The sequence below is a fragment of the Paeniglutamicibacter terrestris genome (assembly GCF_012271785.1).
In the GTDB taxonomy this organism is placed as follows: Bacteria; Actinomycetota; Actinomycetes; order Actinomycetales; family Micrococcaceae; genus Paeniglutamicibacter; species Paeniglutamicibacter terrestris.
This window is the reverse complement of sequence record NZ_JAAWVT010000001.1, coordinates 1,036,809-1,150,290: the sequence shown is the minus strand read 5'-3', so window position 1 is coordinate 1,150,290 and position 113,482 is coordinate 1,036,809. Positions and strand designations below refer to the sequence as shown.

Annotated in this window: 105 protein-coding genes (2 of these 105 only partly in view); 60 read left to right on the top strand and 45 right to left on the bottom strand. The window is 62.0% G+C overall.

All coding sequences use genetic code 11. From position 1 onward, the window contains the following. A protein-coding gene (gene allB / locus HED64_RS05080; RefSeq protein ID WP_245325629.1) for an allantoinase AllB crosses the window boundary here: on the top strand, positions 1-844 show its 3' portion. It extends 548 nt beyond the left edge of the window; only the last 844 of its 1,392 coding nucleotides appear in the window; the start codon falls outside the window, past its left edge; it ends in the stop codon at positions 842-844. 69 nt (positions 845-913) lie between these two features. Here allB and HED64_RS05075 read toward each other — a convergent pair whose 3' ends face one another. Beyond that, positions 914-1,945 carry a LacI family DNA-binding transcriptional regulator gene (locus HED64_RS05075; protein WP_168150953.1) on the bottom strand — a complete coding sequence of 344 codons (1,032 nt, stop codon included), beginning with the start codon at positions 1,943-1,945 and terminating at the stop codon, positions 914-916. Positions 1,946-2,196: 251 nt separating this feature from the next. On the opposite strand from HED64_RS05075, the gene HED64_RS05070 reads away from it, so the two are divergent. The 5 genes from HED64_RS05070 to HED64_RS05050 are packed head-to-tail and all read left to right on the top strand — an operon-like array spanning position 2,197 to position 8,644. Beyond that, positions 2,197-2,538, top strand: coding sequence for an L-rhamnose mutarotase (locus tag HED64_RS05070; protein ID WP_168150952.1), 342 nt, complete (start codon positions 2,197-2,199; stop codon positions 2,536-2,538). A 45-nt stretch (positions 2,539-2,583) separates the two neighbouring features. Continuing rightward, on the top strand, positions 2,584-3,756 hold the full coding sequence (rhaI, locus tag HED64_RS05065) for an L-rhamnose isomerase (RefSeq protein ID WP_168150951.1): 1,173 nt from the start codon (positions 2,584-2,586) through the stop codon (positions 3,754-3,756). Positions 3,757-3,763: 7 nt separating this feature from the next. Continuing rightward, positions 3,764-5,083, top strand: coding sequence for an MFS transporter (locus tag HED64_RS05060; RefSeq protein WP_210149206.1), 1,320 nt, complete (start codon positions 3,764-3,766; stop codon positions 5,081-5,083). 25 nt (positions 5,084-5,108) lie between these two features. Next, complete coding sequence (locus tag HED64_RS05055) at positions 5,109-7,145, top strand: bifunctional aldolase/short-chain dehydrogenase (RefSeq protein ID WP_168150950.1); 2,037 nt, start codon at positions 5,109-5,111, stop codon at positions 7,143-7,145. Next, on the top strand, positions 7,142-8,644 hold the full coding sequence (locus tag HED64_RS05050) for a rhamnulokinase (RefSeq protein WP_168150949.1): 1,503 nt from the start codon (positions 7,142-7,144) through the stop codon (positions 8,642-8,644). The genes HED64_RS05055 and HED64_RS05050 overlap by 4 nt, the downstream gene beginning before the upstream one ends. Positions 8,645-8,738: 94 nt before the next feature. Here HED64_RS05050 and HED64_RS05045 read toward each other — a convergent pair whose 3' ends face one another. Both HED64_RS05045 and HED64_RS05040 read right to left on the bottom strand, forming a co-directional pair. Next, complete coding sequence (locus HED64_RS05045; RefSeq protein ID WP_342590653.1) at positions 8,739-9,245, bottom strand: FBP domain-containing protein; 507 nt, start codon at positions 9,243-9,245, stop codon at positions 8,739-8,741. Positions 9,246-9,513: 268 nt separating this feature from the next. Next, entirely contained in the window at positions 9,514-10,332 is an 819-nt protein-coding gene (locus HED64_RS05040) for a formylglycine-generating enzyme family protein (RefSeq protein ID WP_245325628.1), read from the bottom strand. Between the two features lie 363 nt (positions 10,333-10,695). Here HED64_RS05040 and HED64_RS05035 point away from each other — a divergent pair, with 363 nt between their 5' ends. Further along, positions 10,696-11,112, top strand: coding sequence for a hypothetical protein (locus HED64_RS05035; RefSeq protein ID WP_168150948.1), 417 nt, complete (start codon positions 10,696-10,698; stop codon positions 11,110-11,112). 35 nt (positions 11,113-11,147) lie between these two features. Here the strand turns inward: HED64_RS05035 and HED64_RS05030 are convergent, their stop codons facing one another. Beyond that, entirely contained in the window at positions 11,148-12,047 is a 900-nt protein-coding gene (locus HED64_RS05030; protein ID WP_168150947.1) for a LysR family transcriptional regulator, read from the bottom strand. An 85-nt stretch (positions 12,048-12,132) separates the two neighbouring features. Between HED64_RS05030 and HED64_RS05025 the strand changes: the two genes are divergently transcribed. Next, entirely contained in the window at positions 12,133-13,053 is a 921-nt protein-coding gene (locus tag HED64_RS05025) for an EamA family transporter (protein ID WP_168150946.1), read from the top strand. An 86-nt stretch (positions 13,054-13,139) separates the two neighbouring features. Here HED64_RS05025 and HED64_RS05020 read toward each other — a convergent pair whose 3' ends face one another. After that, complete coding sequence (locus HED64_RS05020) at positions 13,140-13,622, bottom strand: MarR family winged helix-turn-helix transcriptional regulator (protein WP_168150945.1); 483 nt, start codon at positions 13,620-13,622, stop codon at positions 13,140-13,142. A gap of 2 nt (positions 13,623-13,624) precedes the next feature. Beyond that, positions 13,625-15,286 (bottom strand): MDR family MFS transporter, encoded by a 1,662-nt coding sequence (locus tag HED64_RS05015; RefSeq protein WP_168151148.1) that lies wholly within the window; start codon positions 15,284-15,286, stop codon positions 13,625-13,627. Positions 15,287-15,654: 368 nt separating this feature from the next. On the opposite strand from HED64_RS05015, the gene HED64_RS05010 reads away from it, so the two are divergent. The 10 genes from HED64_RS05010 to HED64_RS04965 all read left to right on the top strand — a co-directional run bounded on the left by HED64_RS05010 (position 15,655) and on the right by HED64_RS04965 (position 30,049). Continuing rightward, positions 15,655-16,362: a FadR/GntR family transcriptional regulator gene (locus tag HED64_RS05010; RefSeq protein ID WP_168150944.1), complete on the top strand. Its 708-nt coding sequence runs from the start codon at positions 15,655-15,657 to the stop codon at positions 16,360-16,362. Further along, a complete protein-coding gene (locus tag HED64_RS05005; protein ID WP_168150943.1) occupies positions 16,359-17,324 on the top strand; it encodes an asparaginase in 966 nt (321 codons plus the stop codon). Before HED64_RS05010 ends, HED64_RS05005 begins: the two co-directional genes overlap by 4 nt. Positions 17,325-17,435: 111 nt before the next feature. Further along, positions 17,436-18,869, top strand: coding sequence for an aspartate ammonia-lyase (locus tag HED64_RS05000; protein ID WP_168150942.1), 1,434 nt, complete (start codon positions 17,436-17,438; stop codon positions 18,867-18,869). 92 nt (positions 18,870-18,961) lie between these two features. Then, positions 18,962-20,479, top strand: coding sequence for an amino acid permease (locus tag HED64_RS04995; protein ID WP_168150941.1), 1,518 nt, complete (start codon positions 18,962-18,964; stop codon positions 20,477-20,479). 432 nt (positions 20,480-20,911) lie between these two features. Next, positions 20,912-22,645 carry an ABC transporter ATP-binding protein gene (locus tag HED64_RS04990; protein ID WP_168150940.1) on the top strand — a complete coding sequence of 578 codons (1,734 nt, stop codon included), beginning with the start codon at positions 20,912-20,914 and terminating at the stop codon, positions 22,643-22,645. 87 nt (positions 22,646-22,732) lie between these two features. Continuing rightward, on the top strand, positions 22,733-24,715 hold the full coding sequence (locus HED64_RS04985) for an ABC transporter ATP-binding protein (RefSeq protein WP_245325773.1): 1,983 nt from the start codon (positions 22,733-22,735) through the stop codon (positions 24,713-24,715). Positions 24,716-24,926: 211 nt separating this feature from the next. Continuing rightward, positions 24,927-27,122: an SGNH hydrolase domain-containing protein gene (locus tag HED64_RS04980; protein ID WP_168150938.1), complete on the top strand. Its 2,196-nt coding sequence runs from the start codon at positions 24,927-24,929 to the stop codon at positions 27,120-27,122. Between the two features lie 112 nt (positions 27,123-27,234). After that, positions 27,235-27,891: a pentapeptide repeat-containing protein gene (locus tag HED64_RS04975; protein ID WP_168150937.1), complete on the top strand. Its 657-nt coding sequence runs from the start codon at positions 27,235-27,237 to the stop codon at positions 27,889-27,891. A 90-nt stretch (positions 27,892-27,981) separates the two neighbouring features. Next, a complete protein-coding gene (locus tag HED64_RS04970; protein WP_168150936.1) occupies positions 27,982-28,746 on the top strand; it encodes a CPBP family intramembrane glutamic endopeptidase in 765 nt (254 codons plus the stop codon). 28 nt (positions 28,747-28,774) lie between these two features. After that, on the top strand, positions 28,775-30,049 hold the full coding sequence (locus HED64_RS04965; RefSeq protein ID WP_342590652.1) for an MFS transporter: 1,275 nt from the start codon (positions 28,775-28,777) through the stop codon (positions 30,047-30,049). On the opposite strand, the gene HED64_RS04960 is transcribed toward HED64_RS04965, so the two are convergent. Together HED64_RS04960 and HED64_RS04955 are read right to left on the bottom strand one after the other, a co-directional pair. After that, positions 30,046-30,330 carry a transcriptional regulator gene (locus tag HED64_RS04960; RefSeq protein ID WP_168150935.1) on the bottom strand — a complete coding sequence of 95 codons (285 nt, stop codon included), beginning with the start codon at positions 30,328-30,330 and terminating at the stop codon, positions 30,046-30,048. The two genes, HED64_RS04965 and HED64_RS04960, sit on opposite strands and share 4 nt — an antisense overlap. Before the next feature lie 2 nt (positions 30,331-30,332). Beyond that, a complete protein-coding gene (locus tag HED64_RS04955) occupies positions 30,333-31,001 on the bottom strand; it encodes a hypothetical protein (RefSeq protein WP_168150934.1) in 669 nt (222 codons plus the stop codon). A 149-nt stretch (positions 31,002-31,150) separates the two neighbouring features. Between HED64_RS04955 and HED64_RS04950 the strand changes: the two genes are divergently transcribed. The 5 genes from HED64_RS04950 (at position 31,151) to HED64_RS04930 (ending at position 35,472) form a co-directional block, all read left to right on the top strand. After that, positions 31,151-32,506 (top strand): MATE family efflux transporter, encoded by a 1,356-nt coding sequence (locus HED64_RS04950; RefSeq protein ID WP_342590651.1) that lies wholly within the window; start codon positions 31,151-31,153, stop codon positions 32,504-32,506. Between the two features lie 165 nt (positions 32,507-32,671). After that, positions 32,672-33,892 (top strand): alpha-hydroxy acid oxidase, encoded by a 1,221-nt coding sequence (locus HED64_RS04945; protein WP_168150933.1) that lies wholly within the window; start codon positions 32,672-32,674, stop codon positions 33,890-33,892. Between the two features lie 43 nt (positions 33,893-33,935). Next, complete coding sequence (locus HED64_RS04940; RefSeq protein WP_168150932.1) at positions 33,936-34,508, top strand: DUF308 domain-containing protein; 573 nt, start codon at positions 33,936-33,938, stop codon at positions 34,506-34,508. A gap of 38 nt (positions 34,509-34,546) precedes the next feature. Next, complete coding sequence (locus HED64_RS04935; protein WP_168150931.1) at positions 34,547-34,852, top strand: hypothetical protein; 306 nt, start codon at positions 34,547-34,549, stop codon at positions 34,850-34,852. Positions 34,853-35,070: 218 nt separating this feature from the next. Continuing rightward, complete coding sequence (locus HED64_RS04930) at positions 35,071-35,472, top strand: hypothetical protein (protein ID WP_168150930.1); 402 nt, start codon at positions 35,071-35,073, stop codon at positions 35,470-35,472. 79 nt (positions 35,473-35,551) lie between these two features. On the opposite strand, the gene HED64_RS04925 is transcribed toward HED64_RS04930, so the two are convergent. Next, entirely contained in the window at positions 35,552-35,881 is a 330-nt protein-coding gene (locus HED64_RS04925; RefSeq protein WP_168150929.1) for a hypothetical protein, read from the bottom strand. A 57-nt stretch (positions 35,882-35,938) separates the two neighbouring features. Beyond that, the gene (locus HED64_RS04920; RefSeq protein ID WP_168150928.1) at positions 35,939-36,493 is read right to left on the bottom strand and encodes a CGNR zinc finger domain-containing protein; all 555 of its coding nucleotides are present in this window, start codon (positions 36,491-36,493) and stop codon (positions 35,939-35,941) included. A 181-nt stretch (positions 36,494-36,674) separates the two neighbouring features. Here HED64_RS04920 and HED64_RS04915 point away from each other — a divergent pair, with 181 nt between their 5' ends. Next, positions 36,675-37,610, top strand: coding sequence for an EamA family transporter (locus HED64_RS04915; RefSeq protein ID WP_168151145.1), 936 nt, complete (start codon positions 36,675-36,677; stop codon positions 37,608-37,610). Between the two features lie 113 nt (positions 37,611-37,723). On the opposite strand, the gene HED64_RS04910 is transcribed toward HED64_RS04915, so the two are convergent. From HED64_RS04910 to HED64_RS04900, 3 genes are all read right to left on the bottom strand, one after another. Next, positions 37,724-40,030 (bottom strand): heavy metal translocating P-type ATPase, encoded by a 2,307-nt coding sequence (locus HED64_RS04910; protein ID WP_168150927.1) that lies wholly within the window; start codon positions 40,028-40,030, stop codon positions 37,724-37,726. A gap of 72 nt (positions 40,031-40,102) precedes the next feature. Next, a complete protein-coding gene (locus HED64_RS04905) occupies positions 40,103-40,444 on the bottom strand; it encodes a heavy-metal-associated domain-containing protein (RefSeq protein WP_168150926.1) in 342 nt (113 codons plus the stop codon). A 48-nt stretch (positions 40,445-40,492) separates the two neighbouring features. Next, a complete protein-coding gene (locus HED64_RS04900; RefSeq protein ID WP_168150925.1) occupies positions 40,493-40,822 on the bottom strand; it encodes a metal-sensitive transcriptional regulator in 330 nt (109 codons plus the stop codon). Positions 40,823-40,905: 83 nt separating this feature from the next. Between HED64_RS04900 and HED64_RS04895 the strand changes: the two genes are divergently transcribed. Both HED64_RS04895 and HED64_RS04890 read left to right on the top strand, forming a co-directional pair. Next, complete coding sequence (locus HED64_RS04895; RefSeq protein ID WP_168150924.1) at positions 40,906-42,174, top strand: carboxylate--amine ligase; 1,269 nt, start codon at positions 40,906-40,908, stop codon at positions 42,172-42,174. A gap of 66 nt (positions 42,175-42,240) precedes the next feature. Continuing rightward, positions 42,241-42,411, top strand: a complete 171-nt coding sequence (locus HED64_RS04890) for a hypothetical protein (protein WP_168150923.1) — start codon at positions 42,241-42,243, stop codon at positions 42,409-42,411. A gap of 94 nt (positions 42,412-42,505) precedes the next feature. Here HED64_RS04890 and HED64_RS04885 read toward each other — a convergent pair whose 3' ends face one another. Beyond that, a complete protein-coding gene (locus HED64_RS04885) occupies positions 42,506-42,922 on the bottom strand; it encodes a VOC family protein (protein WP_168150922.1) in 417 nt (138 codons plus the stop codon). Between the two features lie 280 nt (positions 42,923-43,202). Here HED64_RS04885 and HED64_RS04880 point away from each other — a divergent pair, with 280 nt between their 5' ends. Further along, a complete protein-coding gene (locus HED64_RS04880; protein ID WP_168150921.1) occupies positions 43,203-44,504 on the top strand; it encodes a GAF domain-containing protein in 1,302 nt (433 codons plus the stop codon). Between the two features lie 8 nt (positions 44,505-44,512). Here the strand turns inward: HED64_RS04880 and HED64_RS04875 are convergent, their stop codons facing one another. Beyond that, on the bottom strand, positions 44,513-46,315 hold the full coding sequence (locus HED64_RS04875; RefSeq protein WP_168150920.1) for an HNH endonuclease signature motif containing protein: 1,803 nt from the start codon (positions 46,313-46,315) through the stop codon (positions 44,513-44,515). Between the two features lie 227 nt (positions 46,316-46,542). On the opposite strand from HED64_RS04875, the gene exaC reads away from it, so the two are divergent. The 3 genes from exaC to HED64_RS04860 all read left to right on the top strand — a co-directional run bounded on the left by exaC (position 46,543) and on the right by HED64_RS04860 (position 49,844). Next, positions 46,543-48,066 carry an acetaldehyde dehydrogenase ExaC gene (exaC, locus tag HED64_RS04870; RefSeq protein WP_132360549.1) on the top strand — a complete coding sequence of 508 codons (1,524 nt, stop codon included), beginning with the start codon at positions 46,543-46,545 and terminating at the stop codon, positions 48,064-48,066. 197 nt (positions 48,067-48,263) lie between these two features. Further along, positions 48,264-49,295, top strand: a complete 1,032-nt coding sequence (gene adhP / locus HED64_RS04865) for an alcohol dehydrogenase AdhP (protein WP_168150919.1) — start codon at positions 48,264-48,266, stop codon at positions 49,293-49,295. A 135-nt stretch (positions 49,296-49,430) separates the two neighbouring features. Then, complete coding sequence (locus tag HED64_RS04860; protein ID WP_168150918.1) at positions 49,431-49,844, top strand: DUF779 domain-containing protein; 414 nt, start codon at positions 49,431-49,433, stop codon at positions 49,842-49,844. Positions 49,845-49,878: 34 nt separating this feature from the next. Here the strand turns inward: HED64_RS04860 and HED64_RS04855 are convergent, their stop codons facing one another. Next, positions 49,879-50,325, bottom strand: a complete 447-nt coding sequence (locus HED64_RS04855) for a hypothetical protein (protein WP_168150917.1) — start codon at positions 50,323-50,325, stop codon at positions 49,879-49,881. A gap of 92 nt (positions 50,326-50,417) precedes the next feature. On the opposite strand from HED64_RS04855, the gene HED64_RS04850 reads away from it, so the two are divergent. Then, positions 50,418-50,849, top strand: a complete 432-nt coding sequence (locus HED64_RS04850) for an acyl-CoA thioesterase (RefSeq protein WP_168150916.1) — start codon at positions 50,418-50,420, stop codon at positions 50,847-50,849. Between the two features lie 4 nt (positions 50,850-50,853). Here HED64_RS04850 and HED64_RS04845 read toward each other — a convergent pair whose 3' ends face one another. From HED64_RS04845 to HED64_RS04835, 3 genes are all read right to left on the bottom strand, one after another. Then, entirely contained in the window at positions 50,854-52,002 is a 1,149-nt protein-coding gene (locus HED64_RS04845; protein ID WP_245325627.1) for a PQQ-dependent sugar dehydrogenase, read from the bottom strand. 60 nt (positions 52,003-52,062) lie between these two features. After that, positions 52,063-52,599, bottom strand: a complete 537-nt coding sequence (locus HED64_RS04840) for a cyclophilin-like fold protein (RefSeq protein ID WP_168150915.1) — start codon at positions 52,597-52,599, stop codon at positions 52,063-52,065. 83 nt (positions 52,600-52,682) lie between these two features. Further along, entirely contained in the window at positions 52,683-53,957 is a 1,275-nt protein-coding gene (locus HED64_RS04835) for an MFS transporter (RefSeq protein ID WP_245325626.1), read from the bottom strand. A gap of 264 nt (positions 53,958-54,221) precedes the next feature. On the opposite strand from HED64_RS04835, the gene HED64_RS04830 reads away from it, so the two are divergent. Further along, positions 54,222-55,118, top strand: a complete 897-nt coding sequence (locus HED64_RS04830; protein WP_168150914.1) for a helix-turn-helix transcriptional regulator — start codon at positions 54,222-54,224, stop codon at positions 55,116-55,118. 123 nt (positions 55,119-55,241) lie between these two features. On the opposite strand, the gene HED64_RS04825 is transcribed toward HED64_RS04830, so the two are convergent. After that, positions 55,242-56,747 (bottom strand): SulP family inorganic anion transporter, encoded by a 1,506-nt coding sequence (locus HED64_RS04825; protein WP_168150913.1) that lies wholly within the window; start codon positions 56,745-56,747, stop codon positions 55,242-55,244. A gap of 344 nt (positions 56,748-57,091) precedes the next feature. Between HED64_RS04825 and HED64_RS04820 the strand changes: the two genes are divergently transcribed. Further along, positions 57,092-59,428 (top strand): helix-turn-helix transcriptional regulator, encoded by a 2,337-nt coding sequence (locus HED64_RS04820; protein WP_168150912.1) that lies wholly within the window; start codon positions 57,092-57,094, stop codon positions 59,426-59,428. An 18-nt stretch (positions 59,429-59,446) separates the two neighbouring features. Here HED64_RS04820 and HED64_RS04815 read toward each other — a convergent pair whose 3' ends face one another. After that, positions 59,447-60,103, bottom strand: a complete 657-nt coding sequence (locus HED64_RS04815) for an IclR family transcriptional regulator (RefSeq protein ID WP_245325625.1) — start codon at positions 60,101-60,103, stop codon at positions 59,447-59,449. A 266-nt stretch (positions 60,104-60,369) separates the two neighbouring features. Between HED64_RS04815 and HED64_RS04810 the strand changes: the two genes are divergently transcribed. From HED64_RS04810 to HED64_RS04800, 3 genes are all read left to right on the top strand, one after another. Then, entirely contained in the window at positions 60,370-61,605 is a 1,236-nt protein-coding gene (locus HED64_RS04810; protein WP_168150911.1) for a CaiB/BaiF CoA transferase family protein, read from the top strand. Position 61,606: 1 nt separating this feature from the next. Next, on the top strand, positions 61,607-62,485 hold the full coding sequence (locus HED64_RS04805; RefSeq protein ID WP_168150910.1) for a hydroxymethylglutaryl-CoA lyase: 879 nt from the start codon (positions 61,607-61,609) through the stop codon (positions 62,483-62,485). Positions 62,486-62,566: 81 nt separating this feature from the next. Continuing rightward, positions 62,567-63,982, top strand: a complete 1,416-nt coding sequence (locus HED64_RS04800) for a 2-hydroxycarboxylate transporter family protein (protein WP_168150909.1) — start codon at positions 62,567-62,569, stop codon at positions 63,980-63,982. Positions 63,983-64,189: 207 nt separating this feature from the next. On the opposite strand, the gene HED64_RS04795 is transcribed toward HED64_RS04800, so the two are convergent. Further along, on the bottom strand, positions 64,190-66,103 hold the full coding sequence (locus HED64_RS04795) for an FAD-binding monooxygenase (protein WP_168150908.1): 1,914 nt from the start codon (positions 66,101-66,103) through the stop codon (positions 64,190-64,192). Between the two features lie 292 nt (positions 66,104-66,395). Then, positions 66,396-67,352 (bottom strand): GlxA family transcriptional regulator, encoded by a 957-nt coding sequence (locus HED64_RS04790; protein ID WP_168150907.1) that lies wholly within the window; start codon positions 67,350-67,352, stop codon positions 66,396-66,398. Positions 67,353-67,464: 112 nt separating this feature from the next. Here HED64_RS04790 and HED64_RS04785 point away from each other — a divergent pair, with 112 nt between their 5' ends. Both HED64_RS04785 and HED64_RS04780 read left to right on the top strand, forming a co-directional pair. Further along, the gene (locus tag HED64_RS04785; protein ID WP_168150906.1) at positions 67,465-68,103 is read left to right on the top strand and encodes an HD domain-containing protein; all 639 of its coding nucleotides are present in this window, start codon (positions 67,465-67,467) and stop codon (positions 68,101-68,103) included. Between the two features lie 201 nt (positions 68,104-68,304). Further along, the gene (locus HED64_RS04780) at positions 68,305-69,102 is read left to right on the top strand and encodes a dioxygenase family protein (RefSeq protein WP_168150905.1); all 798 of its coding nucleotides are present in this window, start codon (positions 68,305-68,307) and stop codon (positions 69,100-69,102) included. A gap of 29 nt (positions 69,103-69,131) precedes the next feature. Here HED64_RS04780 and HED64_RS04775 read toward each other — a convergent pair whose 3' ends face one another. After that, positions 69,132-69,725, bottom strand: coding sequence for a GNAT family N-acetyltransferase (locus HED64_RS04775; RefSeq protein WP_168150904.1), 594 nt, complete (start codon positions 69,723-69,725; stop codon positions 69,132-69,134). 105 nt (positions 69,726-69,830) lie between these two features. Here HED64_RS04775 and HED64_RS04770 point away from each other — a divergent pair, with 105 nt between their 5' ends. Beyond that, complete coding sequence (locus tag HED64_RS04770; RefSeq protein ID WP_168150903.1) at positions 69,831-70,472, top strand: NADPH-dependent F420 reductase; 642 nt, start codon at positions 69,831-69,833, stop codon at positions 70,470-70,472. Between the two features lie 150 nt (positions 70,473-70,622). Here HED64_RS04770 and HED64_RS04765 read toward each other — a convergent pair whose 3' ends face one another. From HED64_RS04765 to HED64_RS04755, 3 genes are read right to left on the bottom strand one after another with little or no spacing between them, the layout of a single operon-like run. Further along, entirely contained in the window at positions 70,623-72,167 is a 1,545-nt protein-coding gene (locus HED64_RS04765) for a tripartite tricarboxylate transporter permease (protein WP_168150902.1), read from the bottom strand. 1 nt (position 72,168) lies between these two features. Next, positions 72,169-72,810, bottom strand: a complete 642-nt coding sequence (locus HED64_RS04760) for a tripartite tricarboxylate transporter TctB family protein (RefSeq protein WP_210149204.1) — start codon at positions 72,808-72,810, stop codon at positions 72,169-72,171. Then, a complete protein-coding gene (locus HED64_RS04755) occupies positions 72,807-73,790 on the bottom strand; it encodes a Bug family tripartite tricarboxylate transporter substrate binding protein (protein ID WP_168150901.1) in 984 nt (327 codons plus the stop codon). The genes HED64_RS04760 and HED64_RS04755 overlap by 4 nt, the downstream gene beginning before the upstream one ends. Positions 73,791-73,953: 163 nt before the next feature. Here HED64_RS04755 and HED64_RS04750 point away from each other — a divergent pair, with 163 nt between their 5' ends. The 4 genes from HED64_RS04750 to HED64_RS04735 all read left to right on the top strand — a co-directional run bounded on the left by HED64_RS04750 (position 73,954) and on the right by HED64_RS04735 (position 78,596). Further along, on the top strand, positions 73,954-75,552 hold the full coding sequence (locus tag HED64_RS04750; RefSeq protein WP_168150900.1) for an ATP-binding protein: 1,599 nt from the start codon (positions 73,954-73,956) through the stop codon (positions 75,550-75,552). Continuing rightward, complete coding sequence (locus HED64_RS04745) at positions 75,549-76,301, top strand: response regulator (protein ID WP_168150899.1); 753 nt, start codon at positions 75,549-75,551, stop codon at positions 76,299-76,301. The genes HED64_RS04750 and HED64_RS04745 overlap by 4 nt, the downstream gene beginning before the upstream one ends. A 97-nt stretch (positions 76,302-76,398) precedes the next feature. Next, complete coding sequence (gene tcuA / locus HED64_RS04740; protein ID WP_168150898.1) at positions 76,399-77,892, top strand: FAD-dependent tricarballylate dehydrogenase TcuA; 1,494 nt, start codon at positions 76,399-76,401, stop codon at positions 77,890-77,892. Positions 77,893-77,942: 50 nt separating this feature from the next. Next, positions 77,943-78,596, top strand: a complete 654-nt coding sequence (locus HED64_RS04735) for a GntR family transcriptional regulator (protein WP_168150897.1) — start codon at positions 77,943-77,945, stop codon at positions 78,594-78,596. A gap of 111 nt (positions 78,597-78,707) precedes the next feature. Here HED64_RS04735 and HED64_RS04730 read toward each other — a convergent pair whose 3' ends face one another. Together HED64_RS04730 and HED64_RS04725 are read right to left on the bottom strand one after the other, a co-directional pair. Then, the gene (locus HED64_RS04730; RefSeq protein WP_245325624.1) at positions 78,708-79,508 is read right to left on the bottom strand and encodes a 3-hydroxybutyrate dehydrogenase; all 801 of its coding nucleotides are present in this window, start codon (positions 79,506-79,508) and stop codon (positions 78,708-78,710) included. A gap of 52 nt (positions 79,509-79,560) precedes the next feature. Continuing rightward, positions 79,561-80,934 carry an MFS transporter gene (locus tag HED64_RS04725; RefSeq protein ID WP_168150896.1) on the bottom strand — a complete coding sequence of 458 codons (1,374 nt, stop codon included), beginning with the start codon at positions 80,932-80,934 and terminating at the stop codon, positions 79,561-79,563. A gap of 158 nt (positions 80,935-81,092) precedes the next feature. Between HED64_RS04725 and HED64_RS04720 the strand changes: the two genes are divergently transcribed. Next, positions 81,093-82,022: a LysR family transcriptional regulator gene (locus HED64_RS04720; protein ID WP_245325623.1), complete on the top strand. Its 930-nt coding sequence runs from the start codon at positions 81,093-81,095 to the stop codon at positions 82,020-82,022. A gap of 9 nt (positions 82,023-82,031) precedes the next feature. On the opposite strand, the gene HED64_RS04715 is transcribed toward HED64_RS04720, so the two are convergent. The 13 genes from HED64_RS04715 to HED64_RS04655 form a co-directional block, all read right to left on the bottom strand. Beyond that, complete coding sequence (locus tag HED64_RS04715; protein ID WP_168150894.1) at positions 82,032-82,991, bottom strand: D-2-hydroxyacid dehydrogenase family protein; 960 nt, start codon at positions 82,989-82,991, stop codon at positions 82,032-82,034. 149 nt (positions 82,992-83,140) lie between these two features. After that, positions 83,141-84,025, bottom strand: a complete 885-nt coding sequence (locus tag HED64_RS04710; RefSeq protein ID WP_168150893.1) for an SDR family oxidoreductase — start codon at positions 84,023-84,025, stop codon at positions 83,141-83,143. Between the two features lie 279 nt (positions 84,026-84,304). Next, positions 84,305-84,721 carry a 4-carboxymuconolactone decarboxylase gene (gene pcaC, locus HED64_RS04705; RefSeq protein WP_168150892.1) on the bottom strand — a complete coding sequence of 139 codons (417 nt, stop codon included), beginning with the start codon at positions 84,719-84,721 and terminating at the stop codon, positions 84,305-84,307. After that, the gene (locus HED64_RS04700; protein WP_168150891.1) at positions 84,718-85,533 is read right to left on the bottom strand and encodes an alpha/beta fold hydrolase; all 816 of its coding nucleotides are present in this window, start codon (positions 85,531-85,533) and stop codon (positions 84,718-84,720) included. Before HED64_RS04700 ends, pcaC begins: the two co-directional genes overlap by 4 nt. Beyond that, complete coding sequence (locus tag HED64_RS04695; protein WP_168150890.1) at positions 85,530-86,933, bottom strand: lyase family protein; 1,404 nt, start codon at positions 86,931-86,933, stop codon at positions 85,530-85,532. Before HED64_RS04695 ends, HED64_RS04700 begins: the two co-directional genes overlap by 4 nt. Before the next feature lie 165 nt (positions 86,934-87,098). After that, positions 87,099-87,692 carry a protocatechuate 3,4-dioxygenase subunit alpha gene (gene pcaG / locus HED64_RS04690; RefSeq protein ID WP_168150889.1) on the bottom strand — a complete coding sequence of 198 codons (594 nt, stop codon included), beginning with the start codon at positions 87,690-87,692 and terminating at the stop codon, positions 87,099-87,101. Position 87,693: 1 nt separating this feature from the next. Next, a complete protein-coding gene (pcaH, locus tag HED64_RS04685) occupies positions 87,694-88,527 on the bottom strand; it encodes a protocatechuate 3,4-dioxygenase subunit beta (protein ID WP_168150888.1) in 834 nt (277 codons plus the stop codon). Positions 88,528-88,583: 56 nt separating this feature from the next. Then, the gene (locus tag HED64_RS04680) at positions 88,584-89,774 is read right to left on the bottom strand and encodes a 4-hydroxybenzoate 3-monooxygenase (RefSeq protein WP_168150887.1); all 1,191 of its coding nucleotides are present in this window, start codon (positions 89,772-89,774) and stop codon (positions 88,584-88,586) included. Positions 89,775-89,959: 185 nt separating this feature from the next. Beyond that, positions 89,960-91,006, bottom strand: coding sequence for a sulfate/molybdate ABC transporter ATP-binding protein (locus HED64_RS04675; RefSeq protein WP_168150886.1), 1,047 nt, complete (start codon positions 91,004-91,006; stop codon positions 89,960-89,962). Continuing rightward, on the bottom strand, positions 91,003-91,821 hold the full coding sequence (locus HED64_RS04670; protein WP_168150885.1) for an ABC transporter permease: 819 nt from the start codon (positions 91,819-91,821) through the stop codon (positions 91,003-91,005). Before HED64_RS04670 ends, HED64_RS04675 begins: the two co-directional genes overlap by 4 nt. 8 nt (positions 91,822-91,829) lie before the next feature. Continuing rightward, positions 91,830-92,642, bottom strand: a complete 813-nt coding sequence (gene modA / locus HED64_RS04665; RefSeq protein WP_168150884.1) for a molybdate ABC transporter substrate-binding protein — start codon at positions 92,640-92,642, stop codon at positions 91,830-91,832. Next, positions 92,639-93,049 carry a TOBE domain-containing protein gene (locus HED64_RS04660; protein WP_168150883.1) on the bottom strand — a complete coding sequence of 137 codons (411 nt, stop codon included), beginning with the start codon at positions 93,047-93,049 and terminating at the stop codon, positions 92,639-92,641. The genes modA and HED64_RS04660 overlap by 4 nt, the downstream gene beginning before the upstream one ends. A gap of 205 nt (positions 93,050-93,254) precedes the next feature. Further along, the gene (locus tag HED64_RS04655) at positions 93,255-93,722 is read right to left on the bottom strand and encodes a MarR family winged helix-turn-helix transcriptional regulator (RefSeq protein WP_168150882.1); all 468 of its coding nucleotides are present in this window, start codon (positions 93,720-93,722) and stop codon (positions 93,255-93,257) included. 128 nt (positions 93,723-93,850) lie between these two features. On the opposite strand from HED64_RS04655, the gene HED64_RS04650 reads away from it, so the two are divergent. The 10 genes from HED64_RS04650 to HED64_RS04605 all read left to right on the top strand — a co-directional run bounded on the left by HED64_RS04650 (position 93,851) and on the right by HED64_RS04605 (position 103,689). Beyond that, the gene (locus HED64_RS04650; protein ID WP_168150881.1) at positions 93,851-94,777 is read left to right on the top strand and encodes an SDR family NAD(P)-dependent oxidoreductase; all 927 of its coding nucleotides are present in this window, start codon (positions 93,851-93,853) and stop codon (positions 94,775-94,777) included. Positions 94,778-94,796: 19 nt separating this feature from the next. After that, positions 94,797-95,690, top strand: coding sequence for an amidohydrolase family protein (locus tag HED64_RS04645; protein ID WP_168150880.1), 894 nt, complete (start codon positions 94,797-94,799; stop codon positions 95,688-95,690). Continuing rightward, positions 95,687-96,874, top strand: a complete 1,188-nt coding sequence (locus tag HED64_RS04640) for an acyl-CoA dehydrogenase family protein (RefSeq protein ID WP_168150879.1) — start codon at positions 95,687-95,689, stop codon at positions 96,872-96,874. Before HED64_RS04645 ends, HED64_RS04640 begins: the two co-directional genes overlap by 4 nt. 71 nt (positions 96,875-96,945) lie before the next feature. Then, positions 96,946-97,401, top strand: a complete 456-nt coding sequence (locus HED64_RS04635; protein ID WP_168150878.1) for a MaoC family dehydratase — start codon at positions 96,946-96,948, stop codon at positions 97,399-97,401. Between the two features lie 223 nt (positions 97,402-97,624). After that, positions 97,625-98,623, top strand: a complete 999-nt coding sequence (locus tag HED64_RS04630) for an ABC transporter substrate-binding protein (protein ID WP_168150877.1) — start codon at positions 97,625-97,627, stop codon at positions 98,621-98,623. 63 nt (positions 98,624-98,686) lie between these two features. Beyond that, positions 98,687-100,231 (top strand): acyl-CoA synthetase, encoded by a 1,545-nt coding sequence (locus HED64_RS04625; protein WP_168150876.1) that lies wholly within the window; start codon positions 98,687-98,689, stop codon positions 100,229-100,231. A 15-nt stretch (positions 100,232-100,246) separates the two neighbouring features. Beyond that, positions 100,247-101,227, top strand: a complete 981-nt coding sequence (locus tag HED64_RS04620; RefSeq protein ID WP_168150875.1) for an ABC transporter substrate-binding protein — start codon at positions 100,247-100,249, stop codon at positions 101,225-101,227. Then, on the top strand, positions 101,224-102,066 hold the full coding sequence (locus tag HED64_RS04615) for an ABC transporter permease (protein ID WP_168150874.1): 843 nt from the start codon (positions 101,224-101,226) through the stop codon (positions 102,064-102,066). The genes HED64_RS04620 and HED64_RS04615 overlap by 4 nt, the downstream gene beginning before the upstream one ends. Beyond that, on the top strand, positions 102,063-102,836 hold the full coding sequence (locus HED64_RS04610) for an ABC transporter permease (protein WP_168150873.1): 774 nt from the start codon (positions 102,063-102,065) through the stop codon (positions 102,834-102,836). The genes HED64_RS04615 and HED64_RS04610 overlap by 4 nt, the downstream gene beginning before the upstream one ends. Next, positions 102,826-103,689 (top strand): ABC transporter ATP-binding protein, encoded by an 864-nt coding sequence (locus HED64_RS04605; RefSeq protein WP_168150872.1) that lies wholly within the window; start codon positions 102,826-102,828, stop codon positions 103,687-103,689. Before HED64_RS04610 ends, HED64_RS04605 begins: the two co-directional genes overlap by 11 nt. Before the next feature lie 114 nt (positions 103,690-103,803). On the opposite strand, the gene HED64_RS04600 is transcribed toward HED64_RS04605, so the two are convergent. Further along, entirely contained in the window at positions 103,804-104,385 is a 582-nt protein-coding gene (locus HED64_RS04600; RefSeq protein ID WP_168150871.1) for a PadR family transcriptional regulator, read from the bottom strand. A gap of 113 nt (positions 104,386-104,498) precedes the next feature. Here HED64_RS04600 and HED64_RS04595 point away from each other — a divergent pair, with 113 nt between their 5' ends. The 3 genes from HED64_RS04595 (at position 104,499) to HED64_RS04585 (ending at position 108,115) form a co-directional block, all read left to right on the top strand. Beyond that, positions 104,499-105,593, top strand: a complete 1,095-nt coding sequence (locus tag HED64_RS04595) for an aromatic ring-hydroxylating oxygenase subunit alpha (RefSeq protein ID WP_132360458.1) — start codon at positions 104,499-104,501, stop codon at positions 105,591-105,593. Positions 105,594-105,639: 46 nt separating this feature from the next. Then, entirely contained in the window at positions 105,640-106,650 is a 1,011-nt protein-coding gene (locus HED64_RS04590) for a PDR/VanB family oxidoreductase (RefSeq protein ID WP_168150870.1), read from the top strand. Positions 106,651-106,744: 94 nt separating this feature from the next. Beyond that, positions 106,745-108,115, top strand: coding sequence for an MFS transporter (locus tag HED64_RS04585; protein ID WP_168150869.1), 1,371 nt, complete (start codon positions 106,745-106,747; stop codon positions 108,113-108,115). 88 nt (positions 108,116-108,203) lie between these two features. On the opposite strand, the gene HED64_RS04580 is transcribed toward HED64_RS04585, so the two are convergent. Then, complete coding sequence (locus HED64_RS04580) at positions 108,204-108,953, bottom strand: IclR family transcriptional regulator (protein ID WP_168150868.1); 750 nt, start codon at positions 108,951-108,953, stop codon at positions 108,204-108,206. A gap of 289 nt (positions 108,954-109,242) precedes the next feature. Here HED64_RS04580 and betT point away from each other — a divergent pair, with 289 nt between their 5' ends. Then, entirely contained in the window at positions 109,243-111,447 is a 2,205-nt protein-coding gene (gene betT, locus HED64_RS04575) for a choline BCCT transporter BetT (RefSeq protein WP_168151139.1), read from the top strand. A gap of 20 nt (positions 111,448-111,467) precedes the next feature. On the opposite strand, the gene HED64_RS04570 is transcribed toward betT, so the two are convergent. After that, entirely contained in the window at positions 111,468-112,016 is a 549-nt protein-coding gene (locus tag HED64_RS04570; RefSeq protein WP_168150867.1) for a CGNR zinc finger domain-containing protein, read from the bottom strand. Between the two features lie 26 nt (positions 112,017-112,042). Between HED64_RS04570 and HED64_RS04565 the strand changes: the two genes are divergently transcribed. After that, entirely contained in the window at positions 112,043-112,252 is a 210-nt protein-coding gene (locus HED64_RS04565) for a hypothetical protein (RefSeq protein WP_132360450.1), read from the top strand. Positions 112,253-112,395: 143 nt separating this feature from the next. Next, positions 112,396-113,482: the 5' portion of a thiolase family protein gene (locus tag HED64_RS04560; RefSeq protein ID WP_168150866.1), read on the top strand. It continues 122 nt past the right edge of the window; 1,087 of the gene's 1,209 nt are visible here — the first part of the coding sequence; the start codon lies at positions 112,396-112,398; the stop codon falls past the right edge of the window.

Sequence of the window (113,482 nt, the reverse complement as noted above, 5' to 3'; positions counted from 1 at the left end):
ACCCGACGAGATGGAGGAGGACATGAGCGAGATCGCCTCCTTCGACTCGATGATGCTGGTGCACGCCGAGGACTCGCGCGCCATCGACCGTGCCCCGAACGCCGAGGGCGACCACTACGACAGGTTCCTGGCCTCCCGCCCCCGCGGCGCCGAGAACGTTGCGGTGGCCGAGGTCATTGAGCGCGCCCGCTGGACCGGGGCCCGCGCCCACATCCTGCACCTGTCCTCCTCCGACGCACTGCCGATGATCGAATCGGCCAAGCGCGACGGCGTGAAGCTGACCGTGGAAACCTGCCCGCACTACCTGACGCTGCTGGCCGAGGAAATCCCCAACGGGGCCACCGCCTTCAAGTGCTGCCCGCCGATCCGCGAGGCATCGAACCGCGAACTGCTCTGGAAGGGCCTAGAGGACGGGATCATCGACTGCATCGTCTCGGATCACTCGCCCTCCACGCTGGATTTGAAGGACATCGAGAACGGCGACTTCGGCGTGGCTTGGGGCGGGGTTGCCTCGCTGCAGCTGGGCCTGGCGCTGATCTGGACCGAGGCCAAGCGCCGCGGCATCAAGCTGGAGACCGTGCTGAATTGGATGTCCGAGCGCCCGGCCCAAATCGCCGGCCTGCATCACAAGGGCGCCATCGCGCTGGGCAATGACGCGGACTTCGCGTTCTTCGGACCGGATGACAGCTTCGTGGTGGACGTGAACAAGCTGCACCACAAGAACCCGATCTCGCCCTATCAGGGCAAGGTGCTGGCCGGGAAGGTCCGCCGGACCTTCGTACGCGGCACCGAGGTTGACTTCAAGACCCCGCGGGGTCAGCTGATCCGCCGTGGCGAGGTCTAGCACCGGATCGAGTGAGCTATCGGCCAGCACTAGGGAGCATCGCGGCGTACCTGCCCACCGCGATGCTCCCTAGTGCTGTTCCGTTGCACCGGGCGCAATGCCGGTTGACGCGCGCACCATGAGTTTGGGGGCGAAGACAAATTGCTCACGCACCGCGTCTTCTCCGGCCTGCGCCTCACGCAACATCAGCTCGACGGCCGTGCGTCCAATCTCCACCGCGGGTTGGCGCACCGAGGTAATGGGAACGATGGAGGAACGGGCAAAGTCGATGTCGTCGTAGCCCACCAGCGCAATATCATCCGGTACGCGCAGGGTCCCATCAATCATGATGGCCTGCAAGATGCCCAGTGCCAACAGATCATTAGCGGCAAATACTGCATCCGGGCGCTTGTTTGAGGGGAGCTGGGCCAGCTCGAAGCCGATGCGTCGACCCTCAAGAACGCTCAGCGAACGCGCGGTGAAGACTTCAAGGGTTGCATCCCCCACCGCGGAAACAGCAGCTTGGGCGCCCTCGAGGCGATGGCGGACCTGTTCAATCTCCACCGGACCTCCGATGAAGGCGATGCGCCGGCGGCCAATGTCGATCAGGTGTTGGGCGGCCATGAGGCCACCGGCCACGTCGTCCACGGAGACCGAGGAGAAGGAACGGTCCCCGCTTCCCCGGTCGACCATGACGACCGGGGTACCGCTGTCGCGCAACTTCCACAGCCGACTCAAATCTGTCTGCAGCGGGGAAATGAGCACCCCGGCCACGCGTTGTTCCTCAAAGAGGTCAAGCAGGCGTTGTTCGTTGTGTGAGGAATCATCGCTGGCGCCCATTAAGACCGTGTAGCCACTTTCCAGGGCACGGCTCTGTGCGCCGTGGGTGATGTCCATGAAGAAGGGGTTGCGGGCGTCAAGCACCACGAGTCCGAAGCTGCGGCTTCGCCCGCCGCGCAGTTGCCGGGCGGCGTCGTTGCGCACAAAGTCCAAGCGCTCGATCACGGCCTGTACGCGGGTGACGGTGGCGGGGGCGACGACCTCGGGTCTATTGAGCACATTGGACACGGTGCCGACCGAAACGCCTGCTTCGCGCGCGACATCTCGAACACTGATAGCCATGGGAAATCTGGCCCTTCCTGTGGCTGCGGGGGTGATCTATTGAGTATATCCGCTGGCTTGTTTCGACTGCATTTCACCGACTAAGTTGAATGGATTCAATTCACGCGTGACCGGCGTCGCAATTCGGCTTGAAATTTACTGTGATCTAGGTCTATGCTCGAGTCTCACAAGAAATTGAAACGATTCATAAGTGCGATTGAACGCTAGTTATCCCCGCGGGCGTCGAGTCCACAGCCAGAAGGGTTACAACGATGTCCCGAGTCTGCTTCCAGCTTCAGGTGCGCGAAGAGCGCATCGCTGAATACACCGAACGTCACGCCAGCGTATGGCCGCAGATGCTTGAAGCCATTAAAGATTCGGGTCGCCGTAACTACTCGCTTTTTCTGCGCAATGACGGCCTGTTGATTGGCTACTACGAGGTTGATGATGACGCCGCAGCCCAGCGCGCATTGGATGCCGACCCGCGCACCGCAGATTGGGAAGCGCAGATGTCCGAATTTTTTGTTTCCCTCGCCGGCCGTCCGGACCAGAACGCGCAACAACTGACCGAGGTATTTAACCTCGAAGACCAGCTTGCTGGCGTGACTCACTAAATCCACGCCAGATCCCTACACCAAAAAACTAGATTGGAGATCCCCATGGGCACAATGCTGAGCCCCGAGATCCTTGCCGTACTTGAGCGCCAGGCCATCGAGGTCCCGTCCTGGGCCTACGGCAACTCCGGAACCCGCTTTAAGGTTTATGGCACCGACGGCACCCCGCGCGATCCCTTTGAAAAGATCGCCGACGCCGCCGAGGTCAACCGGCTGACAGGTCTGGCCCCGTCGGTGGCACTGCACATTCCGTGGGACAAGGTTGATGACTTCGGCGCCCTGCGCACCTACGCGAACGATCTGGGCATCGAGCTGGGAACCATCAACTCCAACACCTTCCAGGACGATGACTACAAGTTCGGTGCCCTGACCCATGAGGATCCGTCCGTTCGACGCAAGGCGATTGACCATCACCTCGAGTGCGTCGATGTCATGGACGCCACCGGCTCCCGCGATCTGAAGATCTGGCTTGCCGAGGGCTCAAACTACCCGGGACAGGCCGATATGCGTGGTCGTCAGGATCGTCTGGCCGAATCTTTGGCGCAGATCTACGCCCGCCTTTCCGGGGATCAGCGCCTGATGCTGGAGTACAAGTTCTTCGAACCGTCGTTCTATCACACCGATGTTCCGGACTGGGGCACTTCCTACGCCCAGGTGGCAGCACTCGGAGATCGTGCGAAGGTCTGCCTAGACACCGGTCACCATGCGCCGGGCACCAACATCGAATTCATCGTGATGCAGCTCCAGCGCTTGGGCAAGCTTGGCTCCTTCGACTTCAACTCGCGCTTCTACGCGGATGATGACCTGATTGTTGGCGCGGCTGATCCGTTCCAGCTCTTCCGCATCATGTTTGAGGTCATCCGCGGTGGCGGCCTCGATGCGGACACCGAGATCGCGTTCATGCTCGATCAGTGCCACAACGTCGAAAATAAGATCCAGGGCCAAATCCGCTCGGTACTCAACGTGCAGGAAATGACCGCCCGGGCGCTTCTGGTTGACCATGATGCGCTCGTGGCCGCACAGCGCTCCGGTGATGTCCTGGCCGCTAATGCCGTCTTCATGGACGCCTTCTACACCGACGTGCGCGGCGATTTGGCTCAGTGGCGCGAATCCCGCGGCCTTCCGGCCGACCCCGAGGCCGCCTTCCGCGCCTCGGACTACCAGAGCCGCATCGAAGCCGAACGTGTCGGCGGCGTCCAGGCCGGATGGGGAGCCTAAGCAGAACATGAGCACCACAACACTGACACCTCAGAAAAAACCCAGACGCTCCATCAGCGGCTGGAAAGCCACCGCAGCGGTGGCCATGTCCAACTACATGGAAGCCGGCGCGATCATCGCTCTGGCCACCAGCCTCACACTCTGGCAAGGTGCCTTCGGCTTTGACGACGCCCTGGTCGGCGTCATCGCAGCGGTCTCGGCCAACGCCTTCGGCTCCGCAGTGGGTGCCGCGATCGGCGGACCACTCTGTGACCGGCTGGGCCGCAAATTCATCTACACCTACGATCTTTTGGTGTTCATGATTGGCGCGCTGATGCTCACCTTCGCCAGCGGCGTGGTGCCGCTGATGATCGGCGTCATCCTCATGGGCATCGCCGTGGGCGCAGGGGTGCCGGCATCCTGGACCTACATCGCCGAGGAAGCACCGAGCGAACACCGCGCGGCCCACGTGGGCGCCGCACAGCTGGCCTGGTCCATCGGCCCGGCCATCGGATTTGCCTTGGCCATCTTGGTCGCTCCGCTGGGGGTGATGGGCAGCCGCTTGATCTTCCTGCACCTGTTCATCATCGCCGGCATCACCTGGTGGGTGCGCCGCGGTCTGCCCGAATCCAAGGCGTGGAAAACTCTGCGCAAGGAACAGGTGCGCATCGGTACCAAGATCTCCTTCTTCTCGGGCATGCGCGGACTGTTCAGCAACCGCAAGAACTTTGGCGCACTGGCCTTCCTGCTCGGTGTGTACGGACTCTGGAATACCGTGGCAGGCCAGTCGGGCATCTTCCAGCCGCGGGTGTACGCCGCAGCCGGAGTGGAGAGCGCAACCCACCAGAACCTTTTGCAGGTACTGGTCTGGACCCTCACGGCACTGGCCACCTACTTCGGCTTTATGCGTTACGGAGATAAGGTCAGCCGCCGCTGGCTGTACTTCGCCGGCGCCCTGTTGGGCGTCTCCGCCTGGGTCGTGCTGATCTTCGCCCCTCCGGGCGCCTTCTCGCTGTTCTACTTCGCCGTCGCGTGGGGCGTTTCCGCCGGACTGGGCGCGCAGGCGTTTTATGGCCTCTGGGCCGCCGAACTCTTTGCCACCAAGTACCGCGCCAGCGCCCAGGGTGTGCTGTTTATGCTCGCCCGCGTCATGGTTGGCCTGTTGTCCCTGGTCTTCCCGATCATGCTCAACAGCATCGGGCTGGAAAAAGTCGGGATGATCATCATCGGCCTGCTCGTCGCGGCGTTGCTGATCGGCACCATTTGGGCCCCGGATACCCAAGGCAAGTCCCTCGAGGACATTGAGTCACAACGCTATGGCGCGGCCCATGCCGCGGCCAAAGTCTAAAAAACGTATCGAGCTGGAGAGAATCATGACCTCAACTACCGCACACGAACTCATCACCCGATCCAACCGACTGGGTGCCGATAAAAAGAACACCAATTACGCCGGCGGCAACACCTCGGCCAAGGGTATCGACCGTGACCCGGTCACCGGCGAGGACGTTGAACTGCTCTGGGTGAAGGGTTCCGGCGGAGACCTGGGAACCCTGACGGAAGCCGGGCTCACCACGCTGCGCCTGGATCGCATGCGGGCCCTGGTCAACGTCTACCCGGGCCTGGAACGTGAGGATGAGATGGTGGCAGCCTTCGACTACTGCCTGCACGGCAAGGGTGGAGCCGCTCCGTCGATCGACACCGCCATGCACGGACTAGTTAACGCTCCCCACGTGGATCACCTACACCCGGATGCCGGTATTGCCATCGCCACCGCAGCGGACGGTGAGGTGCTGACGCAGAAGATTTTTGGCTCCAAGGTGATCTGGGTGCCCTGGCGCCGTCCCGGTTTCCAGCTGGGCCTGGACATCGCGGCCATCAAGGAAGCCAACCCGGAAGCCATCGGCTGCATTCTCGGTGGCCACGGCATCTCCGCCTGGGCAGATACCAGCGATGAATGCGAGGCCAACTCGCTGTGGATCATCAACACCGCCGCCGCTTACATCGAAGAAAACGGTTCCCCGGAGCCCTTCGGCGCCGTGGTGCCGGGCTTTGAAGCCCTCAATGACACCGAACGCCTGGCTCGCGCCGCGGCACTGGCGCCGACCATCCGCGGGATGGCCAGCCGGGACAAGCCCATGGTCGGACACTTCAGTGACGATGCGCGTGTGCTGGATTTCCTGTCGCGGGAAAAGCTCGCTCCGTTGGCAGCCTTGGGCACCTCCTGCCCGGATCACTTCCTGCGCACCAAGATCAAGCCGATGGTCCTTGATCTGCCCGCTGACGCCACGATCGAGGAACAGCTGGCCCGCCTCGGTGAGCTGCACACCGCTTACCGCGCCGATTACGCTGCCTACTACGAGACCCACGCCGATGCCACCAGCCCGGCGATGCGCGGAGCCGATCCGCTGATCGTGCTGGTTCCGGGTGTTGGCATGTTCTCCTACGGGGCAAATAAGCAGACAGCACGCGTGGCGGGGGAGTTCTACCTCAACGCCATCAACGTCATGCGCGGCGCCGAGGCACTGTCCACCTACACCCCGATCTCCGATGCCGAGAAGTTCCGCATCGAGTACTGGGCGCTGGAAGAGGCCAAGCTGGCCCGCATGCCCAAGCCCAAATCTCATGCCGGGCGCATCGCCTTCGTCACCGGTGCCGCCTCCGGCATTGGCAAGGCCATCGCCACCCGGCTGGCCGCAGAGGGCGCCTGCGTCGTGATTGCCGACCTAGATCTGGCCAAGGCTCAGGCTGCAGCAGCGGAACTAGGCAACACGGACGTGGCCATCGGCATTTCGGCCAACGTTGCCGATGCCGCAGCGGTGCAGGGCGCCATTGACGCTACGGTGCTGGCCTTCGGCGGCATCGACCTGGTGGTGAACAATGCCGGGCTTTCACTGTCCAAATCGTTGTTGGATACCACCGAGGCCGACTGGGATTTGCAGCACGACGTGATGGCCAAGGGCTCGTTCCTGGTTTCCAAGGCAGCTGCCAAGGCCTTGATCGATCAGGGGATGGGAGGGGACATCATCTACATCTCCTCCAAGAACTCCGTCTTTGCCGGTCCGAACAACATCGCCTATTCCGCCACCAAGGCAGATCAGGCACACCAGGTGCGCCTGCTGGCCGTGGAACTGGGCGAATATGGTGTGCGCGTTAACGGCATCAATCCCGATGGGGTGGTGCGCGGCTCGGGCATCTTCGCCTCCGGCTGGGGCGCCAACCGCGCCGCCACCTATGGTGTGGATGAGGAAAACTTGGGCCAGTTCTACGCGAACCGCACCATCCTCAAGCGTGAGGTGATTCCTCAGAACGTGGCAGATGCCGTGTACGTGCTCACTGGTTCGGAACTCACCCGCACCACCGGACTGCACATCCCGGTGGATTCCGGTGTTGCGGCGGCCTTCCTGCGATGAGTGAAGCGAAGTCAACGGTTCCGGGCCGAAACGCTCCGGTGGCAGCCATCGATTTGGGTGCCACCAGCGGACGGGTGATGCTCGGCGAGCTGGTCGATGGCAAGGTGGTGCTCACCCAGGTGCACCGCTTCGCCAATGGCGCGGTCCCGCTCTCCTCTTTCGAGGCGACGGCGGCACCCGATGCGTTGGCCTGGGACCTAGATGAGCTGTGGACCCAGATCCGTCACGGGTTGGCCCTGGCCTTTGCTCAGCGCCCGGATATCGCCTCCATTGGTGTTGACTCCTGGGCCGTTGACTACGCGTTGCTCAAGGACGGGCAGCGGCTGGGGCAGGTGCGGCACTACCGCGATCCGCGCAATGAGCGGGCCGTCGCTCAACTGGAAAAAACGTTCCCCCGAAGCGAGCTCTTTGGACGCAACGGCCTGCAATTCCTGCCGTTTAACACCATTTATCAGCTGGAGGCCGAGCGCGGTGACACGCGTCTGGCCTTAGCCGATACGTTGTTGCTGGTCCCTGACTACATCAATTGGCTGCTGACCGGTGTTAAGGGTGCCGAGCGCACCAACGCGTCGACCACCGGACTACTCGACGTAAACACGGGTACCTGGGATGCTCAGCTGGCGAAGCATCTCGGTGTTGATCACATCCTGCCGCAGGTACTGGGGCCCGGCGTCACGGTGGGTACCCTGCTGCCCGAACTTGCCGCGCAACTGGGTGCCGCTGGCAATGTCGCCGTGATCGCCGTGGCCTCCCACGACACCGCCAGTGCCGTGGTCGCCGCTCCGTTGGCTTCGGCGCACGCAGCCTATGTCTCCTGCGGAACCTGGGGGCTGGTGGGTGTTGAATTACCGGCGCCAGTGCTTACGCAGGCGGCGCGAGCGGCCGGCTTTACCAACGAAATGGGTCTGGATTCCACGGTGCGGTTGCTTAAAAACGTCACCGGGACCTGGTTGCTCAGCGAGTCGATCAGGTACTGGAATCTTCACTCCGCCCCGGGGGACACCGTGAGCTTGGAAGAACTCCTTCCCGTGGTCGAGGCCCTTGATGCCCCGAACGTGTTGATCGATCCGGCTCAGGAACGGTTTATGGCCCCGGGAGATATTCCCGAGCGCATCGTTGCCGCAGTCATGGAGGCCGGAGGGGCGCGTCCAACATCCCGTGAGCAAATTTTACGCATCATTCTGGACAGCTTGGCGAGCAGTTTTGCCTTTGAGGCATTTGCCGCCGGTGCCCAGGGCGGATTTAAGCCAGAGACCATCCACATGGTCGGTGGTGGCTCGCAGAGCGCGCTCCTATGTCAGCTCACCGCCGACAGATCTGGTGTTCCCGTGGTGGCTGGTCCGGTGGAGTGCACGGCACTGGGCAATGTCTTAGTGCAACTGCGCACGCTGTCCGGCGAGAGCTGGTCTCTGGCAGATATGCGGACCTTGGTTCGCGACTCGGTGGCCATGGAACATTATGTTCCCCGTGGAGTCAGTGCAGCGATCTCGGGCAACTAGCGGGCATAAGACAAGCCGCCCCGGCTTTCCCCGTCAGCGTGGCACGCTGGCGAGGGAAAAACGGGGTGGCTTGCTTGTTCCAGGAAAGCGGCGCCTATTTTCCGTCGTGCACGCGCTGGATGAAGCTCTGCACGTGGTCTTGGAGCACCTTGATGCGTCGTTCCATCTCTGCCTCGCGGTCAAAGCCGATGTAGGGAAGGGACTGCATGGTGCGCACGTTAAAGGAACATTCGAAGTTGGCGCAGAGCAACATGCCGATGCTGTCACCGTCGCGCCCGGCCTGGCCACCTGCCTTGGCGTTGAAGAAGACCACGTCATTGGGCAGGTTGACGTCCTCGCACCACGAGCATTGGGCGCGGTTTCGAATTTTGCCATCGGCCTTGCGAAGCATGATTCCCACGCGGAGATCATCGACCACGCTGATGATGTAACCGACCTGGGGAAGTTTGGGATCTCGCCAGCCTAGGAAGTCAATATTTTCCCACGTGATGGTATCGAAATTGGCTGGCAGGGTGAGAGCTTTGCGTTCGCGAAGCGAGGCGTTGATGAAGGAGGATCGAATGAGATTTTCGGTCAGCGGAAGCATGGAAAATGATGCCAATCTGTCGGTATCCCTCAGGGCGCACGGCGGTCATGAGGGAAGAAATTCGGGTGGGGAAGCACAGCGGAGCTAGAAGTCCAGATCGTGATTGATCGCGCTGGCTGTGTATGCGCCGAGTCAGGGCGCGGAAGATCACCGGAAAACGACAGCGTTATCTCGAGCCGGCGGAAAATACGCCGGCTACCTCCAAGCGCCACGCGGGCAGGTTAGATGAGATTAAACGGGTCATGGAAAAAGTATACCCAGTGATGAAACCAGGTCTGCGGTCCTAATAGTCGTTCAGGAGGCTCCGCAGTGGGGTCCAGCCCATGGGAAGTGGTCCGCGAATATCTGCCCGCAGCCGGTCAGCGGCCGCAGACCACCCCTGTGCAGCATTCAGGCCGGGCGCGCCAACAGCGCCACGGGCCACCCGAAATCCGACGTCTTCGAGGATGGCGTCCGGTGCGCTTCCACGACGTACCGACGCCCGGGCGCTGTATGGGGCATCGGCCCAACCGCCTCCGCGCAGCGAACGGTAAGAGCCGTAGCGTGCAACATCGGCATAATCCCAGCACCATTCCCACAGATTCCCGATCATGTCGTAGAGCCCGAAGTCATTTGACTCCTTGCGCGCCACCGGCTGTGGGCCACCCATCTGATCGCCTTGGGTCCAAGCAATCTCGGCCAGCGCGCCATAGGTGGGCGTGGTGGTTCGGGCGCGGCACGCCCATTCCCATTCGGCCTCCGTGGGAAGGCGGTACCCGTTAGCCGACACGTCCCAGCTGACGCTGGTGTCATTGAAGGTGTAAGCGGGGGAGAATCCTGCGAACTGCGAAGCCTTGTTGCACCAGCGCACCGCATCAAAAAAGGTGACGGGATGAACGGGAATCTCCGCTTCGGAGCTCTCGGGTCCTAATTCTCCGCATAGATGTGCCCATTGCCCGCGAGTGACCTGGGTTGCTGAAATGAGGAATTCCGCTAATTCAACATCGCGCACTGAGTTGGTCCTGGCGTTTCGCATAGTGATAGTTCCCGCCGGAACCGGCTTCATTGGCGCATGAATGCCACCGCCTCCTGCCTGCGGAACTGGTTCAAAATCAGAGTTCATGCTTCCAGTCTTATCGATGACTCCGGCCAAAACCACAAAGGAGGAACTAGACGCGGTGGAGGCCGTTGTCTCCATCCGTCAGATAGGGCGAAAGTGATCCGTTGGCAGGGTGATTTGAGGGGTGAATTTACGGCATTCGGAGAGCCGCGACCTATATCAACCACTTTATCCAAGTGATTGATTATATGATGGTATGAGGTTTTTACGCCACCATCAAATACGAGGAGTCATGCTGCATCCCAGGGACAAGCAATTTCAGAGGTTGGGACGGGCTATGCCCTGCCTGCGATCATTGCGAGGACCTTCCCGTGGCCGTTGGCAGATCTTGACCGAACAACCGAGGAACCTGCGGGGCGTGATTTCATGGTGAACTGGGTCCGTGTTAACGGTTTTGGCATGATGTGGACGGCGGCCATCACTTTCACCATTTTCATCGCCATTAGCAATAACAGCGTGGGTGGATTGGCGAAGTACCGGATGCTTAACTCCGTGCTTCTGGTGTCCTTTAGCTTCGTCCTGCTCACAGCGCTGTTCAGCGCCCTTGCCGCTAAGTGCCTGAAGCTGGCCACCTGCTCGGCAGGCATGATTGCCGTCGGGTTGGCATGGCTCTTTTCCGCTCCGCTGGCCGCACTGATTAATACCGGAGGAAACCTCGGCGATACCTTCGAACTGATTCCTGGTGACTGGTTATGGGCCGTGGTGCCGGTGGTGATTTATGCCTTGTTGATTGTGCGGGGCAAATTGCGCAGTCCCAGAAATCCGCCAGTGGCCTCGGCCTGATCTCGCTGACTCTACAGCCGAGAAGGAACGCCTCACTAGCCTTGGCGGAGGCGATCGAGTACCAGTCCCAAGGCGGGCCAGTTACTGCGACCACGTCGGGTCCGCGCGTAGGCGCGCAATCGAAGATCTGGATTGCGCAGCGGCAGGATCGTGAGCCCGGCGCGTACGGGGCGATTCTCGGGAAGTAGGCCCACGCCGAGCCCGGCAAGAATCAGGTCCTCAACCAGGTCCAGACTGTCGGACTTGTGGCTCATTGTTGGCTCAAATCCGGCCATGGAAGCAAGTAAGCGCAGAACATTTTCGTCGGCGATATTGCGCGAATTGCCGATCCATTGATGGTGCTGGAAAGCGGAAAACACCTCGATGGCCCCGATCTCCCGGCCTAAACCGATGAACTTCTGCGCGTCCGCGCTGGGTACTCCCAACCCCCAGGGTGCACTCCACAGTGCCAAGGTTTCCACGTCGTTCCCGACCGGGTCGGGGGAGAGGTTGTAGTCGTAGGTTAGGGCCAGGTCGATCCCATCCACGGCCAGTTGGTTCATGGCCTCGCTTGGTTCGTGTTCCAGCACCATGATTCCTAGTTGCGGATGCCGCAGAGCCAGATCTTCGATGATGGGCATCAGTGTCGCTCGGATCGCTGTGGCGAACCCTGCCACGCGTAATGTCCCCGTTGGTTCGGCCCGGGGATCAAGGTCCAACCGTGCAGATTCAACTGCAACGAGGATGCTCTGCGCGTGTTCGGCAAGTCGGCGCCCGGCGGGAGTTAGCCGAACCCCGCGACCGTCGGGTTCCAGGAGGCGCACACCGGCTTCCCGGGAGAGCTGGGCGATCTGCTGAGAAACGCTGGAGGTGGTGGTGCCCAACAGATCGGCAACTGCTCGCATCGATCCCATGCGGGAGAGCTCATAGAGGTACTGAAGTCGACGCGTTTCCATGAACTCTATTGTGCAGGATTCGTGAACAATATGTTGATAATTCTCGCGTGGACGTGGATGACGGGTCTCGTCTTTACTTGGAGGCATGAGTACAACCCCCGCCCTTGTTAAAAACACAGCACCCATTGGATCGATGATGGCTTTCGGTGCGATGGCATGTGTCCAGCTGGGACTTGCTGCATCCCTCAAACTTGCCGATGACATGGGACCGACGGGAGTCGCCTGGCTGCGACTGGCCTGGGCGGCCATCATCTTGGTGGTCATCGCTCGCCCCTGGCGACTTCGCTTTAGCCGCTCGACGTTGGGGATCTGTGTCTTACTGGGCCTTGCCACCGCGGGAATGACCCTCGGATTTATGTTGGCAATCGAACGCATTCCGATGGGTACTGCCAGCGCGCTGGAGTTTCTGGGCCCACTGTCCATCGCCGTGATTCAGGGTAGGGGTGCGGGGCGTTGGTGGGCGCTGGTGGCGGCCGTCGGGGTGTTGGGGCTGACCGAGCCCTGGCACGGTGCCACCGATATGACTGGCGTACTTTTTGCCCTGGGGTCCGCCGTCTGCTGGGCCGTGTACGTTGTGCTGACTCAGCGTGCCGGCGACGCGGTGGATGGCATCGGCGCTCTGGCGATTTCCATGCCGGTGGCGGCGGTGGCAGCAACCTTTGTGGTGGGGCCATCGGTTGTCGCGGAGCTGGACCTGCGGCTGATTCTGTTCGGATTTGGCATCGCGCTTTTGCTGCCGGTGATCCCCTTCAGTCTGGAAATGCTGGCGCTGCGCAAACTCAGTGCCTCGGCCTTCGGGACACTCATGTGCTTGGAGCCAGCCATCGCCCTGGTGGTCGGGTTGGTATTTATGCACCAGGTGCCGCGTCCCCTCGCCGTGGTGGGCATTGTGCTGGTCATTCTGGCCGGGATTGGGGCGACACGAACGGGCGAAAGAGCCCAGCCTGTTGCCGATCAACGCTCTGCGGACGCCGAGGAACCACTGGCTTCGGGGATCGGTAGCTGATCCCCGAAGGACGCTTTCAGCGCGTTGGCTCCGTTTCAAACTCACGATGAGTGTGAAACGGAGCCAACGCGTATTCCAGAGGCCTGCTAGCTTTTCGAGTCGTTGAGCTTCGCTAAAAGGTCGGCGAAACGACGCACTTCCTCGGTGCCCCATTCGGACAGGCGATCCTGGAGCATCCTGCGGTCACCCGCCAGCATGGTATCCATCCGCTGGCGCCCCTCGGTGGTCATGCTGACCAACTGTGCGCGCCCGTCTTCGGGGTCCATGCGCCGCTCAGCAAGTCCCAAACACTCCAGGCTCTTGATCGTCCGGCTCATCATTGCCTTGTCGATCTCCATCTGTTCGGCCAAGAAGCCCTGTTGCTTGGCTCCGGAACGAACCAGCAGCGTGAGGACCTTAAAGCCCATCATCGATAACTGCGGATCAATCGCTGCGGCCCGGGTCTTCAGGCTGTTCTTCGCGTTGACCATCAGAATGCCGAATTGCCGCTCGACTTCGTCAACCACTTCCCAGTGAATCGGATCACCAGCGCCGGTAGAGGACTCGGCCGGCGCGGCCGCGCTGTGCATGATTACTTCCGAATCAAGGGATTCTCGGTGGTTGCCTGCGGAGTTGCTGCTATGGCAGCCTCGCTGACCTCCACGAGGTTTTCCTCGGCCTCGATCAATGCGGAGTTCTCGCCGGCTTCCGCGGCATCGGCCGTTGCCCGCTCGTGGCGAGTCTGGCTGCTCAACTCTAGGTTTGGAAGGAAGACAATCGCGAGGATGGTCAGGATGCTCAGTGGGGCGGCCACAATAAAGACGTAGGCGACGGCATCGCCGTAGGAGGCCTCGATGATGGTGCGCACCGATTCGGGCAGGGAATGAACGGCGGGGATGTTCCCGGAGGCCAGCGAGGCGGCCAGATCCTTGCCCTTTTCGCCGAGCCCGGCAATGGCGGCGCCCAGTTCGGCGCTCTTGGCGGCCATCAGATCCGCGACCTTGGTGGCCATCAGGGCCCCGAGGACCGAGACGCCGATGGTGCCGCCCAAGGAGCGGAAGAAGGCAATGCCGGAGGAAGCCACGCCTATTTCGGCCGGGGTCACCGCGTTCTGGACGATCAGCACCAGGTTCTGCATGACCATGCCCAGGCCAGCGCCGAGGATGAACATGTAGACGGAAACCAGGACGAAGTTGGTGTCGTAGTGGATGGTGCCCAGCAGGTAGAGTCCGGCGAGCTGCAGCACCGAGCCGATGACCATGATGGCCTTCCACTTTCCGTGCTTGGAGATCATGGCGCCGGCAATGGTGGAGACGATGAGCAGGCCTGCCATCATCGGAATGGTCATCAAACCGGACTGGGTGGCGTTAGCGCCACGAGCCAGCTGCATGTACTGGGCCAGGAAGACCGAGGTGCCGAACATCGATACGCCCACGGAGATCGAGGCAACCACCGAGAGGGTGAAGGTTCGGTTTTTGAACATGCTCAGCGGGATGATCGGCTCGGAGGCCTTGAGTTCCACGATGACGAAGGCGATCAACGCGATCAGTGCGCCGCCGACCATCCATGCGGAGGTCGGTGAGGCCCATTCGAAGTCCTTGCCGGCCAGCGAAACCCAGATCAGCAGCGAAGAGACACCTGCGGAGAGTAATACGATGCCCGCGTAGTCGATCGATACCTTGCGCTTGGCCTGGACCGGAAGGTGAAGCGTCTTCTGGATCAGGACGATGGCGATGGCGGCGAAGGGCAGGGCGATAAAGAAGTTCCAGCGCCAGTTGATGGCGTCGGTGATGAATCCACCGATCAGCGGTCCGCCGACTGTGCCAAGGGCCATGACGGCGCCGAAGAGGCCCATGTACTTGCCGCGTTCACGCGGGGAGATGATGTCGGCCATGACGATCTGGGTCAGCGCGGTTAATCCGCCGGCGCCCAAGCCCTGGAACACGCGCATGGTAATGAGCATGTTGGTGTCCTGCGAGAACCCGGCGATGGCCGAGGCGACGACAAAGACCAACAAGGAGAGCTGCAATAGCAACTTGCGGTTGGCCAGGTCGGCCAGTTTGCCCCAGATGGGGGTCGAGATGGTGGTGGCCAGCAGTGTTGCCGTGACAACCCATGTGTAGGAGGTCTGGTCACCGTGCAAATCGGAAACGATGACTGGAAGCGAGGTGGACACGACGGTGCCGGCCAGGATCGAAACGAACATGCCCATGAGCAGGCCCGTGAGTGATTGCATCACTTGGCGGTGGGTCATGCCCGATTCGGACAACGTCGGCTCCGCCTTGATGGTGGATGACTGGGACAAAACGGGACTCCAAAGAACGGGGGGAATATGGTTGATTGATATCAACTATATGAAAATGGTTGCGAAATGGCAACCAATTTCGTTGTGATCTGTAACTAGTCTCTCGAGGTGGGAAAGGTTGCTGGTGGCCTTAGTTTGGCCACGAAATCAGCGTTGGTTTAACGAAGAACTTCCTTGATATGCCCGTTGGCATGGGTGGATGGGATGCTGGCTGGTCGGGGCTAAGGGGGTCAAGTCGGACAATCGTCGGCGGGTGTTGAGTCCTGGCAGAGATGTTGCCTTGACAGCGTTTTGTGAGGGATGACATAGTTCAACACATGAACCTGTCAGACAGCCGGACGGCAGGACCGCAACCCATTGTCCGGGTAAGCGCGGCCGAGGCCGTCTTCACGGCAATTCGCGATGCCATCGAGTCCGGGGAGTTGCCCGTGGGCCACAAGCTGAGCGCCGAATCGGTGCTTGCCGCGAAATTTGCCGTCAGCCGTTCGGTAGTTCGCGAGGCCCTACGCTCCTGCGCGGCACTCGGGCTCACCGAGACGCGCACCGGCAAGGGCACATTTGTCATCGCCAACCGATCGGGCGCTGATTTAGTGCTCGGGCAGTTCTCGGCACGAAGCCTGATGGAGGCTCGCCCGCACATCGAGGTTCCCGCCGCAGCCCTCGCGGCGCAGCGGGCCACGGCGGAGCAGCTCGAGCAACTGCGCGGCATCATCGACGCCATGGAAATCGAAGACGATCCGGAAATGTGGGTCACGCTTGACGCAAGCTTCCACGCCACCATCGCGGCGGCCAGCGGCAATGGTGTTTTTGAACGGGTAGTTAACGACATTCGCGACGCCATGGTTAACCAGTCCGAAACCCTCAACCTCATTACCGGCCGCCAGCACCCCTCGGATGCCGAGCACCGAGCCATCTTCACCGCCATACAGGGCGGCGACGGCACCGCGGCGGCGCAAGCCATGTCCGCACACCTCGTGGCCGTCGACGCAGCACTCACCCAGATCCTTGGAGCAACAAAAGCATGAACCTCGCCAGCTTCCCCGCCCACACCCCGATTGCCGTGCAAACCCGTGGCGAAAAGGTTGAGAGCGTCCACTTCGGCTCACTCGTGGCACTGGACGCGGCGGGAGAAATCGTTGTGCAGCGCGGCGAACCATCGGCCCTGATGTACCCGCGTTCTGCCCTGAAGCCGCTCTTCGCCGTCGCCATGGTGCGCGCGGGACTTGCCCTGCCGGCCGAGCAGCTGGCCCTGGCTGCCGCCAGCCACTCGGGCTCCGCCGATCATCGGGATACGGCCGCAAAGATTCTGGCCGAAGCGGGTGTTGAAGCCGCGGCACTGGGCAACTCCACCGACCTGCCCTACGGTGTGGCCGAACGTGAAGCCTGGATTCGCGAAGGCAACGGAGCCACGCAGCTGGCCCAAAACTGTTCGGGAAAGCACGCGGCCATGCTGGCCACCTGTGTGCTCAACGGCTGGGACACCACCACGTACCTACAGCACGAGCACCCGCTGCCCACCCTGATGCGCGAGGTAGTTGAGGAACTGACCGGCGAGCCCATCACCGTGATCAGCACCGACGGCTGCGGCACCGAGGTCTTCGCCCTCTCGCTGATCGGCATGGCGCGGGCGTTCAGTGCCCTGGTCAGCGCACCCGTTGGTACCGCCGAGCATGAGGTGGCCGCCGCCATGCGGGCCTACCCCGAGATGGTCGCCGGAGAGGGACGCGATGTCACCGAGTTGATGCGCGCGGTGCCCGGACTGCTGGCCAAGGACGGGTTTGAAGGAATTCAGTTCATTGCACTTGAGGATGGATCGGCCGTGGCGCTGAAAGTCGCCGATGGATCGGACCGGGCCCGAATGCCCGCAGCCGTCCCCGCCCTCGAGGCGCTGGGTGTTAACCCCGAGCTATTAATACCGTTTAACAATCTGTCAGTGCTCGGCGGCGGCCATAACGTCGGTCACCTGGCGGGTTTGCCGCTGCCGTAGTCGCGCACCGCCCGATTCTACTTCCTCACCCGGGTGCTTTTGTGCGCCCAAAAAGCTTTACCGCCCCCTATTTTATCGTCACCCTGCTTTGCCACCCCAAGGAGAAATCCCATGTCCGAATCCACCGCCATCTTGCAGGCTGCTGCACCGCTGGCCGTACGCAGCGAACACGATCTGATCGGCGATCGAGACATTCCCGTAGAGGCATATTGGGGTGTTCACACCTTGCGCGCCGTGGAAAACTTCCCCATCACCGGCCAACCGCTGTCCACCAACACCCACCTGGTCACCGCGTTGGCCATGGTCAAACAGGCCGCTGCGCAGGCCAACCAGGAACTCGGACTGCTTGATGCGCCGCGCGCCACCGCCATCATCGACGCCTGCCGCGAAATCATCGCCGGAAAGCTGCACGACCAGTTTGTGGTGGACGTAATCCAGGGCGGTGCCGGGACCTCCTCCAACATGAACGCCAACGAGGTCATCGCCAACCGCGCGCTGGAACTCATGGGTCATGCCAAGGGCGAGTACCAGTACCTGCACCCCAATGACCACGTGAACCTTAGCCAGTCCACCAACGACGTGTACCCCACCGCCGTGCGCGTGGCCACGATCTTCGGCGCCACCTCGCTGGTCACCGCCATGGAGCATCTGGGCGCCGCCTTCGCCGCCAAGGCCGTCGAGTTCCGCACCGTGGTCAAGATGGGACGCACCCAGTTGCAGGACGCCGTGCCGATGACCCTGGGGCAGGAATTCAACGCCTACGCCGTCACCCTCGGCGAGGACCGTGCCCGCCTGGCCGAATCCACGCTGCTGATTCACGAAATCAACCTCGGTGCCACGGCGATCGGCACCGAGCTGAACGCACCGCTCGGCTACTCCGCCCTGGCCTGCACCCACCTGGCAGCGATCTCCGGACTGAAGCTGGAAACCGCCTTTGACCTCATCGAAGCCACCGCCGATGTGGGCGCGTTTGTGCACCTCTCCGGCGTGCTCAAGCGGGTTGCGGTCAAGCTGTCCAAGGTCTGCAACGACTTGCGCCTGCTCTCCTCCGGCCCGCGCGCCGGGCTGGGCGAGATCAACCTGCCCGCCGTTCAGTCCGGATCCTCGATCATGCCCGGCAAGGTCAACCCGGTGATCCCGGAGGTCGTGAACCAGGTGGCCTACGAGGTCATCGGCAACGACGTGACCATCACGATGGCCGCCGAATCCGGGCAGCTGCAGCTGAACGCCTTTGAACCGATCATCGTGCACAGCCTGACCAAGTCGATGCGTCACCTAGAGGCCGCCTGCATCACGCTGGCCGACAAATGCATCGTGGGCATCACCGCTCACGAGGACAAGCTGCGCGCCCAGGTGGAAAACTCCATCGGCCTGGTCACCGCACTGACCACGCAGCTGGGTTACGCCGCCTCCACCAAGATCGCACTGGAGGCCCTGTCCACCGGCCGCGGCGTGGCCGAGTTGGTCCTGGAGCACGGGTTGCTCACGGCCGCGCAGCTCGATGAGTTGCTGCGTCCCGAGCGCCTGGCCAATCTCAGCGAATAAGTTCTGCACCACCGTTTTCCGGCAACCGCCGTTGAACCCCGTTGAACCCCCTATTGAGCACCTCCTAGACACTCCCCGAGAGGCACCTGCGCATGAAGAGTGATATTCCCCAAACTCGCTCCACCCCGGTCCATGACACCCCGAACTCGGCCCTGACCGCCGAAGACAAGGGCATGCACAAGGGCCTGAAATCCCGCCAGATCCAGATGATCGCGATCGGTGGGGCCATTGGCACCGGGCTGTTCATGGGTGCCGGCGGCCGCCTAGCCGGGGCCGGTCCGGCCTTGATGTTCAGCTACGCGGTCTGCGGGTTCTTCGCGTTTTTGATCCTGCGCGCCCTGGGCGAACTGGTCATCCACCGTCCCTCCTCCGGCTCCTTCGTCTCCTACGCTCGCGAGTTCTTCGGCGAGAAGGCGGCGTTTGTCACCGGCTGGCTGTACTGGCTGAACTGGGCGATGACGGCGATCGTGGATATCACCGCGATCGCGCTGTACATGAACTTCTTCGCCAAGTACGTGCCATGGATCGGCTCGGTGCCGCAATGGGTCTGGGCGCTTGCCGCGCTGCTGATCGTGTTGGGGCTGAACCTGGTCTCGGTGAAGGTCTTTGGTGAGCTCGAATTCTGGTTTGCGCTGATCAAGGTCGTCGCGCTGCTCGGGTTCCTGGCCGTGGGCATCTACTTCGTCATCTTCGGATCCCCCATCCCCGGGCACGAGGTGGGCTTCTCACTGATTGCCGACAACGGCGGATTCTTCCCCAACGGGCTGCTTCCGGTGGTCGTGGTGATGCAGGGTGTTGTCTTCGCCTACGCCTCGATCGAACTGATTGGCACCGCCGCGGGAGAAACACAGAACCCCGAGAAGGTCATGCCCAAGGCGATCAATACCGTGATCATCCGCATCGCGGTGTTCTACGTGGGCTCGCTGGTACTGCTCTCACTGCTCTTGCCGTACAGCGCGTACAAGGCCGGGGAATCCCCGTTCGTGACGTTCTTCGGTTCCATCGGCGTCTCGGGCATGGACTCGATCATGAACCTGGTGGTGCTCACCGCCGCCATGTCATCGCTGAACGCCGGGCTGTACTCCACCGGTCGTATCCTGCGCTCGATGGCGTTGGCCGGATCCGCTCCGCGCTTCACCGCCAAGCTGAACAAGCAGGGTGTGCCCTACGGTGGCATCATGCTGACCGCGGCCGTGGCGGGTCTTGGCGTGATTCTGAACGCGGTGGTTCCGGCCGACGCCTTCGAGATCGTGCTGAACATGGCCGCGTTGGGCATCATCGCCTCCTGGGGGATGATCGTGCTTTGCCAGCTGGCGCTCTACCGCCTGGCCAAGCGTGGCGAGGCACAGCGTCCGGCCTTCCGGATGATCGGGGCACCCTATACCGGGTACCTGACCCTGGCCTTCCTGGTGGCGGTCATCGTCTTGATGGCCTTCGATTCTCCGGTGGGCACCTGGACCGTGGCATCAATCATCGTCATCATTCCGGCGCTGATGATCGGTTGGTACGCCTCGCGCGGGCGTATTGGTGACATCGCGGCGGCCCGTGCCAGCGCTGACGCGCTGCACGAACGCTCCACCAGCACCATCGGTGCCACCGAGAGCAACTAGCTCCAGGAAACTCTCACGTAGGAAACATTCAACGCCCGCTCGCCATTTTCACGATGATCACCGTGAGAATGGCGAGCGGGCGTTGGTGTTTTGTGCACCGGGCACCGCCGCACTCACCGCCGCACTCACCACCTTGCTCACCGCCGCACTCACCGCCGCACTCACCACCTTGCTCACCGCCGTGGGGAGTCGCGAACCCCCGGTGCATCCCGCTGCTCAGCCGGCCGTACGGCCCGCTCGACGCCGCTACACTCGCCCCTACACCAGGGGATGTAGAACCAGTGGAAAGATCCTCCGTGAAGAGGGCGCAAAGCGTGGGGGATCGAGTGTAGAGTGACCATTGCCCGGCCGAAAAGCGTCGGGTGATAGGCCTTTGGGACGCCGAACCACGGTGGCCCCAAGCGGCTGAAAGAATCTTGAGGACTCGCCCCGATGCTCTTAAAATTGATACTTAGACATTCCAAACCGTACAAGTGGTGGATCGGCGCTGTGCTGTTCTTCCAGCTCGCCACCACCATTGCCACTCTGTACCTGCCCAGCCTCAACGCGCGGATCATCGATCAGGGCGTTGCGAATGGAGACACCGACTTCATCTGGCGCACCGGCGGTCTGATGCTCGGTGTGGCATTTATCCAGGTGCTCACGGCCATTGCCGCCGTCTACTTTGGCGCTAAAACGGCCATGGCCATCGGCCGGGACCTGCGCCACGCGGTCTTTGACGCCGTCACCGGATTCTCCGCACAGGATGTGAACAAGTTTGGTGCCGCCACGCTGATCACCCGTGGCACCAACGACGTGCAGCAGGTCCAGATGCTGGTGCTGATGGGCCTGAACTTCATGGTCTCGGCCCCCATCATGTGCATCGGCGGCATCATCATGGCGCTGCGCGAAGACCCGGCACTGTCTTGGTTGGTATGGGTTTCGGTACCGGTATTGCTGGTAGTCGTTGGCACCCTGGTCATCTTCCTGATGCCGCTCTTCCGCCAAATGCAGGACCGCATCGATGGGATCAACGGGGTTTTGCGCGAACAAATCACCGGTATCCGCGTGGTGCGTGCCTTCGTTCGCGAACCCCATGAGACCGAACGCTTTGAGGAAGCCAACGTCAAACTCACCCGTGTGGGTGTAAAGGTCGGCAACCTCTTTGTCCTGATGTTCCCGCTGATCGGCATGATCCTGCACATTGCCACCGCCTCGGTGCTCTGGTTTGGTGGGCAGCGTGTGGAAAACAACGGCATGGAGATCGGTGCGCTCACCGCCTTCCTGCAATACCTGCTGCAGATCCTGATGGCCGTCATGATGGGCACCTTCATGGCCATGATGATCCCGCGTGCCATCGTCTGCGCCGAACGCATCGACGAGGTCACCACCATGGTCCCGAGCCTCACCGACCAGCACGAACACGTTCGTGACATGGACGCTCCGGGAACCGTCGAGTTCCGCAACGTCACCTTCGGCTACCCCGGAGCCGAGGCTCCGGTGCTGAACAACATCTCCTTTACCGCCAAGCGCGGGGCGATGACCGCCATTATCGGCTCCACTGGCTCGGGCAAGTCCACACTGTTGAATCTGATCCCGCGGCTCTACGATGCCCGTGCGGGCCAGGTACTGGTGGGCGGGGTCCCGGTCACGGAATTGACCCGTGCACAGCTCTCGAGCGCGGTGGCCACGGTGCCGCAGCGCCCGTACCTGTTCTCCGGCACCGTCGCTTCGAATCTGCGCTTCGGCGCCGATGAAGCCACCGACGAAGAACTCTGGGATGCGCTGCGCACCGCCCAGGCGGAATCCTTTGTCGCGGCACGCGAGGACGGGTTGGACGGGAATATTTCCCAGGGCGGCACCAACGTCTCCGGTGGCCAGCGCCAACGCCTGTGCATCGCCCGTGCGCTGGCGGCCAAGCCGGACATCTACCTCTTTGACGACTCTTTCTCCGCATTGGACGTGGCCACCGACGCACGGCTGCGTGCCGCGTTGAAGGAACCCACGAAGGACGCGGCGGTGATTGTTGTCGCCCAGCGCGTCTCCACCATCACCGGGGCCGATCAGATCCTGGTCCTTGACCACGGCGAGATTGTGGCGCGGGGAACCCACGAGGAACTGCTCGAATCCTCGGAGACCTACCAAGAAATTGTGACCAGCCAGCTAGCAGTGGAGGAGGTGGCCTAAATGGCACGTGCAACCAAGAAGGAAACTAGCGTCATCGCGGAATCAAACGAAGAACTCGAGGATTTTGACACCGCCGGTGCCTCCGACATGTTTGGGGACTCCGTCCCGGTGCGTAAGGCCAAGCACTTCTGGCCCTCCGCCAAGCGACTGGTGGGCCTCTTGGCCCCCGAGAAGCTGGGCATGAGCCTTGTGCTGCTGCTGGTCGCCGCCGGCGTGGTGCTCTCGGTCATCGCCCCGAAGATCCTGGGTAAGGCCATGGACGTGATCTTCGCCGGCGCCATCGGCAAGAACCTGCCGGCCAATGTTCCGGTGGCCACGATCATCGAACAGCTCCGTGCCTCCGGGCAGAACAATACCGCGGACATGTTCTCCAAGATGAACCTGATCCCGGGCGTCGGCATCGACTTCCCGCTGCTCAGCCGCTACATCCTGATCGTGCTCTCGATGTACTTCGTCGCCTCGCTGTTCATGTGGGCCTCGGGCTGGCTGCTCAACCGCCTGGTCATGAAGGTGGTCTATGGATTGCGCCGCGACGTGGAGAACAAGCTCAACCGGCTGCCGCTGAACTACTTTGATACCCGCCAGCGCGGGGACCTGCTAAGCCGCGTCACCAACGATGTGGATAACATCCAGAACGCGCTGCAGCAGGCCATCAGCCAGCTGGTGCAGTCGGTGCTCACGGTCATCGGCATCGTCATCATGATGTTCATCGTCTCCTGGCAGCTGGCCCTGATCGCGCTGATCGCCCTGCCGCTCTCCGCGGTGGCCGCCGGCGTCATTGGCTCCCGCGCGCAAGGCATGTTCACCGCCCAGTGGAAAAATACCGGTGCACTGAACGGACAGATCGAGGAGTCCTTCTCCGGCCACGACCTGATGAAGGTCTTCGGGCGCGAGCAGGACATGCTCAACCGCTTCCACGAGAAGAACGACGAGCTCTACAAGGCCTCCTTCGGCGCCCAGTTTGTCTCCGGGATGATCTTCCCGGTCATGAACTTCATCTCCTACTTGGCCTACGTCGGCATCGCCGTGGTCGGTGGGCTGCGTGTGGCCTCCGGACAGATGTCCCTGGGCGATGCGACGGCATTCATTCAGTACTCCCGCGAATTCACCCAGCCGCTGGGGCAGATGGCCGGCATGGCCAACATGCTGCAGTCCGGTGTGGCCTCCGCGGAGCGCACCTTTGAACTGTTGGATGCCGATGAGCAGGAGGCCGACTCCGTCACCGCGTCACTTCCGGCGCGCACCGACGGTCACGTCGAATTCCAGAACGTCACCTTCTCCTATTCGGCGGACAAGCCGCTGATCACCGATCTGTCCTTCGAGGCACACCCCGGGCATACCGTCGCCATCGTCGGTCCCACCGGTGCGGGTAAAACCACGCTGGTGAACCTGGTGATGCGCTTCTACGAGCTGAACTCCGGAGCCATCACCCTGGACGGCGTTGACGTGACCACGATTAGCCGCGCTGACCTGCGTTCCAAGGTCGGGATGGTGCTCCAGGATGCCTGGCTCTTTGGCGGATCCATTTTGGAGAACATCCGCTACGGACGCCTGGATGCCACCGACGAGGAGGTCATGGCCGCGGCCAAGGCCACCTTCGTTGACCGGTTTGTGCGGGCCCTGCCCGATGGATATGAAACGCTCATCGACGAGGAGGGCACCAACGTCTCGGCCGGTGAGAAGCAGCTGATCACCATCGCGCGCGCCTTTGTTGCCAACCCGTCACTGCTGATCCTCGATGAGGCGACCAGCTCCGTGGATACGCGCACCGAGCTATTGGTGCAGCACGCCATGGCGGCGCTGCGCAGCGACCGGACCAGCTTTGTGATCGCGCACCGCCTCTCCACCATCCGCGACGCCGATACGATCTTGGTGATGGAAGAGGGACGGATCGTGGAGCAGGGCAACCACGAGGTGCTGCTTGCCGCTCAGGGTGCGTACTACCGGCTCTACCAGTCGCAGTTCGCCGGACCGGCGGAGGACCCGGATGCAGAGGCGCCCGGTGGCGCCCCGGTGCTCAGTGGCATCGAAGCCGGCCAAGAGCCAGCGGACGAGGTCACCGGAAGCTAACCGTCGAGCGGTACCGGCACCGCATGACGCCCAGGGGGCGCGTCGATGAGTGGGAGTAATTTTCCACCCACCGACGCGCCCTTGTCGTGTCTGGCCCGCTGGGGGTAGTTTTCTCGTTGCGCTGACGTTGCGCTCACCGCCCCTGCGAGCAAGTGGTGGGTGGGACTTCGGGCCCGGTTCGAGGCGCGGGTGGTGCACTAGGCTTACACAAGTGACAGCTCGCCCCAGCACCGCACCCGCCGAAAAACACCGTAAGACGGCCCCGGCCGGTGCTGCAGGTGCCCTTCTGCCCGGTTCTTCGATGGGCTTCAGGCCAGAGATTCAAGGGCTGCGCGCCATCGCGGTGCTGATGGTCATCGTCCATCACCTGCGTCCCGGTGCGCTCAGCGGCGGCTTCATCGGTGTGGACATGTTCTTCGTCATCTCCGGATACCTGATCACCGCGCACCTGTTCCGCGAATTCCGTGCCACCGGCACCATCAAACTTGCCAGCTTTTGGGCCCGACGCATCCGCCGGTTGCTGCCGCTAGCGTTCACGGTGCTGCTGGCCACCGCCGCAGCGGTCTACGTTTTTATCCCCGCCACCGAGCACGGCACGATGTTTAAGCACATCGCCGCGGCCGGACTATATGTGGAGAACTGGGCGCTGGTCGCAGAGGCCACCGATTACTCCGCCGCCGGGCAGATGGCCACGGCCGTGCAACACTATTGGTCACTGTCGGTGGAGGAACAGTTCTACATTGCCTGGCCGCTGCTGCTGCTCGGCGCCGTGCTGCTGGCCAAAAAACTGCTTCCGGGCACAAAACGCGCGCGCGGGGCAGCTCACGCACCACAGCTGCACACAATTTTTTTGATCACCATGGGCGCCATCACGGTGCTGTCCTTCGCTTACGGGCTGTGGATCACCGCCGCCAACCCGCCCGGCGCCTACTTTAATACCGTTGGTCGGGCGTGGGAATTTGCCGTCGGAGGTGTGGTGGCGTTGCTCTGTGCCAAACGCGGGATCGGGTCGCTAGCTGGGTCCCTGCTGGGTTGGGGAGGGTTGATCACGCTGCTTCTCGGGGCCCTGCTGATCCCCGCCGATACCCGATTCCCCGGCACCGCGGCGTTAGTGCCGGTGCTGGGCACCGCGGCCGTGTTGGCGGCCGCCGGTCCGCAACGTGCCTCCCTGCGCATCATTTCCCACGCCCACTGGCTGTCAATCCGCCCGATGCGCTGGGTGGGAGATAAAAGCTACGGCGCCTACCTCTGGCATTGGCCGCTGATCATCATCGCCCCCTTTGTGTTGCACGCCGAACCCAAGTGGTACCACGAGGCAGGCATCGTTCTGCTGACCTTTGTCCTGGCAGCCGTGGCCCAGCGCCTGGTGGAGGATCCACTGCGCTTTGGTGCGCTGCTTCAGCCCGTGCGCAATACCCTGATCTTTGCCCTAGCCGGCATGGTGGTGCTGGCGGGGGTGTCCTGGGCCGGCACGGCCGCTTCATCGGCATCGGCCAATTTGCCGAGACTGCCCATCACCGATTCCTGTTACGGGGCACGCGCCATGGAGCATCCCGCCGACTGCCAGCCGGTAGCCTCAGCCTTCGCCCCGTACCCATCGGCGGTAGCCGTCTCCCAACAGGTGCGCGCACCGATGTTCCCGGGCTGTGAAGCAGATACGCTGCAGGCCGGAGAATCCAGCTGCCTGCTGGGGGAACGGAATCACCCCAGACTGCGGATCGCGGTGGTGGGGGACTCGCACGCCTCGGCCTGGCTCCCCGCGCTGGAGCTCATCGCCAAGGAACGCGGGTGGGAACTGGTAACCCACATCCGTTCGGGCTGCAGTCCCAGTCTCGCGGCGTTGAAGGGATCCGAAACTCTCGGGGGTACGGCCCAGCGGCTGTGCACCGATTCGATCCGAGCCCTCGGCCCGAAGCTGGCAGCCGACCCCAGCATCGACGCCATTGTGGTGGCGGCGCAGGGCAACAAACGCACCTGGGTTTCCTCGCCGGGCTACGAATTTACGCATCCGGCCACGCAGGGCTTCACCAGTCTGTGGAAGAGCTGGAGCGATGCGGGCAAGAAGGTCGTGGTGCTGCACGAGTTGCCGCGGCTCGGTGATACCAACGTTCCCACCTGTGTGGCGTCGAACCCCGAAGACCCGCTGGCCTGTTCGGTGACGAGGAAGGTCGGTACCTCGATCACGCCCAACCTACAGCGCGCCTTGGCCAGTGACGAGGCGCCAAAGGGCATCCTCAGCGTTGATCTGACGGATCACCTCTGCAGTGACACGCGTTGTTTTGCGGTGATCGGATCGCTGATCACCTACTACGACAAGTCCCATCTCTCCCACGACTTCTCCGCCTCGCTGGCACCGGCGCTGGCGAAGGGCCTGGCCAAGGATCCGCTGTTCGCGCCATCCCGGTAGCCTCGCGCATGAGAAGAGCCTAGTGCCGCCGGTGCGTCAAGGACGGAGGGGGTGAGAAACCCCTCGTGGGCACCGGCCTCAATCGTCTCTCGCGCCACATAAGCTATTGCTCATGCCTGCCGTTGTAAAAGCTCCTCGCCTGCCCGCTTTCAAGGAACCCGCTACCGTCGGGTCCGGAGATCTGACCGGGTTGGAGATTGATGGCCGTGCCGAACGGCTGCTTTTTGAATCCGATGATGCCGACGGTGTGGACCTGGAGGACGCGGTCTTCACCGAGTGCCACTTCCGTGCCGTCTCGCTGCAGGGCGCCGCGATGACCCGCGTGACGTTTGGGGATTGCCGTATCGAGGAGGTTAATGCACCGGTGCTTGAGGCTCCCGATTCCGGCTGGTGGAACACCGAGGTGATCGGTGGGCGCATTGGCTCGGCCGAACTCTACGGCTCTACCTTCCGCTCGGTACGCTTTGAGCGTGCCAAGCTCGGTTACCTGAATTTGCGCCGCGCGAAGATCAAGGACGTGGAGTTCCGCGATGTGCACATCGAAGAACTTGATATTGGCGGGGCCAACCTGGAGCGCGTCACCTTCATCGACTGCACCATCGATACGCTGGCGCTGAACGGTGCCAAGCTAAAGGACGTGGATCTGCGTGGGGCACGGTTGCGCACGCTCTCGGGAATCTCGGCGCTTAAGGGTGCGACGGTGAGCTTTGAACAGCTCATGGATCTTGCCCCGATCCTTGCCAACGAGCTGGGCTTGCGCGTCGAGTAGCCGGGCGAGCGGCTACCGGGGGATAGGCGGGTAACGTGACTCAGCCGCCGCTGAACGTGAAGCCGTCTGCGACTCGGTAGGCTGGAAACCATGTCGCACACCCCGTACCCCCGTCCCGATGCTCTGAGCGCGCTAGGGCGCCAACCGGTTATTGATGTTGGGCCATTTCGGCGCGGCGATGGTGTGGTGCTGGGGATCTACGTGGTGCTTTTCATCTTCGGTGCGGCCTCATTGCTGGCCCTGATCCCCGGGTTTATGGGGGCCTTCAAGGACACAGACTCGGCGCAATTTGCTGTGAACCTGATCATGTACGCCATAGTGTTCACCGGGGTGATGATCGTGGCGTTCGAGGCACTGCGAATCTCCTTCGCCACCTTCAAATATCACACGTGGCTCAAGGTGTTGATGATTCCCGGTGGCTGGCTGGGCTCGCTGATCATCAGCGCCATCGTGCTCACCGCGATGGGCAACCCGATCAAGAGCGAAAATCAGTTGGCCATCGAGGCGATGACCCGCTCGGTGCCGTTTTTGACGATGTTTGTTGTCACGGCGCTCATGGGCCCACTAGTGGAGGAATACATCTTCCGGCACCTGCTGATCGGCAAACTCAGCCGCAAACTCAACGTGTGGGTGTGTGTGGGCATTTCGGTCGTGCTTTTTGCTTCGCTGCATTTCATCGGTGCCGGGTCCTTCGATCTGACCAGCGCGATTCCCTATCTGATGCTGGGCATCATGATGTCGGTGGCCTACGTGCTGACCGGAAAATCGCTGGCCTACTCCTACATGTTCCACGTTTTCAACAACTCGGTGGCGTTGATTCTTTCCTACACGCTGCTGCCGCTGTTCCCGCAATAAAATTCCTGACAGAAAGCCGCCCGCGCTCGTGAATCGCGTTCCCGAAGACCAGCCCGCGTCACCGTCCCCCTGGCAGGGGCACCGGCATGGAAGCACCGGCTACCGCCGGATGATCCTTGCCCTCTTTGCCGCAGGTGTAGCCACCTTCTCCCAGTTGTACTCGGTTCAAGGTGTGCTGCCGGAACTCGCCCGAGATCTAGCCATCTCCGAATCCGACGCAGCCCTTGCGGTTTCCGCCGCCACCCTGGGCTTGGCCACCTCGGTGCTGTTCTGGTCCTTATTGGCCGACCGGATGGGCAGACTGCGTGCGATGAGCTTCGCGGTGCTGGCCGCCGTGGTGCTGGGGCTGGCAGTTCCCTTCTCCCCGGGGTACGAGGTCTTGCTGGTCCTGCGTTTCATTGAGGGGCTGGCGCTCGGTGGGATCCCCGCCGTCGCGTTGGCCTATCTTTCCGAGGAAATTTCGCCGCTGCATTCGGCCGTTGCCGCTGGTACCTACATCTCTGGAACCACCCTCGGTGGTTTGGCCGGGCGTCTGGTGGCCGGGCCGCTCAGTGAGTTTGTCTCCTGGCGCGTGGGCACCTTGGTGGTTTCCCTCATGGCCGCGGTTGCCGCCGCCGTGTTCATCACGATGGCGCCCAAGCCGCAGGGGTTCACTCCCGTGCCCTGGCGCAGCCCGCACCGGATACCCCTGTGGAAAAAGTTGTGGATGAACCTGCGCAGGGGATCACTGCTGGTGCTTTATGCGCAGGGTTTTTTGCTGATGGGCGGTTTTGTGGCCGTGTACAACTATCTGGGTTTCCGCTTGGAGGCCGCACCATTTTTCATCCCCGCTTCCCTCGCGTCGCTGGTCTTTGTTGCCTACCTGTCCGGGACGTGGTCATCGCGAAAGTCGGGATCTATGGTGGCGCGCTTTAACCGCCTGCCGGTGCTGCTCTTTTGCATTGGGCTGATGTCGGTGGGGCTGGCGGTCACGCTGGTGGATTTTTTGCCCACCGTGGTGGTGGGCTTGCTGATTTTTACCGCCGGGTTCTTTGGTGCGCATTCGGTGGCCAGCGGCTGGATCCCGATGCTGGCCATCGGTGGTCGGGCGCAGGCCGCCAGCCTGTACAACCTGGCCTACTACTCCGGTTCCTCGGTCTTCGGCTGGGCCCTGGGCTTCGCCTTTAATGCCGGGAACTGGGTTGGGTTGGTGCTGGCGGTGTTGTGCCTGCTGGTGTGTGCTGCGGTGCTGGCGCTGCTGGGCCTGCGCCGAGGCCAGGTCTCGGGCCCCGGCTCCGCGCCGAGCTCTTTGCCCAGCTCTTAGAGCAGTTCAAGGAGCTGACGCTTGTAGGCCTCAAACGCTGCGGCGCCTTGGGTGGTGATGCCCACGAAGGTGGCCGGGCTGCGACCCTGAATCACCTTGTTCTGCTGGATGTATCCGGCATCCTCGAGTTTGCGCAGATGCGTGGAGAGATTTCCCGCCGTCATCCCCAGGATGGTGCGCAGCTTGGGGAAGGCGATCGTTTCCGTGGATCCCAGGGTGTTCAGTGAGGACATGACGCGCAGTCTGGCATCGGCGTGGATGACGGGATCAAGTTCGCCCATGGCTACTTCACCACCGGGAGCACGCGGCGCCGGGAGATCAGGGTCGCCGTACCCGCGATGATCAGCAGGATCGGGCCGCCGATGGCGAAGATGGAGATGAAGCCCGACGGGCCGGCCAGTAGCGCAGCAGCGTTCAGCACCGTGAAGCATGCGCCAAGGATGAACATGGTGCGGTCACCGAAGAGTGCGGCCCCGAGCATGTACATCAGGGACACCACCAGGATGGCGACGGCGTTGATCAGCCAGCCGATCTGCAATGCATCGGCGTGGGGGAGGAGCGTGGAGAAAAGCTTGGCCAGCGCCATAGAGAAGAGTGCCACGATGAGGAATCCCGCCATCCAGCTCATTCCGTAGGCCAAACCCGCGAAGGTGGAGTCACCCCGGATCTGGGATCCGGAACGGATGCTGATGATCGCCGTGTAAGCGATCGCCAGCAACAAGATGATGCCACCAATGAGCAGTGCCGTGCCGTAGGGCAGGGGCAACCAGCCGAAGTTTGCTCCGTGGAGTAGGCCGTAGCCGATGAGGTAGGCAACGGCCCAGACGAAGTAGATGATGGCGGGATTGGGGCCGATGGCTGCGCGGGTGGCTGCAGCGCTCTGTCCCATGGCGGCGAGGGCCGCCCGGGGATCGAGTCCATGTTCGGTGCCAGAAGCTGGGTTGGTAGTCATGATGTGTTGTCCTTTCGTCGCGGTGCAGTGGTGAGGAATCTGGAGCGGAATTGAGGTCCTTCTGCAAACCAGTTTGTAACGCAAACTGGTTTGTGTCAATAGATTGATGGACATTCTTCGCCGCGGCCGTGCCCGGTAGTGTGGTGTTGGTGAAGCAACCGGCAAAAAAACAGGCTCTGACTCCCGAACCCTCGCGCGGACTGGGGCGCAGCATTCTGGCGCTCGCCATCCCCGCGCTGGGTGCCTTGATTGCCGAACCGCTTTTCCTGTTGGCCGACATGGCCATCATTGGTCACCTGGGAATCAATGAGCTTGCCGGCGCCGGGCTAGGCACCACCATCCTGCAGACCGCCGTCGGACTGATGATTTTCTTGGCCTATTCCACGACCCCGGCCGTCGCTCGAGCCATGGGATCCGGGAACATGGGCAAAGCCATGGCAGCGGGGCGCGACGGGATCGCCCTGGCCCTGGGGCTCGGCCTCATCCTCGCAGTGGTGGGCTTCTTTGGCGCGCCAGCACTGGCCACGGCCATGGGAGCCACGGGTGAAGTACATGGATTCGCCGTTGACTACATCCAATATTCCACTTTCGGCATACCTGCCATGCTGCTGGTCCTCGCCGCGACCGGCGTGCTGCGAGGCCTGCAGGACACCAAAACGCCGCTTTATGTGGCGGGGCTCGGATTCGCCGCAAACATCGCGCTGAACTACGTGCTGGTTTACCCGTTGGGCATGTCGGTAGCGGGCGCCGCACTGGGTACATCAATCGCGCAATGGGGGATGGCGCTCATCTACCTGTGGATGCTGGTGCCGAGAATGCGAGGCTCGGAGCAAACGCTGAGACCGAGCCTGAGCGGGGTGCTGAGTACCGGAAAGGTCGGATCCTGGCTCATGCTGCGCACCCTCAGCCTGCGCCTGGCACTGATCGCCACCGTCTGGGTGGCCACCGGACAGGGAGCGCTCACCCTCGCGGCCCACCAGCTGGTCTTTACCATTTTCACCTTTATGGCCTTCGCCCTGGATGCCCTGGCCATCGCCGCCCAAGCGCTGATCGGCAAGGAATTAGGTGCCGGGCATGCTGGCGCGGTGCATACCCTCACCAAAACCATGTCGCGTTGGGGCATCTACTTCGGGATTTTTACCGGCGCTGTGCTGGCGATCATCGCCCCCTTTGTGGGAGCGCTGTTCACCGCAGATGACTCGGTACGTCGGGCGACCATGGTGGGGGTGTGGATTCTTGCCGCGGCTCAACCCATTTGTGGGCTGGTGTTTGTCCTTGACGGGGTGTTGATTGGTGCTGGGGATGCGCGCTATCTGGCGATTGCCGGACTGATCACTCTGCTGGTCTACCTTCCGATGCTCGTTGTAATTACACGCTTTGAACATGCGGGTGTATCGGCCGTCGGGTGGATTTGGGTGGCGTTCGGGGTAGGGTTCATGGCCGCTCGTGCCATCACGCTGAGTTGGCGGGTGCGCAACGATGCGTGGATGCGCCTCGGTGCTTGAACCTCAGCAGGCAAAGCCCGCTGATTGCCGCAATATGGGTCAGCACGGCTAACGGGAAAATGCATCCGGCCGCCACCTGATATTTCGGCGGTGTTCACCACTCGCACTACCTGCATCTGCTGAACCCTAAATAACATTTCCATGACAGAAAGCCGGATATACCCCATGAAGCGTCGACTTCCGCAGATCTCCGAACTTCGCTCGCTGATGAAGTTTGAACCCATCAACTTGGACCGCCGTGCGGCTCGTCTGGCCAAAGCCGCCGATGTGTGGGACCTGCGCGCCATCGCCAAGCGCAGGACACCCACCGCGGCCTTTGACTACGTGGACGGTGCCGCGCAGCGCGAACTGACCTACACCCGGTCCCGTGCGGTCTTCGATTCCATCGAGCTGATCCCACGTATCCTGCACGGTACCGCCGACGCCGATTTATCCACCGTCATTGCCGGCGGTCCCTCGGCGCTGCCCTTTGGCATCGCGCCCACCGGTTTCACCCGATTTATGCATGCCGAAGGGGAAACCGGAGCAGTGCGCGCTGCAGCACGCGCAGGAATTCCTTTTTCGCTCTCCACGATGGGCACCCGATCGCTGGAGGAAGTGGCGGCTGCTGCTCCCGAATCCCGCCGCTGGTTCCAGCTGTACTTGTGGAAGGACCGGGAGAAGTCGCGCAAGCTGCTGGAGCGTGCCGCAGCACATGGCTACGACACCTTGCTGGTCACCGTCGATACTCCGGTGGCGGGTCAGCGCCTGCGCGATGCCCGCAACGGCATGGTGATCCCGCCGCGGCTGAACCTCAAAACCGTGCTTGATGCGTCCTACCGCCCGGAATGGTGGTTCAACTTCTTGAGTACCGACTCGTTGAAGTTCGCCTCACTGTCCAATACCAGCACCGATCTGCCGACGCTGATCAACTCGATGTTTGACCCCACACTTTCCTTTGCCGACCTGGAGTGGATTCGCTCCATCTGGGCCGGCAAGCTGTTCGTGAAGGGCGTGCTGACCGCCCAGGATGCTCGCAAATCGGTGGACGCGGGCGCCGATGGATTGGTGGTCTCCAACCATGGTGGCCGCCAGCTTGATCGTGCACCGATCTCCTATGAGGCGCTGGCCGATGTCCGAGCCGAGGTGGGAACGGACATCGAGATTATTCTGGATTCGGGGATCATGTCGGGTGCCGATATCGTTGCAGCACTCTGCGCCGGGGCTGATTTTGTCCTCATCGGACGCGCCTACCTATACGGGTTGATGGCAGGTGGAGAACAGGGCGTGGACCGAGTCATCGAACTATTGGCCAAGGAAATCCGCGTGACCATGCAGCTAATGGGTGCCGCGAAGATTGCTGACCTCGGTCCCGAACTGATTCGTCGCCGGGCGGGACGCGAATAAAGAGGAATAAGAGGCAGCGCGTATCGCCGGTAGACTGGTGCGTGTGCCTGCCGTAAAGATTCCCGCAACCATAGCCGCCGAAGTCGCGACGCCCGTGATGGGGCGAGCGTTGACCGCCGCCGTCTTCGCGCTCGTATCCATTTTCTGGCCCCACGCCAACAACCAGGTGCTTGCCTATTCGCTGGCCGCCTTCATGGTCATCAGCGCCAAGTTCATCTGGGACTACGCCTGCGCACCGAGCGCGCCGAAGCCGGTCCGTGGCCTCTATGCCATCGCAGCAGCCCTAATGCTGCTCGCCGGTCTGGTCATGGCGTTCCGTCCCGACATCACGGTGATAGTGATCGCTGCCTCCACCGCGTGGATCGTTGCCGGTGTGCTGGAGATCGTGGTTTATGCCAAGCATCGTGCTCAGTTCGTGCCTTTCAAGGACCAGCTGGTCACCGGCTTTGTGTCGTTGGGGGTCGGTGGTGCGCTGCTGCTAGGTATGGGCATGGATGCTCATGCACTGCTTGGTTTGGCCGGCGGTGGCGCGATCATCTTGACCGTGTTTGAGCTGATCTCGGCCTTTGGCCTCAGGCACGCAGCCAAAGAACCCACACCCGGGCTTTGGAGCTAGACTAGACGATGAATCAAAAACCTGTAGGAGGGCCTTCCATGGGCAATACCCCAGCCGAGCAATCGAAGTCTTGGAAGCAGAGCATCAAGGCACCCCTATCCTTCTCGCTGGTCATGGCGATCATCGCTGGCGTTATCGCCACTATCGCCGGTACCGGCGGAACCGATAACCCGTGGCGTTTGGACATCGGACTGGTGGCCTTTGGCGTCACCTTTGTCGCCTGCCTGCTGGTGATCTCCGTGATGACGATGGCCGGCAAGGAAAATCCGGAGGACCTGGGCACCGGATCGGGCGTTAACAAGTCCTCGATCACTCCGGACTCCAAGCCGAAGAACCAGCACTAAGAAGACACTCGTCATTGATGCCGCCCGGGAAACCCTGGGCGGCATCAGTGTTTAAGAAGCGTTCTTCGTGGTGCGCATGGATTGCTTGATAACCTGAGTTGACCAGCCACAACAGGCGCGCGGCAGGGGCCGAACCCTCGGAAGTCTAGACAAGAGCGCGGGAGCAATTCATCAGCAACCAGATTAAAACGGTTTTTGAGAAGGCGTCAATCTTTGCGGTGATGAGCGCGTTTGTCATCTGTGTGATCGCTTTTGTTGCCCTGCCATTTGTTGCAGGCATCGGCCTAACGGTGTTGGTCTTCGGGCCGGAATCGATCATGGACGGTGCCCTGCCATGGATCCTGTACATCTGCGTTGGCACTCTCCTGGCCGTCATGCTCGCAGACTCGATCCTTGAACCACTCTTTGATCGTTATCTGCCCGGTCAACCGATCGCTGGAGAGGCACTTCAGTTTGTCATCGGAATTTGGGTCATCACCATGGGCTACCGGTTCTTCTTTACGGAGTATTTGCCGGCATTAAGCGCAGCAGTGATCTCGGCGCTGGGGCTGCTGGTGTTCATTCCTCTCATAAAGCGCTCGGAGAAGCGCTTTAAGCGCGCCGAAGGTGACAGTGAATGAATTTCCGCTCTCAACGCCGCTCCGCGGCTAGTTCTTCGGTTCCGGAGCCTGCGCTGAGGGCGGTTGGGGGAGCCGGAGCTTAGGCCACGGGTTCGGCGCTGTCTCGCCCGCCCCAACGGTCTAGGAACTCCTCGTGAGAGAGCTCCTCCAGATCCGAACGCACCATCACGACGAGGGATTCTGCTTCCTCGATGCTTCCAGCATCCAGGCGCAGTACCTCCGCCTTATTATCGAGCCGGTGCACCACGACGGATGCGCCCACGACCTCGGATCCGTCGCCGCCGAAGAAACCATCCACCAAGCCTGCTGCCCAGCGAACTGCGGCACGTACCGGACCTTCGTTGGATTTCTCCAAATCGGCCTCGTACTCGTCAGCGGCGTGCGATTGCGGTAGTTCTGCGCTGTTCACGGTTACTCCTTCGGTCGATAGGCCGAAGGCAACTTCGGCTCTGGCTCCAGTGTATGTTCACACTTCGAGTTTTTGCTGGGATTTTCGCTGTCGATATGCCCGGACGTGCTCACGATTGGCACAATTTCCGGTGTCGCAATAGCGTTTGGATCGATTTCGGGACAGGTCAAGCAGTACAGCTTCACAATCCGGTGCTGCGCACACGCGAAGGCGTGACAGCTCCGCGGAGCGAAGTACATCGACCAAGGCCATGGCAGCTTCGACAGCCATGCGCTCGCTTAATGGTGCCTCAGGAGTCGTGGCATGAATGTGGTAATTCCAGCCGTCGTGTTTGACCAGCTGTGGCATGGCCCGAGCATTACGCAGGATGTTGTTGACCTGTTCCACGGCCTCGGCCTCGGCGCATTGCCAGAGCCCGGCGAGCTGGCTACGTAGTTGACGCACCGAGCGTAGTTCCGCGGAATCGTGAGTACGCGAGCCGGTGAATTTCTGATCGGCGAGGAAATCGTCGAGATCCTTGAGCGTCGTCAGGTTGTCAGCTGAATCGCTCGCCGAATTAATCAGTGCCACGATCGAACCAAGAGACGTCTCTGTGTCAGGGGCAAAGATCATTATGACTCCTGTGCATGTGCGCGGATTGACGGAAGTGCGGTGGAACTCCTAGTGTCATGAGCATACATTCATTTACTCCTGACACGAGATTTGTCGCCACGCGATGACCAGGGTGTCGACGAGCGATATCCCTAGGGAGCGTGGCCGCGTGCCAAGAGAAGAAGTCTCCGCATCATCTGTAATGACCGGAGCAACCCCACGAGTGCAAGCCCGTCCGCGTATGGGCGGCGTAGGTATCGCCCTCTTCTCATCCGCTGTTTTCGGTCTCTCGGGGTCCTTCGCCAAATCGCTACTAGATTCGGGATGGAGTCCGGCCGCCGCGGTAACGCTCCGCATGACCGGTGCTGCGCTGGTGCTATTGGTTCCTACGCTCCTGGTGATGCGTGGGAAATGGTCACTGGTGGCCAGCAACTGGAAGTCCATCTTGCTCTTCGGCCTCTTTGGCGTAGGCGCCTGCCAATTCTTCTACTTCTTGGCGGTTGAACGCCTTGATGTGGGGGTAGCCCTGCTGCTTGAGTATCTGGCTCCCGTCATGATCGTGCTTTTCCTGTGGGTGCGGCATCGAAAAACACCAAAGTTCATGACCATTGGTGGCACACTGCTGGCGTTGGGTGGGCTGGTGGCGGTCCTAGACCTCACCGGAGAGGCGAAGGTGGATCCGATCGGCGTGCTCTGGGGAATTGGCGCGGCGGTGGGCCTGACGGTGTACTTCTTTGTCAGTGCGCGAGCCGATGGTGCCCTGCCACCGATCGCGCTTGCCACCGGAGGGTTATTCGTCGGCGCCGCGATGATGGGCCTGTTGGCCCTGATCGGCCTGCTGGAAATGAAGATAACGTTCGTTCCGGTTCGCTTGGCGAACTGGGAAACACAATGGTGGGTCGCCCTTGGCGGTTTGATCCTGTTTTCCACCGTCTTGGCGTACGTCAGCGGGATCATGGCCGCCCGAGCGTTGGGTTCGAAGCTTGCTTCGTTCATCTCGCTCACCGAAGTGCTTTTTGCTGTGCTGTGGGCATGGATGTTGTTAGGGCAATTGCCCGCGGGCATCCAGCTGCTCGGTGGGCTACTCATTGTTGGCGGAGTGTTGTTGGTGCGTGCCGATGAATTGCGAAGTCCCTAGCTGACGTGCTTCCTCGACCGCTGCTCGGCCTCGCAGAGCCCGCCCGAACCGGAGCCGGCCACCCCTGCTGGGGTGGCCGGCTCCGGCGCTGATGACTAGGTAGTTTCTATATTTTACTTGCGGCCAAAGCTGCGCAGCCGCAACGAGTTTGCCACCACCAGGACTGAACTGGCAGCCATGGCCGCGCCGGCAATCATCGGGTTGAGCAAGCCAAGAGCCGCAATGGGAATTCCCGCTGTGTTGTAGGCGAAGGCCCAAAACAGGTTCGTTTTGATGGTGCCCAACGTCTTACGAGAGAGCTCAATGGATTGGGCGACCTGCGTGAGGTCGTTCCCCATGATGGTTAGGTCCGCGGCCTCGATGGCCACATCCGTACCCGACCCCATCGCGATGCCCAGATCCGCTTGGGCCAGTGCCGATGCGTCGTTTACGCCGTCGCCGACCATCGCCACCACCTGGCCCTGCGCTTGCAACGTGCGTACGGCTAGGACCTTTCCCTCCGGGAAGACATCGGCAAAGACGTCTTCAGCTGCGATTCCGACCTGGGCCGCAACCCTTGTGGCCACCGCGGAATTGTCACCGGTGAGCAGAACCGGGCGCAATCCCAACTCCTTGAGCCGGGCAATCGCCGCCGCGGAGGTGGGTTTGATGGTGTCGGAGAGGTTGATAAGTCCTGCAAAGGTGCCATCGACCCCGACCATGATGGAGGTGGCTCCCGATTCTTGAGCTGTGCGCAGCAGAGCATGGTGCTCGTCGCCTAGGGCGACGCCGTTTTCCTCTAACCAGCTCATTCGACCGGCAACCACGGTGTGCACCCCAACGCTCGCTCGCACGCCGCCGCCGGGGGCCGACGTGAATTCGGTGGCCGCCACAAGTGGGGATTGACGAGCTGCCGCGGCGGTTATTGCGTGGGCGATGGGATGCTCGGATCCTGCTTCGGCGGCTCCGGCCAGTGCCAGTAGCGTGCGGGAGTCAACGTTGGCTGTCGGTTCTGTGGACATCACGGCAAGGTTGCCCTCGGTGATGGTGCCTGTTTTATCCAGCAACACCGTGTCAATCTTCCGAGTGTCTTCCAAGACCTGCGGACCGCGGATCAAGATGCCCAGCTGAGCGCCCCGCCCGGTGCCCACCAACAGTCCGATGGGCGTGGCCAGGCCGAGGGCGCAGGGGCAGGCGATGACCAATACCGCGACAGCAGCGGAAAACGCGGTGTTCAGATCTCCGCCGAACGCCAGCCAGAGGACAAAGGTGAGAAGCGCAATTCCCAGCACAATGGGAACGAAGATGGCCGAAATTCTGTCCGTCAGCCGTGCGATGGGAGCCTTGCCGGTTTGCGCCTCAGAAACGAGGCGCCCCATCTGGGCCAGCGTCGTGTCCCTGCCAACGCGGGTGGCACGCACCAGCAGTCGGCCCGAGGTGTTGATAGTGGCCCCAATGACTGTGTCATCGGGCCCGACTTCGACGGGAAGCGATTCGCCGGTAACCAGCGCGGTGTCAACGGCCGACTGCCCGGTGACCACAAATCCATCGGTGGCGATCTTTTCACCCGGACGCACGACAAACTCATCTCCGGGGATCAGTTCGGCGGCGGGAATCCTCGTTTCGACTCCATTGCGCAGCACCACTGCTTCCTTCGCGCCAAGATCCAGCAACGATTTCAGTGCATCCCCGGCCCTCGACTTGGCCCGTGCCTCCAGATAGCGACCGAGTAAGAGGAAGGTTGCCACCACTCCGGCGGTCTCGAAGTAGAGCTGGTGATCGCTCATCTTCATGCCGGTGTGAGCAGTCATCATCGGATCGATGACCAATTGTGCCAGGGAGAAAAGGTAGGCCGCGAGTACCCCAAGAGAGATCAAGGTGTCCATGGTGGAGGCCAAGTGCCTGGCATTAATGGCCGCTGCCCGGTGGAAAGGCCATGCGGACCAAAGCGCCACGGGGGTGGCTAGGGCGAGCGCTACCCAACCCCAATGCGGGAACTGTGCACCAGGGACCATGGAGATGTCGAACAGCGGGACGGTGAAGACGGCGGCGACGATCAGACGCTTTTTGAGATCGTTCCCCGCGGGTTCCTCAGCGTGGTTCATGCCATGGGCCACGGGCGTACCGGACGTAGTTCCCGACCCAGCTTCCGCGGCCGCTCCAGTGGCTACCGCTGCAACCGCTTCGGTGACGGCGAATGGGTCAACTTTCACGCTAGCTTGGTAACCCGCGGCGGCAACCGTTGCAATGATTTGCTCCGTGCTCACCGATTCAGGGACGGTGACCTTGGCCGATTCCAGCGGCAGATTAACCAGGGCCTCAACGCCGTCGATCTTGCCGAGTTTCCGTTCCACCCGGCCAACACACGATGCGCAGGTCATGCCCTGAATGTCTAATTCGATGATGCGCTGGTTGGTGGGGAAGGTGACCTCGTTGCTCATGATTCCATTCCTGTGTGATCGTTTGTTGGCCGAGCGGGGGAGTGGTGCTCCCCGACGGATCCGCGATGCTGCTTAGGCGCTAGCGGAAACTAGGGTGTAGCCGGCTTCCTGAACCGCTTGGGCCAGGGTTTCTTCTTCTACCGGAGCAATGGTGGTGATCTCTGCGGTGGATGTGCCGCCGGCAGAGAGGAAGACCTCGACCTCGGTGACGCCAGTGATTTCCCGCAGTTCCTCGGTGACGGAGGCAACGCAGTGCCCGCAGGTCATGCCGTCAATTTTCAGGGTGATGTGGTTCTGGGTCACGGTGTCCTCCGGTCGCATGGTGATGGTGAGTCCTTCATTTGAGTTGCTTGAGTTGCTTGAGTTGCTTCCGCAACCGCAGCCGCCGCAACCGCAGCTAGATTCTTCGCTCATGGTTTCTCCTTGGTGGTGGTGCGTCGTGTTCTAAAGGTGGAAGGGAGCTCAGCGCAGAAGTCGCCCAATAGCGGTGGTGACCTCTGCGACCTTCTCGTCCACGTAGGATTTGTCATCGGTTTGAATGCTTTTCTCTGCAGCATTCACAACGCAGTGGGAAATGTGCTCCTCAACTAGCCCCAGGCTCACCTTGTGCAGGGCGGCATTGATGGCAGAAATTTGCGTGAGGATGTCGATGCAGTACTTGTCCTCGCTGACCATCTTGTTGACGCCGCGAACTTGACCTTCAATGCGGCTGAGCCGCTTCAGCAGTGCTTCTTTATTCGCGGTATATCCGTGCCCGACGTGCTTGTCGAGTGCTGGGGCAGTGTTTTCCATGCCTTTAACAATACCCCCGGTGGGTATATTGTCAAGTACCCCCATGGGGTATGCGATTTGTTGGGGGTTGATAGTTTTGGTTCATGCAGATCAACGAGAACCAGCCCTTTGTCCCAGTCATTTTGGGCGGTGACATCGGCGCCTACTCGTTGGCGCGGGAGTTTCACGAACAGTACGACGTCCATTCGGTCTTGGTCCCCTCGGTACTCACCGGAATCACTGAGCACTCACAAATCCTGCTGCCACGTCCCTTTGAGCAGCAGGACGACGCTGCCGCCTTCGCAGCTTTCGTCGCGAATTTGGGCCGCGAGTTCGGCGGCTCCAATGGGACCAAACGACCATTGTTACTGCTCGGTGCTGCCGACCAGCACATTCGATTCATCGCCACCCACGCCGATGAACTGTCCGAATGGTTCACCATCCCCTATGTAGGGAATGCGGAACTGGACAGGGCCACGGAAAAGGATGCCTTCTATCAGCTATGCCGGGAACTCGGCGTCAGCTACCCGGCCACAGTGGTGCACGACTGCGCAAACGGCTCGGTTGATGGGGCAAAAATCGAGGCGGAACTAGCGGCCGAGGGCGTTCCTTTTCCAGCCATTGTGAAGCCTTCGGATGGAGTGGCCTGGGGGCAGCTGAAATTCGCCGGCAAGAAAAAAGTCCACACCGTTGCATCCCTTGCTGAGCTTACCGAGCTCATCAGCAAAGCCACCCTTGCGGGCTATGCAGGCACCCTCATCGTTCAGGACCTGATCCCCGGTGGGGATAGCGGCATGCATCTGGCCACGTTCTTCAGCGATCGCGAAGGCAAGGTTCGTTTCGTTTCGTGCGGGCGCGTCATCGTGGAAGAGCACGCCCCGGGTGCGCTGGGGAACTCGGCTGCCATCGTTGCCCAGCCGAACGATGTCGCCGTTGTTGAGGGAATCCGCATGCTTGAGGAACTGGGTTGGACCGGCTTCTCCATGTTCGACATGAAGCTTGATCCGCGCGACGGCACGTACAAGTTCTTCGAATTGAATCCGCGGTTGGGCCGCAACCACTTCTACGTCACCGCCGCCGGTCACAACGTCACGCGCTTCTATGTTGAGGAGTACCTTCGCGGTGGGCTCACCGGTGGGGACGAACTGCAGGTGGCCACCAATCGCCACCTCTATAACATCCTGCCCTTGCGACTCTTGCGCCGCTATGTGCCACGCGACATGAAGGCCGGTGTTGATGAGCTCATATCGACCAAGCAATACAGCCACCCCCTCTACTACAAAAAGGAAACCAACCCACGGCGTTGGTTCTACATCCTTGTCAGCACGCTGAATCACTTCCGAAAGTTCAAACGGCACCACCCGGCATCCTAGAGTTCTTCTCTCAACTCGGCGTAGAGTGAGTGCACTTTAGGTCTTGGTGGTTCAAGGGAGAAAAACATGGGTGACTACAAGTTGTACTCGGATGCGGAACGCGCCACCTATCTGGCGCCTTCCTGCGAACTTTGCGGCCAGCATCGGCACGTCGTCTGGGAAGACAAGGGTGAAGGCCAGGCGCATTGGGCGCCGAGGGATGCAGGCTGCGCCAACGAGGCCTGCACGGCAAAATAGCAGCGGCAGGCAAAACCAACATTTTATCCACGAGAGTGTGCCGCCAAGAACCTGTGTCTCGGCGGCACACTCTCATGCTGCGTTTGGGCCTTCTTTAGGCTCCTGGCGTGGCTTCCATGTCCATCCATCCGACTTCCCATTCGTGTCCGTCTGGGTCAAGGAACGCTACCGAATACATGCCCGGGAACTCCTCGGCGGCCTCGCGGTAGATGGTGCCTCCGTGGGCGAGGGCTAGGCGGGCAAACTCGTCGACTTCCTCGCGGGTCTCCCCGCTGATGGCGTTGAGGACCTCACGCGGTCCTGCTCCGTAGGTTGCTTTGTCCCCGTTACGCAAGAACGAGGAGTAGAACTCCTCGGAAAGCACCATGACCCAGATGGTTTCGGTGATCATCCAGGCGGTGGCTACTTCGTTGGAGAAATCTGTGTTCTTTTCGAATCCTAAACCGGCATAAAAAGCATCCGATGCCGCGAGATCCTTGGTGGGTAGATTAACGAAAATCATGCGGGCCATGGGGCCGCTCCTTTTCTTGGGGAACCATGAATGGACGGGACGTCTCCGGCACCAATGATCCGCGTTCGCCAGTGGCAAGGCAAGAGAAAATTCATACGCAATGGAGTGGGTCAGGTCGTGAAAATGATGTCGGGCAGATCCCGGGTACTGAGCTGTGCGAATCCCCGCGGGGTTCTTTTGCCGCGAAATCTCCCCTAAGCTTGGGCCTAAATCGTGAAGGGGATCACGTCGAGAGTTGTATTGCTGCTCTCACTCGATGTCTCCACACCACGGAAGGCCAATGATGTCTCTGATCACTCCTGCCGCCATGGCGCTGCAGCGCCATGCTTTGGCCGCACATGAGACTCTTGGAGGCGGACCCGATAATCATGTGGCGTGGCAATTACGCGATGTTGTCCGTGAATCATGGATGCGTTCCCTTGAGTACAAAGAGATAGCAGCCTCCAACGCTCATACGGTACTGAGTGATGACGCCTTGCATGAGTTACGTAGCGCCTCACCGTTGAGGTTGGTGTTGCCGGTCTTTGATCGTTTACTTCTTGATACGACTCGCGATGCGGGCCTTCTTCTGGCCATCGGCGATCCGACGGGCCGACTTCTGTGGGTGAAGGGTGAGAGTCAAGTTTTGCGAGCGGCCGAAGCAATGGCTTTTGTGCCTGGATCGGACTGGTCAGAACGGGCCGTTGGGACCTCTGCGCCGGGAACAGCACTGGTCACCGGTCGGGGAGTTCAAGTTTCGGGTGCCGAACACTTTGATTCCATTGCCCATCACTGGAGTTGCTCTGCGGTTCCCATTCGCTCTCCTGATAGTGGCGAGCTGTTGGGGGTGGTTGACCTGACCGGTGGAGAAGCAGCGGTGGGTGGCTATTCCCTCGCGCTCCTCAAAGCAGCGGTCGCCGCAGCAGAATCTGAATTGCGATGGCACGAGGACCATCTCGAGGTGCCGCGGAAAACGTTCGTGGGTGTGAGTGGGGACAAGCGAGTCCCGACTCCTTCCTCAACGCCAATTCTGGCCGTGACGACTGGAGTCGGAGCGGAACTCCGGCGCGGCGAGGCGACCCTGGAGTTGGGCACCCGGCATGCCGAGTTGCTTGTTTTGCTTTCGTGGCATCCGCGTGGGCTGACAGGCGAGGAGCTCGTCGAGTTATTGCATATCAATCCTGACGCCGCCGATTTGGGGACCCTGCGGGCGGAATTCGTTCGTTTGCGGAAGGCCATGGCGGATTTTGACCCGAGGATTGTGCCGCTCTCGCGACCGTATCGCCTGCCGCAGCCGCTGCTTTGTGATGCCCGCGAGGTTTTACGGGCCATTGAAAGCGGGCAGCTGGACGTCGCACTGGATCATTATGCGGGGCCGGTCCTCGTTCGCTCGATGGCACCGGGCATTGAATCGATCCGTGAGCAAGTTTTTGCCGCTCTCCGTCAGGCTATGTTGCAGGACGGTAATGATGCGCAGCTGTTGCGTTTCATGGAGCTGCCCGAGGTGCAAGGTGATGAGGAAGTCCTCACCACCACCTTGCAGGTGCTTCCGGCCAAGTCGCCACATCGCGCACTAATCGTCGCGGCCTTGGAAGGCCTTTGACTCCCGTGTTAGTCGGTGAATAGTGGTGGGATAAACCCCACCGTCCGCAACTCCGGATGCCACCACAAATTACGTTCCGGATCACCACGCGGCTGACCCGCCCGAGCAACCACATACGGAATCCCGTCGATCATCCTCAGCGTGATCAACCCCGCATGAATCTGCAAATGATGATAACCACACGTCAAGGCCCCATTATCAACACTTGTCACCCCGCCATCTAGCCAAGACTTCACATGATGAGCCTCGGTGGTGGACGCCGGACGATGACACCCCGGGATGCAACACCCTCGATCACGTATCGCTAGGGCTTTGCGCTGGGCCGGGGAGAATCCGCGCACCTCACGACCCAAATCCAGAATCTCACCCTTACTGCCCAGCACCGCGGGCAAAATCCCAGCATCGCAGGCCAGTCGGCGAATATTCGCCGCCGAAATGACCCGGCCGTGCCCGGTGATGCCCGCAGTTTCGCACTGGCCCAGGAGTGATTGATAGTCGATGAGCACCCCGACCCTGACCGGTAGACCACCGGATTCACTCAGGGCGGTACCGGTGAGCGATCCGTTGATCGAGGCAATGATGCCATCGAGTAAGAGTTGCGGGGTAGTGCGTGTATCCACCAAACCCAGCATCTCACCGGCGCTGGTGTTGGTGTAGTTGGTGTTATCTGTGCCGTTGCTGGTCGGTACCCCATCGACCCACGAACTTAGCGGCACCTGATCCGGGGCCGTCCCCGGGGCAATCGCCCACGCCGGAGCCGGAATCCCGGCAGGTGCCACGGGGCGGGTCACGGGCTTGCGAGCGGTTTCGTGGGCGTTGGCGTCAAGATTTCCGGCGCCGGCGGTGTGTGGTCCGGCGGTGGAAGCAGAAACCGGTGGGACTTTGTTCGAGCGTGGGTTGGACCAGGCTTCACCAAACGACTCAATCGATTCGGCATCGATCGGGTCACACCTCAGCAGATACTCAGCGAAGCCTTCGCGCACGCCGCGGTAGAACATGCCCCGCTTGGCCCGAATCTCTTCATCGGTCATCGGTGCCCCGTTCGTTTCCAAATAGGCACCCCAATCGCTCAGGGCCTTGTGCGCGTTTCGAGGTTCGGCGGTGCGCGCCTCGTGGGCCAGGGATTCTTCGATGGCGGTGTTCAGCTGCGAAGCGTCTTCGCGTTGATGGATACGCGGCTGCATGCCTTCCAGCCGTCCGGCCAGTTGGGCGAGGTTGCCAACATCCGCGGTTCCATCGGCGGCTGCCTGCGCCAGCACCGGAAAGAGTGGAGGAGCCAGGATCGACTCCGTACCCACGGTGCCATCGGTGCTGGAGGGGTCATTGGCTGGTCCCGGGAGCGCGGTAGCAAGTCCGGGTGTTGGGGCGGGGGCGACCAACAGGCGTGCACCGGTGAGTCGGCGGCGGGCCTCGGAAGCGGAGATGTGGAGGTGGGCTTGGAGGTAGGCGGCGGTATTGCGGTGCTGAGCCATCCCCGTGCACATCCGCTCCGGCGGTACGTCGGTGGTGCCATCGGCGAGGGCTTGTGGGGTGGCGGCGAGGGCATCAAGATGAGCGGCGGTCTCGGGGTCTAGGCGGTAGATCTGGTTGACCTCGGCGTGGAAGGTGGCGTGGAGTTGGCCGTAGGCGATGGTGCGTTGGGTGTTCTCGAGCAGGCCCAGGAGTAGGGCGCTGGAGGCCGCGTCGGGGTTCAGGGTGGTGAGTTCTTCCAGGGTCGAGCGCGCGTGAAGGAGGACCGCGGCCAGGTTCCTGACCGTGGTACTGATGCGTGCTTGCCTCCCTGAGGCGCTGGGTGCGGCGGAAGAATTCATGGACCCAGTCTGCGCCGCAGAACACACCACGCACGGCCGAGGAAGTGGTATGTGGGGAGAAGCAGCGGAGTGCAGCCGGAGGTCGGGATCAACCGGTGCGGGGAAGTGAAGCGGTGCGCAAATCGACGTGTGCGCAACCTAGCGCCGATGATGCAACGTTGCCGCAACGTGAGTGTGAGTAGGCTCACATCCAAGAGCAGTGTTACCACCGATAACAAGGAGTCATCATGACGGTCTACGCCAACCCGAACACCGAAGGATCCCTGGTCAACTTCAAGTCCCGCTACGAGCACTTCATTGGCGGGCAGTGGGTGGCGCCGGTCAAGGGGCAGTACTTCGAGAACATCACCCCAGTCACCGGCAAGGGCTTCTGCGAGGTAGGCCGCGGTACGGCCGAGGACATTGAAGCGGCCCTGGATGCGGCAGAAGCCGCGGCCGGACCGTGGGGCAAGAGCAGCCCGGCGTCTCGCGCCGTGATCCTGAACAAGATCGCTGACCGCATGGAAGAGAATCTGGAAATGCTGGCCGTCGCCGAAAGCTGGGACAACGGCAAGGCGGTGCGCGAGACCATCAACGCCGACATGCCGCTGGCCATCGACCACTTCCGCTACTTCGCCGGCTGCATCCGCTCCCAAGAAGGCAGCCTCTCGCAGCTGGATGAGAACACCACCGCGTATCACTTCCACGAACCACTGGGCGTCGTCGGACAAATCATCCCCTGGAACTTCCCGATCCTGATGGCCGTCTGGAAGCTGGCACCGGCGCTGGCAGCCGGCAACGCCATCGTGCTCAAGCCCGCGGAACAGACCCCGGTCTCGATCCTGGTGCTCATGGAGCTGATCGGCGATCTGTTGCCGGCCGGCGTGCTGAACGTCGTCAACGGATTTGGTGTTGAATGCGGTAAGCCGTTGGCCTCGAACAAGCGCATCCGCAAGATCGCCTTCACCGGAGAGACCACCACCGGCCGACTCATCATGCAGTACGCCTCCGAAAACCTCATCCCCGTAACCCTGGAGCTCGGTGGCAAGTCGCCGAACATCTTCTTCGAGGACATCGCCGACAAGGACGACGCGTTCTACGACAAGGCCAAGGAAGGCTTCACGATGTTCGCGCTGAATCAGGGCGAGGTCTGCACCTGCCCGTCGCGCGCCCTGATCCAGGAGTCGATCTACGACACGTTTATGCCCGAGGTCATCAAGCGCACCGAGGCCATCAAGCAGGGCAACCCGCTGGATACCGAGACCATGATGGGTGCCCAGGCCTCCAACGATCAGTTGGAGAAGATCCTCTCCTACCTGGACATTGGTAAGGCCGAGGGAGCCAAGGTGCTCACCGGTGGCGGACGCGCGGAACTTGGCGGGGATTTGGAGGGTGGCTACTACGTGCAGCCGACCATCTTCGAGGGCCACAACAAGATGCGCATCTTCCAGGAGGAGATCTTCGGCCCCGTCGTCTCGGTGGCGAAGTTCTCCGGCTACGACGAGGCGATCGAGATCGCCAACGACACGCTCTACGGACTGGGCTCGGGGGTGTGGAGCCGCAACGGCAACACCGCCTACCGTGCGGGCCGCGACATCCAGGCCGGGCGCGTCTGGGTCAACCAGTACCACGCCTACCCCGCGCACTCGGCGTTCGGCGGCTACAAGTCCTCGGGCATCGGACGCGAAAACCACAAGATGATGCTTGATCACTACCAGCAGACCAAGAACCTGCTCGTCTCCTACTCGGAAGACAAGCTCGGCTTCTTCTAAAGAGCAGCACCGCACCCGTGGGTGAGAGGTTCAACCTGAACGTCTCACCCACGGCTGCGCGGTAGTCCACCAACCTGCTTCACCATTTTTCCCCCGAGCCCCACCTTTCTTCGGTGGCGCGGATGTAGCGGCCAGGGCAAGCACATCTTCAAGCCCACCGCTGCCTGCGCGCCACCGGCCAAATCAAGGAGCACCAGATGAACACCATGCGAGCAGCCATTGTTAACACCTTCGGCGAAGAACTTGAAATAGGAACAGCGCCGATCCCGGAGCCAGGTCCGGGCCAGGCACTGGTCAAGGTCATCGCTTCCGGCGTATGCCACACCGACCTGCATGCCGCTCACGGCGACTGGCCGGTTAAGCCGAACCTCCCACTGATCCCCGGCCATGAGGGCGTGGGCAACGTGGTGAAAATCGGTGAGGGAGTCACCGAGGTCAAGGTGGGGGATTTAGTGGGTAACGCCTGGCTGGCCAGTGCCTGCGGAAACTGCGAATTTTGCCGCACCGGCTGGGAAACTCTCTGCGAGTCCCAGCAGAATGGCGGCTATTCGATGAACGGATCCTTCGGCGAATACATGCTGGTCGACGCGAAATTTGCCGCTCACATCCCGGAAGGATCCGACCCGTATGAGATTGCCCCGGTGCTTTGCGCCGGCGTGACGGTCTACAAGGGATTGAAGCAGACCGAGGTCAGGCCCGGGCAATGGGTTGTCATCTCCGGTATTGGCGGCCTGGGCCACATCGCCGTGCAGTACGCGGTAGCGATGGGCATGCGCGTGATCGCGGTGGATGTCGCCGAGGAGAAGCTGGCACTGGCCAGCAGCCACGGTGCCGAAATTACCGTCAACGCCTTCGCACAGGATCCGGCGGAGGCCATTCAGGCCGCCGTGGGTGGTGCTCACGGTGTCTTGGTGACGGCCGTACACCCGGCGGCCTTCGGTCAGGCCATCTCGATGACCCGGCGCGGGGGAACCATCGTGTTCAACGGTCTGCCCCCGGGAGAATTCCCCGCACCGATCTTCGACATCGTGCTCAAGGGTCTAACGATCCGCGGCTCGATCGTCGGCACGCGCCAAGACATGATCGAGGCGTTGGAGTTCTATGCGGCGGGCAAGATCAAGCCGACCTTCCACACCCGTCCGCTGGAGGACATGAACGCGGTGCTCGATGAGATGATTCACGCGAAGATCGACGGTCGGGTGGTCATCGACTACGTCGGACAAGCGTAGGAGACTTGGCTTAGCACCGGCCACGAAAAAACAACAGGTCTGCATCTGGGTCCGGCACCACCGTCATGGAACGGTGCCGGGCTTCGGTGTTTTATCAGCAAGTTTCGCGATTGGGTTCTCACGAGGGAGTGCGTCATGGAAACAGCCATTGAGTCAGCTGCAGCGATCGCTGGGGAAGATTTTTCCCGGGTAGCGATGACCGAGGAGGCCGCGGAGCTGCTGCGTTTGCTGTGGCAGAGGCACGGGCCGCTGATGTTCCACCAGTCCGGGGGTTGCTGCGACGGGTCCTCACCGATGTGCTTCCCGGATGGTGACTTTAAGACCGGGGATTCGGATATTTTGCTGGGCGTCTTCACGCTGCCCGATGCCGACGGCGGGCCGCTGGGCACCCTGGATTTCTGGATGAGCCGCGAACAATTCGAGTACTGGAAGCACACCAAGCTGACCATCGATGTGGTGCCGGGGCGTGGGTCCGGTTTCTCCGTGGAGGCCCCGGAAGGCAAGCGTTTCTTGATCCGCAGCGAGATCATTGAGTTCCCGACCGAGTGATGGCTCAACACCATCCCGGGCGGGGCCGCAGCGACTAGACGTAAGGACCGCCGGGATCGGGGGAATCGGGCACGGAACTGCGACCCTCGCCGATGAGGCTCACTCCGTCGCGTTTTCGCAGGCGTGCGGCCCGGTACTCGTGTGCCGTCAAGACCCAGGCCCATACGGTCAGTGCGACGAGCAGCAGCATGATGAACCACAATGAAGCCAGCAGATTTTCGCCGTCGTTCACCCAAGCGATGCCGGCCAGCACCAAGAGGAAACCGAGGATCGCGGTCATCAGGATGGCGAGGAACAGCAATCCGCCCGGCTTCCACAGTGGATGGGTTCTGGTGCCGACCGACGAGGCGTATTTTTTGTATTCATCCAGCGACATACCATTGCGGGCGGCCGCACGTTGAGTGGAGGTGCGAGCGAACTCATTGCGCTGGGCGCTGGTGGGTTTCTCGTCGGGGTTTCCGCGGTGTCTGGCATCGGTCATACCCCAAATCTACTCGGTTCCGTGACCGAAGCACGGTATTTGTTTTTGTCACAAGTAGGCAGTCGAACCGGGCTTTCTGGTGAAATGGTTCCATGAGCAATGAGACGCTGACACACCTTCCCTGGCCCTTCGAATTTGAGATGCCCTTGCGCTGGTCGGATCAGGATGTCCTGGGACATGTGAACAATGCGCGGATCATCACGCTCATCGAAGAGGCGCGGATACGTTGGACCCGTGGCTTTGAACCCGCTGGGCGCTTCAAGTTCGGAACGGTAGTTGCGACACTGACCATAAATTACCTGCGTCCGGTGCACTACCAGCCCGAATTCCGCATCCAGATGGCGGTAACACGCATTGGTACGAAGTCGTTCACCGTGCGCCACGTGGGTATCCAGAATGAAGCCGCAACCTTTGATTGCACGACGGTGATGGTGGCGTTGGCGGAGGACGGGGTGTCCTCACGCGCGCTGAATGACACCGAGCGTGCCTGGCTTGAAGCCGCATTGATGAGCGCCCCGGTGTAGATTTCTACTCCAGATCCACGCCGAGGATGCGGTCATCTTCTGGACTCGGCGTCCCGCGACCATCGGTGTTGTTGGTCAGGAACCACAACTCCCCGTTTGGGGCTAGGGTGACATCGCGAATGCGGCCGTACTGCCCGGCGTAATGGTCGGTGAACGTGGTGGGGTCATTGACCGGCACCGTGCGTAGCACCGAGCCGCGCAGGTTGGCGATGAACAGCGTCCCATCCACGTGGGTCATGCCGCTGGGACTGGCCGTATCGGGGGTCCACTGCTGCACCGGGTTCGTGAATCCCTCGGCCTCCTGAATGCCCTCGACCGTTGGCCACCCGTAGTTGGCGCCGGGGGTGATGATGTTCAGCTCGTCCCAGGTGTTTTGGCCGAACTCGGTGGCAAACATCGTCCCGTCCTTGGCCCACGCGAGTCCCTGCGGGTTGCGGTGCCCATAGCTGTAGACCATCGAACCGTCGAACGGATTGTCATTGGGGGCGCTGCCATCTGGGGTCATTCGCAGGATCTTGCCGGCCAAGGACTCCACGTCCTGGGCCTGGCTGGCTTGTCCGGCATCACCCACGGTGGCATAGAGCATCCCGTCCGGGCCAAAGGCCAGGCGACCTCCGTCGTGGTAGCTCGCCGAGGGGATTCCATCAAGAATCGTCTCGGCATCACCCAGCGCCAGGGCGCCGCGCTCGCCGGTGATATCAAAGCGTTGGATTCGGTTTTCCTCGGCACCCGTCGAGTAGACATACAGCCGTCCTTGCTCATCAACCGCTAGGCCCAGCAGGCCGCCCTCGCCAGAACCGGCCACCCCGGGAACTGTCCCGATGGCACGCGAGCTGCCGTCCTCGGCCAGTTCAAGGATGCGAGCACTGTCGCGTTCGCTGACCAAAGCTGTGCCGTCACGGAATACCACCGACCAGGGCGCCTCTAGGTCGCTGGAGACTACCCGTGGCGTGCCTGTGGGTGTCGCGGCCCCGGCCGATCCCGATCCCGTTCCCGACGCCGACGTGGAGGGTGACGAGGGCGGCGTTGAGGTCTCGGCCGATGAGGTGAGCGGGGGCGAGGGCTGGGCCGGAGGCGTTGGGATACAAGAGGTCAGCAGGACGCTGATCCCGGCTCCGGCGGCCAGCAGCGATGCTGTTCGTAGTTTCTTCAAGGTTTTCTCCTGACGATTCCGGGTTCTTGCGATGGTCCTAGAGTGGTCGATGTTCCCGACTTAGTCGAGACGAGAGATCGTGATGTCACTGCCCTCAAGAAGTTTCAATTCTTCGGCCGTGGCGTCATAGGTTCCAAGGTGGATGGTTTGCTCCGAATAGCCGATGCCCGCGGTGTTGTAGTAGAAACCGAGGTTTCCCCACGGCTTGAAGTAGATTAAGTCACCGTCCACGGGGTCCGAACCCGGGGAACCTTCGGTCGCGAGTTCCCGCGGCAAATCGGCGAGCTTCTCCCGCCCCGCGAATTCCTCGACAGGTACGGTGAGCGGGAGCATCGAGAGGAAGTCCTTGGCGGTGGGGTTATCCGGTGTGATGGTGACATCAATGGACGTTTGCCCCGAGGTGAAGCGCACGACGGGTAACTGTTCGGTACCTGTTTCCGAGGCTGTTGATTCGGGCGCTGTCGGGCTCGTCGCGGAGCTGGAGCCTGGCGCCGTGCCAGTTGCCGGGGTCGAGGGAATGTCGGCCCCGGTCTGAGCGCAACCGGTGAGGGCCAGCAAGAGCCCCAGGGCTCCGGCAGTGATGTGATTTCTAGACATTCGTCGAGTCTCCTGGACTCTGGTCGGTGGTATTCGATGTGGGGTGCGGCGGGTCTTGTGCGGCTGACTCGTTTGCCGGGGGCCTAACGAGCAGAAGGGAAAGCGTAACGACGAGCCATGAGAGCGATGGTCAGGGCCGCTGCTGCCAAGGTGACCATCAGGACGGGCAGGATTGCACCGTCGGCGGCGCTGATCAAAACGGCACCCACGATGCCCGCGCAGAAGATGGCGACGTTGAATGCGACACCGAGCAGGGAATTGGCGATATCCGCGTTCTCTCCGCTGGCGGCACTGATGGCACTCTGCAATTGCGGCGCCGCCCCACCGAAAGCGATGCCCCACAGGGCAAGAGCCACCAGCACGGCAACAAGTGATTGGCTTCCGGCGATGAAGATGAGACCAGCGACCAAGAAGAGGGAGAGGCTGGCCAGGATAAGTGGCCTCGGTGCCCGGTCAATGAGGGCACCGGTAATCCAGATGCCCATCAGGGCGGACACACCGAACACCACCAGTGCCACATCCACCGTGATGGCGAGATTCGTCGTGCGCAGATAGGCGGCGATGTAGGTGTAGAGGGTGTTATGCGCCAGCATCCACGCGAAGATGACCACGAGGATCACCGATACCCCGGGGATGGCGAACACGCGCACCATGGGGGTTTGGGATTCGGCGCGCTGGCCCGGTGCATCGGGAACGATTGCCAGTGCGAGCAGGCCCGTGAGAACCGTCAGCACGGACAGCGCCCAGAAGGAGAAGCGCCAGTCGAAGGTGGTGCCCAGCCATGACCCGAGGGGCGTGCCCACGGCCAGGCCGAGTGGGGTGCCGATCGAGGCAATGGCCAGGGCCCGTCCGGCGAACTTCGGAGCGGAAATGCGGCGTGCGTAACCGGCCATCATGCCCCACGCCAGTCCGGAAAAGGCTCCGGCGGCGAACCTGGCCGACAAGGAAAGTGCGATGTCCGCTGAGGCTGCCGCGACGATGTTTGTCACCAGGAAGCCGGCGATGGCTACGAGGAAAACGGGCTTGCGTCGCATCCCGCGGGTCAGTGCGATGGCGGGGATCGTGAGAACTACCGTGCCCAGCGCGTAGGCGCTGACCATTTGACCCGCGGTGGCCTCGGCGATGCCCAGCCCGCTGGCGATCTGCGGCAGCAGACCCGCCGGCATGGTTTCGGTGGCAATCAGGATGAACCCCATGAGTGCCATGACGAGCAGTGCTGGCACGGGCAGCCGGTCCTCTGGAACTGGCGGGAACACGGTTGTGGACGGTAGCGCTTCGGCAAGTTTTGTCGCTCCCGCGCCGATTCTGGGAGTGGCACCGTCGCTTTCGGCGCGGCTCGAGATGGGTTCTTTGGTCAAGGTTGTTCTCCCTGCTTGCTGTGGCGGCTAGCGCCACCGGCACGTGGGTTGCTGGCTTTCTCATCTCCATCAAACAGCAGGTTCGCCCGCTGCGGGAGTCCGCGTGGGGAGGGGTACCAACAGTGCCCCCTTCGCCGACAAAGTGACGTGGAATGGATCGAGAATTGGTTGGGCGCCGACTCGTTGACCGCGGGAAGGAGTCTCTGACGATGGTGGTACCGAGAGGGACTCCCACCGAGCGCTGGTCTCGTCTACCGTGGGAGCATGGACAATCGATCGGAAGTCAGCGAATTTCTCTCCTCGCGCCGAGCCAACGTCACTCCCGAACAGGTTGGCCTCCCCACCGGCACCAACCGGAGGGTCAAGGGACTGCGCCGAAACGAAGTCGCCACCCTGGCCGGTGTCAGCATCGAGTACTACACCCGCATCGAACGCGGCTCCATCAGTGGTGTCTCACCCGAAATCCTCGATGCTCTCGCCAAGGCGTTGCGGCTTGACGAAGCCGAACGAGCCCATCTCTTTGACCTCGCCCACGCGGCCAGCCCCGTGGCTAGGCCTCCGCGTCGACGGAATCCCAAAACCTGGGCGGCGCACCAATCCCTGCAGTGGGTGCTGGACGCCATCACTGCGGGACCGGCATTTGTGCGCAATGGACGCATGGACATCCTCGCCGTCAACCCGCTGGCCCGTGCCTTCTACAAGGACGTTTATGACATGCCCGGGCAGCCGCCGAACATTGCCCGACACGCCTTCCTCGACGCTCGGGCCCGCGATTTCTACCCCGACTGGGAACTCTTTGCTGAAATCAACGTCGCCATTCTGCGCACCGAGGCATCACGCGATCCGCACAACAAGGATCTCCACGATCTCATTGGTGAACTGAGCACCCGTTCGGCGGACTTTCGGCGCCTGTGGAGCGCCCACAACGTCCGCCACCACGGGGCCGGTTCCAAGACCTTCCACCACCCGATCGTTGGTGAAATCACGTTGGCGTATGAAGGTCTGGAAATGGCGGCTGAGCCCGGACTGACCCTCACCATCTACGCCGCCGAACCTGGCACCGGCTCCGAACAGGCGTTGCGGCTGCTCGCTTCCTGGGCAGCTACCGAATACGCCGCGCACATCACCGACCCCACCACCAAGAAATCCGCCGACCACTAGACGATCGTGCCCGCGTATCGCACCGAATTCTCGTTAGCGGCGGATGCCCAGGAATTTTCGGGCCATTCGATGCCTTTGAGGCATATAACCACTGGAATTGCGATGATCTACCCCCGTCGGTGTTTAGCCCAGGTGTCCGGCCATGCGCTGGCGCATGGCGGCGCTTGCCTCGTTGAGGCCCACGATCTGAACCAGTTTGCCGGCGGCCTCATACTTGGCGGTGATGGCTTCAAGCGCAGCCAGCGTGGAAACGTCCCAGAGGTGCGAGGCGTGCATGTCGATGACCACGTGCGCCGGGTCCAGTGCGTACTGGAACTGGGTGTAGAGGTCGTTGGACGAGGCAAAAAAGAGCTCGCCGTTGACCGTGTAGGTGGCGGTTTCGCCCGCCGCATCCACGGTACGTGTCACCGTGACAAAGTGCGCCACTCGGCGGGCGAAGAGCACCATCGCGCTGAGCACGCCGGCGCCCACCCCGACGGCCAAGTTGTGTGAGAACACCGTGGCCAGCACCGTGATGATCATGACGGCGGTTTCGCTCTTGGGCATGCGCCGCAGCGTGCTGGGCCGGATCGAGTGCCAGTCGAAGGTCGCCCAGGAAACGAAGATCATCACCGCCACGAGTGCGGCCATCGGGATCAGCGCCACCACGTCACCAAAGACGACCACCAACACCAGCAAAAAGACTCCGGCCAGGAAGGTGGAGATGCGCGTTCGCGCTCCGGAGACCTTCACGTTGATCATGGTCTGGCCGATCATGGCACAGCCACCCATACCGCCAAATAAGCCGGTGACCAGGTTGGCCACCCCTTGACCCCAAGCCTCCCGGGTTTTACTCGAGCGGGTGTCCGTCACATCGTCCACCAGCTTGGCCGTCATCAGAGATTCGAGCAGGCCCACGAAGGCCACGGCAAGTGCATAGGGGGCGATGACCTTGAGGGTCTCGAAGGTCAGTGGGATCTGCGGGAAAAATAGCTCGGGCAGGCTGGTGGGTAGGGCGCCCTTGTCGCCCACGGTGGGAACGGTGATGGCTCCGAGTACCGTGATGAGCGTGAGCATCACGATGGCCACCAATGGGGCGGGGACCCTGGTGGTGAGCTTCGGCAGGCCGAAGATGATCAGCAGCGCAAGTGCCAACAGGGGATAAACCATCCAGGGCACATTGATGAGTTCCTGAAGTTGCGCTATAAACACCAGAATCGATAGGGCGTTCACAAACCCGACCATGACCTGTCGGGGGATAAAGCGCATCAATTTGGCCACGCCCAGCACCGCCAAGAGGATCTGGAAGACTCCGGCCAGCAGGATTGCGGCCACCAAATAATTCACCCCGTGACTAGCCACCAGGGGTGCGATGACCAGGGCCACGGCACCGGTGGCTGCAGAGATCATCGCCGGGCGGCCACCCACAAACGCGATGGTCACGGCCATGGTGAAAGCCGAGAACAGTCCCACGCGCGGGTCAACTCCCGCGATGACGGAGAACGCGATTGCTTCCGGGATCAGTGCCAGTGCCACCACCAGTCCGCCGAGGATCTCGATGCCCAGACGCTTGGGGGAGCGTAGGGTGCGTCGGATCGATTGGCGTTCATCCGGTGAGGGGATGGCCGCGGAGGCGGGCAAGGAGGGCATGAACATGGTCCGTTCGAAAAGGCAGGTGCGGTGGATCGGCTAATCCCGAAGGACACGTGGCGTTCGAAGAACTGATAGACCGTGGCAGTGCGGGAAAACCGGAATCAAGTCCAATTCTAGGGGAGGTACGGGCAGCTCGATCGGTGGGTGGAATGGATCGGATTATCAGCGCCCACCTGAGACTTCGCCAGCGGCGGCTCGGTACGCTTGCGCGGCTGATTTCCACAGCGACTCCGGCAGCGGAATCGGAGTCCGATTTATACCGGCATGAGGAGGGCAGGATAGGGGGATTGCCGCTTAGGATGAGGTACCAAATAGCCCGGCGTCGGGCCGGGAAAAAGTGCATGAGGAGCAGGAGTCAAATGGGGGCTGCCTCCGGTCTGCCGGATGTTCATCCTGCCCTGCCCAGATTCCTCTCGCGGGCCGATGGAAACTGCAGGTTGCTCTTCATCAGGTCCGCGGCCGGGACAGGCCGCGGGTATTTTGCGCGCTCGTGGCTCGGGAACCGCTCCGGCGAAGTACTTGACTGGTCCGGCGGGGGAATTGACGTGGTCCTCGCAGTGGATCACCTGGTGCAACGGCTTCATTCGGATCCCGGGCTGCACCTTGCCGTCATCCTGCCGCCAGCGGCTTCGATCTGGGCTCTGACCTCGCGTACCCCGTGCCTCGTCGCCAATCAAGGGGACCTGTTGTTGAATCTCGCGGAAATCGGGCAGTTTGTTGGCTCGGAAACGCGGGCCGATCAGCCCGATGCACACCGCCTCCACCAATTGACTGGGGGATGGCTGGCGGCCCTGCTCATCCTTTCCGATGATCCGCAGGCCAGCACTCGCGCCCGGCAGAGCATCGCGGGAGGATTGGCCCGCTGGCTGGCTCACCGTGACCCCACCGGGGCTTTGGGCGACGCCGCGTTCTTGCCCCTATTCGACGGGCGCACGGTTGAGGCCTTCTATGGCGAATTTTCCCCGGTGGTGCACACGCTGGAGGATCTCGTCCAGGCGGGTCTGGTGCAGCCCGACGGTCTAGGCGGCTGGATGATGCCGCGGATGGTGCGGCAGATATTGGTGGAACGCGTCGGATTGCGTGGCAGCGGACGTGTTGTGGCTCTGGAAAGAGCTGCCGTCAACGCCATGGCGGCAATCCATGGGGTGGAGGCGGCCGTGGATTCTGCCGTGGCCCATCGGCGTTGGCCGGCGTTGCTGGACCTGTTGCTGGAGCATTGGGTGGATGTTTTCATCGGCAATCCCCGGCAACTGGACATTATTGCGTCAAAGATTCCGCACTTCATTGCGGAACAGACCGAATATATGCGAGTTGGCCTGCGTATTCTCGGTTCGGTGGACAGGCAGTCAATTTCTCTTCGGCCCCCCGGGTTGGAGCCGGACTACGCGACAAACCACACTGCCCAACGCCTGCATCAGGATGCGCTACGGCTGGCTAACAAGCCCAATGCCCACGCACTGACCGTGGGCATGCTGGAGACGGTTAATCTTCGAATGTCGGGGTTGTATATCGAAGCTGGGACTGCTGCGGCACGCTTGCGAGCGACGCTGCATCGGGGACTCGATGCCCAAAGGCTCAATCCGGCGCTGGTGGCATTGACCGAACTCCAAGCAGGAATTTCTCTATATCTAGCGGGTAAAGATTCCGAAGCGCGCCAGGCCTATGAGTCGGGCTTCCACTGGGCACAGATCTCTGGGAAGGCCGTCCTGCTCGCGGACGTGACCGGAAAGTTGGCCCTGCTCAACGTACTGGAAGGTGACAGCGCTGCCGCGGCCCGCTGGTTGGCCGAGCATGATGCCACCATCGGGGATGTTAGCTGTGGCCGGGGCCTGGTGGCCCGCTGTGCAACCATGGCCCGCGCTTATCTGGCGCTGGCTCGCCTCGACTATGAGGGCTTTGAACAGACCATGGATGTGTTGCCTCCGAAGCCGGACCACGACGAATTCTGGCCCGTGCAGGCCCAGCAACTGGCGCTGCAAAAGATCAATGTTGGCAATTTTGAGGCCGCGAAGACGCTGATCTCCTCGCTCCGGGCGGAGCGTCGCTACACGGCGGCCTCCCCGCTGGCCCGGCGGCTGTTCGACGATACGCTGATGCTGGTGGAGATTCTGCAAGGCGGCGTGATGCGCCGTGGAGGCGGAGCCGAAAATAGGGATCCACTGCTCGTGGCGCTCGGCCACCTGTTGAACGGAAATCCCGACGCGGCGCTGGCTGCCCTTGAAGATGTCCCGGTTACCCCGGGTTTGCGGCGCAGGGGGAACCTTGCCCTGTATTTGGATCTCGCCGCACGGAACCCTCAAGGCCTCACTCCAGAGCTGGTGCAACGTTTACAGCGACTGCACCAAGAATCGGGAGTACTTTACGAGCTGTCGATTTTGGGCATGGTTCCCGGGTGGTCCGAGGTCGGGCGTTCGGTGGTACTTGAGCCGGAAGAGTTTCAACGCCTAGGTTATGCGCTGGATCTCGCGCCCGCACCGATGCCCAAGCGACCGGTACTCAGCGCACGCGAACAGGAGGTCCTGAGGCAGCTGCGTGCAGGAATGAGTCGACGACAAATTGCCGAGGCAGGTTACCGGTCCGAAAACACGGTCAAGACCCAAATGCGTAGCCTCTACCGGAAACTGGAGGCTTCGGACATGGAACATGCCCTAGACAACGCGCGGGCATGGGGTCTCTAAGGGTCGAGGGGGGAGTGGCTACAGCTTCTTGCTCATGTCCAATTCGGTACCAATTTGTAGCGCCGCACGTGCGACGGATTCACCAAAGTCCCGACCGGGGGATTCGGTCACACGGCTCAGCGGCACCGCCAAGCAGAGCGTGGCAATCATCTGGTCACGCAGCATGACCGGAGCGCTAACGGAACCCAAGCCCGGGGTGCGGCGCCCCACTGATTCGACCCAGCCATGTTCCGCCACGGATTCCAGCGCCTCGAGATCATGGGTGAGTAGCCGCCCGCTAGACCCGTTGGGCAAGTCCAAGCTTGAGCCCACCGGAAGGGTTGCCTTGAGCTCATGTTGACTGTCCACCGTGATTTGGCAGAATCGTCGATCGCCGCGGCGTATCCATAGTTGACTGGTTTCCCCGGTTTTGTTGCGCAGCTCCGTGAGGATCGGCAAGGCGATCGATTCTAAAGCAGAGCGGACAAAGCGCTGCCCGAGCTTGAAGTTCCCGTCCGCAACGCGACGCAAAAAGCCGTAGTCAACCATGGATAGTGCCAGGCGGTGAACTGTTGAGACCGACAATCCCGTGCGTCTGGCTAATTCGCTGGCCGATGCGGAGGAGTCGTCGAGTGCATCAAGGACCAACGCCACTCGTTCAAGCATGCGATTGCTGGTGGTTGTCGATTCGGTCATGGGGCTTTCTCCTGCTGGTGGGCTGCCGGACGAGCATTTGGCTTGTTGTCGTGAAAGTGTCCTACGTACTGCCCCGGCATCGACATTGGCTGGTGACGTCACTGTTTGTCTGGTTCTTGAGGCAGGTGGTCGCCGGTTTCATTTTTTGGATCCGCCAAACCCTTGCTGTGCCGTGGATCACTTGTTATGGTTTTCCTGCTCACAGAGAAGCGTATCCCATTAGATGGGAAGTCGCTAGGGGCGTCACCGAGAAAAGGGCAATCACCATGACAGAGAATCTTCACCTCCCGGGCAGTACCTTGCCGCTTGACGGGATCCGCGTACTGGAATTGGGCAGCTTCATTGCGGCCCCGTTTGCCGCCCGACTCTTCGGTGACTTCGGTGCCGAAGTCATCAAGATCGAAAAGCCGAACGGCGGTGACGAATTGCGCGACTGGCGGAAAACGCGCGGCACCACCTCGATGCTCTTCCGTACCCTCGGGAGGAATAAGAAATCTGTCGCTTTGGATTTGCGCAGCGAACTCGGTCGGGAGGCGGTGCTGAGCATCGTGGCAAAGACCGACGTGGTCATCGAGAACTTCCGCCCGGGCACTCTAGAAAAGTGGGGTCTTGGTCCCGAAGAGCTGCACGCAGTGAACCCCAATCTGGTCATGGTGCGCATCTCCGGTTACGGACAAACCGGCCCGTACAAAAATCGTGCAGGCTTCGGCAGCTCCGCCGAGTCCTTCGCCGGTCTGCGATACATCACCGGCGAACCGGATCGTCCGGCAGGCCGGGCCGCCGCGAGCGTAGGGGATACCGTTTCCGGACTCTACGGTGTCATCGGCGCCCTCATGTTGATGTTCCAAAAGGCGCAGGGCGTCAAGAGCGAAGGCCCGCAGATTGTTGACGTGGCACTCTACGAGGGGGTTTTCTCCCTACTCGAGTCCTTGGTCCCGGACTACGACGCTTACGGCATGGTCCGCAAGCGCACCGGTGGGGCCTTGCCCGGTGTGGTGCCCACGGGTTCCTACCCGTGCGGGGATGATTTGGAGGTGGTGATTGGCGGTAACTCTAACTCGGTGTTCATTCGCCTCATGAAGGCCATCGACCGCGATGACCTCGCCGATGACAAAACCCTGCTCACGACCGAGGGACGAGGGGCGCGCGAGACCGAACTTAATCGTGCCATCGCCGACTGGACCTCCTCGATGCCGCTGGCCGATGTTCTCACGGCGCTGGACGCCGCCGGTGTGCCCGCCGGGCCCGTTTATGACGCCCCATCGATCGCCAAGGACGAGCATTACCTAGCCCGTGACATGATTCAGACCCACGAGGTGATCATCGATGACGAACCAGAACTGATCCGCTTCCCCGGTGTGGTTCCCAAATTGCCGGGGCACGAGGGCCGCGTCAACTGGATCGGCCCGGAACTCGGCGAACACACCCATGAGGTGCTGGCGGAATTGGCCGGGCTAAGCACGGAGCAAATCAACTCACTGGGTCTCAAGGAGGCCAACTAACATGCGGATCCAGATCACCGACGTCTTCCTGCGCGACGGCTTGCAGGATGAAAACGTCATTGTCGCCACCTCTGACAAGCTGGCCATCGTCGATTCCCTACTTAGCGCCGGCGTGAAGCGGCTGGAGGTCGCTTCCTTCGTGAATCCCGCCCGGGTGCCACAGATGGGGGATGCCGCCGAGGTCCTGTCCGGATTGCCGGTAAGAAATGGGGCGAGCTTCACTTCCCTAGCGCTCAATGGCAAGGGGATCGTGCGTGCTATCGCGGCCGGGGCGACCGACATTCAGGTGGTGACCTCCGCCAGTCAGGCACATAGCAGTGCAAACGCTGGGGCCAGTGTTGAGGAAGCACTCGCCTCCCTCGCCTCCGATGTTGCAGCGCACCCGGGTATCAACTTCTTTGCCGGGATCTCGACCGCGTTTACCTGCCCCTTTGAGGGAGAGATTGATCCGGAGCACCTGTTGCGGGTGGTGCGCGCCTTCAAGGACATGGGCATCACTCAAATCGGCCTGGCCGACACCCTGGGCACCACGCCGACCGCTCGACTCATGGATTCGGTGCGTTACATCCAGGCTGCCGAGCCGGAGCTGACCTACTATCTGCACCTGCACAACGCCCATGGCCAGGCGTTGGACACTGTTGATGCGGCCATAGATGCCGGCATCACCCGCTTCGATAGCGCGTTGGGCGGCTACGGTGGCTGCCCGTTTGCACCGGGTGCCGCGGGCAACTTGGCCACCGAGGAACTTGTTGCCCACCTGCACGCCGCCGGGCACGAGACCGGCATCGACGAAGCGGCACTGAACCGTGCCGTGCAGCTGGGCCGCGACGCGGTGTCCAACTCCGCGGCGCTGCCCGTGAACGCCCTAACCGGGCACTAGAACCTAATACACTCCCATCCACTGCCCGCCGAGATGCCTGAAACAGGCGCCGGTGCGCCCCATCATTCTGCGAGGACGACGATGTCTCAGATTGAAAATTCCGCTTCCACCCTTGCTGCACAACACCCCGAGGAACCCGGCGTACAGCGCAGGGTCGAACCGAGCGTGGGCAAGCTACGCGGCACGCATTTCCCCGGTCCGCGCGGCCCGCGGATCGCCAGTCTTCCGGCAGCACTGTTCCTCGTGCTCGCGCTCATGGTGTTTATCGCCGCGCTCACCGGCAAGCTCCCGGATTCGATGCTCTCGGGTTTTACCGTCACCATCCTGCTCGGTGGGCTGCTGATCTGGATCGGCAACCTCTTCCCGGTGGTACGTGACTACGGGCTGCCCACGGTCTTGTGCACCTTCATCCCCGCGACGCTCATGTCCTTTAACCTGTTGCCGGCGAACCTCGTGGAAGTTGTGGAGAACTTCGTGAAGGGACATGGATTCCTGGACTTCTTTGTCATCACGATCATCGCCGGCTCCATCCTGGGTATGCCTCGAGCCCTGTTGCTGAAGGCCGGACCGCGCTTTGCGGTGCCGCTGGTCGGCTGCCTGGTGGCCACATTTGTGCTGATTGGGTTGCTGGGTGCCGCCACCGGATTCGGTTTTATGGAGGGGATCTTGTTTATTGCCGCCCCGATCATGGCCGGCGGTCTGGGTGTGGGTGCGCTGCCGATGAGCGAGATGTATGCCTCGCGCACCGGCCTGGACTCCTCGACGTTCATGGGCGATTTGATGTCCGCCGTGGTGGTGGCCAACATCGTTTGCATCATCATTGCCGGCATCTACAACGGCCTAGGCAAGAGTCGCAAGCAGTTCTTTGTGGGCTTCAATGGCCACGGAGAGCTGATGCGCATCAAGGGCAAGAAGTCCGAGTTGTCGCTGCCGCCGAAAAACGAGGCTTCCTCATTCATTGCGCTGGGCAAGGGCCTGCTATTCGCCGGCGCGCTGTTCATCTTCGGCCAGCTGGTCGGTTCGTTCCTTGAGGTCTTGCACCCCTATGCCTGGACCATCATTGCTGCGGCCGCCGTGAAGATCTTCGGCTGGCTGCCCAAGGATATTGAAGAATCCACCGCTGACTGGGGTGACATGGTGGGTGCCACCATGGTTCCGGCACTGCTAGTGGGCGTGAGTATCAGCTACATCGACATGGGCGAGGTTGTTACCTCGTTGAGTAACCCGAAGTTCATCGTTCTGACGGTTGCCACGGTGCTGATCGCGACGCTGACCTCCGGCTTCTTGGGGTGGCTCATGAAGTTCAACTTCGTTGAGGCATCCATTACCCCGGGGCTGGTCATGGCCGACACCGGGGGCAGCGGGGATGTCGCGGTGCTCAGTGCGGCGAACCGCATGCACCTGATGCCGTTCGCCGCGCTGACCAACCGACTTGGCGGCGCGCTGGTGCTGTTCGTGACCTCGCTGCTGGTCCCGCTGCTAGCCATCGCTTCCTGATTCCGCCGGAACCGGTGGATGAGGCCGGGCCGCAGTCGATCCCCTGGGTCGGCCGCGGCCCGGCCTCTTGCCGTTTACGTGGCCGGTGGCCCGCAGCAGGGAAATCACCCTGGCGCCCTGCAGCTCCCCGGCGCGCCAGACCCGCCGCGTCCATATCCCTTCGTCCGCGCCGCGAGACCCTGCCCCGGCCGCACGGACGAGGTCGGGCTACGGTAGCGTCGGGGTGCTCATGATGCCGGCGAAGAAACTCGCCAGCTCCGCGTGGGCATCAAGGGGTAGCACGTGAGCCACGTACTGGTCGGGACGGACCACCACAATCGCGCCGTGCTCACGGTTGATGCCGCGGGCCTCGAAGATATCGTTCGCCGCGTCGGCGGTGAAGACCTTCTCGTAGTCGATGAGTCCCAGCGGTGCCTTGCGTGGGAAGAGGAATGCTGGCACATCACCTGGCTCCACCTCGCGGTGTCCCTGCTGCAGCACCGCACGCACGTCGAAGACCGCGTCGTCGTCGGCACCCGCCGGGGTGAAGGTGCGCACCGGGGAGGACGGATCCTGCCCCAAGTAGGTGCTGAATGCGGCCAGACGCGAATCCTTGGCGTCGGGGCGGACGGCGTCGGCGAAGGCGTAGATCCGCCAGCGGCCGTCGGCCAGAGCCTGGTGCCCGAGCTGCAGCGACTTGGCATCGGCAAGCCTGATGACGCCGGAGGAGTGGAAGCGCTCGCCGACCGGGAATCCGGTGGCCAGGTGCTCGTGGGTGTCTTCCCCGGTGATCATGCTCGGGGCGTAGTCGGTGGCGAAGCCCGCGGTGAACCGCCCGCCCTGGGTGAAGATGGACTGGCGTTCGGCGGCGTCCATGCCCCCGGCCTCAGGGTTCGCCGGGTCCTTGGGCTTGGCAGCCATCGCGGTGGACCATTTCAAATCGAAGTCGATCAGCTCCTGGGCGATGACCTGGCGTTCGGCGGAGTAGGTGTCCAGCAGGGATTCTGGGCTGCGGCCTTGCAGCACGGCCGCCAGCTTCCAGCCCAGATTGAAGCCATCCTGCATGGACACATTCATGCCCTGACCGGCCTTGGCACTATGCGTGTGGCAGGCGTCCCCGGCGATGAACACGCGCGGGGTCCGGGTGCCGCGGTCCCCGGGCAACACGTCGTCGAACCGCTCGGCGATGCGCTGGCCCACCTCGTAAACGCTCCACCAGGCGATTTCCTTCACGTCCAGCGTGTAGGGGTGCAGAATCTTTTGTGCGGCCTCGATGACCGAATCGGCGGTGAAACGCCCGCGGGCCTCGCGGTCTCCCGGGTCGATATCGCCCAAGTCGACGTAAAGCCGCACCAGATAGCCGCCCTCGCGCGGGATCAGCAGAATGGATCCGCCGGAGGCCGACTGAATGGCGGACTTCAGGCGGATGTCGGGGAAATCGGTGACGGCCAGCATGTCCATCACACCCCAGGCGTGGTTACGGGCATCCCCCTGCATCTTGATGCCCAGCGAGCGGCGCACGTTCGAGCGCGCGCCCTCGCAGCCCACCGCATACTTTGCCTGCACGGTGATCTCGTTGCCGGGATTCTCGCCGGTGCAGCGCAGTCTTGCGGTGACGGGGTAGTCGCCGGTGTCGGCGATCACCACGTCGATGAGCTCCAGTCCGTAGTCGGGGACCAGCCGGCTGGGGGAGTTGGCCATGTGCTCGAAGAGCATGTCCTGCATGCGGGCCTGGTTCACGATCACGTGAGGGTATTCGGAGAGGCCGTCGGCGACGTCCTGGATCCGTCCGGTGCGCTCGATCCCGTCGCCAGATGCGGGGCCCCAGAAGCTGGTCTCGTTAACCCAGTAGGCCTCGCGCATCAGGGCTTCGGCCAGACCAAAGCCGTTGAACATCTCCACGGTGCGGCAGGCCACCCCGTCAGCGTGGCCCAGCTCGAGGGCTGCTTCGCGGCGTTCGACAACAAGGGTGGAGATGTCCGGGAACTCGGCCAGCTGAGCGGCAAGGACGGAACCGGCGGGGCCGGTGCCGGCGATGAGGACGTCGACCTGGGTGGGCAAGGTCCCTGGGGTGCGGCGTCCGGGAGCTGCGCGGCGGATATCCGGGTCGCCCGGGCGGTAGCCATCTTGGTAGAACTGCATGCTGCTCCTTGAATCTGCTGCGCACCCTGGGGCGGCGATGTGATCTGTTTCATCAACCGTAGGGCCGGCCGTCGTCCCGACACCAAGACATTCTGCACAGCAGAAATCTGGAGCATGGTCCTCGACCAATGCGACCGGTTCCACGGCGGGGAGCATGGATGGGCGGTGCGCCGCGAATTACCAGACAGGGGATGCTCTGGAACGGGACCAGCTTGAAGTGTTGCACCACCCGCGGAAAAGGAGTGGCTGTCCACATGCTTATCGGCACCTGATATCGCGAGGGCGGAGGCCTTCAGTCCCGCCTGGTCGTGGCAAAGTGATCGCGGAAGCTACTCGGCGTTGTATCAAGTTGCCGGGCGAACGCCCGACGGAGCGTTTCGTCGCTTCCGAAGCCACTCAATTGCGCTACCTGCGTCATCGAGTGGCCATCTAGTATCAGGGCGCGGGCCGAGTCGACGCGGACCCGTTCGAGCCAACGTGCCGGTGTCGTGGCCGCCGCGGCTTGGAACAGCCGGTTCAGGTGGCGCACGCTCACCCCGACGGTCGCGGCCATGGATGTGGCGGTATGTTCTTCCGCGGGATTGGCTAGGACCGTCTCCATGAGGGTCCGCAACGCTCCGTTTTGCGCCGGGGGTGTGCTCAAGGCGGTCGAGAACTGGGTTTGCCCGCCGGGCCGGTGCATGAACATCACCAGCTCACGGGCCGTTTCTCGGGCGATTTCCACCCCGAGGTCCTCCTCGACCATGGCCAGGGCCAGATCGATACCGGCGCTGATTCCCGCCGAGGTCAGGTAACGTCCGTCGCGGACATGGATGACGTCGGGTTCGACCGTCACGAGCGGATGACGGGTTGCCAGGGTTTGCGCGTGCCGCCAATGGGTCGTCGCGCGGCGCCCGTCGAGGTATCCCAACTCCGCCAAGACGAAGGCGCCCGTGCACACCGATGCGACCCGTTGCGCGCCGGAGGCAAGCGAAGCGACGGACGAGAGTAGTTCCTCGTTGATGCGGCCCTCCGGGAGTAGCGGTCCGCCGGCGACGAGCAGCGTGTCCACTTCTCCGGCGTCGTCGGCGGTGAGCGTCTGGCCCAGGTCCATCCCCGAGGAGGATACGACCCGCCCGCCCGCCGGCGAGATGAATACGAGGTCATAGTGTTGGCGCGCCGGATCGGCGAGATTGAACACCTCTGCGGGCCCGCTGGCATCGAGCATGGTCATGCCGTCGAAGACGAGGATGCCGATTCTGGTGATCATGTCCGAAATCGAGGGAGAGTGGGCAAAAAAGACATGTCCTCAGCCTAGTCCGTTGGGCCAAAATGGGAAGTACAACATTCGCAGAACACGAAACAGAAGGCGGCAAGCATCCATGACCGAGACCATTGCAGGCATCCGGATCCCAGACAGCAAGATGGCCAAGGACGCCACCGATTTGCTCCGCGAGGCTGCGACCGAACTCGTCTATGACCACTCCCGCAGGGTATTCATCTTCGGTTCACTGCGCGGCCGGGAGCAGGGGCTTCAATACGATCCCGAGCTGCTGTACATCGGGGCGATGTTCCACGATCTCGGGCTCACGGACAAGTACCGCCGAACCGACCAACGCTTCGAGATTGACGCCGCCGATGAGGCTCGTCGCTTCCTGAGTGAACACGGCATCACCGGCGAGGCGGCGGACAAGGTCTGGTCGGGCATCGCGCTGCACACCACCCCGGAAATCCCGCTGCACATGGCACCGGAGATCGCCTTGGTCACCCGCGGCGTCGAACTCGACGTGCTGGGACTCGGCTATGACGCGATCACCGACGAACAGCGCAATGCTGTCGTGGATGCGCACCCGCGCCCGGATTTCAAGAACCAAATCCTGGCGGCTTTCACGAACGGCCTCAAGGACCGCCCCGACACGACCTTCGGCAACGTGAAGGCCGACGTACTGGCGCACTACCTCCCGGGATTCCAGCGCGGCGACTTCGTGGAGGTCATTCGCGGATCGGCCTGGCCCGAGTAGGTCAGCACCCGCGACTCCTGGGGGCGGGGGCGAGGCGTTGTTTGGAGCCTAGACGGTCTGGTCCCACGTTTGAGAGCATGAAGCGGGCTGAGTATGCGCTAAGAGTTGCCAACTTCCCGTTCTGAGCTGTGGTGGCAACGAGAGAAATGTTTGAACTTAAATTACTTGAAGGCTCAACCATTTTAGGTGTATGCTGATCGCATGACTACTGCAGCCGACCGCCCCCCGGTACTCTTCCTCTCCCACGGTGCCCCGCCGCTTGCCGACGACGCCACCTGGACCGCCGAGTTGGCGGCATGGTCCGACACCATGGAAAAGCCCAAGGACATCCTGATGATTTCCGCTCACTGGGAAAATGCTCCCGTGTCGCTCAGTGCCACGCGCCAGAAGCAGGAACTTGTCTACGACTTCTGGGGCTTCCCGCAGCACTACTACGACGTGCGCTACGACGCGCCGATGGCACCGGAACTGGCCGACGAGGTCGCCCGATTAACGGGAAACCACGGCCATCATGTCGAACGCGACGAGACCCGCGGCCTTGACCACGGAGCTTACGTCCCGCTGAAGGAAATGTTCCCCGACGCGGATGTTCCGGTGGTGCAGATGTCGATGCCCACACTGGATCCGCAGGGCCTCTTCGCCCTGGGCCAGTCGCTGGCACCACTGCGCGATCGCGGCACCATGATTATCGGCTCCGGCTTCACCACGCACAATCTGCGCTGGTTCAACCCTGCGGGCGGCCCCGATTCAGCACCGCCGGCCGCCTCCAGCGAATTTGATCACTGGGCCGAGGAAGCGCTGGGTCGCGGGGATGTGGATTCGATCCTCGATTTCCTGCACAAGGCCCCGGCCGCCCGCGAGGCGCACCCGCGTTCCGAGCACTGGGCACCGCTTTACGTTGCACTGGGTGCGGCTTATGCCTCCGGTGGCATTGAGGCCAAGACCGCCATCGACGGTTTCTGGTTCGGGCTTTCCAAGCGCTCCTGGTCACTGACTTAAAAAACGAGAAGGAGTCGTGGGGAGCTCGCTCAGAGATCTCGTCGCATGATCAGCCGCGGCATCCGGCTGGCCACCGCGTCGGTGGTGCCGATGACGCGGAAGCCCACCCGCTCGAACATTGTCCGGGTTCCGACGAAGGCCATCGTGGTGTCCATCCTGCCGTCCGGATCCACGGGGTGCGCCTCGATGGCCGGCGCCCCACGGGAGGCCGCGTAGGCGATGGCACCCTCGAGCAGCTGCTCGGTGACGCCCTGCCTGCGGTAACCGCTGCGCACCACCACGCAAATGATGCTCCACACCGGAACCGCATCCACGGGCCGGATCAACTTGGAGACCACCAGTCGCGGGATCTCGGCGCGAGGGCCGATGCTGCACCATCCGACGGGCTCGCCGTTGCGGTAGGTGAGAACCCCGGGTGGGTTTTCCCGATCGCAGAGTTTGCGCATGGCCGTTTCGCGGCTGCGTCCGCCGAGCTCCTCGATGTCCTTGACACCCAGTCGGTGTGACAGGCACCAGCAGTGGGTATCTCGTCGAGTCGGATTGATGACATCGCCGAAATCCTCAAAACGATCTGGGGTGACCGGATGGCATTCCCAATGGCTGTCTTGCGCGGCGTTGGACATGGTATCAATTCTGCCCCGTGCACCCCGTGCCCGACCAGAGCTGGCTGGGCGCTTAACCTGCCGTAAGAATGGAATGAACCGGCCGTCGACACCGTTGGAACCGGCATGACTATCATCGGAATCATCGGAGCAGGACACATCGGATCCCAGGTTGCACGCAAGGCCGTAGAGCTGGGATATGACGTGGTCATCGGCAATTCGCGCGGACCAGAAACGCTCGCGGACCTGGTGGCCGAACTCGGACCGAAGGCGCGGGCCGCCACGGCCTCCGAGGCCGGGGCAGCGGGCGACTTCGCAGTGGTCACCATTCCGCTGGGTAACTACAAGGACCTTCCCGTCGAGGAGCTGTCCGGCAAGATCGTGATCGACACGATCAACTACTACTGGGAGCGCGACGGGCACATCGCGGCACTGGATGCCGGTGAAACCACCACCTCCAGCCTGGTTCAGGAATACCTGAAGGACTCGAAGGTGGCCAAGGGCTTTAACCACATCGGCGCGGCGGAAATCACCACGACGGGGACGCCAACCGGCACCGAAAATCGCCGTGCCTTAGCCACCGCGAGCGACCACGAGGACGCCGCGGCGCTGATCACCCGGCTTTACGACGAATTCGGATTCGACACAGTTAACATCGGCCCGCTGGCCGAGAGCTGGCGGGTGGAACGCGACCGCCCGGCCTATGGGCCGCGCCAAAACGTTGAGGAACTGACGAATAATCTGGCCAAGGCTCCGCGGACCATCTAGCAGTCTCCCCGGCGGCGCTATGGCGGGATCGTGCATCGGGGTTCGCGTGCGAGCCCCGATAGCATCCCGTCGCGGGAAAGGAGCAGGTGCTCACGATTCGATCGTGAGCACCTGCTCCTTTCAGGATGTTTCTTGTTGGTGTTTTCGAGCCTAGACGCCGAGCCGATCGGCATCGAATTTCGGTGCCGTGCTTCGAGCAGCCCTGCTGTGACGCACGTGCTGGATGCCGGTGATCACCAAGGTAATGGCCAACAGTCCGTACAGCACCATGGTGACCGGGCTGTCGATCAGGATCGACAGATTGCCTTCCGAGACAGTCAGTGCGCGTCGCAATTCCGTCTCGGCCAGCGGGCCAAGAATGACCGCGATCAGTACCGGGGCGAGCGGGAACTTGTAGCGGCGCATCATGAAGCCCAGCAGGCCCACGCCCAACAGGATCCACAGGTCGATGATCGAGGAACTGATCGCGTAGACACCCAGTACCGAGAGCACCGCGATGCCCGCGTAGAGGTAGTGCCGGGGGATGAGCAGCAGCTTGGCCCAGAGCACCGCGAACTGCATATTCAAGACCAGCAGGACAACCAGACCAATGAACAGTGACGCGAGCAACGTCCAGACCATCGGACCGCTGCGTTCGAACAGCAACGGGCCCGGCTGCATCCCATACTGCTGGAAAGCAGCCAACATGATGGCAGCCGTTGCCGAGGTAGGCAGGCCGAGAGCAAGAAGCGCTCCCATGGCGGTGCCGGCCGTGGCATTAGCCGCGGCTTCCGGGGCAGCAACGCCACGGATCGACCCGGTGCTACCAAAATCGGTGTCGCCGTTGCGGGCAGCGAGCTTCTTTTCCAGGCCATAGGCCATGAACGTGGGAACCTCGGAACCGCCGGCGGGAATAACGCCGAAGGGAACGCCGAATGCGGTGCCACGCAACCAAGCGGGCATGGCCCTACGGATGTCGCTGAGCTCCAGCCGCGGGCGGCCCTTGGATTCAATGCGGACGGCGGTCCCGTCGCGGTGGATACGTGAGGCGATATGCAGGACTTCACCCAGTGCCAGCAACCCGACGGTGATCACCACGATGGACATGCCGTCGAAGAGCTGCGGCATACCGAGGGTGAAGCGGGGCGTACCGGAGGGGCCGTCGACGCCGACCAGGGCAAGGACTAGACCGATGCCCAGGGACATCAGGCCCTTGACCACGGAATCGGAGACCACCGAGGAAATAGCGAGGAAAGCGAAGACCGCGAGCGCGAAGTATTCGGCGGGACCGAATGCCGTTGCCATCTTCACGAGCACCGGGGCGAAGAAAACGACCACCGTGGTGGCAATGAGACCACCGATGAAGGCTCCCATGGCCGCGGTGGCCAGGGCCTTCGCCGCTCTGCCATCAAGTGCCATGCGATGGCCCTCGAAGGTGGAGGCGATGGCGGATGAATTGCCTGGTGTATTAAGCAGAATCCCGGAGGTCGAATCCCCGAAAAGACCACCAAAGTAGACGCCGGCAAACATGATGAATGCCGCGGTCGGATCAAGAGAAAAAGTAATGGGAAGCAGCAATGCGACGGCCATGGCCGAACCGAGCCCGGGCAAAACGCCCACGGCCGTTCCGAGGATCGCACCGATCACCACCCACATGAGATTTATGGGCGTTAGGGCCTGCGAGAAGCCCTCCATGAGCAGGGAAATAGAATCCATGTCAGATCAGTCCTTCCAGGAAACCGGAGGGCAGGTTGAGGCCGAGCCCGGCATTAAAGGCCAGCTGAATGACCGAGGAGAAGAGAATGGCGACGCTGAGGTCGAATAACGGACGTCGGCTTCCCAATGCGCGGCAGATGACCCAGAACAGGCCGGCTGCACTGAGGATCCAGCCCAGTACGGGCAGTGCCAGGATGAACGCGGCAATTGCTCCCACGGTCATGCCCAGTGTCTTCCAGTCCGAGTAGGCCTTCCGCTTTCCGGTGGCCGATGGCGTAGTAGTTGCCCCATAGATGGAGCTACGCTCCGTGTCGGCGAGGTCGCCGAGCAAGTCGGTGGAGAAATCGGCGTTCTGCCCTTCGCTTTCCTCCTGAGGGAAGCGACGAGTGCGAAGGATCTGCACCGTGTGGATGGCCGCCACGACGAACAAAAGCACGCAGACGATGGTGGGGAAGAACTGCGGTCCCGGAATACTGGTGCCCATCACGTCCATGGTCGCAGTTCCGTAAGTCAGGAAGCCGGCCAGTGCGAAGACCAGGGCTGGGACGATTAGCTCGCTTCGGCCCGACCAGAAGCTGGTGATACGCACCGGGTAGTCCTCTGCGCTCCGCACGGTGGCGGTGGCGTCATTGGTGGTTTTCACAGTCCAAGCCCTTCCACGATTTCCTTGGTCACGGCGACCTCGGAGTCAATGAATTCTTCAAATTCGCCACCGGTCATGAAACTGTCCGTCCAGCTGTTGCGTTCCAGCGCACCCTGCCAGTGTTCGGTCTGGCGAAATTCGGTAACGATGTCCACAAATTCCTGCTTTTGCTCCTCGGTGATGCCCGGAGCTGCGGCGACACCGCGCCAGTTGGCCATCGCCGCGTCAACGCCTTGTTCCTTGAAGGTCGGGATATCCACACCGGGCAGGCGCTCTTCCGAGGAAATTGCCAGGGCGCGCAGGCTGCCGGATTCGATTTGATCGGCTACTTCGTTGTAGCCCGACATCCCGCCGACGGTCGTTCCGGAAAGCATCGAGGTCAGTGCCTCGCCGCCACCGGAATACGCGATGTAGTTGGTTTTGATCGGATCAATGCCGATCTTTTGTGCCACCAAGCCGGTCAGTAGGTGGTCGATGGACCCCAGCGAGCCACCGGAGATTGATGTTCCTCCGGGATTCGCCTTCCATCGCTCGGTGAAGTCATCGAGGGTTTTGAATTCAGATTTGGCGGGAACTACCAGCACCGCGTAGTCATCGGCGAGCCGGGCAATGGGAACGATGTCCTCGAAGGTCGTCTCGGAATTGGAGAGCTCAATGGCGCCGACCATGACTCCGCCGGTGACCATCAACATGTCGTGACGGCCTTCCATCTGGACAAATTGACTCAAGCCGATGGTTCCACCGGCACCCGGCACGTTGACGACCTGGGCGTTGTTAACGACGCTGCCGGACTTCATGGCCTGCTGCGACTCGCGGGCAAAACCGTCCCACCCGCCGCCGGGGGCTGCCGGAGCCATGAGGACGAGCTTTGACCGTGCGGTCGACTCACCACCACTTGCTGCCGCATTGACCAGGGCCAGACCTGCCACGACGGCGACAACGGCACCGTATAGGGTCTTCTTGATTATGCTCTTGCTCATTTTCATCCGTAATCTCATGGGTGGTGGACCGGGTGTCATTGGCAGGTCCCTCGACCACTAAGGTGTCAGAGTGGTGATGCAAAGCACAGCGAAAATGTGCTTTAGGTCATAAGAACAATAAAGAAAACAAAGTTAACGAGAAATCGAAGGGGCTCGAATCGACGTGCTTTCCCTATCAAAACACCGCAGGCGGGCACAGTTGCTGGCAATGCAGCTGGGAATCGTGCTGGGGCTGATGGGCGCGGTGTCCGTCGTGATCCTGGTCTTCGAGGACCATCGAACCCAGGAGGTCGCCTTCGATCGGGTGTACACGGTGGCGGTGCAAATCGCGGCCCAAGAGGCGGTTCAATCGCATTTGGGCAGCCCCGAGGCCACGGAGGTGATCGCACCGATCGCGGATCTTGCGACGTCGGTTTCCGGTGTCCAGTTCGTCACGGTGGCGAACCTGGCAGGGATTCGCGTGGCTCACCCGGATCCGGAGCGCATCGGGGAGAAGGTGTCATCGGATCACGACCCGGTGCGAGCCGGGGAATCGTTCCGCGGCACAGAGGTTGGGCCACAGGGTGTGACGCTGCGGGCCAAGGAACCGGTGTGGTTTGAGGGGAAAATCGTCGGGACCGTCTCCGTGGGGATTCTGCAGAGCGAGATCCGTGGGGAACTGCTGGAAATCGTTGGAGATGTCGCCCCCTGGATCCTGGGTGCTGCGGCGCTGGGAACGATTGCTTCGGCGCTGACGGCCCGTGTTGTCCGCCGGCGGATCTATGGGGTGGAGCCCGAGGCTGTCGCGGGCTTGCTGCAGTCGCAGCAGGCGCTGCTGTTCAGTGTGCACGATGGTGTTCTGGGCGTTGATACCCAGGGTAGATTGACCCTGGTCAATGACGAGGCTCGGCGATTGCTGGGGCTTGAAGGTGAGGTTCTGGGTGCCAGGGCCGCGGACGTGCTCGATCCGAACGTCCATGCGCAGCTCAGTAGCGAAGCCCCGGAAGCCGAGCAAACCCAGTATGTCCTCTCGGGGGAACGCATTCTGGTGGCAACCCGTCGCGAGGCACTGGCTGGGGGTAAATCGCTGGGTCGAACATTGACCCTTCAGGACCGGACCGAATTAGAATCGACCCTGCGCGAATTGAAGGGTCAGCGAAGTCTTGCCGACGCCTTGAGTTCGCAGGCCCATGAATTCGCCAACCGCTTGCACGTCCTTTCGGGTTATCTGTCGTTTGGCGAGCCGGGGGAGGCTGCCGCCTATCTGGAGCGAATCAGCGGAGCCGCCCGTGGCGTCGACGCGGGGGTGCTGAAGGATCCCGCGCTCTCGGGTCTTGTTGGCGCCAATGCGGCGGGGGCCCGCGAAGCAGGGGTTCGGCTGCTGGTGGATCCGGAGTCCGAGACCGAGCCGGAGTGGCGGGCCGACGAGGACACCCTGACGGTGGTGGGAAACCTGCTCAGTAACGCGATCGAGGCCGCAGGTGATGGCGGAGCGGTGCGGCTACTGTTGAGTGCCGGGCCGGAGCGTTTGATGATTTGTGTGGAAGACAGTGGGCCGGGCATTGCCTCGGATGCCGTTGCTGAGATCTTTCGTCGCGGGGTGAGTAGCAAGGCCGGTGTCGGCCGCGGCATTGGGCTGGCACTGGTTGACCGGGTCATTCGGCGACGTGCAGGTACGGTGTCGGTGGCCACCGGGGAGCTGGGCGGGGCCAAAATTACCGTGGAATGGAATTGGTCCGCAGCCAGCATGTTGCCGGGTCATCGAGCTGAGGAACAGGCATGATTAGGACATTGATAGTCGACGACGATCCGGATATTGCACTCCTCCACTCCCGCTATGTGGGTGCGTTGGATGGGTTTGTGGTGGCGGGCGTGCTGGACCGCGGCGGACCGGTGCTGGCTTTCCTTGAGGAGGGCCGAGTCGACCTGATCCTGCTCGATGTGCACCTGCCCGATATGGACGGCCTGCAGGTGCTGGAAGATCTGCGTGGCAGCGGGTACAACACGGGCGTCATTATGATCACCGCCGCCAGTGAGCGCGATACCGTGCGCTTCGCTGTGGGCCGCGGCGTTGATGATTACCTCGTCAAACCCTTTACCGTGAGTGACTTCAACCGCAGACTCGAAGCGTTTCGAACCTCCAAGGCCGAGGCCGCGGAGCGCAGTGGTCCGACGCTTGACCAGGGAGACATTGACTCCATGCTCCGCGCCGGGGGCCCGGACAAGCGCCGCGAGGATCGTTCGACGGGAACTGCCGAGCGAGAGGACGCGCCGTTGCCCAAGGGGTTCTCTCAACCGACGGTCCAGTTGGTGGGCCAGGCGCTGCGCGAGGCATTGAAGGCGGGTGATGCCGGGGATCTCTCGGCCAGCGAGATCTCCGAAATCTGTGGAATCTCGCGAGTCAGCGCTCGGAGATACCTGGAGATGATGACCGGGCGCGGGATGACCGAACTGCGTGCGAAGTATGGCGCCCCGGGACGTCCGGAACACCGCTACCGCTGGATCGGCTCGGGAGTGCGCCCGCAAAAGTAAGTCCGGATGAAATTTGGAGGGGTAGCGCTCTTTGTATATTTGTGTATACACTCGTATCCAGAAGGCTCCGAGCGGGGTCCGGACAGGGAGATGCACGATGGGCAGCACAGCAACTGAAGTAGGCGCCGCAAACGTGGCCGACGTAATCGTCGTTGGCGGCGGCAACGCCGCATTCACCGCGGCCCACGCTGCAACCGAGCGCGGCCGCAAGGTGCTGCTGCTCGAGAAGGCACCGCGCGAACTCTTTGGCGGCAACAGCTACTACACCGCCGGTGCCACCCGCATCGCCCACAACGGCATCGAGGACCTGAGCGACTTCATCGAAGCCGACGAGCGCCACGCCGTTTCCGAGGTCCCGCCGTACTCCGCCGCCGATTATGCGGCCGACCTCAAGAAGGTCACCGAGGGACGCAACGACCCGGAGCTGACCGAGGTTTTGGTCAACGAGGCCGCACCGGGCTTGCGCTGGCTCCAGGGCCTGGGCTTGAAGTACCGCCTGATGTACGAGCGCCAAGCCTACGAACGCGAGGACGGCACCTTCCTCTTCTGGGGTGGCCTGCATGTCGGAAACGTCGGCGGCGGCGAGGGCCTGATGGCCGACCACGTCGCTGTTGCCGAGAAGCTCGGCACCGAGGTCCGCTACGGACAAGATGTCTTTGACATCATTCTCGAAAATGGCGTTGCCAAGGGCGTTAAGGTCCGCGGCGAGGACGGAAGCGTGCAGGAACTGCGCGCCGAGTCCGTCATCCTGGCGGCCGGAGGCTTCGAATCGAACCCGGAAATGCGCCGCGAACACCTCGGCGAGGGCTGGCAGAACGCCAAGATCCGTGGCACCGCCTTCAACCATGGCGAGATGATCACCGCCGGCTTGGCCGCCGGCGCGGTCAAGGGCGGCGACTGGGGAACCTGCCACTCCGTGCAGTGGGATGCCTTCACCGCAAAAAACGAGTCAAATCGTGAACTGACCAACCGACTGACTCGCCAGAGCTACCCGTTGGGCATCATCGTGAACAACCGTGGCGAGCGTTTCCTGGACGAGGGCGCGGATTTCCGCAACCTTACCTATGCCAAGTACGGACGGGTCATCTTGCAGCAGCCGGATTCCGTCGCCTACCAGGTCTTTGACGCCTCGCTGCGCCCCCTGCTGCGTGCAGAAGAGTACGAGATGCCCGGTATCTCCGAGGTCATCGCCGACACCATTGAGGAACTGGCGGACAAGCTGGGCGTGGACGCCGCCGCCCTGTCCAAGACCGTCAGTGATTTCAACGGCTCCATCGACACCTCGATCACCTACGATCCGAACGTGCTCGATGGCCGCGCTGCCAAGGTGAGTCCGCCGAAGAGTAACTGGGCCATGCCGCTGGAGACGGGCCCGTTCTACGCCTACCCGGTCACCTGTGGCATCACCTTCACCTTCGGCGGGCTGAAGTCCGACACCCACGGACGGGTGCTGAACGAGAACGGCGAGCACATCGACGGGCTGTACGTCTGCGGCGAAATGCTCGGCGGCCTCTTCTCCGCGAACTACCCCGGTGGCTCCGGGCTGGCCGCCGGAGTCGTGTTCGGGCGCCGTGCCGGTACGCTGGCCTAGGCAAGAAATTACGACGGAGCCCCCAGGAATGGGGGCGGAGGTGGGTTCAGATGGCGGCAAAGGTTGATTCGGAGACGATCCATGCCGAACTGCGTGCCGAAATATTGCATGGCTCCCACCGTCCGGGCACCGCGTTTAAGGAAGTAGCCCTGGCCTCACGCTTCGGTGTTTCGCGTACCCCGGTGCGCGAGGCGTTGGGCAGGTTGGCGCAGGAGGGATTGCTTGAACGCGGGACCCGAGGTCTCCAGGTCCGGGACATCACCCCGGAACAGCTCATGCAGGTCTACGACCTGAGGATATTGCTCGAAGGGCAGGCCGCGCTGGAAGCGGCTGCGGCCCGCACCGAGATGGACCTCATTCGGCTCGAGGGTCTGGTCGAACGCGATCGAGCTTTGTCGGAGCCCGATGATCGGACACGCCTGAGGACCAACATCGATTTTCATTCGGCACTTTGGAGTGCTGCACACAATCCGATTCTGAAGGATCTGCTGGACCGCCTGGCCACACACCAGATTCATGCGCCGTCCTCGACGCTATCGATCGGTTCCAGGTGGGGCGAGTCGCTGGATGAGCATGCCAACATCGTTCAGGCGATCCGCAGCCGCGACGGTTCCGCGGCGCAGGAACTCATGAGTCAACACATGAGCGAGGCTCGCAGGATCCGGCTGTCGCTTTTTGGACAGATCGGACTGCCCAACGGCTAAGAATCGCGGCGCCGTGACGGCGTCCCTCATGCGACAACACAGCGGTCCCGGACCAGCGCATTAGCGCTAGTCCGGGACCGCTGTGTTGTTGGGGTGCGCCCAAGGGTGGCACTAGCTGGCAGACCAGCCGCCATCCATGGTGTAGCTGGAACCGGTCACCATGGCCGCCTCATCGCTGGCCAACCAGGCGACCAGCGAGGCCACTTCCTCCGGCTCGATCAGCCGCTTGATGGCGCTTTCGGTCAGCATGATCTTGGTCAACACCTCGGTTTCTCCGATGCCGTGGACTCGGGCCTGGTCCGTCAGCTGCTTTTCTACCAGAGGGGTCCGCACGTAGCCGGGGTTAACGCAATTGCTGGTCACCCCGAACTCGCCACCTTCCAGCGCCGTGACCTTTGAGAGCCCCTCGAGCCCATGCTTGGCGGTGACGTAGGCGGATTTAAACGCCGAGGCACGCAGCCCGTGCACCGAGGAGACATTGATGATCCGGCCGAACCCCTGCGCATACATCTTCGGCAAGGCCGCCCGGATCAGCAGGAAGGGAACTTCCACCATGAGGGTCAAGATCCGACGGAAATCTTCCGGGTCAAAGTCCTGAATCGGGCTCACATGCTGGATTCCGGCATTGTTGACCAAGATGTCCACCCCGTCGAGTTCTTCGGCTAAGCGCTCGTCGGTCACGGCGGCCGGATCCAGCAAATCGACGGCCCAGCTTGAGCCACCGACCTCCGCGGCCACCGCCTCGGCGCCTGATTGATCCCTATCCGCGACGATGACGTGCGCGCCGCGGGCCGCCAGTGCGTGCACCACGGCCAAACCGATGCCGCTGGCACCTCCGGTGACCAGGGCCCGCCGCCCCGCCAACGGCTGTGGGGACGCTGCTCTCATCCGTGGGGTTTGCTGCTGGGTCATGAACTGTTCCTTACGTGGTGCTATTGCGTGCAGGTGTTGAACTCGTGGGTGCTCAGCTGGAGACCCGGGCCGTGTTCAACCCGTGCTTGCGGGCATCGGCGTCGTCGATATCGTGCAGCGAGACACCGCGGGTTTCCTTCAGGGTGATCACCGCAATCGCGGTGATGGCACAGGCCGCCGCAACGTAGATGGCCACCGGCAGCCAGGAGCCGTAGTTCTTCAGCAAGGCCGTCGCGATGATCGGGGCCATGGAGCCGGCCACGATCGAGGTGACCTGGTAGCCCAGCGAGACGCCGGAGTAACGCATGCGGGTGGGGAACATTTCGGCCATGATGGCCGGCTGGCCCGCATACATCAGGGCGTGGAAGCACAGGCCGATGGTGACGGCCAGGATGATGATCCAAGGATTGCGCGTATCAAACATCGGGAAGGCGAAGAAGGCCCAGGTGGAGCCGAGAATCGCACCGGCGAGGTAAACCGGCTTGCGGCCCAGGGCATCGGAAAGCCGGCCAACCTGCGGGATGACCAGGAAGTGGATGATGTGGGCCACTAGCAGGGCCAGCAGCAGCTGGGATGTGTCGTAGGAGTGCACGGTCTTCAGGTACACGATGGTGAAGGACACGATGATGTAGTAGAGGATGTTCTCGGCAAAGCGCAGGCCCATGGCGCCGAAGATACCCTTGGGGTACTTTTTCACCACTTCCAGCACACCGTAGCTGACGGCCTTGTCGGCTTCCACCTGGGCGCGGGCCTCGAGGAAGATCGGTGCCTCGGACACGTGGGTGCGGATGTAGTAACCGATGATGACGATGAAGGCCGAGACCCAGAAGGCCACGCGCCAGCCCCAGGACAGGAACTGCTCGGCCGGGAGGATCCAGCTCATGCCCAACAGCACCAGAGTGGCCAGCAGGTTGCCCACCGGAACCGCGGCCTGTGGCCAGCTGGACCAGAAACCACGGGATTTATTCGGGCTGTGCTCGGCCACCAGAAGGACCGCTCCGCCCCATTCGCCGCCCACGGCGAAGCCCTGGATGAAGCGCAAGATCACCAGCAGTGCCGGTGCCCAGTAGCCAATGGAGTTGAAGCCGGGCAGGCAGCCCATCAGGAACGTTGCCACGCCGACCATGATGATGGTGACCTGCAGGGTGTGCTTGCGCCCGAGCTTGTCGCCGATCTGGCCAAAGACGATGCCACCGAGCGGGCGGGCGATGAAGCCCACCGCATAGGTCAGGAACGCCGCGATGATGCCGTCGAGTTCCGAGCCTGCGTTCGGGAAGAAGAACTTACCGAAGACCAGCGAGGCGGCGGTGGCGTAGAGGAAGAATTCGTACCACTCCACCACCGTGCCCACCATCGAGGCGGCCACGATCTTTTTCAGCCCGGATTTCTCCGAGACGGGGGTATCGCTGAGCTTGTTGGTGCTCATCAAGGCGCTCCTTATGTTCTGCAGATGTCGGCGTTGATATCGGCATTGCGAGACGGGTCCTGTGATCCATTACACAGGAAGACTTCACTCAGTATGGATACGGGCAGCGGTGTGCAGCAATGACCAGTTGCGCAGAGAATGGGTGCACAATTGCAGATATGAACCTCCACGTTTCCGGGACTACCCCGAACCCCCATCATCTGTTGGTCCTGCTTGCCGTGGCACGGACCGGACGCTTTACAACGGCGGCCGAATCCCTGGGGTTGAACCACACCACCGTCTCGCGCCAAATTGCGGCATTGGACAAGAGCCTCGGCGGCAGGACGCTGGCGCGCACCGTGGGTGGATGGGAGCTAACGGACCTGGGCCGCAAGGCCGTACGCGCCGCCGAGGACGTGGAAACGGCTGTGGCCACCATCAACGCGGGCGAGGCGGAAGCCGATGCGATTTCCGGGGTGGTGCGCATTTCCGCCACCGACGGCTTTAGCGCCTTCATCATCGCGCCTGCGGTCGCCCAACTGCGCCGTGCGCACCCGAACCTCAGCGTGGAAATCGTCACGGTCACCCGACGGGCATTACAGCACCGCTCCGGACTGGATCTGGAGGTGGTGGTCGGTGAACCCCAGGTGCACCGGGCCGAGGCGATCCGGTTGGGCTACTACACCTTGGGCATGTATGCCTCGGTCAGCTATCTCAAGGAGTTCGGCTCACCGGCCGGCATCAAGGAACTGAGCCAACACCGGCTGGTGTACTTTGTTGATTCGATGCTGCAGGTTGACGATCTGGATGCGCCGCGACGGCTGGTGCCCGGGATGCTTGACTCGCTGAGCTCCACCAACGTTTTTGTCCACGTTGAGGCCACGCGGGCCGGCGCCGGAATCGGCTTCCTGCCCTGCTTCATGGCCGATCACCACCCGGATTTGGTGCGCCTGCTGCCCGAGGACTTCGCCGAAAACCTGCCATATTGGATGGTGCTGCGCCCCGACTCGTTGCGTCAGCCAGCCGTGGCGGCGGTGGCACAGGCGCTGCGCCAGCGCACGATCGCGGTCAAGGACGCCCTGTTGGGCATTACGCCGCTGAGCCACTGAGGACGAAGCTCAGGTGAGCACGTTAATCGGTGTTCCGGCGGCCCACGCGGCGATATCCTCGAGAGCACCGGAATAGAAGATCCGGTACTGATCCTCCGTCACGTAGCCCAGATGCGGGGTGGCAATGACCCCCGGAGTTTGCAGTAATCGATTGTTTTCCTTCAGCGGTTCAATATCAAAAACGTCGATGGCCGCCACCTTCGGAGCCCCGGAACCAAGCGCTGCCAGCAGCGCGTCCTGAACGATGATGGCGCTGCGCGAGGTGTTGATCAGGATGGACCCGGGCTTCATGAGCGCCAGCTGCTGCGCACCCACCACCGCGGTGGTGCGTTCGGAGAGTTTTAGGTGGATGGACAGCACGTCGCTGCGGGCAAAAAGCTGCTCCTGCGAGACCAGCTCCACACCCAGCTCGGTGGTCCGTTCGGCCGTGAGGTTCTGGCTGTGGGCGATAACCCGCATCCCGAAGGCTTGACCGATCGTCGCGACCTGGCTGCCCAGCTTGCCCAGGCCGTAAAGACCGAGGGTCTTTCCACGCAATTCGGTGCCCAGGCTCTGCTGCCAGGGCTGGTCGGCGGTGCGCGGCCGCGCGGCGGAGAAAAGCTCGAGATCTAGACGTCGGGCCGCCGCCATGATCAGTGCCCAGGTGTGTTCGCTTGCCGCGGCCGGGCTACCGGAAGTGCCGCACACCGTGATGCCCAGCTCCAGCGCCGCCTGAAGATCGATGGCGGCGTTGCGCATGCCAGTGGTAACCAGCAGCTTTAACGCGGGGAGCCGACGCAGGCGCTGCGCGGTGAACGGGGTTCGCTCGCGCATCATCACCACCACGTCAAAGTCCTGCAGTGTCTCGCAGACGGAATCGTCGTCGTGCCCGAGGAACTCGGTGAAGACGCTGATTTTGCCGTTCAGCGACTCCCAATCGGCCATCGAACGGGCAACATTCTGGTAATCATCAAGGATCGCGATGCGCATGGCTTCATTCTAGGAGTCCCGGGCCGGGTGATCGTGGGCGCGAACCACCGGCAGGTTCGTGAAATTTGGTCCGTCGATTGTGGATGCACCAAAAACGAGTGGCCTCGGAACCTAGTGGTTCCGAGGCCGCCGCACGATACGCGGGTGACTTAGCTGGCTGGCTGGGTCACTGCCGCAACCGAAGCGCTCGCCTGCACCGCTTCACGCAGCGTGGTGGCCGGACGGCCGAGCAGAGTCTCCAAGGCATTGCCCTGGACCAGCAGGTCGCCGCGGGCAATGCCGCGATCGCTGTCGGCCAAGATCCTGGCAAAAGCTTCGGGTACACCGGCGCCGATGAGCACGTGGGAGAAATCCTCCTCGGGCAGGTCCTGGTAGGTCACCGACTGACCGGTGGCGGCGGTAACTTCCTGAGCCAGATCGGCAAGGGTGAAGCTGTCGCTTCCGCCGAGCTCGTGAATGGTGCCGCCCTGGTCATCGGCCAGCAATACGGCCGCCGCGGCCTGGGCAAGATCGGCGCGGGTGGCGCCGTTCAGGGCACCCTCAGCAGCGGAACCAAACACCGACCCGTGCTGTAGGTAGCCGGCCAACTGGTCGGTGTAGTTTTCCAGGTACCAGCCATTGCGCAACAGGGCGACGGGCAGCCCCGAGTTATTCAACGCGCGCTCGGTGTCCTGGTGGTCGACGGCCAGGGCCATGGTGCTGGAGTCGGCATTCGGAATGCTGGTGTAAGCGAGTAATTCCACACCGGCGTCCTTGGCAGCCTCGATGACGTTTAGGTGCAGACTGACCCGGGAACCGGGGATATTTCCGGATACCAACAGGACCTTGTGGACGCCGGTGAATGCCTCGCGCAGCGATGCCGGGTCGGAGTAGTCAATGCTGCGCGTCTGCACACCCAGAGCTGCAAGCTCGGCCAACTTGGCCGGGTTTCGACCACCGGCCACGATCTGGTCCGCGGGCACGGCCTTTTCGAGAAGTGCTTCAACAACAAGGCGGCCGAGCTGGCCGGTGGCGCCGGTGACGAGAATGGTCATGGGGTTCCTTTCGCGGAAAAAAATCTGACTGTCCCTTTGCACAACCGCACGTGGCCGCGATTACTTCCCCAAAAGCATGACGCACTTTGAGGGACGTTGCTTTTGTGATGGAAAGCAGTGGCCTACCAGCAACCCGGTGAACCCAATTTATTTGTGAGTACGCCGGATCCGTGAAAACGCCGGTGGTTGCCAGCGAGCGAAATGACACGGAAGAAAAAAGAAGAGATCCGCACGATTTTCATCGTCCAGATCCCTTCTCATACCGCTGTGCAAAAGCTCTTACTCGGCCGCGGCGGCGTCTTGTTCCGCGTATTCGGCCAAGACCTTCTTGCCGATCTTAAACGCGGTGTTCGCCGCTGGAACCGAGCAGTAGATGGCCGATTGCAGGAAGACTTCCTTGATCTCGTTCGCCGTCATGCCATTGCGCAAGGCCGCATGCACGTGCATTTCGAGCTCTTCCCAATAGCCGCCGGCGATCAGCGCGGTCAGCGTGATGGCGCTGCGGGTGGTGCGCTCCAAGCCATCGCGGGTCCAGATGGTGCCCCAGGCATAGCGGGTGATCATTTCCTGGAATTCGTCGGTAAATTCGTTGGAGTTGTTGGTGGCCCTGGCCACGTGTTCGGTGCCAAGGACCTGCTTGCGGACGGCTAAGCCCGCATCATAGGTGTCCCAGGGGAGGCGATCGGCGCTGCTCATGCGGTTTTCTCCGTGGTGATCGAGGCGAAGAAGTCGTTCAGCAGTGCGGCGGTGGCTGCCGGGTCTTCGGCCGGGGCTAGGTGCGCGGCGGTATCAACGGTGGCGGCTTGGCCATTTTGCGTGTGCTGCGCGATGAACTGGGCATCTGCCGGCGGGCAGACCGAGTCGTGGGCGCCGGCGATCGCCAGGATCGGGTCGCTCATGGTGGCCAGAGATTCACGCAAATCGAAGCCGGCCAATGCGCCACAGGCATGGGCATAGGCAAAGCGGTCCGCATCCTGCAGATTGTGCAGCAGGTCGGTGGAGATCACTGGATTGGCTTCGATGAAACCGGGGGCAAACCAGCGTTCGGCGGAACCGGCCACGACGACCGGAGTGCCGGCCTTGGCCACGAGTTCCGCGCGGTCCTTCCAGCCCTCGGGGGTGCCGATCTTTGCTGCCGAGCAAATGACCGAGAGCCCGGCAAAGGCGCCGGGGAAATCGTTAGCCAGCTGCAGCGCGATGGCGCCGCCAATGGAGACACCGGCGTAAAACAGTGGTGCGGCAGCGGCGATGACCTGATCGGTTTCCAGCGCCTGGATCATGTTGATGACGCCCGCGGCCAGCTCGGCCATGGAGAATTCTTCGGTCGAGGGAACCGACTCGCCGTGTCCCGGAAGATCCCAGGCCACCAGCTGGAAGTTGTCCTTGAGGTACGGCACGGCCGGTCCCCAGAGGGCCAGCGAACCGGTGCCCAACGAGGGGCCGAGAATGAGAGTGGGTAGTTCCGGTGCTGCATGCAGCAGGGATGGGGTCAGGGTAGGGATGCTCATGAGACCTTCCAATCGTTGAAATCGTCGCGAATACGGGTAATAAAGTCGGTGGCCGAGCCTAGGTAGCCGGCCGGGTCCAGCAGGTCATCCAGGAACACGTGGTTGTCCATGTCCGAGGGCAGGACTCCTAGCAACAGGGAACGCAGGGGGGTGCCGGTGCGCAAGGATTCAAGGACCAGCTCTTGCACCGCTGCCTTGCCGCCGTCCACCAAGGGGGCCACCACGGCCGAGATACGCTCGGATACCAAAAGGTCCCCGGACAGGGCCATATTCCGGGCCATGGCCTCGGGGTGAACATCTAGTCCCGTGGCCAGTCTCGCTGCGTGGTGCCCGGCGCCGCCAGCCAAGCGGAGCAGCTCGCGCAGTGGAGCCCATTCTGCATGCCAGCCGCCGTCTGGACGTTCATCCACTGCGGTACCGGCGGCGGTGAAGAGCGTTCCAACGTGGGCGGGGGCGGCAAATGCGGCGTTGCGCAGCAGTACCGAGTGAACGGGGTTCTGTTTTTGCGGCATGGCGGAAGATCCACCCTTGCCGGCCTCGCGCGGTTCGGACAGTTCGCCGATCTCCGGACGGGAAGCGGTGAGTACGTCGGCGCCGAAGGTACCGGCCGCTGCAATGACCGAACCCAGCGCGGAACCCAGGCTCAGTACCGGTTGGCGCACCGTGTGCCAGGGGGCGACCGGGACGCTCAGGCCAAGTTCCGTAGCCAGAGCGGTGGAAAGTTGGTGGGCCCGTTCGGCCAGGGAATGCTCGGATTTGTACGGAAGAGAGGTGCCCAGGCGTTGGTGCAGTGAGGCCAGAGTGCCCACCGCCCCGCCCCATTGCAAAGGCAGGGACACGGCATCAAGGACGCGCCCGGCCGCGGTGAGGGCTGCGAGCCAGTTTGCTGCGCGCAGCCCGAAGACGGTGGGCAGCGCATGTTGGGTCAGGGAGCGCGCCACACACAGGGTGGTGGCGTGTGCGGCGCTGAGTTCGGAGAGCGCTACACCGGCTGTTAGCAGGTCGGCGCGGAGCAGCGTGATGGAGCGGGCTGCCATGAGCATCAGGGCGCTGTCGATCACGTCCTGGCTGGTGGCCCCGCGGTGCAGTGCGGTTGCAGCGGTCGCGGGGGCGCCGGAAGTGGTGAGTTGCGCACGCATCATGCCCAATAGTGGGATCAGCGCGTTGGCCCCATCAGGACCCTTGCCGGCTAGCTCGGCCAGATCATAAAGCTCAACCTTGGCGATATCGGCGACGGCTTGGGCATCAGCGGCGCTGCACAGCGAGGCGTCGGCCTGAACCTTGACCCAGGCGGCCTCCACGTCGAGCATTGCCTGGGCGAAGGCGGTATCCGAGGTGGTATCTGCCACGGGCGTCGCCGCCCACGCTGGGGTCAAGAGTCCGTAATCGGCCGGGAACATGGGCGGTGATTCTCCTGGAGGTCTGTTGATGTGGCTGGCGAAGCTAGATGGCGGGAATGAACTGCCAAAGCCCCCGCAACGCGGGAACTCACCGTGACCATCATCCCGGTTCGGGCGTGAAAACGGCGAGTCCCCGGCGCTCGGGGGCACTTGAGGGAGCGAGTGTTACGACTCGCGCGGGTAGGACAGGAACACGGTTTCGCCCTCGCCCTGCAGCGAGATGTCGAAGCGCAACGAACCATCTTCCTCGCGGGTGGCGATCAACGTTTGACGCGCTTGGGGGTCCAGTGAGGACAGCAACGGATCGTTGGCCAGTGCCGCGGTGTCCTCCGGCAGGTAGATGCGGGTGAACAGGCGGTTGAGTAGGCCGCGGGCGAAGACAGTGAGCATGATGAACGGTGCCTTGCCGGCCTCGGTGGCTCCGGGATTCAGCGTGGTGAAGGTGTAGTGCCCGACGTTGTCCACTGCCGTGCGGCCCCACCCGGTGAAGGTGTAGCCGTCGCGCACCAGCGAGCCGTCCTTGGAGACGATACTGCCGTCCTCGTCGGGCTGCCAGATTTCTAGCAGTGCGTCGGGGATGACGGTCCCGGCCCCGTCGGTGACCACGCCGTGCAGGCGGACGGCGCCGGGCCGGGACTGGTTGACCAGTTCGTTGTCCTTCTCATAGGGAAGGGCATAACCGTAGAACGGGCCGATGGTCTGTCCCGGGGTGGGAGCCAGTTTCAATGCGGCTGCGCCGGTGTTAGGTGACTGAGTCATGTTAGTGATCTCCCTCTTCGTCTTCCATCCAGGTCTGGTTGGACCCGGTCAGCACGATGTCCCAGTTGTAGCCGGTGGCCCATTCGTGGCTGGTGATCGAGTGGTCGTAGGTGGCGACCAACCGGTCGCGGGCATCCTTGTCGGTGATCGCCTGGTAAATCGGGTCAAGGCTGAACAACGGATCGCCCGGGAAGTACATCTGGGTGATCATCCGCTGGGTGAAGTCGGTTCCGAAGAGCGAGAAGTGGATGTGCGCCGGGCGCCAGGCGTTGTGGTGGTTCTTCCACGGGTAGGGCGCCGGCTTAATGGTGGTGAAGGAGTATTCGCCATTGGGGCCGGTGATCGCACGACCCACACCGGTGAAGTTCGGGTCGATCGGGGCAGGGTGCTGGTCACGCTTGTGGATGTAACGTCCGGCGGCGTTGGCCTGCCAGATTTCCACCAGCTGGCCGGCGACCGGGCGTCCGTCACCGTCAAGTACGCGCCCGGCGACCACAATGCGCTCGCCGATCGGCTCGCCGTTGTGCTGGATAGTCAGATCCGATTCCAGGGCGTGCACGTCGCGCTCGCCGAAGGCGGGGGAATGCAGCTCGATGGTCTCGGGGTCCACGTGGTGCAGGTTCTTGGTGGGGTGGCGCAGCAGTGAGGAACGGTAGGGAGCGAAGTCGATACGCGGCTGCGTCTCGGCTTTCTTCCCGTCAACAACTAACTGGCGGTAGGCCTCATGGATGTCGGCGATCTCGGTGGAGATGGCTTCCTGGGAGAGCGTGGTGGCTGCTGGATCCAGCACATGCGAATCGTTGAACGTCTCGGGTGAGGTGGTTTCGGTGCTCACTGCGTGCTCCTTTCGGTGGGGGCGTGCGGAGATGGTGGAGAAAAGACGGGAGAAGGCTAGGAGTGTGGCCAGCCGGTGTAGGACTCGGCTAGGTATTGCTGCCCATAACGGGAGGAGGTGACGGTATCGAGTTCGCCCAGCGCGCGCTTAGCCATAAATGGGTCGGCGTTCACCGGGGTGTGCAGCATCGAGGTCATCCAGTAGGAGAAGTTCTGCGCCTTCCAGACGCGTTTCAGCGCCAGATCGGAGTAGCCGTTCAGCAGCGCCGAGTTCTGGGTGGAGTAGAACGAGTCGATGGCTTCGAAGAGCACCTTGACGTCGGCGAAGGCCAGGTTCAGGCCCTTGGCACCGGTGGGCGGGACGGTGTGCCCGGCGTCGCCGATCAGGAACATCCGGCCGTGGGAGAGCGGTTCGCGGACAAAGGAGCGGAACTTCAACACGGTCTTGTCGAAGATGTTCCCGGTCTTCAGGGTGAAGCCGTCGGACCCGTCGACGCGGCGCTGTAGTTCGTTCCAGATCCGGTCATCGCTCCAGGAATCCACGTCCTCGTTCGGGTCGCACTGGAAGTACATGCGCTGCACGGTCTCCGAGCGCTGGGAGATCAGGGCGAAGCCGTGTGGGGAGTTCGCGTAGATCAGTTCAGGGGAGCTCTTGGGGGCCTCGGTGAGGATGCCGAACCAGGCGAAGGGGTACTCGATCTTGAAGTCTTGTGTGCCGGGAACCGCGCGGCGGCAGAAGGACCGCGAGCCATCGGCGCCGACCAGAATGTCGCAGTGCACCTCGAAGCCGTTGCCGTCCGCGTCGGTGAAGTGGAACTTCGGGGTCTCGGTTTCCAGGTCGAAGACCGCGGTGACCTCGGAGGAATAGCGCACGTCGCCGGCATCGCGTTTACGGGCCGCGGCTAGGTCGACGAAGACCTCGTTCTGTGCGTAGAGCGTGACGGTGGCGTCGACCAGGTCGGTGAAGTCCAGCGGGTGGGATTCGCCGTTGAAGCGCAGGTCGATCCCGGTGTGCTCGTCGCCATGGGTCAGTACGCGTCCGTTGACGCCGGAGTCGGTGAGCATCTTGACCGAACCGGCCTCCAGGATGCCGGCTCGGTGGGTGTTGCGGATGGTCTCGTGATCACGGGACTCAACAACGAGGTTTTCGACGCCGGTCTTGGCCAAAAGATGCGAGAGCATTAATCCGGCGGGACCGCCGCCCACGATGCCGACTTGAGTCTTGATGATGGTGCGCGCTGTACTCATAAGCAGGATCCAAGTCTTTCTACCGGGAGGTCATTGGCCGAAACGCATCGTTGCGCATGGCTCGCGGTGTCCTCGGTGGTGAAGTGTCTGGAACCAGTCTGTGGGCACGCTCACCGTCGATGCATCAACAGTCTCATTGAATGATAATTGTTGATGCGGGTGATCGATGCGAGTGCGGTGCCTACTCAGGCAGGGTAGATGCGCACCGCGGTTGCCTTGAGGACAAAAAAGACCCGCATCCCGGGTTCAAGGGCCAAATCTGCCAGGGCAGCAACGGTGATGTCGGCGGCCAGCTGCCCGGCCCGCACTCGAATCGCATCACCGTGCGGCTCGATCTCGGTGATGGACGCGGTGAGCATATTGCGCGGGCTGCCATGTGGGGGATCCAGATAAATGGAAATATCCGCAGGAGAGAAGGTCGCTGCCGCCAGGGTGCCCGGCGGCAGCGGGGATTCACTGGTACCGGCGATCAACCCGTAGTCGGTATCAATACCTTCATCCCGTGTTGGTCCAGTGATCAGGTTGAGTCCCGAGAGCCCTGCGGCAAAACGCGAACGAGGCCGGTTCAGCACCTCGAGGGTTGGTCCGAATTCGATAATGCGTCCGCCCTCCAGAATCGCCACCTTATCGGCCAACATCAACGCATCAAGCACGTCATGGGTGATGATGATGGCGAAGCGGTGCGCCAATTCGCGCTTGAGTAGTCGACGCATCATGGGCGCGGAATGGATATCCAACGCGGCCATGGGCTCATCTAGCAGTAAAAGTTCGGGCGAGGTGGCCAGCGCGCGGGCCAAGGCAACACGCTGCGCCTGCCCGCCCGACAGCTGGTCGGGGCGCCGGGAAGCAAATTCTTCGGTCTCCGTGGCGGCAAGCCAGTCACGGGCACTGCTGCGTGCGGCTGCCGCGCGAACCCCCTGACTACGCTGTCCAAAGGCGACATTTTCCAATGCACTGAGGTGGGGAAAGAGTAGTGGTTCCTGGGCCAATAGTGCGGTTTCGCGGGAGTGCGGGGGCAACCAAGTACGTGCAGGTGCACCGAGATCAAAGAGCACGCGCTCGCCGATGGACGCCTTGCCTGCATCGGGGCGCAACAGGCCAGCAATGATCGCCAGCAACGTCGATTTTCCTGCTCCATTGGGCCCCAGCACGGCTAGAGTTTCACCAGGTTCACAATGAAGTGAAACATCGAAGTCGCGGCTGGCAAGGGTTGCCTCGAAATGAAAGCTCACTGGGGCACCTTTGCCTTCGTCGTTCGCTGAGGGTTGCCGTAAGCGAGCCCGACAACAATTGCCGCCACCGCTACTAAGACCAGTGAGAGTGCCACCGCCGCGTCGGCATCACTCTCGCGCTGTAAGTAGATCTCCAGCGGTAGGGTCCGGGTGACTCCCTCCAGTGATCCAGCGAACGTCAAGGTTGCGCCAAATTCCCCGAGGCTGCGGGCAAAGGACAATACTGCACCAGAGGCTAGACCGGGCAATACCAGTGGCAGTGTCACGCGGCGCAATACCGTGGTCGGCCGGGCGCCCAAGGTGGCGGCGACCGCCTCGTATTTACCCCCGGCGGTACGCAGTGCCCCTTCGAGGCTGACCACCATAAATGGCAGTGCCACAAAGGTCTGCGCCATGACCACAGCGGTGGTGGAGAACGCTATCTGAAACCCCGCCAGCTCAAGGCTGTGGCCAAGCAATCCCTGACGACCAAAGGTATAAAGCAGCGCGATGCCGCCAACCACCGGCGGAAGCACCAGCGGCAGCAGGATGAAGGCACGCAGAAGTTGTTGGCCTCTCAAATTCCCGCGTGCAAGCACCAAGGCCAGGGGGATGCCCAGCACGATGCACAGCACCGTGCTGGCCGCCGAGGTCCGTAGGCTCAGTCCCAACGCCGTCAGTGAGGATTCGGAGGTGATGAGGGGGATGAACTGGGACCAGTTGACCTTGGCGACCATGGCGAGCAGTGGGATCAAAACAAAAGATGCCCCCACGCCAGCCACGGCGTAGATCCAAGGGGGAACCGCGGTATACCCGGCCGGGCTGCGTCGGTTCACGCCGGGCCCTACGGGGTTCCGAACCCGGCGTCGGTCAGGACTTTTTGGCCCTCCGTGTCGGTGATCGAGGTGATGAAGGCGTCGGCCAGAACCTTATTTTTGGAAGTGCTCACGGTGGTGATCGGATAGGTGTTCACCGCGGCGGAGGACTCGGGGAATTTGATCCCCTTGGCCTTGTCCCCGGCGGTCTTGATGTCGGTAACGTACACGAGCCCAGCGTCGGCCTCACCGCTTGTCACCTTGCCCATTACGTCGGTGACCGAGGATTCCTCGCTGACCGGTGCCAACGTAATGCCCGCGGATTCCTCGATGGACTTTGTTGCTGCCCCGCACGGTACCTGCGGCGCGCAGATGACCAGCTTGATTCCGGGTTCGGCCAAGTCTGCAAGGGAATTGACCGCGGCAGGGTTGGACGCAGGGACGGCAATTTCCAGAGTGTTGGTGGCGAAGTCGATTGGCGTGTCAGCAATAAGGCCGGCGTCCTGGAGTTTGGACATGTTCTTGGTATCTGCCGATGCAAAGACGTCCGCCGGGGCGCCGGCGGTGAGCTGGGTGACCAGGTCCGCGGAACCGGCGAAGCTTAGTTTGATGGTGGTACCGGGGTGTGCGGCCTCGAATTTCTCGGCCAGGGTGGTGAACGTGGTCTTTAACGAGGCCGCAGCAAAGACAGTAATCTCACCGCTCGGTTCACTGGTGGTGCTGCTTCCCGACGGGGATTGATTGCCCGCGTTGTCGACGGTGCCAGAGGCGCAGCCGGCAAGCCCGAGGATGAGTGCGGTTGCCGTGAGGATCGTGGCCCAGGGGCGGTGATGGATGCTCATATGCCGATCTTTCCCTGCGGGGATTCGATGATGACGGTGGTTGCCTTGACCACTGCGGTGGCGACGGAACCCAGTTCGAGATTCATTTCGCGGGCGGCTTCGCTGCTCATAAGTGAGACGACGCGAAATGGTCCGCACTGCAATTCGACCTGCGCCATGACGGTATCCATGGTGATTCCGGTAACCAGTCCGACAAAACGATTGCGTGCGGAAGAAGTGGTTGATGATGGATCGTCGGGTAGCTGAGCCTGGTCTCTGGCTAGGCGGGCCAGTTCAAGACCGTCAACGGCCAGTCGCCCGGAATCGTCCTTGAGCGGACTGAGGTTTCCGTTTTCTGTCCAGCGCCGGATGGTGTCATCACTGACTCCCAGAAATCGTGCGGCTTCGGCGACTCGAATTTTGGTCATACCCACATAATGCCTCATTTGCGGCTCTTTAGGTGAGTATGAGTCGCAAATTAGATAATTTACGCTTCTCTGGCTGAACTTGAAGTTTGGGCATCATGGTAACAACGGGGCTGCGACGGCTTGCATTGCCGTAAAAAGTGCAACAAGACGCGGCCGGGCGGGATCGGTAATCTTCCTTTGTCAGCACACGGCCGCCACGCGTCTTCTAGTCCTGGAACGCCATGCGCGAGAGCAGTTCGCGTAAGGTCTCCTGTTCGGACTTACTGAGTCGCGCCATGGCCAGAGCTTCGCCCTCGGCGGTTGCCAGGCGTGCCTTCTCGTAGAGCTGCACCCCCAGAGTGGTTCCGGTGATGACCTTGGACCGGCGATCCTGGGGGTCGGCAGTCCGCTCCACGAGGCCGCGTTCTTCCAGCTGGTCAATCAGCGGCACGATCTGACTTGGGTCAAGGGAAAGGAACTCAGCCAGCTCGCGCTGTGTTGGCGCCAGGTTGCTGCAGGCTAGGGACAATACGGAGTACGAGCGGACTTTCAGTCCGAGCGGCTCAAGGAGCTTGTTGGCACGCGATGATCCCAGTGAGCGGGTTCGTGCCGTGAGGAACTCGATGTCCCCTGCCAATTCGCTGGCTAGGAAGCGGTCGACAGTATTCACGGTGGTACCTGGCTTGATCGCCATGGTGTTGCTCCTCGAGATTGATAAGAAACTTAATCGTTGACTTTTTCAAGAGTTTAAGTTGTTATGTATATAACAAGGTTCCCACGAGTAGGTCGGCGGGAGCAATAACTATCCTCGAAGGAGCAGACATGTCGCTGGCTGGAAAAGTTGCAATCGTTACCGGCAGTGGACGCGGACTTGGCCTGAGCTACGCTCAGGAACTCGCGCGCCAGGGGGCCGCAGTGGTCGTCAATGACGTCGATGAGAAGGTGGCAGCCGAGGCTGTCGCCTCAATCACCGAGGCCGGGGGCAAGGCAGTTTCGGTCGTGGCTCCCGTTGGAACTACAGAAACCGCGAAGGCACTTGTCACCTCCGCCGTGGAGAACTTCGGCCGCCTGGATATCCTGGTCACCAACGCCGGGGTGCTTCGCGACAAATCGATCCTGAAGATGACCGACGAGGACTTCGACCTGGTCATCAACGTGCACCTGCGCGGCACCTTCACCTGCGTCCGCGAGGCCTACGGTTACTTCAAGGAAAACAACATCGCCGGGCGCATCATCACCATCGGTTCGCCGACCGGCCAACGCGGCAACTTCGGCCAGACCAATTACGCCGCCGCCAAGGCCGGCATCGTGGGCATGGTGCGCACCTGGGCCATGGAAATGAAGCGAGCCGGCGTCACCGTCAACGCCGTGATCCCGGTTGCGGCCACCGCCATGACCAAAACCGTTCCCTTCTTCGCCAAGGCTGTCGAGGCAGACGAGCGCGGGGAGGCCATGCCGGACTTCTTCCGCAAGGAACTGGGCTTCGGCACCGCCGACGACGTCGCCGGACTCATCGCCTTCCTCGCCACCGAGGAAGCCGGCAACATCACCGGTCAGGCCATCGGCGCCGGCGGGGACCGCCTCCAGCTGTGGAGCCACCCCGAAGCCATCGAGTCGGCATTCAACGACGGCGGGTGGGACTTCGAGACCTTGCAGGAACGCTTCCCGTTTGCCGACATGCAGCAGTCTGTCGGCGAGAAGTTCCCAGAGCTTCCCGCCGAGCTGCAGCCCGAACCGGCAGCCAAGTAGCAAAGGGACCCCGCCGGCAATGAGCATCCGTTACGAATCCAACATCGATCTTGACGCGATCACCGCAATCGACATGCACGTGCACCTCGAGGTCGACGAGTGCGGGCACAAGGCCATGCCCGATGATCTCTTCGAGGCCTCGGCCGCATACTTCAAGTCCGAGGAGCGAACCCCTTCGGTGGACCGCATCGCCGAGGTCTACCGCGAGGCGAAGATGGCAGCCGTGTTGTTCACCGTCGATGCCCGCACCGCGTTGGGTCACGAACCGAACTCGATTGATGACCTGGTGGCAGGGGCGGCACGCAACAGCGACGTGCTGATCCCGTTCGGCTCGGTCGATCCGCGCACCGGCCCGGCCGCGATCATCGAGGCGCGCCGCCAAGCACACGAGCTGGGCGTGCGTGGTTTCAAATTCCATCCCTCGGTGCAGGGCTTTGACCCCTCTTCCGAAGAGTTCTACCCGCTCTGGTCGGCATTGGAGGAACTCGGGCTTCCGTGCATCTTCCACACCGGACAGAACGGTATGGGCGCGGGGCTTCCGGGCGGGCGCGGTATCAAGCTGCGCTACTCCAACCCGCTGCTGCTCGACGATGTTGCGGCGGACTTCCCGGGGCTCACCATCATCATGGCCCACCCCTCGGTCCCGTGGCAGGACGAGGCCAACTCGATCGCCACGCACAAGGCGAATGTGTTCATCGACCTCTCTGGCTGGAGCCCGAAGTACTTCCCTGCCTCCCTGGTGAAGATGAGCAACAACGTGCTATCCCGCAAGGTACTTTTCGGGACCGACTACCCGCTGATCACCCCTGAGAAATGGCTCGGCGCCTTCGCGGAGTTACCGCTCAAGGACGAGGTGCGCCCAATGATCCTCAAGGACAACGCGGCGCGGGTGCTGGGGCTGGACAGGAAATGACCGATTTCTACCCGAGCGACCAATACGGCTTCGCCCGGTTGCTTTCCGCTGCGGAGCGCGCGGCACTGTTGCGCCTGCGCGGCGTGCTCGATGAGCATGTGCGCCCAGTGCTCAACGACCACTGGGAGCGCGGGGAATTTCCCGAGGCGATCATCGAACCGTTGGTTCAGCTGGACATGATGCGTCCGGCCGAGGTTTTGGCCAATGGTGAGTTGGTCCGCGGCCTCTTCGGGGGCTTCAGGAACTTCGAGCTGGCCAGAGTGGACGCCTCGGTCGTCACCTTCTACAACGCCCAGTCCGGGCTGTTTCGCACCACGGTGAACCTTGGCGGCAGCGCCGCCCAGGTCGCCGAACTGGATCCGAAGATCGCCTCCTACGAGTACAAGGGCGTCTTTGCCCTCACCGAGCCGGAGCATGGCTCGGACATCGCCGGGGGACTGGAAACCGAGGCGCGGTTCGAGGAGGACGAGAGCGGCGGTCACTGGGTCATCAACGGAGCCAAACGTTGGATCGGCGGAGCGGCCCAAGCGGACGTCCTGGCGGTCTTCGCCCGTGACACGGCCGACGGAAAGGTCAAGTGCTTCCTAGTGCCCACCGACGCACCGGGCGTGAAGCTAAGCAAGATCGAACGCAAGACCAGTCTACGGATCATGCAGAACGCCGACATCGACTTGGTTGACGTCCTGGTCCCCGCCTCGGCGCGGCTGGCGAACATCAACTCTTTCGCTGACGTCGCCGCCTGCCTGCGTAATATGCGCTCGGACGTCGCCTGGATCGCCGCCGGTGCTTCGGCTGGCGCCTACGAGGCGGCACTGAAGTACGTGTCCGAGCGCCACCAGTTCGGCAAGCCGCTGGCGTCGTTCCAGCTGATCCAGGAAAAGCTCGCCACGATGCTCACCAACGTGACAGCTTCGCTGGCCATGGTGGTCAGCCTGACCCAGGCCCAGGACGAGGGCATCTACAAGGATGAGAACTCGGCCATGGCCAAGATGTTCACCGCGCGGATGCTTCGTGAAACCGCAGCGTTAGCGCGGGAGGTCTGCGGGGGCAACGGCATCGTGCTTGATTACGACGTCGCCCGCTTCCACGCCGACGCCGAAGCCATTTATTCCTATGAGGGCACTGACGAGATCAATGCGTTGATCCTCGGCCGGGCCATCACCGGCATCGGGGCCTTCCGCTAGAAGCTCCCGCGGCACCACCTGTCAGTTTTCAAACATCTCAAAACCAACCACCTCTAAAAGGAGTACCCATCATGGGCCAGACAGTTCTTTCTTACGAGCAGCTCGCAACCGCCGCCGGCACCGACCTCGGGTACAGCGAATTCCGCACCGTCACCCAGGAGCAGGTCAATACGTTTGCGGACGCGACGGATGATCATCAGTGGATCCACACCGACCCGGAAAAGGCCAAGGATGGCCCGTTCGGCGGGCCGATCGCCCACGGCTACCTCTCACTGAGCCTGCAGATCGCCTTCTGGTCCGAGCTCTTTGATGTCACAGGCGTTGGCACGCGCGTCAACTATGGACTAGACAAGGTCCGCTTCCCCTCGCCGGTCCCCGTGGGTGCGCAGATACGCATGAAGGCGCAGATCGCCGAGGTCGAAGAGGTCAAGGGCGGCTACCAGATCGCCGTTGACCAGGTCGTCGAGGTCGAGGGCGCCACAAAGCCAGCCGTCGTTTCCCGTGGGATTTACCGCTTCTACGCGTAGAAGCTATCCCAACGTCCGGGTTCCACTGGGGAGCTCCCGGTTCTGGTCGCATCCTGTACTAGGCCCTGGCGAATATGACGCCATATCCAAGAAGTCATGAACAAAGAATGACAACTATTGATTTTTTCAACGATTGAGTTTAGATTATCTTATGTGGCAGGGGTCACATTACTCGCGGTTGGGGCGTAGGCGCCTAGGCCATCATTTTCACCAAGGAGCACTCATGAAGAAGCGTCTGTCCACCATTCTCGCTGGGGCATCAATCGCGGCACTCGCGCTGACCGGCTGCGGCCAGGGCTCACCCTCCGGTTCCGCCTCCACAGACTCGTCCGCTGCCGGTGGGTCCGAATCCGGCGGACTGACCAAGGTTGTCGTCGGGGTCCTGCCGATCGCTCCGTCGGTCGCCATGCAATACGGAATCGACAAGGGCATCTTTGAAAAGCACGGCCTTGACGTTGAGCTGACCACCAGCTCCGCCGGAGCTGCGATGCTGCCGGCTGTTTCCACCGGCGACCTGAACTTCGCCGTTGGAAACCCGCTCTCGGTACTGACCGCGGTGGACAAGGGCCTGCAGATGAAGATCGTATCGGGCTACTCGAACTCCAAAGCCACGGGTGATGACATCAATGGTGTTGTCGTGCGCGCCGATTCGGGCATCAAGAACTTTGCCGAACTGGCAGGCAAGACCACCTCGGTCAACGCGCTCAAGACCCAGGGTGATTTGACCATCATGGAATCCGCAGCCATTGACGGCGGAGACCCGAGTGCCCTCAAATTCTCCGAGATGCCCTTCCCCGATATGGAAGCCCAGCTGGAACGCAAAAACATGGACGCTATCTGGTTGCCCGAACCGTTCCTCTCCAAGGCTTTGGCCAACCCCGAGAACAAACTGATCGGTTACCCGAACCAGAAAGCCATCCCCGGCCTACCGACCATGGTCAGTTTCACCAGCGGCAAATTCGCCGAGGAAAAGCCTGAGGTCGTCGCAGATTTCAAGGCAGCAATGACAGAAACCCTTGCCGCTGCCGAAGGCGACCAGGCCGGAGCGAAGGCGCTGTTGCCGACATTCATGAAGATGGACGCCAAGGTTGCGGAGAATCTGAAGATGGAGACCTGGGACGGCGCGGTACCGGCCGAACAGCTGACCAAGCTATCGGAACTCGCGGCCAAGCACACGTTCCTCTCAAAAGCTCCGGACATCGCTGCCCTGACCGTCAAGTAGTCCCTAGAACAATGTACGAAGCAGGTGTGCCGGCCGCCCGGCCGGCACACGGGAAAGGTACCCATGCATAACCAAGGGCTCGGTGGTTGGATCCACAAGCGACGCATCAAGTCGCAGGACCGCGCGGCCATCATTGAGGGCGAGTTATCCCTCAGCTATGCGCAGTTGGCGACCCGCATCAACAAGTTGGCCAACGCACTGCGCGCATTGAATGTGCAAAAGGGAAGCCGTGTGGCCTACCTGGGCAACAACCACTCCGCCTTCCTCGAAACGCTCTTTGCCTGTGGAGGCATTGGTGCCATCTTCGTTCCGCTGAACACCCGGCTGACACCGCGGGAACTGAACTATGCTCTGGTTGACTCCGGTAGTACCGTGCTGATTAACCCGGTCTCACTTGATGACGTGGCCCAGGCCGCCAAGGGTGAAAGCTCCGTCGAGCACCATCTGGTGCTCGACGACACACCGGGTGTCGACTCGGCTTATGAACGCGCCCTGACGGGAGCGGATGCCGAATATCTGGACGTTTCGGTCGACCACGAAGACCCCGCCATCATCCTGTACACCTCTGGAACCACCGGCAGGCCTAAGGGTGCGGTGCTGACGCACGGGAACATGACCTGGAATTCGCTCAATGTGCTGGTCGACTACGACGTGACCAGCGATGCGAAGGCCCTGCTGATCGCGCCGATGTTCCATGTCGCCTCGCTAGGCATGGGCGCGCTCCCGACCTTGCTCAAGGGCGGGACCCTGGTGCTTCAGGACAGGTTCGAGCCCTCCGCGGTGCTCGGGGCGATCGAACGCCATTCGATCACCTCGCTCTCCGGGGTTCCCACCACCTACCAGATGCTGGCCGAACACCCGGCTTGGGCCACTACTGACATTTCCTCGCTGCGTATGCTGACCTGTGGCGGGTCCGCTGTCCCGCTGCGCGTGCTCGAGGCGTACGAGCAGCGCGGACTGGGGTTCTCGGGCGGCTACGGACTGACCGAAACCGCCCCTGGTGCCACCTCGCTGCAGGCCGAACGTTCCCGATCCAAGGCAGGTTCGGCCGGACTCGCGCACTTCTTTACCGACGTGATGATCGTTGATCCCTCGGGGGCCGAACAGCCGGTCGGCGAAACCGGCGAGATCCTGATCTCGGGCCCCAACGTCATCAAGGAATATTGGAAACTTCCGGAGGCCAGCGAGGCGGCCTTCATCGACGGACACTGGTTCCGCTCCGGGGACATGGGGCACCTTGATGCCGAAGGCTTCCTCTTCATTTCCGACAGGCTCAAGGACATGATCATTTCGGGCGGGGAAAACATCTATCCGGCCGAGGTGGAGCAGGCCATCATGGAGCTCGACGGGGTGGCATCGGTGGCAGTTATCGGTGTCCCGGACGAGAAATGGGGTGAGGTACCGCGGGCCATTGTGGTCCCAATGGAAGGTAAGGACATCACCGAAAAGGAAATCCAGGAACATCTGGACGGACGCCTGGCTAGATACAAGATTCCCCGCACGGTGGTGCTCACCGACGACTTCCCACGCACCGCTAGCGGCAAGATCCGTAAGACCGATCTGCGCAAGACCTTCGGCGGATCCACACCGTCGGCACATATCCCTTAAGGACACCGAAACCTCATGAAGAATAAACTCACACTCGCAGTGGCAGCATTGGGAATTTTCGCGTTGAGCGCCTGCGGCTCGGGCTCGCCCAGCGGTGGGGCCGCTGATTCCGCAGGGGCATCAGGTGCCGCGGGCCTAGAAAAGATCACGGTGGGCGTCATCCCGATCGTGGATACCGCGCCGATCTTCCTGGGTGACTCCAAGGGCTTCTTCAAGGACGAGGGGCTGGACCTAGACATTCAGACCGCCACCGGCGGCTCGGCCATCGTCCCGGGAATTCAATCCGGCAGCTACGATTTCGCCTTCTCCAACTACGTCTCACTCATGGTCGCCAACGATAAGGGCCTGAGCATGAAGGTTGTCGCCAACGGCGTCACCACCTCGGGGAACAAAGACGGGGACTTCGGAGCCGTGGTCGTCTCCAAGGACTCACCGATCAAGTCTCCGAAGGACCTGGCCGGTAAGAAGGTCTCGGTCAATAACCTCTCCAACATCGGTGACATTACCGTTTCTCAGGTCGTCAAGGACGATGGCGGGGATGCGAGCACCGTCAACTTTGTTGAGGTGCCATTCCCGGAGGCACCTGCGGCCCTGGAAAAGGGAATCGTTGATGCTGCCTGGATCCTTGACCCCTTCTTGGTTCAGGCGAAGGGCGACGGTGCCCGCGTCGTCAGCAACAACTTCTCCGATTTTGATCCGGAGCTCGATATCGCCGGCTACTTCACCACTTCGGCAAAGGTCGCCGCCGAGCCCGAGCTGACAGCCAAGTTCCAGCGTGCCATGAACAAGTCGCTGGAATACGCTAACGAGAACCCGCAGGAAGTTCGCGACATCGTGGGCACCTATACGAAGATCGAAGCGGATACCCGGGCCAAGATCGTGCTGCCGCGCTACCGCGTGGACATCAACACCGAAGCCGCTCAGAAGCTCGGTGACGCAGCCCAGGAGTTCGGTGCGATCACCAAACCCGTTGACCTCGAAGCTCTGCTGCCATGACCACTCAAGCTACTGGAGGAGTCACGCGCGCCTCGGTGAAGGCCAAGGCGAGCCGGCCGGCGTCCAAGGGATGGCCGAAGTGGGTGTTGGGTTTGATTGGCATCGTGGTGTTCCTGGGACTGTGGGAGCTCATGCCGGTCGTTGGTCTGGTGCAGGCGAAGTACCTGCCACCGGCCTCCGAAGTCATCGCAGCGTTGATTCTCGACTTGGGCCTCACCGCGTTTTGGGTCGCGGTCTGGGACACCATGCTGGCGTGGCTCATTGGTTTGGTCATTGCCGTGGTTGCTGCGTTGGTGCTGGGTCTGGTCATTGGGATGTCGCCCTTCTTGCGCCATTTGACGAACTCGAGCATCGAGTTCTTGCGTCCGATTCCCTCGGTCGCGTTGATCCCGCTGGCGGTGCTGCTCTTTGGCATCAAGCTCGAGTCTTCGCTGCTGCTGATCGTGTATGCCTGCTTCTGGCAGGTGTTGATCCAGGTGCTCTACGGGGTGGCGGACGTGGATAACGTGGCGATGCAGACGGCCCGCTCCTACGGGTTCTCCTATGTGCAGCGGGTGCGCGATGTCGTGTTCCCCACGATGCTGCCGTATTTGATGACCGGTATCCGACTGGCCGCCTCGGTGGCGTTGATCTTGGCGATCACCGCGGAACTGCTGATTGGTTCTCCGGGATTAGGTAAGGAGATCGCTTTGGCGCAGTCCGGTGGCGCGATTTCCGGGATGTATGCGTTGATCTTGGCGACCGGATTCTTGGGTGTTGGTATCAATGCCGTGACGCGCATTGTTGAGAAGCGGGTGCTGTCCTGGCATCCGTCGGTTCGCGGGGAGGCGACGGTATGAAAACCCTGAAATCTGTTGGTTTCCTTCTGGGCTTGCCGATTATTTTGTTGCTCTGGTGGTGGCTGGCCACCTCCGGTGCCCCGAACTTCTTTGTTCCTACGCCGGCCAAGCTGTTGACGACGTTTGTGGAGACGTGGATCGGTGAACGACTGATCACCGATGTGTTGCCCAGCATCATGCGGTTGGTTGTTGGTGTGCTCGCCGCGATTGTACTGGGCATTGTCTTAGGGTTGGCGGTGGGTTTGAACCGCACCATGCGTGCGGTGACTGAGCCGGTGTTCGAGTTCTTCCGGGCGTTGCCGCCTCCGGTGTTGGTTCCGGTGTTGATGCTTTTGGTGGGCATCAACGACGGGATGAAGATCGCCGTGATTATTTCCGGCTGCATCTGGCCGGTGCTGTTGAACACCATCGAGGGTGTGCGTTCCATTGACCCGGTGCAGAATGAGACCTCTCGTTCTTATGGGATCTCTGGGTTTGCTCGGATCCGTTATCAGATCCTGCCCTCGGCGACCCCGACGATCATGGCCGGTGTGCGCCAGGCGTTGTCGATTGGGTTGATCCTGATGGTCATCTCCGAGATGTTTGCCTCGTCCTCCGGGCTGGGCTTCACGATTGTGCAGTTCCAGCGGTCCTTCGCGGTCCCCGAAATGTGGTCCGGCATCGTGGTCCTCGGTTTGATCGGTGTGGCCTTGTCCTTTATTTTCCAAGCGGTTGAGCGGCGCGTGTTGCGTTGGTACCACGGCCTGAAAGAGGTTGAAAATGCTGTCTAACAACCCCACGTCCCATGCTGGTGGGCGTACCTTGCCCGAGGGTGAGGCCTTGCTTTCGGTGCGGAACTTGAAGAAGGTTTATCACACGGATGCCGGTGACATTGAGGCGGTGCGTAACCTGACCTTCGATTTGGGTCGTGGCGAGTTGGTGTGTTTGGTCGGGCCCTCCGGTTCGGGCAAGACGACGCTGCTCAAGTGCATTGCCGGGCTGCTGAATTCCACCTCCGGAGAGGTGCGCCTTGACGGGCAGGTCATCACTGGTCCTCCGAAGAAGATGGCGGTGGTGTTCCAGGAATATGGGCGCTCGCTCTTCCCGTGGTTGCGGGTGGCGGAGAATGTGGAGTTGCCGTTGAAGAATGCGGGGGTTCCCAAGGAGGAACGCAAGCGTTTAGTGCAGGAGGCGCTCGAGGCCGTGGGCTTGGCGCACGTGCCCAAGTCTTATCCGTGGCAGCTTTCCGGTGGTATGCAGCAGCGTGTGGCGATTGCTCGGGCGGTGGCGTACCAGCCAGAGGTGTTGCTGATGGATGAGCCCTTCGCCGCGGTTGATGCGCAGACTCGTGCGGACCTCGAGGACTTGATCCGCAGCGTGTGGAAGAAGCTGGGCGTGACGGTCCTGTTTGTCACCCACGACATCGACGAGTCGATTTATTTGGGGGAGCGGGTGATCATTCTGTCTTCCTCGCCGACGATTGTGCAGGAGGACATCTTGATTGATCTGCCGGCCGAGCGTGATCAGTTGGAGACTCGGTCGTTGCCGCGCTTCACCGAGTTGCGGCACCATGTGTATGCGGAGATTCAGAAGGCGAAGCAGGGGCACCGCCCCGAAGAAGCCATCACCATGGTCGCCAAATAGCAAGAAACGCAATTCCCGGTGGGGCGCTGTTTGCCCGACATCCCGTTCACCCGGGCATGTCGGGCAGGCAGCGTCTTTGGCGCTTAATGCGAGGAGCGCGGCTCCTGCCTGGTTTCAGTCGTTGAGTCGGTCAATCAGGGTGAGTCCGCGCTTGGCCCAAGCGATTTCGGCTTCGGCCTGGGACATAAGGCCCTCATAGGTGAAGAGCTTGTACGCGCGGGTTTTTTCTTGGTCCGCTGCCGAAGTGTGGGCCAGCCGGCGATTGAGCATGGTGCTGGTGCCGTCCTCGATTTCTTTCACTGTCTCCCGCCATTGTTCGAGCAGTCCTGCGTGGTGGTCGATGTGTGCCCGTAGCTGTTCGCGGGCGGCTTCGGGTTCAGCCCATTCTAGGTAGGCCGCCTTGAGGTGGGCGGGGTCGCGGGTGCGTGCATATTCCAGTGGGGTGTTCATCCAAGACGTGAACGCCTCCCGGCCGGCAGCAGTGACGTGATATTGGCGCTTGGTGCCGCGCGGTCCCCAGGGGATGTCTTCGCCCTCAAGTAACCCGTTGGCCTCCATGCGCTTGAGAGCCGGATAGATCTGCGAATCGGGGGCATGCCAGACATGCCCAACTGAGGACTCGAATTTCTTGTGCAGGTCGTATCCGGTCATGGGCTCGACAACGAGCAGGGCCAGTAATGCGTTGGGAAGACTCATGGCAACTTTCCGATACTTAGGTGTTGCAAATCACTATATCGGTAGTTAGTCTGTAACGAACGCAACTAACTATGTCGATAGGTAGTTAGCTACCGCATCGAAAGGAAAGTCCCATGACAGTCGTCTCTGCGACCAGCTCCACCACCAACAAGGTCCTGCCCCACCCGCTGAACGCTTGGTACGTTGCTGCTTGGGACCATGAGGTGACGCGCAAACCGATGTCTCGCCGCATTGCCAACCGCCCGGTGGCTCTTTACCGCACCGAAGACGGAAATGCCGTGGCGCTGGCCGATGCTTGTTGGCACCGCTTGGCCCCGCTGTCGATGGGAAAGACCTTGGAGAAGGACACCATCCAGTGCCCTTACCACGGCATCATCTACAACTCGGCAGGCCGCTGCGTCTCCATGCCTGCCCAGGAAACCATCAATCCGTCCGCCACGGTTCCTTCGTTCCCCATCGTGGAGCGCTACCGCTACGTGTGGATCTGGATGGGTGACCCGACGCTGGCGGACCCGGACCTGATCCCGGACATGAGCCAGATGTCCAGCGATGAATGGGCAGGAGATGGGTTGACCATTCACGCCGCCTGCAATTTCCAGCTGGTGCTGGATAACCTCATGGACCTGACCCACGAGGAATTTGTCCATTCCTCCACCATCGGCCAGGAAGAGCTCAGCGAGTCCGACTTCGTCACCGTCCGAGAGGGCAACAAAGTGACGGTCACCCGCTGGATGCACAACATCGACGCCCCACCGTTCTGGCTCAAGAACATGCGGGACAAATTCCCAGGCTTCGAGGGCAAGGTCGACCGCTGGCAGATCATCAACTTCGAGGCCCCCTCCACCATCAACATCGATGTGGGCGTGGCCAAGGCGGGAACCGGTGCGCCGGAGGGTGACCGCAGCCAGGGAGTTAACGGCTTCGTCATGAACACCATCACCCCGGAAACCGATCGCTCCTCCCATTACTTCTGGGCCTTCATGCGTAACTACGCCCTGGACAGCCAGCTGATCACCACCCAGCTGCGCGACGGGGTGCACGGCGTCTTCGGTGAAGACGAGGAAATGCTCATGGCCCAGCAGGCAGCCATCGACGCCAACCCCGACTACGAGTTCTACAACCTGAACATCGACGCCGGAGGCCTGTGGGTACGCCGCATCCTCGAATCCATGCTGGCGGCCGAGGGCCGTCTGACTCCTTCCGCCTAAGCGCGGTTAGTGCCCCGGACAATCAAGGAAAACGGACAGAATCCCCATGGCAGCAACAAATATTGAAACCTGGCAGTCGGCCACCGTCATCGAGGTTATTCCGGTGGCCGAGGCCATCGCCCGCATCGTCCTGGAGCCTTCCCTGCCGATCAAGGCGGAACCGGGTTCCCACATTGACCTGATGGTCCAGATTAACGGGGAATCGGTCAAGCGCTCGTACTCGGTGGTTGAGGCCGCTGCTGACGGAACTCGGCTGGTGATCAGCGTGATGAAGGCGCCGCTCTCGCGCGGCGGCTCGATCTTCATGCACTCTCTCGTCCCCGGAACACGACTGGAAATCACCCAGCCGCTGCAGAACTTTCCGCTGCGCGTCGGTGCTCAGCGCTACATCCTGCTGGCCGGCGGCATCGGCATTACCGCCATCGCGAACATGGCAGTCGTACTCAAGCGACTGAAGGCCGACTACACGCTGGTCTATGTGGGGCGCAGCCGCGAGGCCATGGCCTATCTGGGCGAGCTGGAAAAACTACACGGGGACCGGCTTGAGGTTCACATCGATAACGAGGGATCCTCCCTGAAGGTCCCCGAGCTGGTGGGCCGCGCGGATACCGGCACCGAGCTGTACATGTGTGGCCCTATCCGGCTGATGGACGCGGTGCGCCGCGGCTGGGTTGAGCGCGAGCTGGATCTGCCGAACCTGCGCTACGAAACCTTCGGCAACAGCGGCTGGTATGACCCCGAAGAATTCATCGTGCGCGTCCCAAAGCTGAACTTGGAGGTCACCGTTCCGCAGGGCCGCTCCATGCTTGAGGCCCTCGAAGACGCCGGGGCAGAAATGATGTTCCACTGCCGCAAGGGTGAATGCGGACTCTGCGAGGTACGGGTCATTGAACTGGCCGGAACCATTGACCACCGCGACGTGTTCTATTCCGAACGCCAGCAGCGCCTCTCGACCAAGATGAACTGCTGCGTCTCGCGCGCGGTCACCTCCGCCACCGGTGCCAAGGCCGATGCTGCGCACACGGGGCCCGCGATCATCACCATCGAACCAAACTAGGCTCCATCGACCGAGCGACAACTCACCCCCGCGAGCTTCACGCCGAGGCCTCGAAGGGTGATTTGTCGAGCCCAAAAAACGGAAGAAAAACACCATGAACATCAGAGACCGCATCGACGCCTCGCCCATGTCACCCTTCCAATGGGTGGTCGTTGGCGTCTGCACCTTCCTCAACGCGCTGGACGGGTTCGACGTGCTGGCCATGGCCTTCACCGCCAACCGGGTTTCCACCGAATTTGGGCTCAGCGGCTCCCAGCTCGGTGTTCTGCTCAGTGCCGGACTGCTCGGCATGGCCGCCGGATCCCTGTTCCTAGCCCCCTTCGCCGATGTCTTCGGGCGCCGCCCGATGCTGCTGTTCACCACCGGGCTGGCCGCGGCGGGCATGTTCCTGTCCTCCACCGCGCACTCGGTGACCGAGCTGGGGTTGTGGCGAGTGGTCACCGGACTGGGCGTGGGCGGCATCCTGGCCTGCACCAACGTGATCACCAGCGAATACTCCAACAAACGCTGGCGCGGTATGGCCGTGAGCATCTACACCGCCGGTTATGGCGTCGGCGCCACGTTGGGAGGCATGGCAGCGGTCTCGCTGCAGGCCAGCTATGGCTGGCGTGCAGTCTTCGTCTTTGGCGGCATCACCACCACCGTCGCCTTCCTGCTGTTGCTGGCGGTGGTGCCCGAATCCGTTGACTTCCTGGTGACCAAGCGGCCCCCGCGTGCCGAGAAGCGACTTGCTGCCCTAGTGCTCAAGCTTCGTCTGGGTGCTGACACGGTTCTACTGCCCGAGGTGGATGGTCGTACCCCGGTGCGCGGCGTCAAGGGACAACAGCTCACTGCCCTGTTCGCCCCGTCCAATCGCCGCGCCACCACGCTGATTTGGGTGGCATTTTTCGCCACGATGTTCGGCTTCTACTTCGTCAACAGCTGGACTCCGAAGCTTTTGGTCACCGCGGGCATGAGCGAAAGCCAGGGTGTGATCGGAGGGCTCATGCTCACCCTGGGCGGCACCTTCGGATCCTTGCTCTTTGGGGTGCTGACCACCAAGTGGCAGGCGCGCAAGGTGCTGCTCGTCTTCACTGTGCTCTCCTCGATCACCATGGTGGTGTTCATTTCGGCCGTTGGCATCCTGGCGCTCGCGTTTGCCATGGGCATTGTGGTGGGCATGCTCATCAACGGTTGCATCGCCGGCCTGTACACGTTGGCACCGGCTTCTTATGCTCCGCAAACCCGCGGCACCGGAGTCGGTTGGGCGATCGGCATCGGACGCTTCGGTGCGATCCTCGCCCCGCTGGCGGCCGGCTCCCTGTTGGATGCCTCGTGGACGCCCGGCCAGTTGTATCTCGGCGTGGGTGTTGTGGTGCTGGTGGCGGCCATCGCCGTCGGATTCATGCGCTCACCAAAGGGCATCATTCCGGGTGTTTCAGCCGATATGCACGCACATGAAACCACCGGCAGTCACGGTCAGTAGGAGGCATATCCGAGACACATGGACAATAGGAGCTGGTCGAATATGTCAGGATCCCGCGTCGCTTCGGCGACGGGAATTGGCCCAAGGGTCAGTTTTCCGCGGCCGGGCCCAACGCCCGAGCGATGCCACGCGCCGCGGTCCGCAACGCCATGACGGCCGCCGGCAAAAGGTCGGATCCGAGGGGGACCACCACGGACAGAACAGCCGAAGCGTAGCCCCGGTCATCGAGGATCGGAACAGCGGCTCCGGTGGTGCTGGTGTCGATGAAGCCGTCGAAGGTTGCGTATCCGTTGCGGCGAATCTGGGCCAGTTCATGGCGCAGCTTCGGATGCTGAGTCAGCATGGTCTCCCCGTGGCGTTCTAGATATCCCTCCAACACGTTGGTGGGGGAGTAGGCCAGCAGCGCCATGCCCATGGAGGTCAGGTGCACCGGCATACGCCCGGCAACATTGGCCTGATTGATGACGGAGCCGGGGCGGGAGAGACGCTCGATGACCAGCACATCATCCTCGTGCAGCACCGCCAGCTGGGTGTTTTGCCCCACCAGCTGGTTGATGTCTTCCATGAAAGGAAGTGCTGCCTGTCGCAGGTTGAGGGTGGAGGCGCTGCGGTTGGCCAATTCCCACAACCGCAAGCCGAGGCGCACCTGCCCGTCGGCATCGCGCGCCAGCAGTCCGTGGGACACCAGATTCTCCAGCAGTCGGTACGTGGTCGCGCGCGGAACATCGGCTCGGCGGGCCAAGGCATTGACCGTCAGCGTGGGATTCTGCGCGTCAAAGGCGTCTAAGATCCGCACCAGGCGGTCGAGCATCGAGTCCCCGCTCGGAGAATTTGCCATGAAATTCATCTTAGTTGAGTCGACTGGTTGCCGGAGTTCCGCCGCTGCCGCGCGGGCACCGGGTGCGGGCCCAGTCGCCACAAAAGTTGTCGGATTTCGTGGCTACGGGCCTACGATGAGGAGGCAAACGCAACAGGTGTACCCGACATGCGAACCTCGATGTGCGGGCTAACCGGGGCGCTAGCGGTCTCCGACGAGGGCGGCCGCGATGTGTAGGTGTCGAGCGAAGGAGAATGATGTGACCGACGGTGACGACGCACAAAAAGCGAAACACGAAGACCTTTTGGCGATGGTGAAACGCGGGCGCAGCGGGGCGATCGAACCTCCCAAGCCCAAGAGCTCCGAGGAGAACCGGGCTCCGATCTCCAGCAGCGAGCTGAGCAAGGCTCCTGCCGAACTGGCCGAGGACAGTGGCCCCCGGGTCAGGTGGCGCGTCTTCATTATTTCCGCGGCCATCGTGTTGGCCTTCTCCATCTGGGCCATGCTCGCGCCGACGCAGGCAGAAAACACCATGCACTCGGTGGTCACCTGGATCGCGATCAACCTCGGCTGGTACTACGTCCTGACTATCACCGTCGTGATCCTCTTTGTCCTCTGGGTGGCCTTCTCTAAGGAGGGCGGAGTACGACTGGGGCCGGATCATTCCCGCCCGCAGTACAACCTCTTCACCTGGGTCGCGATGCTTTTTGCCGCGGGTGTGGGCATCGATATGCTCTTCTACTCGGTGACCGGACCGATCACCCAATACATCACCCCGCCGTCGGCAACGCCCGAATCTGCCGCGGCCGCCCAAGACGCAGTGGTCTGGACGATGTTCCATTACGGTATTGCTGGCTGGTCCCTCTACGCGCTGCTGGGCATGGCGATGGGCTACTTCGCCTACCGCTGGGGCATGCCATTGTCGATCCGAGCCGTCCTCTATCCCTTGTTGGGCAAGCGGGTGCGTGGGGCGACGGGAGATGTCATTGACATCTTTGCCCTCGTGGGAACCGTCTTCGGGGTGGCAACCTCGATGGGTATCGGCGTGGTGCTGCTCAACGTCGGTTTCGCCTGGCTCTTCGGCTTCGAAGAAGGCCTAGCGCTGCAAATCGCGCTGGTGCTGGTGGCTGTGATCATGACCGTTGCCGCCTGCGTCTCGGGAATCGATAAGGGCATCAGGCTGATTTCCGAGCTCAACTTGTGGTGCGCCGGAGCCATGATGGTCTACATCCTCTTCGCCGGCGATACCGCGTTCCTGCTTAACGCGATGATCGAAAATATCGGCCGTTTCATCTTCACGCTGCCCGAGCGCACGTTGGCGACCTTCGCCTATGAGGCCGACGGTGCCGCGTGGATGGGCAGTTGGACCCTCTTCTTCTGGGCCTTCTGGATGGCCTGGGGCCCCTTTGTTGGGCTCTTCTTGGCGCGAATCTCACGTGGGCGGACGCTGCGCGAATTTGTTATCGCGGCCATCACCGCACCGGTGCTCTGCGACTTCTTCATCGTCTCGATCTTTGGCAACAGTGCCATGCGCGAGGTGCTGGATGGCAACTCGGGCTTTGCCCAACAGGCCATCGATTCTCCCGAACACGGCTGGTATGCGCTACTGGAGATGTTCCCCGGCGCACCGTTCCTGATCGGCCTGGCCACCCTGTCCGGCCTGCTGTTCTACCTGACCAGTGCCAACTCCGGTGCGATGGTGATGTCCAACTTCTCCTCCTCAATCCCGGATCCGTCGGTGGACGGCGCCAAGTGGCTGCGCATCTTCTGGGCGCTGGTTACCGCCGTGGTCACGGTGGCCATGCTGGTGGCCGGAGGCGTGACAACAATGGAGTACGCAACGCTGATCTTCGCCCTGCCGGTCACGGTGATCGCCTACCTGGTCATGGCCTCCTTCGCGAAGGTGCTGCGGATGGAGCGGGCCGAACGCGAGGGCCAGGTGCTGCGCCGCAGGTCGGTGGCCGCGCACGGCGGATCCGCTCCGGAGAAGACCTGGCGCCAGCGGTTGGCACACCTGCGGGCCTACCCGTCGAACAAATCGGTGGCCCAATTTGTGGACAAGGTCGTGCACCCGGCCCTCGCTGAGGTGACGCAGGAATTCACCACGCTCGGTTATGACTCGATGCTCACCAGCGCACCCAATGCCGAGACCGGAATTGATGAGCACACCCTGGTGGTCACCATGGAAGGCCAACGCAATTTCCACTACCAGGTGGCCGCGGTCGAAGCTCCGGTGCCGATGTTCGGTGCCCGCAGCATGTCACGAGAAATCGACGTGTACTTCCGGCTCGAGGTGTTTACCCTCACCGGCACGGAGGGTTATGACCTCATGGGGCTGAGCCAGCAGCAGGTCATCAACGACGTTCTGGATCGCTTTGAGGCGCATCTGTCGTTCCTGCAGTACTCATCCGAGCACGACTTGGCCTCCACGATCACTCCGCCAGCACCGGCCACCGGCACGCTCCCACTGGTACCCGAGAATTCCGATGCCCAGGATTCTAAGGGCACGATCTAGCACCGGTTTCCCCTGTGGGCTCAGCTGCGCGGGGTTGATCCGGTGCGGGCGCGGTGCCTACGCACCGCTGCCCGGTTCGCGCAGCGCACCGAGCAATATTGTTGGCGGCCGTTGCGGGTGACATCGATGACCACCTTGGTGCAGGGGTCGCCCGGTGCCTGGCCCGCGGCGCAGCGCCCCATGCGGTGCATGCCGCGGGTGGAGAGGTGCAAGGCCGTTCCGACGCCGAAAATCGCGCGCAAAACATAGGGCAGGATTTGGTTGGCATCGCGGTAATGCAGATGCCAGCCCTCATTGTTGTGGTCAACCAGCCGCGGGTAGGCGGCTGCGGCAGCCATCTGCTCATTAAGCAGATTGGCCCGTTCTTGGGGATCTGCCGCGTCCACCACGCGCAACCAGTCCTGAACTACCTCAAGGGTCAGCCGGTGGTCGTTCGGGGCTTGGGTGAATTCCATGGTCATACCGAATTCGCGGGTTCTGGCGATGATGTCGTCCCGGTCGGTGGGCGGATCATTGGCCAGCGAGGCGGCCAGTAGGACCGCATATTCTCCGTAAGGGTTGAGGTGCATAAGGCCATTACAGCATAGTAGTTTCCATGATGCACACAGACACCACACAAACCTTTTCTCACCCGCAGCAGACGCTTACTCACGAGCATGCATGGATGCTCGAGTCGGCCCACAATACCTCTGATGGCATGGTGCTTTATGTGCGCTGTGGTGCGGGCTGCGGGGCTCGCCGGATTGACCGCCAGGGGCTGATTGAGACTCCACCCAGTGCGGTGAGCAAGGTGGTGGGCGGTTGAGCATCATTGCTGCGGCCCCCAAATGGGCACAATAAATACTCCGTTATCTCTCTTGATGGGTGGTGACCTTGATGATAAAGTTCATTTAGTGAACAAGCGTTCGCGATGCGAACATATTGAACAGAAAGTCAGGGCCACCCATCATGAAGCAGGCGTATCTCTACGACGCGATCCGTACTCCCTTCGGCAAAATCGGAGGGTCCCTTTCCTCCCACCGCCCCGATGATTTGGCGGCCCATGTGGTCCGCGAATTGGTGGCCCGCGCCCCGCAGCTCGATGTGAGTACCATCGACGAATCGATCTTCGGCAACGCCAACGGCGCCGGCGAAGAGAACCGCAACGTCGCCCGCATGGCCACCCTGCTGGCAGGCCTGCCCACCTCACTGCCCGGCACCACCATGAACCGTCTCTGCGGCTCCTCGCTGGATGCTGCGATCGCTGCTTCACGTCAGATCAACACCGATGATGCAGATCTGGTCCTCGTTGGCGGCGTCGAATCCATGAGCCGTGCCCCGTGGGTCCTGCCCAAGACCGAGCGTCCCTTCCCGATGGCCAACCTCGAACTGGCCAACACCACCCTGGGCTGGCGCCTGGTGAACCCGGCCATGAACAAGGAATGGACCGTGTCCCTCGGTGAAGCCACCGAGCAGCTGCGCGAAAAGTACGAGGTTACCCGCGAAGACCAGGATGAATTCGCAGCACGCTCACACCAGCAGGCCGCAGCCGCCTGGGCCGCCGGCAAGTACGCAAACTTGGTCGTCTCCGTTCCGCCGGCGAACAAGCGCGGCACCGAGGTCACCATGGACGAAACTGTCCGTGCCGACTCCACTGCAGAAACTCTGGGCGCACTGCGCACCGTCTTCCGCGATGCAGCCACCGGAACCGTCACCGCAGGTAACGCGTCGCCGATGTCCGACGGCGCCTCTGCCGCCTTCATTGGCTCCGAGCGCGGCGGCGAGCTGCTGGGAGCGGCGCCCCTGGCCCGCATCGCAGGACGTGCGTCCTCCGCTCTTGACCCGCAGTTCTTCGGCTTCGCCCCGGTGGAAGCGGCCAACAAGGCTCTGGCCAAGGCCGGGATTTCCTGGTCGGATGTCGCAGCGGTAGAACTCAACGAGGCCTTCGCCGCACAGTCGCTGGCCTGCGTGCGCGCCTGGGACATCGACGAAGCAATCGTTAACGCCTGGGGTGGTGCACTGTCCATCGGTCACCCGCTGGGCGCCTCCGGCCTGC

What these genes read in the sequence shown, in the direction of transcription:
- HED64_RS05075 (WP_168150953.1), bottom strand. Translation starts at nt 1,945, where the DNA reads ATGGCTATCAGTGTTCGAGATGTCGCGCGCGAAGCAGGCGTTTCGGTC.
- HED64_RS05070 (WP_168150952.1), top strand. Translation starts at nt 2,197, where the DNA reads ATGTCCCGAGTCTGCTTCCAGCTTCAGGTGCGCGAAGAGCGCATCGCT.
- rhaI (WP_168150951.1), top strand. Translation starts at nt 2,584, where the DNA reads ATGGGCACAATGCTGAGCCCCGAGATCCTTGCCGTACTTGAGCGCCAG.
- HED64_RS05060 (WP_210149206.1), top strand. Translation starts at nt 3,764, where the DNA reads ATGAGCACCACAACACTGACACCTCAGAAAAAACCCAGACGCTCCATC.
- HED64_RS05055 (WP_168150950.1), top strand. Translation starts at nt 5,109, where the DNA reads ATGACCTCAACTACCGCACACGAACTCATCACCCGATCCAACCGACTG.
- HED64_RS05050 (WP_168150949.1), top strand. Translation starts at nt 7,142, where the DNA reads ATGAGTGAAGCGAAGTCAACGGTTCCGGGCCGAAACGCTCCGGTGGCA.
- HED64_RS05040 (WP_245325628.1), bottom strand. Translation starts at nt 10,332, where the DNA reads ATGAACTCTGATTTTGAACCAGTTCCGCAGGCAGGAGGCGGTGGCATT.
- HED64_RS05035 (WP_168150948.1), top strand. Translation starts at nt 10,696, where the DNA reads ATGGTGAACTGGGTCCGTGTTAACGGTTTTGGCATGATGTGGACGGCG.
- HED64_RS05030 (WP_168150947.1), bottom strand. Translation starts at nt 12,047, where the DNA reads ATGGAAACGCGTCGACTTCAGTACCTCTATGAGCTCTCCCGCATGGGA.
- HED64_RS05025 (WP_168150946.1), top strand. Translation starts at nt 12,133, where the DNA reads ATGAGTACAACCCCCGCCCTTGTTAAAAACACAGCACCCATTGGATCG.
- HED64_RS05020 (WP_168150945.1), bottom strand. Translation starts at nt 13,622, where the DNA reads ATGCACAGCGCGGCCGCGCCGGCCGAGTCCTCTACCGGCGCTGGTGAT.
- HED64_RS05015 (WP_168151148.1), bottom strand. Translation starts at nt 15,286, where the DNA reads ATGACCCACCGCCAAGTGATGCAATCACTCACGGGCCTGCTCATGGGC.
- HED64_RS05010 (WP_168150944.1), top strand. Translation starts at nt 15,655, where the DNA reads ATGAACCTGTCAGACAGCCGGACGGCAGGACCGCAACCCATTGTCCGG.
- HED64_RS05005 (WP_168150943.1), top strand. Translation starts at nt 16,359, where the DNA reads ATGAACCTCGCCAGCTTCCCCGCCCACACCCCGATTGCCGTGCAAACC.
- HED64_RS05000 (WP_168150942.1), top strand. Translation starts at nt 17,436, where the DNA reads ATGTCCGAATCCACCGCCATCTTGCAGGCTGCTGCACCGCTGGCCGTA.
- HED64_RS04995 (WP_168150941.1), top strand. Translation starts at nt 18,962, where the DNA reads ATGAAGAGTGATATTCCCCAAACTCGCTCCACCCCGGTCCATGACACC.
- HED64_RS04990 (WP_168150940.1), top strand. Translation starts at nt 20,912, where the DNA reads ATGCTCTTAAAATTGATACTTAGACATTCCAAACCGTACAAGTGGTGG.
- HED64_RS04985 (WP_245325773.1), top strand. Translation starts at nt 22,733, where the DNA reads ATGTTTGGGGACTCCGTCCCGGTGCGTAAGGCCAAGCACTTCTGGCCC.
- HED64_RS04975 (WP_168150937.1), top strand. Translation starts at nt 27,235, where the DNA reads ATGCCTGCCGTTGTAAAAGCTCCTCGCCTGCCCGCTTTCAAGGAACCC.
- HED64_RS04970 (WP_168150936.1), top strand. Translation starts at nt 27,982, where the DNA reads ATGTCGCACACCCCGTACCCCCGTCCCGATGCTCTGAGCGCGCTAGGG.
- HED64_RS04960 (WP_168150935.1), bottom strand. Translation starts at nt 30,330, where the DNA reads ATGGGCGAACTTGATCCCGTCATCCACGCCGATGCCAGACTGCGCGTC.
- HED64_RS04955 (WP_168150934.1), bottom strand. Translation starts at nt 31,001, where the DNA reads ATGACTACCAACCCAGCTTCTGGCACCGAACATGGACTCGATCCCCGG.
- HED64_RS04945 (WP_168150933.1), top strand. Translation starts at nt 32,672, where the DNA reads ATGAAGCGTCGACTTCCGCAGATCTCCGAACTTCGCTCGCTGATGAAG.
- HED64_RS04935 (WP_168150931.1), top strand. Translation starts at nt 34,547, where the DNA reads ATGGGCAATACCCCAGCCGAGCAATCGAAGTCTTGGAAGCAGAGCATC.
- HED64_RS04920 (WP_168150928.1), bottom strand. Translation starts at nt 36,493, where the DNA reads ATGATCTTTGCCCCTGACACAGAGACGTCTCTTGGTTCGATCGTGGCA.
- HED64_RS04915 (WP_168151145.1), top strand. Translation starts at nt 36,675, where the DNA reads ATGACCGGAGCAACCCCACGAGTGCAAGCCCGTCCGCGTATGGGCGGC.
- HED64_RS04910 (WP_168150927.1), bottom strand. Translation starts at nt 40,030, where the DNA reads ATGAGCAACGAGGTCACCTTCCCCACCAACCAGCGCATCATCGAATTA.
- HED64_RS04905 (WP_168150926.1), bottom strand. Translation starts at nt 40,444, where the DNA reads ATGAGCGAAGAATCTAGCTGCGGTTGCGGCGGCTGCGGTTGCGGAAGC.
- HED64_RS04900 (WP_168150925.1), bottom strand. Translation starts at nt 40,822, where the DNA reads ATGGAAAACACTGCCCCAGCACTCGACAAGCACGTCGGGCACGGATAT.
- HED64_RS04895 (WP_168150924.1), top strand. Translation starts at nt 40,906, where the DNA reads ATGCAGATCAACGAGAACCAGCCCTTTGTCCCAGTCATTTTGGGCGGT.
- HED64_RS04890 (WP_168150923.1), top strand. Translation starts at nt 42,241, where the DNA reads ATGGGTGACTACAAGTTGTACTCGGATGCGGAACGCGCCACCTATCTG.
- HED64_RS04885 (WP_168150922.1), bottom strand. Translation starts at nt 42,922, where the DNA reads ATGGCCCGCATGATTTTCGTTAATCTACCCACCAAGGATCTCGCGGCA.
- HED64_RS04880 (WP_168150921.1), top strand. Translation starts at nt 43,203, where the DNA reads ATGATGTCTCTGATCACTCCTGCCGCCATGGCGCTGCAGCGCCATGCT.
- HED64_RS04875 (WP_168150920.1), bottom strand. Translation starts at nt 46,315, where the DNA reads ATGAATTCTTCCGCCGCACCCAGCGCCTCAGGGAGGCAAGCACGCATC.
- exaC (WP_132360549.1), top strand. Translation starts at nt 46,543, where the DNA reads ATGACGGTCTACGCCAACCCGAACACCGAAGGATCCCTGGTCAACTTC.
- adhP (WP_168150919.1), top strand. Translation starts at nt 48,264, where the DNA reads ATGAACACCATGCGAGCAGCCATTGTTAACACCTTCGGCGAAGAACTT.
- HED64_RS04860 (WP_168150918.1), top strand. Translation starts at nt 49,431, where the DNA reads ATGGAAACAGCCATTGAGTCAGCTGCAGCGATCGCTGGGGAAGATTTT.
- HED64_RS04855 (WP_168150917.1), bottom strand. Translation starts at nt 50,325, where the DNA reads ATGACCGATGCCAGACACCGCGGAAACCCCGACGAGAAACCCACCAGC.
- HED64_RS04850 (WP_168150916.1), top strand. Translation starts at nt 50,418, where the DNA reads ATGAGCAATGAGACGCTGACACACCTTCCCTGGCCCTTCGAATTTGAG.
- HED64_RS04840 (WP_168150915.1), bottom strand. Translation starts at nt 52,599, where the DNA reads ATGTCTAGAAATCACATCACTGCCGGAGCCCTGGGGCTCTTGCTGGCC.
- HED64_RS04830 (WP_168150914.1), top strand. Translation starts at nt 54,222, where the DNA reads ATGGACAATCGATCGGAAGTCAGCGAATTTCTCTCCTCGCGCCGAGCC.
- HED64_RS04825 (WP_168150913.1), bottom strand. Translation starts at nt 56,747, where the DNA reads ATGCCCTCCTTGCCCGCCTCCGCGGCCATCCCCTCACCGGATGAACGC.
- HED64_RS04820 (WP_168150912.1), top strand. Translation starts at nt 57,092, where the DNA reads ATGAGGAGCAGGAGTCAAATGGGGGCTGCCTCCGGTCTGCCGGATGTT.
- HED64_RS04815 (WP_245325625.1), bottom strand. Translation starts at nt 60,103, where the DNA reads ATGACCGAATCGACAACCACCAGCAATCGCATGCTTGAACGAGTGGCG.
- HED64_RS04810 (WP_168150911.1), top strand. Translation starts at nt 60,370, where the DNA reads ATGACAGAGAATCTTCACCTCCCGGGCAGTACCTTGCCGCTTGACGGG.
- HED64_RS04805 (WP_168150910.1), top strand. Translation starts at nt 61,607, where the DNA reads ATGCGGATCCAGATCACCGACGTCTTCCTGCGCGACGGCTTGCAGGAT.
- HED64_RS04800 (WP_168150909.1), top strand. Translation starts at nt 62,567, where the DNA reads ATGTCTCAGATTGAAAATTCCGCTTCCACCCTTGCTGCACAACACCCC.
- HED64_RS04795 (WP_168150908.1), bottom strand. Translation starts at nt 66,103, where the DNA reads ATGCAGTTCTACCAAGATGGCTACCGCCCGGGCGACCCGGATATCCGC.
- HED64_RS04790 (WP_168150907.1), bottom strand. Translation starts at nt 67,352, where the DNA reads ATGATCACCAGAATCGGCATCCTCGTCTTCGACGGCATGACCATGCTC.
- HED64_RS04785 (WP_168150906.1), top strand. Translation starts at nt 67,465, where the DNA reads ATGACCGAGACCATTGCAGGCATCCGGATCCCAGACAGCAAGATGGCC.
- HED64_RS04780 (WP_168150905.1), top strand. Translation starts at nt 68,305, where the DNA reads ATGACTACTGCAGCCGACCGCCCCCCGGTACTCTTCCTCTCCCACGGT.
- HED64_RS04775 (WP_168150904.1), bottom strand. Translation starts at nt 69,725, where the DNA reads ATGTCCAACGCCGCGCAAGACAGCCATTGGGAATGCCATCCGGTCACC.
- HED64_RS04770 (WP_168150903.1), top strand. Translation starts at nt 69,831, where the DNA reads ATGACTATCATCGGAATCATCGGAGCAGGACACATCGGATCCCAGGTT.
- HED64_RS04765 (WP_168150902.1), bottom strand. Translation starts at nt 72,167, where the DNA reads ATGGATTCTATTTCCCTGCTCATGGAGGGCTTCTCGCAGGCCCTAACG.
- HED64_RS04755 (WP_168150901.1), bottom strand. Translation starts at nt 73,790, where the DNA reads ATGAGCAAGAGCATAATCAAGAAGACCCTATACGGTGCCGTTGTCGCC.
- HED64_RS04745 (WP_168150899.1), top strand. Translation starts at nt 75,549, where the DNA reads ATGATTAGGACATTGATAGTCGACGACGATCCGGATATTGCACTCCTC.
- tcuA (WP_168150898.1), top strand. Translation starts at nt 76,399, where the DNA reads ATGGGCAGCACAGCAACTGAAGTAGGCGCCGCAAACGTGGCCGACGTA.
- HED64_RS04735 (WP_168150897.1), top strand. Translation starts at nt 77,943, where the DNA reads ATGGCGGCAAAGGTTGATTCGGAGACGATCCATGCCGAACTGCGTGCC.
- HED64_RS04730 (WP_245325624.1), bottom strand. Translation starts at nt 79,508, where the DNA reads ATGACCCAGCAGCAAACCCCACGGATGAGAGCAGCGTCCCCACAGCCG.
- HED64_RS04725 (WP_168150896.1), bottom strand. Translation starts at nt 80,934, where the DNA reads ATGAGCACCAACAAGCTCAGCGATACCCCCGTCTCGGAGAAATCCGGG.
- HED64_RS04720 (WP_245325623.1), top strand. Translation starts at nt 81,093, where the DNA reads ATGAACCTCCACGTTTCCGGGACTACCCCGAACCCCCATCATCTGTTG.
- HED64_RS04715 (WP_168150894.1), bottom strand. Translation starts at nt 82,991, where the DNA reads ATGCGCATCGCGATCCTTGATGATTACCAGAATGTTGCCCGTTCGATG.
- HED64_RS04710 (WP_168150893.1), bottom strand. Translation starts at nt 84,025, where the DNA reads ATGACCATTCTCGTCACCGGCGCCACCGGCCAGCTCGGCCGCCTTGTT.
- pcaC (WP_168150892.1), bottom strand. Translation starts at nt 84,721, where the DNA reads ATGAGCAGCGCCGATCGCCTCCCCTGGGACACCTATGATGCGGGCTTA.
- HED64_RS04700 (WP_168150891.1), bottom strand. Translation starts at nt 85,533, where the DNA reads ATGAGCATCCCTACCCTGACCCCATCCCTGCTGCATGCAGCACCGGAA.
- HED64_RS04695 (WP_168150890.1), bottom strand. Translation starts at nt 86,933, where the DNA reads ATGTTCCCGGCCGATTACGGACTCTTGACCCCAGCGTGGGCGGCGACG.
- pcaG (WP_168150889.1), bottom strand. Translation starts at nt 87,692, where the DNA reads ATGACTCAGTCACCTAACACCGGCGCAGCCGCATTGAAACTGGCTCCC.
- HED64_RS04680 (WP_168150887.1), bottom strand. Translation starts at nt 89,774, where the DNA reads ATGAGTACAGCGCGCACCATCATCAAGACTCAAGTCGGCATCGTGGGC.
- modA (WP_168150884.1), bottom strand. Translation starts at nt 92,642, where the DNA reads ATGAGCATCCATCACCGCCCCTGGGCCACGATCCTCACGGCAACCGCA.
- HED64_RS04660 (WP_168150883.1), bottom strand. Translation starts at nt 93,049, where the DNA reads ATGACCAAAATTCGAGTCGCCGAAGCCGCACGATTTCTGGGAGTCAGT.
- HED64_RS04655 (WP_168150882.1), bottom strand. Translation starts at nt 93,722, where the DNA reads ATGGCGATCAAGCCAGGTACCACCGTGAATACTGTCGACCGCTTCCTA.
- HED64_RS04650 (WP_168150881.1), top strand. Translation starts at nt 93,851, where the DNA reads ATGTCGCTGGCTGGAAAAGTTGCAATCGTTACCGGCAGTGGACGCGGA.
- HED64_RS04645 (WP_168150880.1), top strand. Translation starts at nt 94,797, where the DNA reads ATGAGCATCCGTTACGAATCCAACATCGATCTTGACGCGATCACCGCA.
- HED64_RS04640 (WP_168150879.1), top strand. Translation starts at nt 95,687, where the DNA reads ATGACCGATTTCTACCCGAGCGACCAATACGGCTTCGCCCGGTTGCTT.
- HED64_RS04635 (WP_168150878.1), top strand. Translation starts at nt 96,946, where the DNA reads ATGGGCCAGACAGTTCTTTCTTACGAGCAGCTCGCAACCGCCGCCGGC.
- HED64_RS04630 (WP_168150877.1), top strand. Translation starts at nt 97,625, where the DNA reads ATGAAGAAGCGTCTGTCCACCATTCTCGCTGGGGCATCAATCGCGGCA.
- HED64_RS04625 (WP_168150876.1), top strand. Translation starts at nt 98,687, where the DNA reads ATGCATAACCAAGGGCTCGGTGGTTGGATCCACAAGCGACGCATCAAG.
- HED64_RS04620 (WP_168150875.1), top strand. Translation starts at nt 100,247, where the DNA reads ATGAAGAATAAACTCACACTCGCAGTGGCAGCATTGGGAATTTTCGCG.
- HED64_RS04615 (WP_168150874.1), top strand. Translation starts at nt 101,224, where the DNA reads ATGACCACTCAAGCTACTGGAGGAGTCACGCGCGCCTCGGTGAAGGCC.
- HED64_RS04610 (WP_168150873.1), top strand. Translation starts at nt 102,063, where the DNA reads ATGAAAACCCTGAAATCTGTTGGTTTCCTTCTGGGCTTGCCGATTATT.
- HED64_RS04605 (WP_168150872.1), top strand. Translation starts at nt 102,826, where the DNA reads ATGCTGTCTAACAACCCCACGTCCCATGCTGGTGGGCGTACCTTGCCC.
- HED64_RS04600 (WP_168150871.1), bottom strand. Translation starts at nt 104,385, where the DNA reads ATGAGTCTTCCCAACGCATTACTGGCCCTGCTCGTTGTCGAGCCCATG.
- HED64_RS04595 (WP_132360458.1), top strand. Translation starts at nt 104,499, where the DNA reads ATGACAGTCGTCTCTGCGACCAGCTCCACCACCAACAAGGTCCTGCCC.
- HED64_RS04590 (WP_168150870.1), top strand. Translation starts at nt 105,640, where the DNA reads ATGGCAGCAACAAATATTGAAACCTGGCAGTCGGCCACCGTCATCGAG.
- HED64_RS04585 (WP_168150869.1), top strand. Translation starts at nt 106,745, where the DNA reads ATGAACATCAGAGACCGCATCGACGCCTCGCCCATGTCACCCTTCCAA.
- HED64_RS04580 (WP_168150868.1), bottom strand. Translation starts at nt 108,953, where the DNA reads ATGGCAAATTCTCCGAGCGGGGACTCGATGCTCGACCGCCTGGTGCGG.
- betT (WP_168151139.1), top strand. Translation starts at nt 109,243, where the DNA reads ATGGTGAAACGCGGGCGCAGCGGGGCGATCGAACCTCCCAAGCCCAAG.
- HED64_RS04570 (WP_168150867.1), bottom strand. Translation starts at nt 112,016, where the DNA reads ATGCACCTCAACCCTTACGGAGAATATGCGGTCCTACTGGCCGCCTCG.
- HED64_RS04565 (WP_132360450.1), top strand. Translation starts at nt 112,043, where the DNA reads ATGATGCACACAGACACCACACAAACCTTTTCTCACCCGCAGCAGACG.